The sequence below is a fragment of the Fenollaria massiliensis genome (genome assembly GCF_000312505.2).
In the GTDB taxonomy this organism is placed as follows: Bacteria; Bacillota; Clostridia; order Tissierellales; family Peptoniphilaceae; genus Fenollaria; species Fenollaria massiliensis.
Genome location: NZ_HG326228.1, coordinates 1 through 115,343, shown reverse-complemented (window position 1 = coordinate 115,343; position 115,343 = coordinate 1). Strand labels below are relative to the sequence as shown.

At 35.3% G+C, this 115,343-nt stretch carries 102 protein-coding genes and 3 pseudogenes (1 of these 105 running past the window's edge); 17 read left to right on the top strand and 88 right to left on the bottom strand.

The annotated features are described in order from the left end of the window. On the bottom strand, positions 1-44 hold the 5' portion of the coding sequence (locus tag BN30_RS07495; RefSeq protein ID WP_019214890.1) for a Ppx/GppA phosphatase family protein. It extends 841 nt beyond the left edge of the window; only the first 44 of its 885 coding nucleotides appear in the window; it begins with the start codon at positions 42-44; its stop codon lies beyond the left edge, outside the window. Positions 45-205: 161 nt separating this feature from the next. Here BN30_RS07495 and BN30_RS09410 point away from each other — a divergent pair, with 161 nt between their 5' ends. Together BN30_RS09410 and BN30_RS07485 are read left to right on the top strand one after the other, a co-directional pair. Next, positions 206-685 carry a helix-turn-helix domain-containing protein gene (locus tag BN30_RS09410; protein WP_019214889.1) on the top strand — a complete coding sequence of 160 codons (480 nt, stop codon included), beginning with the start codon at positions 206-208 and terminating at the stop codon, positions 683-685. Further along, complete coding sequence (locus tag BN30_RS07485) at positions 681-1,592, top strand: IS3 family transposase (RefSeq protein ID WP_154648853.1); 912 nt, start codon at positions 681-683, stop codon at positions 1,590-1,592. The genes BN30_RS09410 and BN30_RS07485 overlap by 5 nt, the downstream gene beginning before the upstream one ends. Positions 1,593-1,656: 64 nt before the next feature. On the opposite strand, the gene BN30_RS09705 is transcribed toward BN30_RS07485, so the two are convergent. The 3 genes from BN30_RS09705 to BN30_RS07470 all read right to left on the bottom strand — a co-directional run bounded on the left by BN30_RS09705 (position 1,657) and on the right by BN30_RS07470 (position 5,382). Beyond that, on the bottom strand, positions 1,657-2,886 hold the full coding sequence (locus tag BN30_RS09705) for a stalk domain-containing protein (protein ID WP_019214887.1): 1,230 nt from the start codon (positions 2,884-2,886) through the stop codon (positions 1,657-1,659). Positions 2,887-3,006: 120 nt separating this feature from the next. Further along, the gene (locus BN30_RS09700) at positions 3,007-4,341 is read right to left on the bottom strand and encodes a hypothetical protein (RefSeq protein ID WP_019214886.1); all 1,335 of its coding nucleotides are present in this window, start codon (positions 4,339-4,341) and stop codon (positions 3,007-3,009) included. 360 nt (positions 4,342-4,701) lie between these two features. Further along, complete coding sequence (locus tag BN30_RS07470; RefSeq protein WP_019214885.1) at positions 4,702-5,382, bottom strand: trimeric intracellular cation channel family protein; 681 nt, start codon at positions 5,380-5,382, stop codon at positions 4,702-4,704. Between the two features lie 141 nt (positions 5,383-5,523). Between BN30_RS07470 and BN30_RS07465 the strand changes: the two genes are divergently transcribed. Then, positions 5,524-6,390, top strand: coding sequence for a BRO family protein (locus tag BN30_RS07465; RefSeq protein ID WP_019214884.1), 867 nt, complete (start codon positions 5,524-5,526; stop codon positions 6,388-6,390). A 75-nt stretch (positions 6,391-6,465) separates the two neighbouring features. Next, the gene (locus BN30_RS07460) at positions 6,466-6,984 is read left to right on the top strand and encodes a ClbS/DfsB family four-helix bundle protein (protein WP_019214883.1); all 519 of its coding nucleotides are present in this window, start codon (positions 6,466-6,468) and stop codon (positions 6,982-6,984) included. A 65-nt stretch (positions 6,985-7,049) separates the two neighbouring features. Here BN30_RS07460 and BN30_RS07455 read toward each other — a convergent pair whose 3' ends face one another. From BN30_RS07455 to arcA, 26 genes are all read right to left on the bottom strand, one after another. After that, the gene (locus BN30_RS07455) at positions 7,050-9,011 is read right to left on the bottom strand and encodes a S9 family peptidase (protein WP_019214882.1); all 1,962 of its coding nucleotides are present in this window, start codon (positions 9,009-9,011) and stop codon (positions 7,050-7,052) included. Continuing rightward, complete coding sequence (gene hpf / locus BN30_RS07450) at positions 9,012-9,533, bottom strand: ribosome hibernation-promoting factor, HPF/YfiA family (RefSeq protein ID WP_019214881.1); 522 nt, start codon at positions 9,531-9,533, stop codon at positions 9,012-9,014. It abuts the gene before it with no gap. Between the two features lie 354 nt (positions 9,534-9,887). Then, complete coding sequence (locus BN30_RS07445; protein WP_019214880.1) at positions 9,888-10,091, bottom strand: hypothetical protein; 204 nt, start codon at positions 10,089-10,091, stop codon at positions 9,888-9,890. Between the two features lie 168 nt (positions 10,092-10,259). Next, positions 10,260-11,273: a hypothetical protein gene (locus tag BN30_RS07440; RefSeq protein ID WP_019214879.1), complete on the bottom strand. Its 1,014-nt coding sequence runs from the start codon at positions 11,271-11,273 to the stop codon at positions 10,260-10,262. After that, positions 11,270-11,503: a hypothetical protein gene (locus BN30_RS07435; RefSeq protein WP_019214878.1), complete on the bottom strand. Its 234-nt coding sequence runs from the start codon at positions 11,501-11,503 to the stop codon at positions 11,270-11,272. The genes BN30_RS07440 and BN30_RS07435 overlap by 4 nt, the downstream gene beginning before the upstream one ends. 605 nt (positions 11,504-12,108) lie before the next feature. Continuing rightward, positions 12,109-12,240, bottom strand: a complete 132-nt coding sequence (locus tag BN30_RS10425; RefSeq protein WP_019214877.1) for a hypothetical protein — start codon at positions 12,238-12,240, stop codon at positions 12,109-12,111. Between the two features lie 122 nt (positions 12,241-12,362). Further along, a complete protein-coding gene (locus BN30_RS10240; RefSeq protein ID WP_019214876.1) occupies positions 12,363-15,488 on the bottom strand; it encodes an S-layer homology domain-containing protein in 3,126 nt (1,041 codons plus the stop codon). 72 nt (positions 15,489-15,560) lie between these two features. After that, complete coding sequence (locus BN30_RS07420; protein ID WP_019214875.1) at positions 15,561-21,080, bottom strand: hypothetical protein; 5,520 nt, start codon at positions 21,078-21,080, stop codon at positions 15,561-15,563. Positions 21,081-21,597: 517 nt separating this feature from the next. After that, positions 21,598-21,837 carry a hypothetical protein gene (locus tag BN30_RS07415; RefSeq protein WP_019214874.1) on the bottom strand — a complete coding sequence of 80 codons (240 nt, stop codon included), beginning with the start codon at positions 21,835-21,837 and terminating at the stop codon, positions 21,598-21,600. A gap of 157 nt (positions 21,838-21,994) precedes the next feature. Then, positions 21,995-22,777 (bottom strand): bifunctional hydroxymethylpyrimidine kinase/phosphomethylpyrimidine kinase, encoded by a 783-nt coding sequence (gene thiD, locus BN30_RS07410; RefSeq protein WP_019214873.1) that lies wholly within the window; start codon positions 22,775-22,777, stop codon positions 21,995-21,997. A 53-nt stretch (positions 22,778-22,830) separates the two neighbouring features. Next, on the bottom strand, positions 22,831-23,370 hold the full coding sequence (locus BN30_RS07405; protein WP_154648852.1) for a hypothetical protein: 540 nt from the start codon (positions 23,368-23,370) through the stop codon (positions 22,831-22,833). Between the two features lie 84 nt (positions 23,371-23,454). Further along, complete coding sequence (locus BN30_RS07400) at positions 23,455-25,233, bottom strand: S-layer homology domain-containing protein (RefSeq protein ID WP_019214871.1); 1,779 nt, start codon at positions 25,231-25,233, stop codon at positions 23,455-23,457. A 254-nt stretch (positions 25,234-25,487) separates the two neighbouring features. After that, positions 25,488-26,933: a nicotinate phosphoribosyltransferase gene (locus BN30_RS07395; RefSeq protein ID WP_019214870.1), complete on the bottom strand. Its 1,446-nt coding sequence runs from the start codon at positions 26,931-26,933 to the stop codon at positions 25,488-25,490. Further along, the gene (gene fni / locus BN30_RS07390) at positions 26,934-27,971 is read right to left on the bottom strand and encodes a type 2 isopentenyl-diphosphate Delta-isomerase (protein WP_019214869.1); all 1,038 of its coding nucleotides are present in this window, start codon (positions 27,969-27,971) and stop codon (positions 26,934-26,936) included. It abuts the gene before it with no gap. An 8-nt stretch (positions 27,972-27,979) separates the two neighbouring features. Further along, complete coding sequence (locus BN30_RS07385; protein WP_019214868.1) at positions 27,980-28,735, bottom strand: glutamate racemase; 756 nt, start codon at positions 28,733-28,735, stop codon at positions 27,980-27,982. 1 nt (position 28,736) lies between these two features. Beyond that, a complete protein-coding gene (gene recR, locus BN30_RS07380) occupies positions 28,737-29,318 on the bottom strand; it encodes a recombination mediator RecR (RefSeq protein ID WP_019214867.1) in 582 nt (193 codons plus the stop codon). Beyond that, positions 29,318-29,647 carry a YbaB/EbfC family nucleoid-associated protein gene (locus BN30_RS07375; protein ID WP_026880709.1) on the bottom strand — a complete coding sequence of 110 codons (330 nt, stop codon included), beginning with the start codon at positions 29,645-29,647 and terminating at the stop codon, positions 29,318-29,320. Before BN30_RS07375 ends, recR begins: the two co-directional genes overlap by 1 nt. Positions 29,648-29,653: 6 nt before the next feature. Beyond that, positions 29,654-31,465, bottom strand: coding sequence for a DNA polymerase III subunit gamma/tau (dnaX, locus tag BN30_RS09695; RefSeq protein WP_019214865.1), 1,812 nt, complete (start codon positions 31,463-31,465; stop codon positions 29,654-29,656). Between the two features lie 134 nt (positions 31,466-31,599). Beyond that, positions 31,600-32,571: a redoxin domain-containing protein gene (locus BN30_RS07365; RefSeq protein ID WP_019214864.1), complete on the bottom strand. Its 972-nt coding sequence runs from the start codon at positions 32,569-32,571 to the stop codon at positions 31,600-31,602. 105 nt (positions 32,572-32,676) lie between these two features. Further along, a complete protein-coding gene (locus BN30_RS07360) occupies positions 32,677-33,285 on the bottom strand; it encodes a hypothetical protein (protein ID WP_019214863.1) in 609 nt (202 codons plus the stop codon). Position 33,286: 1 nt separating this feature from the next. Beyond that, positions 33,287-34,087: a hypothetical protein gene (locus tag BN30_RS09690; protein WP_019214862.1), complete on the bottom strand. Its 801-nt coding sequence runs from the start codon at positions 34,085-34,087 to the stop codon at positions 33,287-33,289. A 186-nt stretch (positions 34,088-34,273) separates the two neighbouring features. Further along, complete coding sequence (locus BN30_RS07350; protein WP_019214861.1) at positions 34,274-34,891, bottom strand: class I SAM-dependent DNA methyltransferase; 618 nt, start codon at positions 34,889-34,891, stop codon at positions 34,274-34,276. Positions 34,892-35,033: 142 nt separating this feature from the next. Continuing rightward, on the bottom strand, positions 35,034-35,264 hold the full coding sequence (locus BN30_RS07345) for a glutaredoxin family protein (protein ID WP_019214860.1): 231 nt from the start codon (positions 35,262-35,264) through the stop codon (positions 35,034-35,036). 99 nt (positions 35,265-35,363) lie between these two features. Beyond that, positions 35,364-36,266: a carbamate kinase gene (gene arcC / locus BN30_RS07340; RefSeq protein WP_019214859.1), complete on the bottom strand. Its 903-nt coding sequence runs from the start codon at positions 36,264-36,266 to the stop codon at positions 35,364-35,366. 1 nt (position 36,267) lies between these two features. After that, positions 36,268-37,269, bottom strand: coding sequence for an ornithine carbamoyltransferase (gene argF / locus BN30_RS07335; RefSeq protein WP_019214858.1), 1,002 nt, complete (start codon positions 37,267-37,269; stop codon positions 36,268-36,270). Between the two features lie 34 nt (positions 37,270-37,303). Then, positions 37,304-38,527, bottom strand: a complete 1,224-nt coding sequence (gene arcA, locus BN30_RS07330; protein ID WP_019214857.1) for an arginine deiminase — start codon at positions 38,525-38,527, stop codon at positions 37,304-37,306. 287 nt (positions 38,528-38,814) lie between these two features. Here arcA and BN30_RS09685 point away from each other — a divergent pair, with 287 nt between their 5' ends. Genes BN30_RS09685 through BN30_RS07310 form a run of 4 tightly spaced genes read left to right on the top strand, consistent with a single transcriptional unit; the run spans position 38,815 to position 41,530 of the window. Next, a complete protein-coding gene (locus BN30_RS09685) occupies positions 38,815-39,948 on the top strand; it encodes a TlpA family protein disulfide reductase (protein WP_019214856.1) in 1,134 nt (377 codons plus the stop codon). A 1-nt stretch (position 39,949) separates the two neighbouring features. Continuing rightward, complete coding sequence (locus BN30_RS10115) at positions 39,950-40,090, top strand: CD1871A family CXXC motif-containing protein (protein ID WP_019214855.1); 141 nt, start codon at positions 39,950-39,952, stop codon at positions 40,088-40,090. A gap of 4 nt (positions 40,091-40,094) precedes the next feature. Beyond that, complete coding sequence (locus tag BN30_RS07315) at positions 40,095-41,012, top strand: 4Fe-4S binding protein (RefSeq protein WP_019214854.1); 918 nt, start codon at positions 40,095-40,097, stop codon at positions 41,010-41,012. Between the two features lie 56 nt (positions 41,013-41,068). Further along, on the top strand, positions 41,069-41,530 hold the full coding sequence (locus tag BN30_RS07310; RefSeq protein ID WP_019214853.1) for a MarR family winged helix-turn-helix transcriptional regulator: 462 nt from the start codon (positions 41,069-41,071) through the stop codon (positions 41,528-41,530). A 163-nt stretch (positions 41,531-41,693) separates the two neighbouring features. Here the strand turns inward: BN30_RS07310 and BN30_RS07305 are convergent, their stop codons facing one another. The 4 genes from BN30_RS07305 to BN30_RS07290 form a co-directional block, all read right to left on the bottom strand. Further along, positions 41,694-43,823 carry an adenosylcobalamin-dependent ribonucleoside-diphosphate reductase gene (locus tag BN30_RS07305; protein ID WP_019214852.1) on the bottom strand — a complete coding sequence of 710 codons (2,130 nt, stop codon included), beginning with the start codon at positions 43,821-43,823 and terminating at the stop codon, positions 41,694-41,696. Positions 43,824-44,151: 328 nt separating this feature from the next. Then, the gene (locus BN30_RS07300) at positions 44,152-45,354 is read right to left on the bottom strand and encodes an ATP-binding protein (RefSeq protein WP_019214851.1); all 1,203 of its coding nucleotides are present in this window, start codon (positions 45,352-45,354) and stop codon (positions 44,152-44,154) included. A gap of 918 nt (positions 45,355-46,272) precedes the next feature. Further along, the gene (locus tag BN30_RS07295) at positions 46,273-47,391 is read right to left on the bottom strand and encodes an ATP-NAD kinase family protein (protein ID WP_019214850.1); all 1,119 of its coding nucleotides are present in this window, start codon (positions 47,389-47,391) and stop codon (positions 46,273-46,275) included. Next, entirely contained in the window at positions 47,366-48,613 is a 1,248-nt protein-coding gene (locus BN30_RS07290; protein ID WP_019214849.1) for a dihydroorotase, read from the bottom strand. Before BN30_RS07290 ends, BN30_RS07295 begins: the two co-directional genes overlap by 26 nt. Before the next feature lie 91 nt (positions 48,614-48,704). On the opposite strand from BN30_RS07290, the gene BN30_RS07285 reads away from it, so the two are divergent. Both BN30_RS07285 and pgeF read left to right on the top strand, forming a co-directional pair. Further along, positions 48,705-50,087: an aminopeptidase gene (locus BN30_RS07285; RefSeq protein ID WP_019214848.1), complete on the top strand. Its 1,383-nt coding sequence runs from the start codon at positions 48,705-48,707 to the stop codon at positions 50,085-50,087. Positions 50,088-50,143: 56 nt separating this feature from the next. Beyond that, on the top strand, positions 50,144-50,869 hold the full coding sequence (gene pgeF / locus BN30_RS07280) for a peptidoglycan editing factor PgeF (protein WP_019214847.1): 726 nt from the start codon (positions 50,144-50,146) through the stop codon (positions 50,867-50,869). Positions 50,870-51,003: 134 nt separating this feature from the next. Here the strand turns inward: pgeF and BN30_RS07275 are convergent, their stop codons facing one another. The 6 genes from BN30_RS07275 to spoVG all read right to left on the bottom strand — a co-directional run bounded on the left by BN30_RS07275 (position 51,004) and on the right by spoVG (position 56,458). After that, the gene (locus BN30_RS07275) at positions 51,004-51,657 is read right to left on the bottom strand and encodes an ABC-2 transporter permease (RefSeq protein WP_019214846.1); all 654 of its coding nucleotides are present in this window, start codon (positions 51,655-51,657) and stop codon (positions 51,004-51,006) included. Next, positions 51,641-52,519, bottom strand: coding sequence for an ABC transporter ATP-binding protein (locus BN30_RS07270; RefSeq protein WP_019214845.1), 879 nt, complete (start codon positions 52,517-52,519; stop codon positions 51,641-51,643). Before BN30_RS07270 ends, BN30_RS07275 begins: the two co-directional genes overlap by 17 nt. A gap of 4 nt (positions 52,520-52,523) precedes the next feature. Then, positions 52,524-52,898 carry a GntR family transcriptional regulator gene (locus tag BN30_RS07265; RefSeq protein WP_019214844.1) on the bottom strand — a complete coding sequence of 125 codons (375 nt, stop codon included), beginning with the start codon at positions 52,896-52,898 and terminating at the stop codon, positions 52,524-52,526. 238 nt (positions 52,899-53,136) lie between these two features. Next, positions 53,137-54,408 carry an ATP-binding protein gene (locus tag BN30_RS07260; protein ID WP_019214843.1) on the bottom strand — a complete coding sequence of 424 codons (1,272 nt, stop codon included), beginning with the start codon at positions 54,406-54,408 and terminating at the stop codon, positions 53,137-53,139. Between the two features lie 204 nt (positions 54,409-54,612). After that, the gene (locus BN30_RS07255) at positions 54,613-55,977 is read right to left on the bottom strand and encodes an MATE family efflux transporter (protein ID WP_019214842.1); all 1,365 of its coding nucleotides are present in this window, start codon (positions 55,975-55,977) and stop codon (positions 54,613-54,615) included. Positions 55,978-56,149: 172 nt separating this feature from the next. Beyond that, entirely contained in the window at positions 56,150-56,458 is a 309-nt protein-coding gene (spoVG, locus tag BN30_RS07250; RefSeq protein ID WP_019214841.1) for a septation regulator SpoVG, read from the bottom strand. Positions 56,459-56,611: 153 nt separating this feature from the next. On the opposite strand from spoVG, the gene murC reads away from it, so the two are divergent. From murC to BN30_RS07235, 3 genes are all read left to right on the top strand, one after another. Then, complete coding sequence (murC, locus tag BN30_RS07245; protein WP_019214840.1) at positions 56,612-57,997, top strand: UDP-N-acetylmuramate--L-alanine ligase; 1,386 nt, start codon at positions 56,612-56,614, stop codon at positions 57,995-57,997. Positions 57,998-58,209: 212 nt separating this feature from the next. Continuing rightward, positions 58,210-59,592, top strand: coding sequence for an alanine/glycine:cation symporter family protein (locus BN30_RS07240; RefSeq protein ID WP_019214839.1), 1,383 nt, complete (start codon positions 58,210-58,212; stop codon positions 59,590-59,592). 146 nt (positions 59,593-59,738) lie between these two features. Next, positions 59,739-60,008, top strand: coding sequence for a cation:proton antiporter domain-containing protein (locus tag BN30_RS07235; protein WP_019214838.1), 270 nt, complete (start codon positions 59,739-59,741; stop codon positions 60,006-60,008). Positions 60,009-60,114: 106 nt separating this feature from the next. Here the strand turns inward: BN30_RS07235 and BN30_RS07230 are convergent, their stop codons facing one another. The 22 genes from BN30_RS07230 to BN30_RS07125 form a co-directional block, all read right to left on the bottom strand. Further along, complete coding sequence (locus BN30_RS07230) at positions 60,115-60,780, bottom strand: hypothetical protein (protein WP_019214837.1); 666 nt, start codon at positions 60,778-60,780, stop codon at positions 60,115-60,117. Positions 60,781-60,789: 9 nt separating this feature from the next. Continuing rightward, positions 60,790-61,209, bottom strand: a complete 420-nt coding sequence (locus BN30_RS07225) for a hypothetical protein (RefSeq protein ID WP_019214836.1) — start codon at positions 61,207-61,209, stop codon at positions 60,790-60,792. A gap of 11 nt (positions 61,210-61,220) precedes the next feature. Further along, positions 61,221-61,424: a helix-turn-helix transcriptional regulator gene (locus BN30_RS07220; RefSeq protein WP_019214835.1), complete on the bottom strand. Its 204-nt coding sequence runs from the start codon at positions 61,422-61,424 to the stop codon at positions 61,221-61,223. Positions 61,425-61,585: 161 nt separating this feature from the next. After that, entirely contained in the window at positions 61,586-62,107 is a 522-nt protein-coding gene (locus BN30_RS07215) for a GNAT family N-acetyltransferase (RefSeq protein WP_019214834.1), read from the bottom strand. Positions 62,108-62,338: 231 nt separating this feature from the next. After that, entirely contained in the window at positions 62,339-63,376 is a 1,038-nt protein-coding gene (locus tag BN30_RS07210; RefSeq protein ID WP_019214833.1) for a virulence RhuM family protein, read from the bottom strand. Between the two features lie 94 nt (positions 63,377-63,470). Further along, positions 63,471-64,298 (bottom strand): hypothetical protein, encoded by an 828-nt coding sequence (locus tag BN30_RS07205; RefSeq protein WP_019214832.1) that lies wholly within the window; start codon positions 64,296-64,298, stop codon positions 63,471-63,473. A 316-nt stretch (positions 64,299-64,614) separates the two neighbouring features. Further along, positions 64,615-65,418, bottom strand: coding sequence for a metal ABC transporter permease (locus BN30_RS07200; protein WP_019214831.1), 804 nt, complete (start codon positions 65,416-65,418; stop codon positions 64,615-64,617). Then, the gene (locus tag BN30_RS07195; RefSeq protein ID WP_019214830.1) at positions 65,412-66,110 is read right to left on the bottom strand and encodes a metal ABC transporter ATP-binding protein; all 699 of its coding nucleotides are present in this window, start codon (positions 66,108-66,110) and stop codon (positions 65,412-65,414) included. Before BN30_RS07195 ends, BN30_RS07200 begins: the two co-directional genes overlap by 7 nt. Next, positions 66,097-67,320 (bottom strand): metal ABC transporter solute-binding protein, Zn/Mn family, encoded by a 1,224-nt coding sequence (locus BN30_RS07190; protein WP_019214829.1) that lies wholly within the window; start codon positions 67,318-67,320, stop codon positions 66,097-66,099. The genes BN30_RS07195 and BN30_RS07190 overlap by 14 nt, the downstream gene beginning before the upstream one ends. A gap of 112 nt (positions 67,321-67,432) precedes the next feature. After that, positions 67,433-68,122, bottom strand: coding sequence for a ZinT/AdcA family metal-binding protein (locus BN30_RS07185; RefSeq protein ID WP_019214828.1), 690 nt, complete (start codon positions 68,120-68,122; stop codon positions 67,433-67,435). Between the two features lie 403 nt (positions 68,123-68,525). Next, positions 68,526-69,326, bottom strand: a complete 801-nt coding sequence (locus BN30_RS09380; RefSeq protein ID WP_019214827.1) for an S-layer homology domain-containing protein — start codon at positions 69,324-69,326, stop codon at positions 68,526-68,528. Between the two features lie 785 nt (positions 69,327-70,111). Next, positions 70,112-75,253, bottom strand: a complete 5,142-nt coding sequence (locus tag BN30_RS07175; protein ID WP_019214826.1) for an InlB B-repeat-containing protein — start codon at positions 75,251-75,253, stop codon at positions 70,112-70,114. A 209-nt stretch (positions 75,254-75,462) separates the two neighbouring features. Beyond that, positions 75,463-76,299: a metallophosphoesterase gene (locus BN30_RS07170; RefSeq protein ID WP_019214825.1), complete on the bottom strand. Its 837-nt coding sequence runs from the start codon at positions 76,297-76,299 to the stop codon at positions 75,463-75,465. Positions 76,300-76,434: 135 nt separating this feature from the next. Then, the gene (locus BN30_RS09370; protein WP_341348931.1) at positions 76,435-78,267 is read right to left on the bottom strand and encodes a DUF2075 domain-containing protein; all 1,833 of its coding nucleotides are present in this window, start codon (positions 78,265-78,267) and stop codon (positions 76,435-76,437) included. 350 nt (positions 78,268-78,617) lie between these two features. Beyond that, positions 78,618-80,063: an ATP-binding protein gene (locus BN30_RS07160; protein WP_019214824.1), complete on the bottom strand. Its 1,446-nt coding sequence runs from the start codon at positions 80,061-80,063 to the stop codon at positions 78,618-78,620. 74 nt (positions 80,064-80,137) lie between these two features. Continuing rightward, positions 80,138-80,617: a hypothetical protein gene (locus tag BN30_RS07155; RefSeq protein ID WP_019214823.1), complete on the bottom strand. Its 480-nt coding sequence runs from the start codon at positions 80,615-80,617 to the stop codon at positions 80,138-80,140. 174 nt (positions 80,618-80,791) lie between these two features. Beyond that, a complete protein-coding gene (locus BN30_RS09365; RefSeq protein ID WP_019214822.1) occupies positions 80,792-81,025 on the bottom strand; it encodes a hypothetical protein in 234 nt (77 codons plus the stop codon). Between the two features lie 87 nt (positions 81,026-81,112). Then, the gene (locus BN30_RS07145) at positions 81,113-82,849 is read right to left on the bottom strand and encodes an ABC transporter ATP-binding protein (RefSeq protein WP_019214821.1); all 1,737 of its coding nucleotides are present in this window, start codon (positions 82,847-82,849) and stop codon (positions 81,113-81,115) included. Continuing rightward, positions 82,842-84,560 carry an ABC transporter ATP-binding protein gene (locus tag BN30_RS07140; RefSeq protein WP_019214820.1) on the bottom strand — a complete coding sequence of 573 codons (1,719 nt, stop codon included), beginning with the start codon at positions 84,558-84,560 and terminating at the stop codon, positions 82,842-82,844. Before BN30_RS07140 ends, BN30_RS07145 begins: the two co-directional genes overlap by 8 nt. Positions 84,561-84,577: 17 nt before the next feature. After that, complete coding sequence (locus BN30_RS07135) at positions 84,578-85,162, bottom strand: TetR/AcrR family transcriptional regulator (protein ID WP_019214819.1); 585 nt, start codon at positions 85,160-85,162, stop codon at positions 84,578-84,580. A gap of 220 nt (positions 85,163-85,382) precedes the next feature. Beyond that, positions 85,383-85,634 (bottom strand): glycine zipper domain-containing protein, encoded by a 252-nt coding sequence (locus tag BN30_RS07130; RefSeq protein WP_019214818.1) that lies wholly within the window; start codon positions 85,632-85,634, stop codon positions 85,383-85,385. Positions 85,635-85,698: 64 nt separating this feature from the next. Further along, positions 85,699-86,307: a hypothetical protein gene (locus tag BN30_RS07125; RefSeq protein WP_019214817.1), complete on the bottom strand. Its 609-nt coding sequence runs from the start codon at positions 86,305-86,307 to the stop codon at positions 85,699-85,701. 158 nt (positions 86,308-86,465) lie between these two features. Between BN30_RS07125 and BN30_RS07120 the strand changes: the two genes are divergently transcribed. Further along, on the top strand, positions 86,466-86,795 hold the full coding sequence (locus BN30_RS07120; RefSeq protein ID WP_019214816.1) for a hypothetical protein: 330 nt from the start codon (positions 86,466-86,468) through the stop codon (positions 86,793-86,795). A 65-nt stretch (positions 86,796-86,860) separates the two neighbouring features. On the opposite strand, the gene BN30_RS07115 is transcribed toward BN30_RS07120, so the two are convergent. From BN30_RS07115 to BN30_RS07030, 18 genes and pseudogenes are all read right to left on the bottom strand, one after another. Then, complete coding sequence (locus BN30_RS07115; protein WP_019214815.1) at positions 86,861-87,445, bottom strand: helix-turn-helix domain-containing protein; 585 nt, start codon at positions 87,443-87,445, stop codon at positions 86,861-86,863. Between the two features lie 389 nt (positions 87,446-87,834). Beyond that, complete coding sequence (locus BN30_RS09680) at positions 87,835-88,869, bottom strand: restriction endonuclease (protein ID WP_195890979.1); 1,035 nt, start codon at positions 88,867-88,869, stop codon at positions 87,835-87,837. Between the two features lie 362 nt (positions 88,870-89,231). Then, positions 89,232-89,909, bottom strand: coding sequence for a DUF1638 domain-containing protein (locus BN30_RS07105; protein ID WP_019214813.1), 678 nt, complete (start codon positions 89,907-89,909; stop codon positions 89,232-89,234). Between the two features lie 14 nt (positions 89,910-89,923). Then, positions 89,924-90,391, bottom strand: a complete 468-nt coding sequence (locus tag BN30_RS07100; protein WP_019214812.1) for a GNAT family N-acetyltransferase — start codon at positions 90,389-90,391, stop codon at positions 89,924-89,926. 78 nt (positions 90,392-90,469) lie between these two features. After that, positions 90,470-91,108, bottom strand: a complete 639-nt coding sequence (locus BN30_RS07095; RefSeq protein ID WP_019214811.1) for a VanZ family protein — start codon at positions 91,106-91,108, stop codon at positions 90,470-90,472. Positions 91,109-91,168: 60 nt separating this feature from the next. Then, positions 91,169-91,918 (bottom strand): nucleoside phosphorylase, encoded by a 750-nt coding sequence (locus BN30_RS07090; protein WP_019214810.1) that lies wholly within the window; start codon positions 91,916-91,918, stop codon positions 91,169-91,171. 109 nt (positions 91,919-92,027) lie between these two features. Further along, positions 92,028-93,071: a Fic family protein gene (locus tag BN30_RS07085; RefSeq protein WP_019214809.1), complete on the bottom strand. Its 1,044-nt coding sequence runs from the start codon at positions 93,069-93,071 to the stop codon at positions 92,028-92,030. A gap of 304 nt (positions 93,072-93,375) precedes the next feature. Continuing rightward, positions 93,376-93,861, bottom strand: a complete 486-nt coding sequence (locus BN30_RS07080; protein WP_019214808.1) for an NUDIX hydrolase — start codon at positions 93,859-93,861, stop codon at positions 93,376-93,378. A gap of 42 nt (positions 93,862-93,903) precedes the next feature. Beyond that, positions 93,904-94,323 (bottom strand): GNAT family N-acetyltransferase, encoded by a 420-nt coding sequence (locus BN30_RS07075; protein WP_019214807.1) that lies wholly within the window; start codon positions 94,321-94,323, stop codon positions 93,904-93,906. A gap of 29 nt (positions 94,324-94,352) precedes the next feature. Next, positions 94,353-95,381 (bottom strand): S66 family peptidase, encoded by a 1,029-nt coding sequence (locus tag BN30_RS07070; protein WP_019214806.1) that lies wholly within the window; start codon positions 95,379-95,381, stop codon positions 94,353-94,355. 28 nt (positions 95,382-95,409) lie between these two features. Next, on the bottom strand, positions 95,410-95,868 hold the full coding sequence (locus tag BN30_RS07065) for a GNAT family N-acetyltransferase (protein ID WP_019214805.1): 459 nt from the start codon (positions 95,866-95,868) through the stop codon (positions 95,410-95,412). 136 nt (positions 95,869-96,004) lie between these two features. Continuing rightward, the gene (locus BN30_RS07060; protein ID WP_019214804.1) at positions 96,005-96,454 is read right to left on the bottom strand and encodes an ASCH domain-containing protein; all 450 of its coding nucleotides are present in this window, start codon (positions 96,452-96,454) and stop codon (positions 96,005-96,007) included. A gap of 416 nt (positions 96,455-96,870) precedes the next feature. After that, positions 96,871-97,401 carry a GNAT family N-acetyltransferase gene (locus BN30_RS07055; protein WP_019214803.1) on the bottom strand — a complete coding sequence of 177 codons (531 nt, stop codon included), beginning with the start codon at positions 97,399-97,401 and terminating at the stop codon, positions 96,871-96,873. 137 nt (positions 97,402-97,538) lie between these two features. Beyond that, positions 97,539-99,209: pseudogene (locus BN30_RS10560) on the bottom strand (recombinase family protein). A 111-nt stretch (positions 99,210-99,320) separates the two neighbouring features. Further along, positions 99,321-99,482: a hypothetical protein gene (locus BN30_RS10110; RefSeq protein WP_019214800.1), complete on the bottom strand. Its 162-nt coding sequence runs from the start codon at positions 99,480-99,482 to the stop codon at positions 99,321-99,323. A gap of 661 nt (positions 99,483-100,143) precedes the next feature. Next, positions 100,144-101,880 (bottom strand): ABC transporter ATP-binding protein, encoded by a 1,737-nt coding sequence (locus BN30_RS07040; protein ID WP_019214799.1) that lies wholly within the window; start codon positions 101,878-101,880, stop codon positions 100,144-100,146. Between the two features lie 3 nt (positions 101,881-101,883). Beyond that, positions 101,884-103,794, bottom strand: a complete 1,911-nt coding sequence (locus BN30_RS07035; RefSeq protein WP_019214798.1) for an ABC transporter ATP-binding protein — start codon at positions 103,792-103,794, stop codon at positions 101,884-101,886. A gap of 51 nt (positions 103,795-103,845) precedes the next feature. Further along, positions 103,846-104,451 (bottom strand): TetR/AcrR family transcriptional regulator, encoded by a 606-nt coding sequence (locus BN30_RS07030; protein ID WP_019214797.1) that lies wholly within the window; start codon positions 104,449-104,451, stop codon positions 103,846-103,848. 208 nt (positions 104,452-104,659) lie between these two features. Between BN30_RS07030 and BN30_RS09350 the strand changes: the two are divergent. Next, positions 104,660-104,978 (top strand): annotated as a pseudogene (locus tag BN30_RS09350) (transposase); the annotation flags it as partial. Between the two features lie 142 nt (positions 104,979-105,120). On the opposite strand, the gene BN30_RS10420 reads toward BN30_RS09350, so the two are convergent. From BN30_RS10420 to BN30_RS06995, 6 genes are read right to left on the bottom strand one after another with little or no spacing between them, the layout of a single operon-like run. After that, positions 105,121-105,600, bottom strand: coding sequence for an MATE family efflux transporter (locus BN30_RS10420; RefSeq protein ID WP_019214796.1), 480 nt, complete (start codon positions 105,598-105,600; stop codon positions 105,121-105,123). Between the two features lie 11 nt (positions 105,601-105,611). Beyond that, positions 105,612-107,321 (bottom strand): ABC transporter ATP-binding protein, encoded by a 1,710-nt coding sequence (locus BN30_RS07015; protein WP_019214795.1) that lies wholly within the window; start codon positions 107,319-107,321, stop codon positions 105,612-105,614. Beyond that, positions 107,321-109,078, bottom strand: a complete 1,758-nt coding sequence (locus tag BN30_RS07010; RefSeq protein ID WP_019214794.1) for an ABC transporter ATP-binding protein — start codon at positions 109,076-109,078, stop codon at positions 107,321-107,323. Before BN30_RS07010 ends, BN30_RS07015 begins: the two co-directional genes overlap by 1 nt. 1 nt (position 109,079) lies before the next feature. Further along, entirely contained in the window at positions 109,080-110,549 is a 1,470-nt protein-coding gene (locus BN30_RS07005; RefSeq protein WP_008901340.1) for an ABC transporter ATP-binding protein, read from the bottom strand. Next, complete coding sequence (locus BN30_RS07000) at positions 110,546-111,277, bottom strand: energy-coupling factor transporter transmembrane component T (RefSeq protein WP_051149417.1); 732 nt, start codon at positions 111,275-111,277, stop codon at positions 110,546-110,548. Before BN30_RS07000 ends, BN30_RS07005 begins: the two co-directional genes overlap by 4 nt. After that, complete coding sequence (locus BN30_RS06995; RefSeq protein ID WP_019214792.1) at positions 111,274-111,873, bottom strand: MptD family putative ECF transporter S component; 600 nt, start codon at positions 111,871-111,873, stop codon at positions 111,274-111,276. Before BN30_RS06995 ends, BN30_RS07000 begins: the two co-directional genes overlap by 4 nt. A gap of 185 nt (positions 111,874-112,058) precedes the next feature. Here BN30_RS06995 and BN30_RS06990 point away from each other — a divergent pair, with 185 nt between their 5' ends. Then, complete coding sequence (locus tag BN30_RS06990; RefSeq protein WP_019214791.1) at positions 112,059-113,069, top strand: helix-turn-helix domain-containing protein; 1,011 nt, start codon at positions 112,059-112,061, stop codon at positions 113,067-113,069. 208 nt (positions 113,070-113,277) lie between these two features. Here the strand turns inward: BN30_RS06990 and BN30_RS06985 are convergent, their stop codons facing one another. Further along, complete coding sequence (locus BN30_RS06985) at positions 113,278-114,201, bottom strand: helix-turn-helix domain-containing protein (protein ID WP_019214790.1); 924 nt, start codon at positions 114,199-114,201, stop codon at positions 113,278-113,280. A gap of 352 nt (positions 114,202-114,553) precedes the next feature. Between BN30_RS06985 and BN30_RS06980 the strand changes: the two genes are divergently transcribed. After that, positions 114,554-114,949, top strand: coding sequence for a plasmid mobilization protein (locus tag BN30_RS06980; RefSeq protein ID WP_019214789.1), 396 nt, complete (start codon positions 114,554-114,556; stop codon positions 114,947-114,949). Positions 114,950-114,965: 16 nt separating this feature from the next. Here BN30_RS06980 and BN30_RS09345 read toward each other — a convergent pair. Beyond that, positions 114,966-115,292 (bottom strand): annotated as a pseudogene (locus BN30_RS09345) (ClbS/DfsB family four-helix bundle protein); the annotation flags it as partial. Between the last annotated feature and the right edge of the window lie 51 nt (positions 115,293-115,343).

Sequence of the window (115,343 nt, the reverse complement as noted above, 5' to 3'; positions counted from 1 at the left end):
AGGCGTATTGAGTTACTGCCTATATCAATTAGTGCGTATTTCATTTTTTCTCCTTATAATAATCATTGTAATACTTCTTTGTTAAGAAATTGTAAAGTATGTAATATTTTTTATTTATTAGCAAAATATTTTATTATTTTCAAAAAAAGCTCTCCAAATGATATGTACCCTCTTTACTGGACAAACCAGTAAGGAGGGTATTTTTATGCGATATAGTTATGAATTCAAAAAAGAATGCGTAGAACTATACAAACAAGGAAAATGGATGGAAACACCAGAAGGAATTAAACAAGAAGCGTTCAGAAGTAGTATAAGGTATTGGATCAGACTTGTAGACCTTCATGGAGAAGAGATACTTAAACACAAAGAACAGAACAAAGAGTGGACTGCAGAAGAAAAATTTAAGCTTGTATCAAAAGTTTTAGCAGGAAATTCATATAAGTCTGTAGCTATAGAGGTTGGTATTCCAGATGGTCAACTTTACACTTGGGTTAATAAATATAAAAATTTTGGGTATAATTCTCTTGAAATTAAGAAGAGAGGAAGACCATCTAAAATGAATGATAAGAATGAAAAAATTGATATAGAACCAAAGCCACTTAACGAATCAGAACGAGAAGAACTTATTCGTTTAAGAGAAGAAGTTAGATATTTAAGAACAGAGCGAGCAGTCGAAAAAAATTAGAAGCCTTGAGAAAGGAAAAATATGCTGCATATCTCAAGGCGAAAAAGCAGCAGTCATCAGAGAACTAAGAAATGAAGGCCACATACTAAAAGACCTTTTAAGTGCTATGAACCTACCAAAATCAACATACTACTACGAATTAAGTAAAGTTGATCAAGTTGATCTAAGAAACAAAGAAATCAAAGAAAAGATACAAGAAATATTTACCTCAAACAAAGGTAGATACGGAGTAAGAAGAGTTCATCAAGCGCTTCTAAGTAAAGGATATATAGTCAACCACAAAAGAGTTCAAAGACTTATGCACAAGATGCAGCTTTTAGGTAAGAGACCAAAAGAAAAATATCATTCATATATGGGTAATGTCGGTAAAGTAGCTGGTAACATCATAAATAGAGACTTCACAGCAACAAAGCCATGCGCTAAGTGGACTACAGATGTATCCCAATTTAACTTTACATGGGGCAAATGCTACCTATCGCCAATACTAGATATGTACACAAACGAGATCATCTCATACGACTTATCATTACATCCAACACTAGAACAAGTATCAAGAATGCTTGATAAAGCATTTGAAAAGTTTCCATGCGTAGAAAGCTTAATCATGCACTCAGACCAAGGCTGGCAATATCAAAATAGCTACTACACAAAAGAACTAGAAAAACATCAAATAACGCAATCAATGTCGAGAAAAGGAAATTGCTACGATAACTGCATCATGGAAACATTTTTTGGTAGACTAAAAACAGAGATGTATTATGGATGTGAGAGAGAATTTAAAACATTTGAAGAGTTTTCAAAAGCAATTGATGAATATATATACTACTACAATAACGAAAGGATTCAGAAGAAAACAAAATGGATGCCACCTACTTTGTATAGGTTAGCATCCATGAATGTAAACTAAATATTAATGTGTCCAGTTTTCTGGGTACACATCACTTTCGCTCCCAATTTTTTGATTAAATTATTTATTTACGTGTTGCTGCTAAAATACCAGTAGAGTTTGTTCCGATATATGCTACTTCAAAAACAGTGTTGTCGCTATATTGGAAAAATACATGTGGGTCGCCATTTTCGTCTGTCTTAAATACTGTTGTATAATCTTTTCTAAATATTTCTACTCCATTAGCATATTCTTTCATTCTTTCTTCAAACAACTTAACGCTTTCAACAGTCGCATTTATCTTAAGTTCTTTTATTTCTTTGACAGCCTTTTCATAATCTTTATTAACTATAGCATCGTAGAACTTAACTATTTGTTCACAAACAGCATTTTTATCATTCATATACTTTTCAGGTAATTTGTCTGCAATAGTTAATATTACAGTGTTGTAGAAATTTGTTCTCCAGAATTCATTTTCTTGTCCAATGTTTTGTCCTTCATATACTACAGTTGCTCCACTTTCGTAGACTAAAGTGGCTATAGCATATCTAATTCCATCTCTAATCTCAACCCTATTACTTTGGTCTGTTATTGAGCCTTGAAAAAGCTTTCTTCCTCCAAGAACACTTAATCCTAGGTTGTCAAGGTATTTTTGTTTTATTTGTTCAATATTAGGGCTGTCTGAACTTGCAAAACCAAATATAACTAGAACCATGTTGCTTAAATAAGTTTTTTGATTCTTAAACCATTCTTTTTCAGCTTCAGTCCACTCAGATTCAGGAACACTATTTTCCTTATTGCCTATAGTTATATCATCTGTTTTTTCAGTTTCTATAACGATAGTTTTGTTTTTAGCATTATACTTTACTTCAAAACCTACAAGCTTTGCAATGTCTCTTAATTGTACATAGTTGAAGCCATCGATCAATGCTGTTTTAAGCTCTTTAATTTCTCCTCTTATCTCTACTTTTGTTATTCCAAGGCTAGCTTTAGCTTTTTCTTTTGTTATTTCTTGCAAGTCACTATCTAAAATATCATAAGAGCTAGTAGGATCAATCACTAATATTGACTTATCTTCAATTGTACGTCCTACATTAAATTGACTTGATGTTCCTTTTAATATAGCAGCGACGTCACGTAATTTGATGTAGTTGTAATCTTCAACTAAGTAAGTGCCTACCTTTACTTCTTCTCCATCTAGGGCTATTCTTTGATTGTTCTTTTTCGCGTCAACAATTTTTCTCTCTGCGAATGATGTTGGGATAAATGTTAGAAGCATTAAAATTGCCAGTAACAATGAAATTTTCTTCTTCATAATATTATTCCTCCTTATAATATAGATTGTAACTTTATTATACTACTAAAGAAATATAAAAGCAAGACAAAAAAAGGGAGCTTTCGCCCCCAATTTTTTTGAATTAATTAATACTATCAACTATTTTTCTTTTGGTAAAACAATAGTTCCTAAACCAGAGAATTGATCACTAATGTATACATCAAAGCTTGCTCCATTCTTGTATTTAAAATTACATACAAGACCAGTTTCATATTCTTTAAATGTAAAATCATAATCCTTTACAAAAACTTCTTCGCCAAGCTCTTTTGCATTTTTAAGTCTTAGTTCAGCTGTCTTCTTCACATTTTCTTCATCAGCTTTAAAGTTTAACTCATTAAGCGCTTCAGCAGCCACCTTATAATTCTTTTCACATAAAGCATCATGGAAAGCTTTTACTTTAGTAGTGATAAATTCTGATCCCTTCTTTACTATAGAATCTTTTTCATAATCTTTAGCAATTAAAGCCATCATACCAGCAAAAGTTTCCATAGTGATGTTATCACCATCTTGTTCAAAAGGCAATTTTTGTATTATAGAAGAACCATTAGCATATTTAAACTCAGCAACATAATATTTTTTGCCATCAATTTCTTCTATTCTCTTAATAACTGTACGATCTTCTAAGTAAATATCAGTACCAACTAGCTTTGCCATGTTCTTTAAAGTAATCATATTTTCAGAGAATGGTATTGCATCTAAAATCGCATTACCTCCAACAACGTAATCATCTTTAGTATAATATGCAAACATATCATGAAGCTTGATTATAGCATCTAATTTTGCTGTTTCTAATTCATCAAAATTATCAGTTTTAATAACTTTTACATTATCATCAGATTTTTTATCTTCTTTTTTGTCTTCAACTTTTTCTTCTTTTTTATCGTCAGTTTTTTCTTCTTTTTTGTCATCTTTCTTTTCTTCAGTCTTTTCTTCTTTTGCTTGAGCATCACTATTTAGCATGATAACTTTATTCACTTTATCATATTTAACGTCTAGTCCTACTAATGAACCAAGGTCTCTTAATTGCATGTAGTTATATTCATTAATAAGTGCTGTTTTTATTTCTTTTTCTTCTCCATTAACAAGAATTTTTCTAACTGAAACGATTGCTTTTGCTTTTTCGTCTTTAATTTCTGCTAGGTCGCCTTCAACTTTTTCGTAGCCTTTTGCTAATTCTACTGTGATTAGCTTTGTTGGCTTATCAAAACCAACGTTGAATTGACATTTTTTAGTATTTAAAATTGCTGCTACGTCTCTAAGTTTTAGATAGTTGTAGCCTTCTACGTCGTATGCGCCTATCTTTACTTCTTCTCCGTCAAGTGTCACTTTTTTAGTGTTTTTAACTGCATCTACTGTTTTTGATTCAGCAAATGCTGTTGGGATAAGTGTTACAAGCATAAGTATTGCAAGTAACAATGAAATTTTCTTCTTCATAATATAATTCCTCCTTAAATAAATATTGTTAACTTTATTATACTACTAAAGAAATATAAAAGCAATGGAAATGGTCTCGTTTCTTATAAAATTTTTTAATAATAAATGCCAAAATGTTAAAAATATTTAATACTTTTTTACTCACATCGCTATCCACATTAAAAATCGCTATTTTACACTTATACACAAGCTTATCCACAATATCCACAGGCATTTTTCACAAAAATAGTACTTGACAAAGCTATTTTCTTGTGATTTTATATTTATCCACAGACTTATCCACAGTTTTCTTCACAGAACAAATCTATAAACGTAAAAAAGCTCTGTTCCTCATAAACAAAGCTTTCTAAGTAATATTATTTAATCGTCCCCATCAACGAGGTCTGATGATACATCTGGCAGACTCCACCTATACTTCATTGATAAAAGCCTAATGACTACTGTCGCTGAGGCTCCCATCAAAAAGGCAAAATTTTCTCCAAATGGTCTCAAAACTATAAATATGACTGCGCCCAAAAGTGAGGCAACTGCATAAATGGTGTTTTTTGTGAATATAATCGGTATTGTGTCTGAAAGCAAATCTCTCATAACACCGCCGCCGCAGCCTGTGATAACCCCTACGAATATCAGTAAAAACGGATTGTTCATGTAGCCGCGCGCGATGCCGACCGTTACTGCACTTGCTGTGAATATGCCAAGTCCGATGGCGTCTAGTACTGAGGCGATTTGCGTGTATTTAATCATAAATTCTCTGTTAACACCTTTTAGGCTAAGTATCTTTATCTTTTTTGACAAAAATACAATTAAAATCAAGGCTGTCACTATCGAAACGCTTGTGTATGTCGTGTCTCTAAATGCCATGGGCGGCGTAATTCCAAGTGTTATATCCCTTATGATGCCTCCGCCAACCGCTGTGATTATGGCGAGAACCACTATGCCAAAGATGTCCATGCCTTTTCTTATGGCGACCAAGGTGCCAGATGATGCAAATGCAACGGTGCCGACGATTTCTGCTATATAATAAAATTTTTCGTAATCCATTGTATCTCCTCTCTAGGATAATTATACTACAAAATTCGTTTTTTATCTATGGAAATATTATAAATGTTTTAATCTTCCAAAATATGATATAATATAAAAATAGATATGAATTTATTTTAAAGATACTATTGAGGTGAAAAAATGGATAACGAAATTAAATTATTTGAGGGAAAACAAATACGTTCAGCATGGGATAATGAAAAAGAGGAGTGGTGCTTTTCTATTATTGACATAGTTGGAGTTTTAACTGATAGTAAAGATCCTGGCGCTTATTGGCGTAAGTTAAAACAAAGATTAAATGAAGAAGGAAATGAAGTTGTGACAATTTGTCACACTTTGAAAATGCAAGCTGCTGACGGGAAAATGAGAGAAACAGACGTAGCTGATATGCAAGGCATTTTCCGTATAATACAATCTGTTCCATCGCCAAAGGCAGAGCCATTCAAAATGTGGTTAGCTGAAGTAGGTAAAGAAAGAATTGACGAAATCATTGATCCTGAATTAACGATTAATAGAGCTTTAGATACATATTTAAAAAAAGGCTACTCAAGAGAGTGGATTAACCAAAGACTTCAAGCGATACAAGTAAGAAAGGAACTTACTGACACTTGGCAAGATCACGGCGTCAAGGCTGGCAAAGAATATGCAATACTAACAAATGAAATTTCTAAGGCTTGGTCAGGAATGACGACTAGAGAATATAAAAATTTAAAAGGCCTAAAAAAGGAAAATCTTAGAGACAATATGTCTACTCTTGAAATAGTTCTTAATATGCTTGCTGAAGCAACAACTACTGAACTTACGAAAACAAAAAATCCACAAGGTTTAGAAGAAAACAAAAAGGTGGCAAAAGATGGCGGATCAATAGCTGGAAACACAAGAAAAGAAATTGAGAAAGAAACTGGTCAGCCAGTTATTACATCTAAAAATGCTATAGATTTTGCAAAATTAATCGATGATGTTTCAAATGAGATTTCGAACATTGATGATAATGAAAATAGAAAATAAATATATAGTCGTGACAATTTGTCACACTTTGAAAATGACATTTTACTAATATTATACTAATAAGGAAGAAAATAAATGAGGACTTATAAAAATAAAGAAGAATTAAAATCAGAAATCAATAAAAGCTTTGAAAAATACATCGCTGAATTTGACGATATACCAGAAAATTTAAAAGACAAACGCATAGATGAAGTAGATAGGACGCCTGATGAGAACCTTGCCTATCAGATCGGATGGACATCTCTCTTATTAAAATGGGAACATGATGAAAGAAACGGTCTTGAAGTAAAAACACCATCAGATAAATTCAAATGGAATGAGCTCGGCAAACTATATCAATACTTTACTGATACATATGCTAAGCTATCTCTTAGTGAATTGAAATGTAAGTTAAAAAAGAATGTGGATGCTATTTGTGAAATGATTGACTCGTTAAGTGATGATGAATTATTTAAGCCTCATATGAGAAAGTGGGCTGATGAAGCGACAAAGACAGCTACGTGGGAAGTTTACAAATTTATACATGTAAATACTGTCGCTCCATTTGGCACATTTAGAACGAAAATCCGCAAGTGGAAAAAGCTTGCTCTGTAAAAAAAAATACAAAAAATATATCCAAGCAAAAAGCCTAGTTACAAAAGTAACCAGGCTTTTCTATATTATGATCTCTTTTTAAACCATGTGATTATCTCATCAAGTCTTCTTTGTCTGTGCTTTGGCTTGCCAGAGCGGCTTAGCTCGTGATTTTCACCGTGGAATATAACTATCTTAGAGTCGACTCCGAAGTACTTAAGCGCTGTAAACATTTGTATGCCTTGCTCTAGAGGGCATCTGTAGTCCTCATCCGAGTGGATGAATAATGTTGGCGTTCTTACATCGCTAGCGTATTTTAGTGGAGAGCGCTCCCATAAAGCCTCAGGCGAATTAAACGGATCCGCTAAATTTTGATCATCCGCAAAATAGTAGCCTATGTCCGATACACCGAAAAAGCTTAGCCAGTTCGATATCGAGCGTTGAGACGCAGCCGATTTGAACCTGTTCGTATGACCTATAATCCAGTTAGTCATGAAACCGCCGTAGCTTCCGCCAGTCACATGAACGTTGTCCCTGTCGATGTCCTCGTATTTTTCCAAAACCACATCAGTAAATTTCATCAAATCATCGTAATCGATAGTACCAAACTTGCCTCTGATGTTCATAAATTCGTTGCCCCTGCCATCAGAGCCTCTTGGATTAGTGAAAAACACAAAATATCCTTGCTTTGCAAAATATAGATACTCGTGGTATAAAACCTCGCCAGTAACAGTCTTTGGACCGCCGTGAATCTCAAGTATCGCAGGATACTTCTTGCCCTTTTTGTATCCGTCCGGCTTAATCACAAAACCTTCAAAATCGATATCGTCATTCTTAAAATTAATTTTATCATAAGGCTTAGCATTCCAAGTCTTTTGAAGAGCTTCGTTTATGGCTGTGACTTTATTAAATTTTCCGCCATCAAATTTATATACTTCTTGTAAATTGTAGTCAAGCATGCCTATGGCGTAGATATCGCCGTCTTCACAAACATCAAACTCATCAACAGAACCGACAACTTTACTTAGTCTTTCCAATTTACCCTTCTTGTCAATGGCGAATAAATCGGCACTATTTTGAAGAGTCGATATAAAATATAATTTATCATTTAAAACTCTAAACGAATATCCACCGCCATAACGAAGGTCAGAGCCAACAGATGAGCCGATGGACATATCAAAGTCCTCGTTTATGCACTTAATATTTTCTTTAGTTTTGTCAATTAGGTAGACCCTTGGATTTTGGTTTATGCCGTGGGCCTCTTGGTCAGTCGCAAACACAAAAACATCATCCCCTGCATAGCTTGGACCATAATAGCTAAGTCCCATGCCATAATCAAGTTTCACAGACTTATCGTTCTCAAAACTATATACATAAATTTGGCTCTTGATAGGCGCCTTGTCAGTATAAGACTCGGAAGTGTAGATAATTTCAGACTTATCAGGTGCTATGTCATAGCTCGAAACATTCGTAAAATCATCAGTAATAATCTTTAGAGCGCCACTCTTCATATTATATATAGCAAGCGACGAACGAATTTTATTGATATAACCAGCACCATTTAAATAAAAAGGAATCTCATCATATATAGTATAGTCATCCTCTTCCTTCATTTCAGCCGATTTTTTCTCGTAAGTCTCTTGGTCCATATCCTTAAAGTGCCTGATCTTCTCAGAATTACTGATACTTAAAACGAGCCTGTCCTCATCCATGATGCGAATACCATTAATCGGGTACATAAGCCTAAATAGCTCTTCCCTCTCACCGCCCGTAAAACTTAGACGGTAAACGATAGACGCATACTTCCTTTTTTCATCAGCCTTAGAAAAAATGATCCCGCCATTGTCCACAGCATAAGTAGAAGAGACGTCATTAGTAGACAGTCTCTTCAAAGAATCATTCTCATCAAGCATGTAAAATGAGTTTTTGTGCTCATTCTTCCCCATATCAACATCAGTCACCACAAATACCTTGTGACGACCGTCCGGCGAAATCTTAAGCGCAGATACAGGTTTGTTCAATTTAAAATCATCTATATTAATCTTCATTTATTCCACTTCAATTAGGCCGTAATTGCCATCCTTTCTCTTGTATACAACATTTATCGCTTCATTCTTAGCATTTTGGAACACAAAGAAATTATGTCTTAAAAGTTCCATTTGAAGGATAGCCTCGTCAGAAGACATAGGTACTACCTTGAATTTCTTGTTCTTCACAAGCTTTGCTTCATCAGCTTCTTCCATCGGTTTAATATTTTCAAACCTAATCGAATCATTCTTTTGATATCTGTTTTGAAGCTTAGTTTTGTACTTTCTAACCTGTCTTTCCAAAACATCAACCGCCCTGTCGATAGATGTGTACATATCGTCACTTTCTTCCTCAGCTCTAAGGATAGTTTTGTCTAAGAATATAGTTACTTCAACAGCCTTAGTATTTCTAACAGCCGAGAAGACAACCTTCGCGTCCACATCCTTGCCAATAAACTTGTCAAGCTTTTGGAACTTCTTTTCAGCCACATCCTTTAAACTTTGAGTTAGTTCAATGTTTTTTCCTACAAATTCGATTCTCATAAGCTTACCTCCTTAATAGATTTTCTATTTAATATATACCCTAGATATAGAAAAATTAAAACAACTTTAAGAATTTATTAAGAGAAAGTAAAAAATAATTTATAAATGGGTGAGTGGAATGCTTTTGGTTATAGTTTTGATTATAGTTTTGCTTATGGCAATAGAAAAGGACCACATAAGCAGTCCTGATTTGTAAAATGTATGAGTCGCTTTCAAAATTATAAAAATATTTGAGTTTTGAAAGTGAGAATAGATATATTAAGGTATAAAAATGTCCTCCCCTTGGTCCGCATGTAAAACATTAAGCGTGGGGAGGCTCTGTTGATATAATTATAGATTAAATTGTATTAATTGTCAATATTTTTTAGTATAAATGTCTTCTAAGTTCTTTTCTACTTCTTCTACAGTATAAGTCCTACCGTTATCAAAATCATCCATTGCTTTTAGTATTTCTCTATCAAAGTCTTCTTCACTTAGATCTTCATAAACAAGAGGCTTTTTGCTTGGTATTTTTACTTCAGGTTCAAGCCTTGTATATGCATTTGATGTTTTTGACATAATATCACTTCCTTTTGGTGTATTATATCGCTTTGTATTGCTTTAAGTAATACTTAATTGAAGAGAGTATAAAAATGATTATAAATCTTTTTAGATGATAAAGTTTATTTATTATTACGGTCCGATGAGTTGTTTTGTGATTGATTGTTCTCATTAGATTGCGTTTTTTTATTTATTTCTATCCACATCTCTCACTACTGCCTTATCATAGTAAGCATATAGAGTTTTTGTTTCGTATTTATCATCTATAATTACGTCATCATATTTTTCAGCATCATCTTTAATGTCAGTCCATATGCTAAACCCTTTTTTTGAAATTCCTATATTTTTAAATGCCCCAAACGTTTTAACACTTGATACTGCATCTGATAGCTTTGCTCCAATTAAAACCTCTTTCTTAATATTTTCTAATACTTTTCCATCTTTTGTTCCGCCGTTGAAATCAAATATTACAAACTTGTATCCATCATCTGGAGCTTCTTTATCGTTATCTGCATCTTTTACTAATTTTTTGTTATATTGAGCATATAGAGTTATTGGTTCGTAATCATCATCTATTACTACATCTTCATACTCTACAGAAGAATTTTCAGCACTTGCCCATTTTTTTAATCCTTTTACCGAGCTTCCTATTGTCTTAAATACTCCAATTGTTTCTATAGTTGATACTGCTTCTGATAGCTTCGAGCCAATTAAAATTTCTTTCGTAACATTTTCTAATACTTTTCCATCTTTTGCTCCCCCGTTGAAGTCAAATGTTACAAGCTTGTATTCTTCATCCGATTCAATCTGATTACTATCATATTCAACCCCTACATCACCATAATTATTAACTTGATCATATTTCCCTTGGTATATTGTATCATCACTAGTTAGAGATATAAGTTTATAACAGCTGCTATCTAATAATAGATTAGATTTATTGTTATTTCCTTTTTGTTCAGTCATAACCAAAAGTTTATCTTTATAATCAGTTATTATAAATTGTCTTAACCCGCTACTATCCACTATATATTCATATATTTTCTTTCTAGAGGGATTTAAATACTTATCTTTTACTACAAACATATATGTCACTATAAAAATTAATCCTGCCAAGACTGCTATAATTATTATGATTAAGTTTGTGATCAATTGTAAAAATAATAATAGTTTTATAGCACTGAACAGTTCATTTTTCATATTTGTTTTCCTAAATCATTAATAAATTTGATTGCTAAGTTGCTATCTGCATCTTTTTTATCTTTTCCATAAGACATAATTAATGTCTCTGGCTTATTAAATGCTTCAAACCACTCACTAGAGCTCAATTTATTTCCATCTTTTACTTTATTAATAATATATTCAGAGAAAGAATTTAATTCAGCTTCATTAGCAGCATCTTTTTTCTTATCCGTATTCGTTTTCTCCATGTAAACACTATTTTTTTGTACTAACTTAACAATAATTTTATCAGATAATGTCAAAGAACTCAAAACTGTAATAAATACTATGGATATGATGGAGAAATAAAAAAATTTGATACATATCAAATACAGCTTTTACTATTGTATTATTCATCGCACGGCATATTTTTTCACACTTTTTACCAGCAAATAATAAAATAATAAATATACTATATAAAACAGACAAACCTAATAATAAATAACACACTGCTTCTTGAATATTTAATTTAATAAACCTAAAATAAACATATATGCAAATTGGTATTAATAAAAGTGTTAAAACTAAAGTTATGTCTCTAGTTTTACTTATTTCTTTATTATCCGACTTAAAAATATACAAATTATTATTATATAGCTTCTGCAAAAAACTATAAATTAAAACCATGCTGTATAAAACTAATAATACGAAGTTAACTAAATATATTTCATTATTTAGTCCAAAAGACTCAATAAACATATAGCCAAGAGATAATAAAATCAAGAATATTAAAGTTGAATTTACTACAAATTCTCTAAATGTATTATATCTAAAATATTTTTCTGGTACATTATAGAATTTAGCGCTATTTAGCTTATATTTTTTTATCCATAAAAAAATATAAAACTAATATAGTAGCAAAAATTATTCCAGCATAAGGGCTAGTTTGACTAATTCCTGCTGCGGTTATAAGATTGCTTATTAGTTTTTCAACAAACGGATCCATATTTCATCCCCTCCTTTATCTAATAACAAAGGCATGTGAGATTTGCTCCCACATGCCTTGTCATTATGTCAATTATTTATTTATAATTGAATTTTATTTTTTCTTGCGATCTTAACGCAAAATTATTTAACTAAAGTCCAGTCTTCTTGAACACTGCCCTTCACTCTTCTCTTGAAACTATGAGAGTTAGTTGCTTCAATCATATCATAGTAGCCCCAGAAACTTGTTGGTAAGTCTAAGAAACCCTTGATTAGATGAGCGTTAACTGCGTCCTTTGCGGACATAGCGTCATAATTTCTTTCGAAGATCTTGTTAAGAATTACAACAGCTTCAGCTCTTGTAATGAATGCGTTTGGTCTGAATGTTCCGTCTGGATAACCTTTGATTCTGCCAGCTTGATATTCGCTGCCGATAGGTCTTTCAGCCCAATGACCCTTAACATCTGCAAATGGTGCAACGCCATAAGGCTTGTTGTCAATAGTTGATATCATTTGAGTAAATTCTGCTCTAGTGATAGGTGCGTTTGGTCTGAATCTTCCGTCAGGGTAACCCTTCATGATGCCTCTATCAACAGCTGCGTTGATGGCTTTGTTATACCATGAACTTGGTGTGTCAGAGAACATTGGTTTTGCAGCTGATGCGAAAGTATCTAGACCAAGAAGTCTTGTTACTAATGCAGCTGCTTCAGCTCTTGTAATCTTACCATTAGGTCTTACAGTTCCGTCAGTGTAACCAAACATGTAAGCGTTGTGGTCGTGAACTTCTCTAGTGTCAACTGGCTCTACATCCTCGTCATCTTTAGGCTTTTGTTTAGACCAAATTGCATATAAAGTAGTTGGGTAGTAAATTCTGTCGCCAGGTTTTACTTCGTCAAGACGTCTGCTGTTGTAGCTCCAGCCTTCAAATACATAGCCTCTTCTATGAGGAGTGTATAGATAACGTTCAATTAATTCGTCTACATAAACGTCATAGTCACTAATACGTCCGCCTCTGTAGTTTTCGTCTAGAGTAAGAGTTGTATAATTGAAAGATGGTTGAGGAGTACCTTTAGCTTCAACAGTTGCTTCAGCTTGATCAGATTCAATTTCACCTACTTTTTGTGTAGCGTAGATTTTGTCGCCTTTTTCTAGAGTAACTCCAGCAGGTACATTAGCTGTCCATGTTCCATCGTCACCAACAACCACATTTTGAGCAATTCCTGTTCCTACACCTGTTCCATCTGCATTTTCTTTAGTTACACTAACTTTAGCTCCTGGAACACCTGTACCTGAGATAGTTTTATCTCCTTCAGTTACCGGATTAATAGTTGGCGCATCTAATTTGTATTGAGCATATAAAGTTTTTTCTCCATTAATTGTTTGTGGTAACTTATCTGTTGCTGTTTTATCAGCTGTAAGTGTCCATTCTTTGAAGCTTAATTTATCTAATTTTGCTTTTGTCTTTGCTACATCATCTTTTGTTAGCTTGTGACCTTTCTTTACCCAGTAGAATGTTTCTCCTGTTAAAGTTGCTCCTGTATAGTTTGTTGCGTTTGCATCCATTGTTACTTTAACGTATTTCTTTCCTGCTGGATCTGGATTATCTGGTGATTCTGTTCCTGGTACTACATCTCTGTCTTCTCCGTATACAGCGTGAACAACAATTTCTGTTTTTGTTTCATCTGCTGCTACTGCTAATGGGAATACAGTTTCTTCTGAGTCTGCTTTTGCTCCCCAGAATTTAAATGCTTTTCCAGCTAATTGACCTTCTTCTTCTACACTTGTTAGAGTTTTACCTTTCTTTACCCAGTAGAATGTATCAACTTTTGTTTTTGTTGATCCTTGTTTTAGAACTACTGTTCCGTTTGTTCCTGGATTTAGGGTTACTTTAACATATTTCTTTCCTGCTGGATCTGGATTATCTGGTGATTCTGTTCCTGGGATTACATCTGCTGCATACTTAGCTGTGAATGTTACTGGTGTTTCACCTACTACTCCAGTTTTATTAGCTAGTTTGTCTTTACCATCAAACCAACCAACAAAGTTCATATTATCACCATTTGGAGTTGGATTTGGTGTTGGATCTGGTTTTGGTTCTGCTACGGCTGGTGTTGCTGCTTTCGCTTGTTCCCATGTTAGTGTGCTTTTTACATCGTAATAATTTTTTGTTTGATTTTTTGCAGCGTCTGTTGGGTCGAATGTTATACGTGTATATCCGTCTGGCGCATCAACTGGTGTTTTTCCATCGTCTTTCATTGGTGGGATGGCTACGTCTGCGTCGTATTTTAGGGTTATTTGTGTAGGGTTTTTCATATTCGCATCTGTTACTACAGTGTATGAATATTTTTTACCGTCTACTGTTAAATCTCCACTTGTTTTGCCAGCAAGTTTAATATCTAATGATTTTAATTTATTAAATTCTACTTTATCTACATCAGTATTATCAAGTTCTCTTACATTTACTGTTTGGTCGCTTGTTGGAAGTGTGAATTCTTTATTAATTAAATTTTCATCAGCGTCTTCATATTTAATATTTGTTGTTACTTTTACTGTGTTTGCGGATGGCAAATAGTCTTTTAGCTTTTTACCATAAATATCTACATATTTTACATCAATATTTGGATTTGGTAATTCGTATAGTTCAAGTGTAAACTTCAATCCACCGCCTTCACCAGTACCTGTTGATTTATATTGGAATAGTCGAATTCCAACGTTTTCTGCAGCGTAAACAATCAGCTCTGTTGTCTTTTCCGGTCTCGGTGCATTGATAGTAAAATTAAGCGGGTCACTGCTGTTTGTAATCTTTAAATCATTACCAGCTGTGTCACTTGATACTGACTGTCCGTCATATTCTATTCTAAAGTTAAGTCCTTGTGGTGCAAGGTCTGCCCAATTGAATTCATTTTCATTTAATCCTGTTGCTTTAACATTTACAGTAACGGGTATGTCTATTGATGGGCCTGCTCCTACTGCTGGTAGTATGTTCTCATCACTAAAACCTAGTCCATTTGCCATGGTTTGGTACGTGCTAGATTTTTTTAGTTTTGGAACGCTTTGAAGCTCTGCCTCCTTTGCTTCTTCTATGATTTCTGTAATATCAAATCTTACTTCACGTTGATCAGTAGATTCTGGCAATATCTCGCCGTCTCCTGCATTGTTAGGCGCTGCGTATGGTGCATCGCTATTTGCCAATACTGCTACTGGCGAAATAATTTGCAATAGCATAAAAACGCTTAACAATATGGAGGTTATTCGTTTTTTAGTATCCATAAAGTCTCCTTTCTTTTATGGAACAGACTAGGGGCAACTGGCCCCTAGCTTAATTCCAGTCCTTACTATAAATTATTTAATAGTAATTTCGTGTGGGTTAGTGTAAGCTCCGTCATCTGCGACTGCTTTGATTTTTAAGATATCACCTGTTTGGAGCTTGAATGTTTGTCCGCCTCTTGTAAGTGTATATCTCGTATTTACATTTGTTATTTCAAACTGATCGAGTACAATTGTTTCACTGCCACGAATTACAGTTAAACTTACTTTTGCTTTTTTATATTCTGTTCCTTCTATAAACATATAGAATTTACTTTTGTTGGCTCTGAAGTTTAGATATTGAACTTCTATTTGTTTTGTTGGTTTATAAGCAAGTTTTTCATTTTCTGTCTTGTTGCCAAATTTATCTTCAGCTGTGACCCAAATGCCTTGAATGCTGTTTCTTGGTATATAACTTAGTCTTTCAACCAAATATTTTCTGTCTGATTCTTTAGTAGGATCAATATCTTCTATGACAATGTTTCCCTTAGTTCCAGGTTGGCCTTTCGTTCCAACTTCAACTTTGACTTTACCCTCTCTTGGATATTCGTCTAGGATAGCATTTATGTCTATAAACATTCTGAAGGCATCGTCTTTTGCTTCACCTCTTAATTTTGGTCCAAGCGTATCAAAGTTCTTAGGCTTTAAAGAACTAGTTGGAGTCTTGTTAGGTTCTTCCGCTTTTATTCTAAACTGATCATTATTATTTACAGTGCCTGTAATATCTAGCTTTATCCTATTTCCTGGTCTGTCTTCGTCGCCGAGAACTTTTTCATCCGATACTGGTACCCATTTGCCTAAATCTTTATCATACTTTTCAACTACATACTTAGTTCCCTTAGATGGGTTGGCTGGATTTCCTGAGCCTCCCGGTATAGTCATTTCAACAACTGGTTTGTCACCCTTGTTTTCAACTTGTTCAAAATCTGTTACTTCGTTAGAGGCAAGTCTTTTCTGAATCATTTCGTTGCCTTCTTCACTTGTTACTGCATCATTTGCATATGTTGCATACACGAATTTATTTGCAAGATCTGTCAAAGTGAAAGAAGATATTGTAATTTCTTTTGTCGCTGCATCTACTGTAGCAGTTATGCTAGTGTCGCTACATACAAATGTGCCAGATTCATTCTTTGTAAATGTGTATGTTTTAAAGTTTGTACCTGTTGTTGGTACTCTTAACGTGATTGTCTTAACATCGTCTACATTTACATTGCTTGTATCAAGTTTAATTGCTGTATCTGTATTAAATAGAGTCTTGATTATAGGTTTTGTAAGTGATTCTGGTGTGTTTGTCATGACTATTGTGTAGCCGTTAACTTCGTTAGTTGAGCCTTGTCTTATATCTGACTTTCTAGATGTTGCAGATGTAAATGCGTCAGTTTTATTTGTAGATACTTGTTTCTCTGTGAATACTTGAGTCTTGGCAAGTTTGCCTCCGTATATATCTCCTGCGTCTCTATGAAGGTTCTTTGGTACATTTGCGTCAGCTACTTGGTCCCAGTCTATAATCTTTCTAACGTTTACTGTGATACCAAAGTCTTTCCACTTTGTTTCATTGAAGGCTTTGTAATCTGCCTCTGTCTTACCTTTAGGAAGAACCATAGCTACATAAGAAAGTCTCTTGCCGTCTTTATCAAATCCTGGTACGCTCCATGTCAGAGTTTCTTTTGATGTGCCTACAAAATGTTTTATCAGTTTATCGCCTGATATTAGGTCCGCTTCGTTTATAGCGTTGTATGTTGCAGTTTGAGCAACTGTTGGGTCGCTATAGTCAGTAACTGCTGTTCTGTATAGTAGCGCTACATCTATATCATGTTTCTTGTCTACCTCAACGTCACCATCATACTCACCATAGTTTCCATCCTTATCTATATCTGCATAGTCTTTATTTTTTATCTTCATATATCTTGGCTTAACATTTACGTTGAAATATGGTCTGTAGTTTGCATATAGGTGAATTTGCTTACCACTTTTCATTATGTCATCTAAGGATTCGTGGATATATAGGTCCATACCGTTAGGTAGGTAAGAAACTACTGGGTTATCAACTAGATAAGTCAGCATCTCAGTTTTCTTTAAAAAAGATTTCTTTTCACTGCCAGTATCTGCTACCTTACCTGCATCTAGGTCAGCTAATCTAGGGTTGTTTAGACCTGCCTTAAATCCAGATGTTGCGTCATTTTTGTATTGAGTTGTTGTCCATCCAACAAAGGTACTTCTGTTTTGAGCAAAGTCTAAAAATCTTGAGTCGTAAGAACTTGCTTGTGAATCCCACTTGTATGGTACAAGCGGTATTCTCTTAATAGTAGATTTCTTCTTTAAATCTTCTTTGACTGGATTTGTAATTGTTCCTGATGTAATTGCATCTATTTGATTTACTGTATATTCCTTATCATCATTCGTAAATGGAATTATAACAGTAGTGTCTTTTAACTCGCCATTTACAATTGTGTTTGAGTGAAGGATAATTGCTGCTTGGCCCCATACTGCATAAACTGTTCTTTCCTTGTCAATAGGAGAGTTTTCTGTGAATCTATAAGCTGTAGCTTTATCAATTGGGGCTTTATCTACATCTTCCCATTGCTTAACATATGTTAGTTCTGTCAATGAGCCGAATTCATCTGATTCTTCTTTTGTAAGAGGTCTAGTAGACCAGCCTAAGAATACTTTTCCTTGTTCTTCATTCTTTGGATCCGCTGTCTTCAATTCAAGTTGAGATTCTTTTCCTGGGAATTCTCTTAACCAAAGTTGAGATTTAGTGATGTCTATGCCCTTGCTTGTGTAGAATCTTTCGATATATAACTTAAAAGAATCTATATCTTTTTGGGCTTCTTTAATAGCTGCATTACGAATAGCATTTGGTGCTCCTAATCCTGTTGGTAGGGCTTCTGCTTCAGTAAGTCTTCTCTTAAGTTCATCATTATATCTATTAAAAGCTGCTTGATAAGTTTCTCCACCAAGTGGTTGGTCTGTGTGAGATGCCATAACTTTTTCTGCACTAGTATCTTGTACTAATTTTCCATTTCCATCATCTTTTAATGGATAAACCATCCTTCTGTTTGGACCTACAAAGGCATTGGCTTTATAGGCTGGATTTGGAGTTGTTGTTGGGAATTTGTCTTCTCCAACTACATATCTATAGTTTTCATTTAGCGGTGCAATTTTAACTATTGGGTCCTTTGCCTTGTCAGCAGCTGGATCATCTCCCAAATATCCACCGTTTAAGTCAAATTTAACTTTTGCTTGAACTTGTTCAATAATTGGTGGAAGTTTTTCAACTGCGTTGATTGAAAAATCTTCTGTTGTGAACGCAATTGGAGCGTCTTTTAACATCTTGTACTTTTTATTAGTAATACCTGTTGTTGCTCCCAATGGATCTTTTGGATTAATAGCATCTTTTGTAGAGAATTCATAACCAAATTCCATTTTTTTATTTACAATTACTGCTTGTGATCTCTTTTGGTCAATTATTACTTCTTCATTATCCCCTGAACCTGCCGTAGTAAAAGTATCTTCTTCATCAGTTAAATATGCTTGTTTTAGCAATGTGTTATCTACTCCAAGACCTGTTGCTCTAACAATTGCATTACCTACTTTTGTATGACCATAGATAATATTATCTTCTGTAAATATTTCAGGGATTGAAGCTTCATTTTGCGTTTTCACAACATGAGGTGATTTTAAGTTGCCTGCAAAACGTGCATATTGCATATCTCCAGTTTTTTCAGCATCTTTTTTTATTGTAAAGAAATCGCCATTATTGCCCTTTGCTTGCTCGTCCTTATTCTTATAAAATCTAACTTCTGTTATTGGCTTTTTTAACCCTTCCATATAGATTTTAATTGGAGTTCCTTCTTTAAGCGTCATGTCATAAGGAATTCTCCACCAATAAGATGTTTTGTCTTTCCAATATAAGGAAGTTCCTCCAAAAGCATTGACTTCTGCATTGAAGACTACAGTATGAGGTCTCTTTCCAACTTCCATAGTTATTTTTCTATCTCCTGCAGCAGAAGATATACCAAATTCATTAGTTCCAACATCTAGAATCAGTTCATCACCTTGTTTCAAAACTCTCTCTTTGTCCACCTTGCCAGTGAAAGTGTCCTTCGGTGTCTTTGTTTGCATAGTAAAAGTTGTATAGAAAGTCATATCTAAAAGGTCAGAGTCGTTAATAATTTTGTCAAACTTATCTGGTTGTACATAGAATCTAACAACTGTAGCCACACCTTTTAAACTGTTTGCAACTGCTCCATTGATTAATAAATCCAATGCCTTTCCATTTTGTTGAGTTTTTATATTACTTTCATAATCTGTCTTATTATAGTCAGATCCTACTACTTGTATATATTTTAGGCCATCCTTACCATCATTTATTTGACTTCTTAGGACTGATATTTTTCTTTCAGTTATAGGATTTTCATAAGTTGACCCTCTTCCATAAGGATCTTCATCAGCATTTAGAAGAAATACATCAGCTATTTTGGCACCTGAATCTTCAGCTACTTCTGTTCCATCTGGTTTTTTATAAGAACTACCTGCTAAGATATTGAAAAACTTATCTTCCATTACAGTTCGAAGGCCTATATATGGATCAAAAGCTAATGAAGTTAAGGTAGCTTTATTGTGCCTTATAGTAAGGTCTACGTATCCCCTATTTTTGTCGTATGAAATATAGGAGTCTTGGGCATAAATCCATGGTACAGCGTTGTCTTGTTGAGATTGTGGAATAAGCCCTACTCTGTAGTCTTTTCTTGGTATTACAGTAGAAGGTGTATAAGTTGAATATCCATTCCTATGTTTAGTTGGATTCATACGGACTCTCTCATACTTCTTGTCTGTTATTCTCATTTGAATAATTGGCTCTCTATCCTTAGTTAGTTCTTCAATACTAGTAGGAAGATTTGCACTTTTTAGTGTATCTTGATCTTTGAGTACAAAGTGCATAGGTGCTTCTAATACATTTGCCTTATAGCCAGCCTTATCAATATCAAAGCTTACTACATTTGTAGAACCTGCCCTCTCTTTTGGCTCTAGTGTGAAGGTCATTATGCCGGTCTTAAAATGCAAGGGATTTGCTGGACCCCTATTAGTTGAAGGGTTTTTCCAAACTCCAGTTTGGCTGCTATCCCAGTCAATCATTTGGTATAAAGTCTTATCAAATTTAAGAAGCATTTTTTTCCAAGCTCCCCCAGGGCTTGAATTAGTCTTGTATAAAAGTTTAATTACTTCTCTGTCTTTTGAATTTTGGTCTGTATAATTATAAGATCCACCATACTCTATTGTTGGGTTTTTTATAAAGTCCCCTTTAGATGGTTCTACCAGCCTGTTACGAGCTGATGGCGGCCAATATTCACTATTCGCCTCTTCATCACTTACTTCCCAGTCAGGCGTGTCTACTGCTCTAGTAGATGTGCCTCCTGGTACTGCTACTGGTTCTCCACCAGATCCGCTAGGCGTTGGATCAGCAGCCATAACATTCACTGGCATCATAGTCACTATCATTAAAAATGCCATGACTAGTGCAAGTGTTTTTCGCAAATAATTTTTTGTTTGCATATAATTACTCCTTTCGTATTTCTTGCTTTGCACAAGTTCTCTCGCTTTTGATCTCTGTGCCGCTCGCTTTACTTTGTTAAAGTCATTAAAAAAGACGGGTCGTGCCACCGACTCGTCTATAATCGAAATAATTGCTTGAGTTTTAAGTAAATGATTGAAAGCCTAGCAAGTTCTTCCCCTAATTTTGCATGCAATTTAGTGAAATACTTTTGCTAAGTATGTCTTTAACGAAGTTTTTCTGGTGGCACAGAAAATCTTATCTGATTTGGTTTAATTATAGCACATAATTTTTCAAAAGGCAATATTTTTTTATAATTTAACATAAATGTAACAATTATTTACATAGATGTGCTAGAAATTTATTTTTCTATTTTTTATTTTTTCAAATGTATAACTTGTACCCAATTGTTACAACGAAAAATGCTAGGTAAGTTCCTAGCATCTAAATGAATTATTTTTTATTCTCTTCTTATTATATAGGGGCTGTTTCGTCTAAGGCTTTTTCTTTGATTATGTTCTATGGAACAAAGTCTTCGCGTGCTGTGCCATAACCCTCATCGCATGCAATTGGTTCTGTCACTAAAGCATTATTCATGTCAATTGGTTTTTTATCTGCACTCAATACTTCTGTGATGACTTCTGTATTGGCTGCATCTGTGTACTCTGCCTTAACGCTCTCTGCTTTGACTGACTCGAACTGTGCGAGTAAATAGGCAAATATAAAAAATGTAAATAGTATTCTTTTTAATTTATTCATAATTTTCTCCTTTCTTTTCTACAATACAAGTATAACCGTTTCGCGATGCGAAATTGTTTACAAAATGTATACAAAAAATGCTATGTAAAAATACATAGCATAATTTATATTTATAAAGTTTCTTCCTTATTATATAGGGGTGGATTTATGAAATAATTTATACATGCCAAATCGCACCCTCATTTTTGCCTAAATTTATGCGTTCTTCTAAACATAGTGTCAAATACTCTAGCCCAAATCTAACTGCTTCTTCCATTTCAAAGCCTTTTGCTAAATATGTGGCGATGGCGGTTGAGACTGTTGCGCCTAAACCGAAGGCTTGTCTATCGACTCTTTTTCTATCTATAATTTTTTCCATACCATCTATAACTAGTACGTCTTTTAGCTCGCCCTCGAGTGCGCCTCCTGTAATCAGAACGTTTATGCCGTAGCTGTCATGAAGTTTTTGTGCTGCTGAGAGCATTTCCATAACTGTAGTAACTTTCATTCCTGATAAAACTTCTGCCTCTTTCATATTTGGCGTAATTAGTGTGACTTTATCGAAAATATTTTCTTTTATATAGTCAAGTGTTTCTGAATCTGTGTATATATGACCGAATTTTGAGGCGATGACTGGATCTAGTACGACTGGAACGTCATTAAAGTATTTATCTAGTGCGTCTTTGACTGCTTTTGCCTGATTGATGTTTGAGATGAGTCCGATTTTGACGCATCCGATGTGAAAGTCTTCGCTCGCTGCCTTTATCTGGTCGTAGACCATGGACGAGGAAAGGGCAAGTCTTGAGATTGACCTTTGTGTATTTTGGCTGGTCACGCATGTTGTCGCGACTGTGCAGTAGGTATTTAGTTTTAGTGCTGTCTTGACGTCTGCCTCGACGCCTCTTAGGGCGCTTGAGTCTAAGGCTGAGATTGACAGTATTACAGGCTTTTCTTTTAGCATGGCTAGTCTCCTTTATTAAGATGATTTTATAACAGCTAGCCCATTTTGTCAAGCTATCCTTTATGTTTCACGATGTAGTAGTACTTTTCAAGTATCTCGTAGTCATTTGCCCTGTATGAAAGGTTTGCCAAATCTAGCTCTATTTCTACTGTATCTCTCGCATTATAATATTTATTCACCTTGTTTATGGCCTTGATGTCTTTGTACTTATCAAGATTTTTATACTTTATGTGAAGTGTGTAAACGTCCATCAGCTCTTGATTTTGTGTCTTTTTTATTTTAAACTCATCTACATCGTCCCAGCTTATGCTGATGGGTTTATATTTGGAGAATTTATCTACAAAGACGTTCTCTTTTAAAACCAAAGCCTCCTCTCTAAATATAAGGAGGATGACGTTTTTGAGTGCGTTTAAAACCATAAACACAAAGAAAAAGAAGAAAAGGACTATAACCCATTGAAATATGCCGCCTTTTTCGACTAGGCTTCCTAGGATTGCAAAGCCGATGGTAAAGGCTGGAAATATTGCAAATACAAAGAGCAGCAGCCTTTTAAAGTAATGCAGAGCAGAAAAATTTATACTAAGTTCTTCCATAATATCACCCAAGATATAATATCACCTGATTGTTAAGAAAACGTAAAAAGCTCTCTGAGATATTGTCTCAAAGAGCTGATATAATTATTTATTTTCTATGAATTTAATAATTTTATATATTGTTAGTGCAAGTTCTTCTCTTGTGTATGTGCCTTTTGCGTTGTAAGTATCTGTGCTAGCGCCACTAACAAGGCCTATCTCGTCAAGGTATTTAACTTGATTAAGTGCCCATGAAGCGATTTGGTCTTGGTCTTTGTAATTAAAGTTTTTAATTTTTGGCATATTGATATTGTGTTCTTTTATGAAATTATAGATAACTGAGGCAAATTCTTGGCGTGTGATGTTTTGCGCTGCCTTAACTGTTTTGTCTGTGTAGCCTTTGTAAATTCCGTGTGTTAGCGCCCATGTCATAGCGTCTGCGTACCACTCGTCTCCTTTTATGTCTTCGTAGTCGATGAAGCCTACTGATTTATCTTTGGAAATTGTCATAAGGACTTGTGCTAGCATGGCGCGATTGATGGCTAATTTGCCTTTAAACTCTGTATCTGAAACGCCGCTTAGTATGCCTCTTGCGATAAGTTCTCTAGTAGCTTCGCCTCTTTCGCCTTGTGGCAGGTCTTTGTGCTGAACTAGTCTAAGTGCTTGTGCTGGCGCTAATATGCCGTGGTCTTGCTTTGCTTCTGTTTTTTCTGCTTTTTCTTCTGGTTTTGTTTCTTTAGCTACTTTATCGTTTTTACTTAGTTTTGTATTTTTTTCATTGCTTTCGTTTTTCTTATCTTTATTATATTTATCGTATCTATCATTTCTATCGTATCTGTCATATTTATTGTTTTCATTGTCTTTTCTTTGTGGAAGCAATTCTTTTTCTTCTGCTTTTTTATCTTCTTTCACTATGAGTTTTTGATTTTCTAGTGTTAATTCTGTATCGTCTGTGAATTTTAACTTGATTTTGCCAAGTTTTTCGCCTGCTGTGTTTGTATCTCTCTTTGACTCGTCTGTAACTGTAGCATTGTTTATATGTTTTTTGTAACCATCCTCTGGGTCTGCTACACCATCTTTTATTTTAACTCCGTCTTTCCAATTAACATCAGCATTTTTATTAACTGTGATGTCTTTTGGTTCAATTTTATCTTTTATCTCGTTAACTATTGCATTTCTAAATGGTATTCTTAACCAAAGGAAGGCTTCTTTGTCATCGCATGCTTTTTTACTAAGTCTTATGCCGCCTTCTCTGTTGTCTATAGTTCCAAGCTTTCTGCCCTCTCCAAGTATCATAGAGTTTATTAAACCACGCTTGATTAAGGCGTTAATTTCTACTTTTCTTTGCTCATCGTTTAAGTTAGCAAGTTTATCCTTTAGATTGCTTCCTTCATCTTTGTTTAGTGTAAACTTTATTCTATCTATTTTATCTTCTTTATATAAATCATTTATAAGTTCTGCTAGGTTTGTCATGTCGATCTCAGAAAATGATTTTTCTTTGTTTATTATTGTAAAAGACAATTGATAATGACTTTTATGTTTAGCTGGATCTAAGCTTTGGTCTTGATAATCTTTTGGCTCTTCAACTTTATTAATTCTAAGTATATAGTCATCATTTTTTTCGTTTAATTTAGACATCTTTTCATCCATAGCTTTTGTAAGCTCTTCAACTGCCTCGTCATGTGTTTTACAAGTAGCAACTGTTTCTTCTTTTGCTTTTTCTTTTACTTCTTCTTTTTCTACTTCTTCTGAAGCTACAACTGTCTCTGCGTTTTGCGCATTTGTCATATCTGCCTCAACGCTCTCTGCTTTAACGTACTCGAATTGTGATAGTGCAAAGGCAATGATGAATGCTAGGGAAATAATTCTTTTTAATTTGTTCATTTTAAAACTCCTCTCTTAAGCCTAAATATTTGGCTTGTGTATAAATTATGCATAAGCTTAGTAAATTCAGGCTTTATCTGCCATATATTACTTGCGATTGCGAAATAATTATAACATTTACGAAAAGCGAAAATATTTACAAAACATTTACAAATTTAACGAATTAAAATTTTATATTGCTGGCTTCATAAACATACAGCTATAAAATGGCATAAAAAAGCTCCTCAAGGCTTTACCTCAAAGAGCTTACTATATTAATTTTCTTTATTAAGCATATCGTTTTTGATTTTCCAAAGTTTTTTGCTAAGGTCAACGTAGTACTCGTGTGGATTTTCAAGTCTTTTGACTTCGTCCCAAAGCTTATCGACTTCTTCTAAGGAATATTTTTGCACTTCATCGATTGTCTTCTTATTATATACTAATTTACCTTTATCGAAAATTTTCTTTAGAAGCGGCTTTGCTGTGTAATTTGAAAGTGTTTTCTTCTTCCATGTGTATAATGGATGGAAGATCTCGATATCTTTTGTAAAATCGATCTCTTCATCGTGTGTTGTAACTAAGTCTGCAAGTGCCTTGCCTGTTTCATTGTCATATAATCTATATAGCTTTTTAAAGCCTGGCGTAGTTATCTTTTCAACGTCGCCACTAATTTTAATCTTGTATATTTCTTTTCCGTCTTTGAATGCGGATACAAGTTTATATACTCCGCCAAAAACTGGTTCGCTTCTTGATGTTATGAGTCTTTCGCCAACACCAAAGCCATCGATTTGTGCGCCTTGACCAAGAAGGTCTTTAATCACGTACTCATCAAGTGAGTTTGAGACCATGATCTTAACATTTGGGTAGCCTGCTTCGTCAAGCATAATTCTTGCTTTTTTCGATAGATAAGCAAGGTCGCCTGAGTCTATCCTTATGCCAACGCCTTCATGGCCATTTGCCCTAAGTTCATCAAAAACTTTTATCGCGTTTGGTATGCCTTCTTCGAGTGTATTGTAGGTGTCAACGAGTAAAACGCATGAGTCTGGATAAACTTTTGCGTAGGCTCTAAAGGCTTCTAGCTCTGTATCAAACATTTGTACCCACGAGTGAGCCATGGTGCCTGTGGCTGGAACGCCAAAGAACTTGTCTGTGATAGTGTTTGCAGTAGCTTTAGCGCCGCCGATGTAGGCTGCTCTTGCGCCAAGTATCGCCGCTTCGCTCGCTTGAGCACGTCTTGAGCCAAATTCTGAAACGGCTCTACCCTTAGCGACTCTAACTATCCTGCTTGCTTTTGTCGCTATCAAGGATTGGTAGTTTATAGTAAGAAGTATCATCGTCTCCATGATTTGCGCTTCTTTTACAGGTCCCTTGACTATGATGATGGGTTCTTGTGGAAATACTGGTGTACCCTCTTCAACCGCCCATACATCAGAGGTAAACTTAAAATTTCTTAAAAAATCTAAAAATTCTTCTGAAAATATTTTTTTGCTTTTAAAATATTCTATATCATCGTCTGTAAATTTAAGATTTTCTATATATTCAATGACTTGTTCAAGTCCTGCGGCGATGGCGAAGCCACCATTATCAGGCACTTTTCTAAAGAACATATCAAAGACTGCCTCTGTATTTTCTACGCCATTAGCAATATAACCGTTTGCCATAGTGAACTCGTAGTAGTCCGCTAGCATCGATAGATTTATGCTTTTATTGTCATTTTTCATTTAATCCTCCCAAAGCTCCTTTAGTCTGCCTTTTAATTTGTATCTCACATGCTTTAACTCGCCTGTGTTGCGTGAAGATGTGATGAGCATCAGCTTTCTAAGCTTTTCTGAAAAGCTATCCAAGTAATCTTTACTAGCTTCATAAGAGCCGTGATAAACGTATTTTAATAACTCTCCGCCAAGTGCAACGACGTCAGCGCCTATAACGTAGGCTTTGAAAGCGTCCATCGCAGTCCTTATACCGCCTGAGGCGATTAAAGTAAATTTATACTTTTTCTTGAGCTCCCTTGCATATAGTATAGAGAGTGCTGTTGGCGTACCAAAGTCAAATATATCTGAGAAATCTTCGGCAGCGTTCGCCATGGACTCGATCCTAGCAAAATTTGTGCCGCCTGCGCCTGATATGTCGATGTACTTGACACCGAGCTTGGCAAGATCATCGATATTTCTTTGACTCATACCAAAACCGCATTCTTTAACTATGATTGGCAGTTTAAAATAATTAAGTGCCGCCTCGATATTTTTCATATAGCTAGTAAAATCCCTGTCACCGTCACCATTGATAAGCTCTTGAAAGGCATTTAGATGTATGGCGATGGCGTTGGCATTAATTAGCTCAACTGCCTTCTTCATCACATCTAAATCCGCTGTAGCGCCGACATTGGCTATAAGGTAGCCGTCTTTGTTCACTTCGCGTGCAATGGTGAATGTTTCAGGAAACTTATTGTCCACAACAGCAATCTTCTCGCTTCCAAGCATCATAGGTATATTATAGTCTTTTGCGAGCCTAGCAAGAATCTCATTGATTCTAAGCGCCTTTTCTGTGCCGCCAGTCATCGCATTTATGTAAAAAGGACGAGAAAAGTTTCTGTTGAAGAATTTCTTTTCAAGTCTAACCTCGTCTATGGAAAGCTCAGGAAGAGAGTTGTTGTCTATGAAAACATCTGAAAGAAGCGTGTCAGTACTGCCATCTTCCGCTCTTAAAAAGTTTGTCAGATGGAGTTCTTTGACTTTCTCCTTGTAATCAATCTTTTTCATGGTTCCTCCTAGATTTCTATATAGTCTTGAATATTTAATTTTTTCTTTATATCAAGCGTCCTTAGACTCTTGATATAAGTTTCTTTGCCCTTTGTCGTGTAGATATTAAAATCCCCTTTTTCAAGTCCACTCGTATCAAAGCTCTCAGCTAAGAGCTTCGCAGGCCTTATAAATTCTACTTCGGGCATTAAATCTTTAAAAATGCTGTCTATGAACTCGTAGTGAGTGCAGCCCAAAATTAAGTTTTTGTAGCCGCCTTCATCAATAAGCCTCTTGTAATCAAGAAGTTCTTCTTCGATGATGTCCCTGTTATCATCAAAGTTCTCGATAAGAGCTGCAAGCGATGCGCTCGCCATCTCTAAAAGCTCATCGGTCCCTATCGCTTTGAGCCTTTTCTCGTACTCTTTTGAGGCAATGGTGAATTTTGTCGCAAGTATAGCCGCTTTTCTTAGATGGAGCCTTTTTACTTCGTCTATGGCTGGCGTAACTATATTATATAGCTTAATTTTATGAGTATAATCAGTATTTAATATCGCACTACTCATGGTATTACAAGCGACAAGACAGTCAGTTACGCCTTTTTTATATAAGAAGTCCAAAATATTTCCCATACAGGAAAGAATTTCTTCACGGCTCATATTGCCATAAGGCACTCTGATATTGTCCCCGAAATAATTTATTTCAATTTCATTATCAAGTTTAAGAAGCTCACGAACAACCGATAAGCCCCCTATACCTGAGTCAATAACTGCTAATTTTTTCATATTACATGTCGACACGATTGTCGATCGCCTTTCTGATAGTTTCTGCATCGTAGTAGCTTAGGTCAGCGCCCATAGGCACACCAGTACCTATCCTAGTCACTTTAACGCTCTTGTCTGGGATGTTCTCTTTGATGTAATTTGCTGTCACAGCGCCCGCAACATCTGGATCAGTCGCAATGATTACTTCTTTCACGCTGCCATCAATCCTTTGGAATAGCTCAGCCATATTAATCTCGTCTGGTCCTATGCCCTCAAGCATGTTGATGGTGCCGCCTAAAACGTGATAAAGACCGTTGTAGCCGCCTTCTTTGTCAAGGCGCATAACATTTTCCTCTTTTTCTACTACTAAGATGGTAGAGTGATCTCTTTCATCGTCAGAGCAGATGCCGCAAACGTCTGCTTCGCTATAGTTACAGCAGATTTTGCATCTGTGAATATTTTCAAGAGTCTCCTCGATATCCTTCGCTAGGCTCATAGCCTTGTCCTTATTATTCAAAAGATAATAAGCGAACTTTATCGATGACTTCGAGCCAAATTGCGGAAAAGATTCTAAATTTTTAACTAGCTTATCTAGTCTATCCATTATAGTCCTGGAATACCTAAGCCGCCAGTTAATTTGCCCATCTCAGTGTTCATAAGGTCTTCAGCCTTTGCGATAGCCTCATTCACTGCGACCATGATTAGGTCTTCAAGCATTTCAACGTCGTCTTTGTCAACTACTTCTGGATCTATAGTGATGGCTGTGATCTCTTTTTTGCCAGTGATATCAACCTTTACCATGCCCTTATCTACTGATAATGTAGTAGCCTCAATCTCTTCTTGCTTTTTTTGCATATTTTCTTGTGCTTTTTTAAGCTGCTTCATCATGTTATTCATGTTGCCGCCCATTTGTGGGAATCCTCTTTTCATAATTACCTCCTACTTAATTATAAGCTTGCCGCCCAAAAATTCTTTAAGGTCCTCTCTAAGTTTGAGAGTTTTTTTCTCTTGGTCGGAGCTTTCAATTTTAATATCGATTATATCGTTAAAATATTTGTTTATAGTTTTTAATATAGCTTCCTTGTTCATGTTGACAAGAGCTACACTTGTGTCAAGAGCTATGTCGCGAGACTTTTTAAGCACTAGTACACCGGAAACTGTTTTTGAATATTCAAAATCTGTGAAAATGCTTTTAAGTACTTTCATCTCATCATCATTCAAAAATTTATCGTAAAGCGCTTTGTTTTTTTCAAAATCTTCTTCTGGTGCTTCATCTTCATCTAGGTCAATAGTTTTTTCTTCATTTTCATCTTGGATTATGTTTTTATCAGCTTCAGTCTCATGAGTTTCTTCTTCGTCTTGTGTCTCTTCGTCAAAATATGTTTCAATTTCTGATCTCTCAGTCTCAGTGAATTGTGTTTTTTCTCTGTGCTCTGTATGATTTTCTGATTCTGTCTTGTGTTTTGTTTTTATTTCTTTTTTGGGCTCTTCTTCTGTTTCTGTGAAATAAAAACCTTCATCTTCATAGTCCACCATGCCCATCTCAAGGCTTGCTAAGTCATCAAAAGAGTCGTCTTGACTGTTTTGAACTGTATTTTTCGAAGTGGCTCTGCCATCACCATTAACTTGATTATTATTAACAGGATGTGCAGGATGTGCTAAATCACTAACTGTGACACTCCTATCGAAGTTCATATTCATAACGTCGCTGTCAAGGCTCATGACCTTAAGACCCGCCATCTCAACGAAAATTCGCTTTTCCTTGACAAATTTCATCCTCTCAAGATAATCCATGTAGATGTCGATCGCGTTTATGATGTCCATAAGCTTTATGTCAAAGCTGAAATTATATTTGTGGGTTTTATTAACTTTGTCGTATAAAATCTCTCTAAGCGCCTTAATTATGCCATCTATAATCATCGCTTCGTCCTTGCCATCAAGGAAGAGCTTATCTAAACTCAAGTAATATTTTTCAAGATTGCGTGTGAATATCGCCTCTACTATGCTAGTTGAGTAGGATTCATCAAGCAGTCCCAAGGCTTTCAAGACGCTATCTTTAGTAAGTGTGTCTGAGTAGCTGATGGTGCTCTCAAGCATGGATAAAGCGTCTCTCATCGAGCCAGCGCCTGCTCTAGCAACGATTTGAACTGCATCGTCCTCATATTTTTTGCCAATGATGTCAAGAACGCGAGATAAATTTTTTGCGATGAGATCCTCGTCTATCCTTTTAAAATCAAAGCGCTGAACACGTGAAATTATTGTTTTAGGTATCCTCTCTGGCTCTGTCGTTGCAAGTATGAATATCAGATGCTTTGGTGGCTCCTCAAGTATTTTAAGAAGCGCATTGAAGGCACCCTTAGATAGCATGTGAACCTCGTCTATGATGTAAACCTTGTATTTTAGCTTAGTTGGTAGATATATCGCCTTATCACGAAGCTCACGAATATTGTCGACGGAGTTATTTGACGCAGCGTCTAGCTCTATGATGTCGACTGCCTTGCCGCTTATCGCCTCAAGACAGTTCTCGCACTCATTACAAGGCTCGGCATCATGTGGATTAAGGCAGTTTATTGCTCTCGCAAAAACCTTCGCAAGAGAAGTTTTGCCTGTTCCGCGCGTGCCGGTAAATAGGTAGGCGTGAGATAGTCTACTTAGTAGTATTTGATTTTTAAGTATGGTTGTGATGTGATCTTGACCGATGATTTCGTTAAAAGTCTTGGGTCTAAATCTTCTGTATAAAGCTTCGCTCATCTCGCCCTCCTTTAAACTATAATTATAAATATTATATCACAAAAATAAAAAAAATAAAGACGTGAATGGTCTTTAGAAGCGATTAAAGCATAAAGATAATTTTAAAAGGGCTCTCATCTGAAAGCCCTTAATAATTATTTAATATATTTTTTCAATGCTCTTTCATATTTTTCGTAGAAACCATGAGCGCCAACGCCAATAAATGTTTCGAGAATATTGCCCTCGCTATCAAAGATAAAAACTGTTGGAAAGGCTTTGATCTTAAAATTAAAATACTTCTCAGCCGCTTGACTAGGACATAGATTGGCATATTTGGCATAAGCTTGGTTTAATAAGTCCTTTGCCGTAGTTATATTTTCTTCTCTAGTCTTCTTGTCATAATCACTTGATGTGCTAGTAAGAGGCTCAATGTTATGAATAACGCCAAGGAAGCCAGCTTTGCCTTTATAATCGTTTGCAAGCTTTGTTAAGTCAGGAAGTTCTTTTTTGCATTGTGCATAATCAGTCGACCAAACATTAACTAGAGTGTATTCATGCTCAGCTAATATATCGGCAATGTTACGTTTATTACCATCGAAGTCTTCTAGCTCAAAATCAAGTAAGCAAGGCATTTTAACTTTATCTGATGTAATTGCTACAGTTTTTGTAGGCGCGTCATAAGAAACGCTAAAACCAACTAGTTTAGCCAAATCTCTTAGTTCGATGTAATTTGTATCGATAATAAAAGCAGATTTAAGTTTTCTCTCTTTACCATTAAAAAGCACGTCCATATCTTTCATAGTTGCCCAAAGCTTTTTTTGTGATGAATAGATCTTGGTATTTGATAAATCTTCGTACGGTTTATTAGTTTCAATCATAACAAGATTTTTTTCTTTGTCATAGTCAACTTGGAATTGTGCCTTAGTTCCTTTAAGTGCAGCAGCTGCATCACGAAGCCTTAAATAATTTTTGCCATTAATGATATAAGCTCTGATAGGGGCCGCCTCGCCGTTAACTGTAAACTTTTGAGAACTTTCCATAGACCTTTCTTCGCTCACAGCCATTGACATAGGCATAAATGTCACTAGCATAAGAACTGCTAATAATAACGAAATTTTCTTCTTCATTTTCTCCTCCTTAATTTACCCTGCTAACAAAGTATATTGCTTATAAATATATTATATCACTTAGGATAAATTTTGGCAAGAGAAATGGCTCTCATACGAAAGCCATTAATAATCATTTAAATTGTATTCATAATTATATGGTCCAAACCTTTGGTGAATTTCAATCTTAAACACAGCTCCGTTCCACTCTGTTTCACAGGCATCACTGCCCAAGACATAGCCTTGGTCGCCTGTGAAGAAATCGTCTTCGATCTTACGAAGGAAGAATAAGTTCTCTCTTTTATACATATTAAGCGTCGTGCTAAATAAAAAGTTATATTCGCTTACTACGGCTATGTTTTTACCATCGTCCGAAATAAATTCGTAGTAAGTATCAGCGCCAAGGCCGATCATAAGTCCTGCAAATGCTGTGAATAACACAATTGCCGCAATTATTAATGAGATGATCACTCTAGGAATAATTTTTTTACGTGCATCTAAAATAAGTGATAGAGCATAAATTATCCATATTGCAGCTAGCAAGAATAGCCCGAAGCAAAGCCCTCGAAGTGTTATGTGTATAAAAATCAAGTTTACTGAAAAAATTAGTCCAGTGAGCTTAGTTACAAGATAGATTAGTCCAGTGACTACTAAGTATATCAGGCTCAGAATTAATTTTCTTTTTATATCCTTAGTCTTAAATCCTTCCGCGAAAATATTTTTTATACCGTCCATCTTAGTCTAGAACTTCTACTTCATAAGCTGAATCGATGGTAATTAGTGCGCTCGATTCTAGCTCTGTGTTATGAGCTGTGCCGTCAAAGTAGACTATAACTTCCTTACCTTCAATATCTTTTGGATCAATTGGCTCTCTGTCCTTTTGAACGACTACATTATCAAGCTTTACTAAGAATGGATTTGGATACTCGGTATTTTTGCCGAAAACATATTTAAACTCTTTAGGCACCTCTATATCTTTTATTCTAAGCATAGTAGCAGCCTTTGCACTTTCGTCATATACTACTTCCTCTACAGTTCCTGTGAAATTTGTGACATATTTTTTAGTTTCGCTCCAATTGTCTCCAGTCGAGAACAAATGATATTTGTCATTGTACTCAACAGTTAAAAAGCCATAGTCAGAATATTGGTACTCGCACTTGCCAAAGTTTGACTCACCGTCGTTCTTTGGAAACTCATTTGTAGGAACGACTTTTTCGATTTTGCCGTCCATGGTGCCGCATTTGACTAAGTTATTTAAAACGCCAGTATCCTTGTATAATTTGCCGTTAACCATGACAGCAGGTATTAGAGCTCCTCCGTCCACTTGATTAGTCTCGTCTATTTCACTTGCTTCGTTTGCTTCATTTGCTTCATTTGCTTCATTTGCTTCATTTGTTTCGTTTGTTTCGTTTGCTTCGTTTGTTTCTTTTGTTTCGTTTGCTTCGCTTTTTTCATTTGGCGCCTCATTTGGCTTTTGACAGGCAAAGGCACTTATTAGCATTGTGAATATCATTGTTATAAGTAAAAACTTTTTCATATCATCACTTCCTTGACTTTATTATATCACAATAAAGTGCATTGTAAATGGCTTTTCATTAATTGTTACTATTTTGTAAGAAATAAAATATATTAACTCGAAGAATTTCGGTGGGTTTCCACCTTTTTTCTTCGTCTATCTATATCCATAAAAAAAGTATGCACCAAAAGGTACATACTTTAATAATTATTTTTCTAATATCAAAACGCCTGAGCAAAAACTTATTTTTTCGAAAATTGCCTTTGGGAAATCTTTCTTGATGCTCTCGTAAACAATGTAATGCTCGTCATCATCCCAATAATCCTTTGACTTTTCTCTGCAAGATTCCAATGATTTTTTGTCTAAAAAGCTTACGTCACCAATGAAAATTTTGCCGTCATCGTTTAATAAACTGATTAGCGTCATTAAAAAATCTTTTTTCTCGGCATCAATTATATGATGAATTGAATATGTCGCGAGTATCGCGTCATATTTTTCATTCAATATATTCTTGTCTAAGGCTTTTGTGAAATCGCCTTCATATAATTTTGACTTTGGCATCTTTTTTTGTGCTATATCGAGCATATTCTTTGAAAAATCTTGACCATGTATCTCAAGACCATCATCATAAAGTTTTTTTGAAAGTATCGCCGTACCAAAACCTATGTCAAGAACTTTTTTTGCCTTCATTTTTCTAACGGCGTCGTAGATGTAGGCAAGAACGCTTTTATATCCAGCGAACGGATATTCGTCCTCGCTCTCTGAGATTTCAACTGTTTTGTCGTAATCCTCGGCCCATAAATCAAATCCAAATTTGTCTAGCATATTTCCTCCTTAAATTATCTTTTATGCTTTTCATTAATTTAATAAAAGCTAGAATAATTTAGATGGCTTTAAGGCTTTTGACTCATATTTTGCATAAAGATATTAAAGTATGCACCAAAGGGCACATACTTTAATAAATATCTTAGTCTTCTAATGCTGCATCGATCTTTGCTTTGTCGTAGCCAAGTATCTTTTCATCACCAATAATTACAACTGGAACGCCTGTGAAGCCCATCTTCATCATTTCCATCCTAGCTTCTTTGTCCTCTGCAATGTTCTTTTCTGTGTATTTTAATCCTTTGCTGTCTAGATAATCCTTTACCATGTGGCAGAATGAACAAGTTGTACTTGTATAAACTGTAATATCTTTCATTATTATCCCTCCTAAATTTTTGTCACTAGATATATACCCATGGCTAATTCTTTCTAAACAAAAAGAGCAGAAATTAATCTGCTCTTTCATATATTTCTATTATTTAGAAATTATTGTTCCAGTTTTTCCTTCGATACCTTCGCCTGCTTTTTCAAGTGATGTGATTAAGCTAACTCTACCAGGTTTTGATTCGGCAAACATGATTGCTGCTTCAACTTTTGGAAGCATGGATCCTTTTGCGAAGTGACCTTCTTCTGAGTACTTTTTCATCTCATCTACTGTTACTTTGTCAAGCTCTTCTTGATTTTCTTTACCGAAGTTTATGGCAACTTTTTCAACTGCTGTTAATATGATTAATTGATCTGCATCAACTATCTCAGCAAGTTTTTCTGAAGCGAAGTCTTTGTCGATAACAGCTGCTACTCCTTCGTAGCCTTCGCCGTTTGCAACAACTGGGATTCCGCCGCCGCCAACTGTGATTACAACGTCTCCAGCTTCGATTAAGTGACTGATAACATCCTTTTCTATAACATCGATTGGCTTTGGTGAAGCTATAACTTTTCTGTAGCCTCTACCTGCGTCTTCAATGTATGTGTCGCCTGTTGCGGCCATAAGCTTTTCAGCTTCTTCTTTTGTATAGAATAGACCGATTGGCTTAGTTGGATTTTGGAATGCTTTGTCATCTTTATCTACTAAAACTTGTGTAATAACTGTTGCTACGTTCTTTTTGATGCCTCTTTCCTTTAGTTCTGCCTTGATGGCATTTTGTAAGTGGTATCCAATGTAGCCTTGGCTCATTGCGCCGCATTCAGCAAATGGCATATCGCCTTTGAATGCGTTGTTGATAAGTCCTACTTGAGGGCCGTTGCCATGAGCTATGGTAACTTTGTTACCTTGTTCGATTAAGTCGACGATTGGTTTTGCTGTCTTCTTAACTAATTCTTTTTGTTCTGCACAAGTTTTTCCTAGAGCGTTGCCTCCTAATGCAACTACTACCTTCATTCTATAGTTTTCCTATAGTAGCAACCATAACTGCTTTTATAGTATGCATTCTGTTTTCAGCTTCGTCAAATACTCTTGAGTACTTGCTTCTGAATACTTCGTCAGTAACTTCCATTTCTTTTAAGCCGTATTTTTCGCCAATTTCAGCGCCGATCTTAGTGTTAAGGTCGTGGAAGCTTGGTAAGCAGTGTAAGAATACAACATGTTCGTTGCCTGTAGCTTTGATCATGTCCATATTTACTTGATATGGTTTTAGAAGTTTAATTCTTTCTTCGAATTTATCTTCTTCACCCATTGATACCCAAACGTCTGTGTAGATAACGTCTGCGCCTTCAACTGCTTTCTTAACGTCTTCTTCGAATTCGATAGTTGCACCTGTTACTTTGGAAACTTCTTCCATTTCCTTAACAAGTTCTTTTGATGGCCATAATTCCTTTGGAGCTAAAGCAACAAAGTGCATACCCATCTTAGCAGCGCCTATCATTAGGGAGTTACCCATGTTATTTCTAGCGTCGCCTACGTAAACGAATTTAACTTCGTTAAATGGCTTTGGAACATATTCTTTAACTGTCATGAAGTCAGCTAAGATTTGTGTTGGATGGTAAAGGTCTGTTAAACCGTTCCAAACTGGTACTCCTGCGTGTTTAGCAAGTGTATCAACTGTTTCTTGTTTAAATCCTCTAAATTCGATACCATCGTAGAATCTACCTAATACTTTTGCAGTATCTTCGATTGATTCTTTTTTGCCCATTTGTGAGTCTTGTGAGCCTAAGAATGTAACTTGGCCACCTTCGTCCATACAAGCAACTTCGAATGAACATCTTGTTCTTGTACTTGTTTTTTCAAATAAAAGTACGATGTTCTTTCTATCTAGTAAATCACCTTTAATACCTGCTCTCTTCTTAGCTTTTAAGTCGCTAGCTAGGTTTAATAGGTAGTGGATTTCATCTGGTTTAAAATCTTTTAGTGTGATGAAATTTCTGCCGTGTAAATTAACTGCCATTCTTTAATAACCTCCGTATTTTAGAATTTTTTAATTATTTAACATCTTCTCTGTAAAGTGGCATAGACATACATCTTGGGCCGCCTCTACCTCTTGAAAGTTCATATGATGGCATTCTGTGTAATTTGATTCCTTCTTTTTCAAGTAAATCATTAGTTACTACGTTTCTGTCATATACTACAACTTCGCCTGGAGCAATCGCTAATGTGTTTGATCCGTCGTTCCATTGTTCTCTTTGAGCGTCAATTCCTAGTCCGCCGCCGCATCTGATTAGATCAACTGCATCTAAGCCTAGGTAGTGAGCTAAAATCTTATCTAGTGAGTCCTTTTCTTCAGTAATAACGATCTTGTCACCGTCTTTAACCATTGAGTAAACTACTAGAGGTCCTTCAACTTCTGGATGGATAGTGAATTTATCCTTATCGATCATTGTGAATACTGTGTCAAGGTGCATGAATGCGTGTGATTGAGGGATGTTAATTGCAAGAACTGTCTTAAATTCGCCAGCGTTCAAAACGTTTTCAGCTAATTTTTGAAGTGCTGCTGCTTCAGTTCTTTGAGAGATACCTACTGCTAGTACATCTTTAGTAAGAATAAGTTGGTCTCCACCTTCTGTGTGGAAAGTATCTGTTCTGTCATACCATCTAGGTACGTCTACTCCCTTGAACATTTCGTGATGGTCATAGATATATTTACCAAATAATGTTTCTCTTCTTCTAACATTTGACCACATCTTGTTGATAGCAACACCGTGACCGATATTTGCGAATGGGTCTCTTGTGAAGTAAGCGTTTGGCATTGGTACTGTTAAGAAATATCTGTCAGCATCTGAGAAATCAGCAAGTGTTTCTTTGCTTCTCTTAGTAAGCTCAGTCATTCTTGTACCAGCTATCATCTTCATAACCATATCTTTATCAGTCTTTTGTTGTAGTAAGATGTCCTTCATGATGTATCTTTCATTAGGTGTGTGTAGGTCAGCTTCGTCTAAGAATTCTTCGATTAAGCTTTCCTTTAGATTTTTGTCCTTAATTACGTCAGCAACTAAGTCTTCTAGATAATAAACTTCACAGCCACTTTCTTTTAAAATGTTTGCGAAGAAATCATGTTCTCTTAGTGCTTGATCCAAATAAGGTACTTCGTCAAAAAGTAGTTCTTGCATAGTATCTGGTGATACGTTGTTAATTTCTTCACCAGGTCTATGAAGGATTACTTTTCTAAGTTTACCAATTTCTGAATAAACTCTAACTCCTTTTTCCATAAAATCACTCCTTTTATAATATTAGCTTACATATCTATTCTAACACAATAGATTTAATTTTACAAGAGATATTTACATAATTTATCTTTTAATTGTACTAAACCGATATAGGAGTTATATTATGATGAGTAATGTCAATATATATATAATATGAAAGGATTTTTTAATAAATCTTTTGTTACTATTTTGTATATATTATTTGGTCCATTTCACTTGTAAATGATTTTTTTATATTGTATAATCTTTTTGTAAAACGAAATATTCATTTAAATTATGGAGGGAAAGAAATGAAGAATTTAAAAAAATTATTATTACTACTAATGATGACAAGTTTATTCTTATTTAGTTGTAACAAGTCATCTGGAGGAGATCACGTTGTTGATCAAAGTGAGATCAAATCAACTGAAGAAGACATGGATAAAGGTACTGTTGCCATCAAGACTAGTGGCGTTAAATACACTCTAAACCCAGAAGTTTGGGGAAAACCATTCGAAAATATTCACGTTTATAACGAGCTTCTTGAAAAAAGAGATCACGCTGGCGACATATACGGCGGAGTTAAATCAAGCTTTGCTACAACTGAACAAGCTAACGCTTATGCAAAATTACTTACGGACCAATCTTTAAGCGAAGACAAGAAAAAGGAAGAGCTTGACAAGGTTATCAATGAATTTTCTAAGATTTGGGCTGTAAATGTTATAGCTGATGACAAAATGCCAAAGGATGACGAAGGCTTAAAGGCTTTAACTGGTTTTGACAATAACGAAAAATTAGCAAGTGTTGATGGATACAACTTTGTATGGTCATACATGAATAAGGCTGAAGGACTTACTGGCGAAGATCAAGACATTTATGATAAATTATACGAAGATCTTGACAATGTTAAAAAATCTATAAAAGTAGCTAAACCACTTAGCATTGACGGTAGCCAAGAAGGTACTAGCGCAAAATTTAATTTTGATTCAGAAGATATTTATGGTAAAAAATTTGTTGCAAAAGACTTTTTAGCTGAACATGAATATACTATAGTAAATGTTTGGGGAACTTTCTGCGGACCATGCAAGAAAGAAATGCCAGACCTTGCTAAGGTTTATGAAGAATACAAGGACAAAATTGGTTTCTTAGGAATCGTTTCTGATATAAGTCCAGCAAGTGATAATATGAGCGACGCTTTAAAACAAAACCGTGAAGATATAATCGCTCTTGCAAAGAGAATCGTTGAAAGCAAAGGATGTGCTTATCCAAATCTTGTTCCAACAGACGAGATGCACAATAAATTCTTAGCAGCTGTAACAGGCTATCCAACTACATTTGTTCTTGACAAAGAAGGCAATATCGTTGGCTCACCTATCATCGGTGCTCAAAGCTACGAAGGATTTAAAGAACTTTGTGAACAATACGTTCCGAAAGAGATGAAATAGTATGAAGAAAAAGAAAGTAACACAATATGTATTTCTAGCCATGGCCATAGCTTTCTTATTCGTAGGATACAAAAGACTTGATTATTTGACAGTACTTAAAAAAGCTGCCAATATCTGTTTTGAATGCATAGGACTGGGTTAGAATTATGAAGATAGTTAAAAAATCAAAAAGATGGATCTCGCAAGTATTATTTTTCTTTGCGTCGAACCCCATCTTACCAAATTATTTAAAAGGCAAAATATATCAAGGCAATTTAAAACAATTTTGTGTACCAACACTTAACTGCTACTCTTGCCCAGCTGCGCTTGGAGCCTGCCCTATAGGCTCCTTGCAAGCATGTATCGGCTCACCTGCACACGCTATAGCTTTTTATGTACTAGGATTTTTATTCTTGTTTGGCATACTTTTAGGTAGATTCATCTGCGGCTTCCTTTGCCCATTTGGACTAATTCAAGACCTTTTATACAAGATCAAGACAAAGAAGCTTGTGATAAAACCAAGTATCGCTAAATACTTAAGCTACATAAAATACGTGATTCTAGCAGTTTTTGTAATAGGCATGCCACTACTACTTAAAGATGATTTTGGTTCAAGTAATCCATACTTTTGTAAACTTATCTGCCCACAAGGCATTTTAGAGGGAGGTCTTCCACTAATTGCTAAAAATGCAGATTTAAGACAAATGCTTGGAACACTTTTCTTCTCAAAATTAACAATTTTGATAGTAGTTGTCTTAGTAAGCATATTCTCATACAGAGTCTTCTGCCGCTTCATCTGCCCATTAGGCGCTATCTATGGTCTTTTTAATAAAATCAGTTTTTATAACTTCTCCATCGATTCATCATGTATACACTGTAGAAAATGCGAGAAAGTTTGTAAATTTGGTATAAAGACATACGAAAACCCAAATTCGCCAGAATGCATAAGATGTAATGACTGCGTAAGACATTGTCCAGTAAACGCAATCAAGGTACATCACTTATTCGGTCAAGTTGGCTGTGCATCTTGCTCTAAACAAGTTGGCTGTGCATCTTGCTCTGAAAAAGAAAATTTGACAAAATAATTAAATTATTATATAATTTATATATTGATATTGCAAATATCTTTAAGGAGGAGAAGATGAACGATACAATTCGTGATATAGAGCTTTTCTTAAGAAGAGCAGACTTTGCTGTAAGGGTAGAAGGAAGAAAGGTTTTGTCAAGCTTAGGCGTTACACCGCCACAGTTTACCGCACTTCAATTTATAGTGAAATATAAAGACAACCCGATCAGCATAGGTGATTTAAGTAGATCCATGGGCCTTGCATTTTCAACTGTAACAGACCTTATCGATAGGATGGAAAAACTTGGTTTTGTTGAAAGAAAAAAAGATGAAAAAGACAAAAGAGTTATACGTATCTCGCCTCTTGAAAAAGGTATACACGTTTTAGACGAAGTGGTTGACCACAGAGTTAACTTTGTAGAGAGCGTAATCGGGGGTCATTACACAGACGAAGAGAAAAAACACGTTCGTGATGAGCTTAAAAAATTATCCGAATTACTTAAAGAAAATAAAGGCATATTAGAGAAGAAAAATTAATATGTATATCAAGAGTCATCAATATGGATGGCTCTTTTTTAATGGGATAAGCTTGAAATAATTTATTTAAATATATTCTTTCAAAAAATATCATATCAAAACCGTAATCATTGCACAAAAAAGATCCCGAAAATAATCAGGATCCTTTGATAAATATATTAAATTAGATTGAGCAAGGACTATAACCGCAGTCTTGGCACTCTCTGCAGCCGCCTGAGTGATTCATCTTGCCGCCGCACATTGGGCAAACATCAGGGTTTTCTGCAAGTGCGTTCTTTGCAAGCGCATCGATCTCGCCTTGAAGCTCGTCTATCTTTTCTTTAGTAGACTTTTTATTATTCGAGATCAATATGCCAGCTCTTTGGCAGCCATCTCTATAGATAGTTACGCCCTTAAGGCCTTTTTCCCAAGCAAACATGTAAAGCTCTTCGACTTGTTCAACTGTAAACTCATTTGGAACGTTGCATGTTGAAGATATTGACGCGTCGATAAACTCTTGCCAAGCGGATTGAACAAGTATTCTGTCCTTGTAATCAAGGTCTTTACTTGTTATGATAAAGTCCGGCAAATCTTCTTCGTCTCTAATGCCGTGAGCATCCATGTATTCACGAACTATCTCTGTATAAACTTTGTAGTAAGTGTCTTCGTTGTTTAAACTTTCAGTTTTTCTTGTGTATGAGATTTGGAAAATTGGCTCAACACCGTTGGAGCAGCCAAGTAGTGTTGAGATTGAGCCTGTTGGCGCCATTGTTAATAATTGTGAGTTTCTTATACCATTTTCCTTAATTAATTCGATTACGTCTGGATCGGCGTTCTTTTGAAGGAATTTTGATGCTAAGAATTCTTTTTCTCTATACATTGGGAATGGTCCGTCTTTTTTCGCAAGCATAGCTGACTCTCTAAGTGCTTCGTTTATCATGACTCTACCGATTTTTTTGATTAATTCAATGGACTCGTCTGAGCCATATCTTATGCCTAATTTGATAAACATGTCAGCTACACCCATAAGTCCCAAACCGATTTGTCTTAGATTTTTAGCTACTTCCCTTTGCTCTTTAAGTGGATGAAGCTCTGCGTTTTCGTCAAGAACTCCATTTAAGAATCTTACGCCATGTTTAACGGCTACTTTAAAATCTTCAAAATCAAAATAAGCATCTTCCTTGAATGGATATTTAACAAAATTTGAGATGTTTATTGAAGATAGGTTACAGCTACCAAAGGCTGGTAGTGGCTCTTCTGCGCATGGATTTACTCCTGCAAACTCAAAATCGTCGAACTCGCTCATTAAGTGCCACGAATCAATTCTATCTTTAAATAAAATGCCTGGCTCAGCGTCGTTCCAGTTATTGTAGGCTAGCTTTTCAAATAATTCTTTGGCTCTAACCTTTTTGTGTATCTCTTGACCGTTGGCTTCAACAGTGAAGTGTAGGTCATATTCTGTATCGTTTTTAACCGCTTTCATAAACTCGTCATCAACATTGACAGAAATGTTTGCGTAAGTCACCTTGTCAAGGTCATTCTTCACGTTAATGAACTCTTCTATGTCTGGGTGAGATGAGTCCATGTTTAGCATAAGTGCGCCACGTCTGCCGCGCATGCCTATAAGACCAGTTACTAAGCTGAATAAGTCCATAAATGAAACGGATCCAGTCGTAGTAAGCGCCGCGTTATTGACCCTTGCTCCCTTTGGACGAAGCTTTGATATGTTTACACCGCAGCCACCGCCATAACTATAAGTTCTAGCAAGGTATTTCGCTGTATCAAAGATAGATTCGATACTGTCTTCGACCTTTGGCATTACATAGCAGTTAGATAAAGTGATCTTTCTGCCAAGCTTGTCAAGACCGCGTCCTGCAAGTATCCTACCAGCCGGCATAAACTTTTTATCCTTGATAGCCTTTTTGATATATTCACTTCCGCCACTAACTCTACTAAGGAAATCGTTGAAAGACTCGCCATCGTAGCGATATTTCTTGTCGTAGATGTCCCTTTGTAGAGCCGTCATGTCCCAGCCCTTTTCTCTAAGCTTAGTTCTTTCTTGTCTGTAAAGAATGTATTTCTTCGCAACCTCTGGTCTATACTTCATTAGAGAGAATTCAACTAAGTCTTGTATATCCTCTATATCAACAAGTTCCTTGTTCTTTAACTCTTCAAAAACTTCACTCGCGATTTTTTGAGAAACCTCTTCATCAATCCCCTTATCAGTTTCTTTCATCGCCTTTTCAATGGCAATTTTAATCTTGTCTTGCTCAAAATCGACCACATTGCCATTACGCTTTTCTACCTTTAACATAAGTCCTCCTATCTATATATTGTGTTTAAAAATTTCCTACATACACATTATAGTATAAGCGAGATGATTTTTCAAGATAATAATTATTAAATTATCGACATAAATATATAAATAGTTTAGGTTTATGTAATGGCCGCGCCTTTAAAAATTGTGTTTAGAAAAATTAATACTAAAGTCTTATTTTTATTATTTTAGCATGATAATGGATTTATACTTCCCAAAGTCAAATTTTTTTAGAGTTTGGGAAATAGGATTGAGGGAAGCTGCTTAAGTGCTTGATTGTAGAATAAAAAAGAACCTAGTATTAACTAAGTTCTTTATAAATAAACTAAATATTTTTCTCATCTGACAGCCATCTAGCTAAATCATATATTTTAACCCCTTCCATAAGCGTCATCGGATGTTTTGTATTTGAGATAATAAGTTTTGGATAAGCATCCCTTATAGAAAGAAGTGGCTCTAACTCTCTCTTCATAGTTTTTTCAGTACTTATATCATCTGATACTTGTATATATATCTTCTCACTTGCCTTCATCGCAACAAAGTCTACCTCTTTTTCATAAAGTTTTCCGACGTAAACTTCGTAGCCTCTTCTATATAACTCGATGGCAACCATGTTCTCATATATTCTGCCATAGTCCATGTTTTTGGTGCCTAGTATAGCCGATCTAAAGCCATGGTCAACTAAATAATACTTTTCTATGGTAGCAAGGTATGATTTGCCTTGTATGTCGTATCTATTCATCTTGTAAAACAAGAAAGATTCACACAAATACGAGACATAATCAGCTATAGTCTTGTGATTAACAGACTGTTTGTCGCTTTTTAAAGTATCCGCAATCTTCCTTAATGAAGTGAGGTTAGCTATATTCGAAAGCATAAAATCTCCTAGCTTTTTTAGTAGCACCTTGTCTCTGATATCGTGCCTTTGAACCAAATCGCGCATTATGCTTGTCTCGTAAACACTCTTCAAATAAGCCTTTCTGTCCTCGTCATTAGTGTAGACGTATGAGCCAGCCATGCCGCCCATATCAATGTATGCCCCAAAAGCCTTGTCAATATCATCGTATTCAAAATATTCCATAAACTCTTTAAATGAGAATGGAAATATCTCTACACCAATGTATCTACCTGTAAAAAGTGTAGCTAAGTCGCTACTTAGCAAAAATGCATTTGACCCAGTTAGGTATATGTCAAAGAGCTTTTGCGAGTGAAGACTGTTAATAGTTTTCTCAAAATGTTTACATAATTGCACTTCATCTATGAAAAGATAATTATTTTTAGCCTCTTGATAATGACCTACGATGTAGCGATTAAGCTCTTTGTAGTCAAGTAAATCTTCATTTTCTAATAACTGAAGGTCAATATAGATAATGTTCGCATTTTTATCATTTTCTTCAAGATACTTTATATAGTTCTTAAGAAGCTCAGACTTGCCAGAACGCCTCATACCTGTGATAATTTTTATGTCTGGCGTATTTTTAAGTCCTATGAGTCTGTCTAAGTACTTTTCTCTTTTAATAATTTTCATAATCTCACCTGCTAAGTTAATCATAGCACATCTACTTCCCAAAGTCAAATATTTTTAGAGTTTGGGAAGTAGTGTTGAGCAAAGTAGCTTAAATACTTAATTGTTTATGTCAACAAAAAGTGTTTTTCTTCGCTTGCTAATCTACGAAAACTGATAATTTCTAAGCTTGCACATCGAAAAGATAGTTCCACGCAGCTTAGTTCAACAAATTGACAATTGCTAAGTTCGTTCGCTTGAAAATTCATATTCGTTACGCTGCGCTCCACTAGATGAATTTTGAAGAACCTCGTTCTTACGAACGAGAACCTTGGTGCAAGACACTTGGGCAGCTCACTTCTCTAAGCAATTGAAGCAATTTGTCTCAATGCGCTGCTTTTGGAACATATCTTTTCTCGCTAAATACAGTTTTCTCCGAATGCTTTGCTCGTGAAAATCACTTTTCTAGTATTGGTAAAAAATATATTTCGTGTAAGTAACTATATAATCACAAGCGAAAAATCTTATATTTAGATCTATTCATTAAAATTTTCAGAGCAAATGTGATGATTGCACGATGTGGACTGACGAGGCAAGCGGAGTGTACAAATGTACTCGAGCATTGCCAAGGAGGGAACGAGTGCAAGGGCGCATTTGAATGAAAATTTAGTAAAAAATTAGCTTCCTCTTAGGAAGCTAATTTATATAATTAATTATTTATTAATATCGGTAACACTATCGACAAAACCATCACAATACTAAGTACTAGTGCGAATGTTCTTGCGAGTGACTTACTCTTTCTCCATTTGCGTTTTAATTTACTCATATTCTCCTCTTTCCTCTATATCAAGTATTATTTCTATTTATCACAGAGAATATTATACTATGTTTATAAAATTTGTCAAGGCTTTTTACAAAATATTTTCGTAAAACTAATATTTTTTACAAATAAACTAGTTTTATGAGCTTCATGTAATTATAGTCAACGATAACGTTGTAGTAGCCTGCTAGGTACTCGTTTGTCGCGTCGTCACCTGTGTCTGCAAGCAAGTCGCCGCCAGCGATATTATTAATCTTCGATTGTGTTGCTATGACTATGATATTTTCCTTGCCTACTTCTCTAATTACTCTCGAAGAGAACTGTTGATTGCCACGACCGAAGATGTAGCCTTGTCCGCCAATGATGGTAACGATAATTTTTCTCTTAGGATATTTTTTTAGTGCCTCATAAATTTCACTCTCGCTCGCATCTTTTTTGATAAGTTTCTTATTATATACAAGATCGACGCCAAGTAGTGAATTTTCAAGGCCTAGAAGGTTCATAACTGGACGAATGGTTGAGCCACTTCCGACTATATATAGCGTATCGTCCTTCATTTCATCAACAACGAATTGAGCGATGGATTCAAGATCTGCGTTTTCTGATGCACTTTGAGGACTCTTACCCACTTGCATCATCTTTCCCTTGTTGACTACATTTAGAGCGCCATAAAGTTTTACGTTTAAAATCTCTTTTCTGAATGCATCCTCATCTATATCCATGACCTCTGACTCGATTATTTCGTAGGATTCATCTAATATAAAGGCTCTGATGACTTCTGAAGCGGATTTTGGCGAAACGCCAAAAACTGAGCTATGCATCTTAGTTCCAGCAGGTATGCCTATCACGGGCTTTGTTAAGCCCACTGCGTCGTAAACATCACGAGCTGTTCCGTCTCCCCCTGCAAATACAATCATGTCAACGTCTTTCTTAAGTATCTCTTTCAAAGCATTTTTCGTATCTTCAGCCGTTGTATCAGCATCTGTCTCGTAAACGACTTCATAATTTAGTCCAAGTTTTTTCATCTCGTCCTCGCCAAGCCTGTGATTTCCTGTAAAAACCTTGAACTCGTCCTTTATATCAAGTAGGTGACTAAAAGCTTCTTCGCATCTTAGATGCGCTTTTTCACTCGCGCCACGCTTTATGGCTTCTTCATATATAGCCTCGCCGTCCGAGCCCTTTAGTGCAACGGAGCCGCCGACGCCAGCCTTTGGATTAACAATTAAACCTATCGTCTTCACTGTAAACCACCTCTCCATTTTTTATCGTATACATAACTTTTCCTTTTAATTTTTCACCTAAGAATGGTGAATTTTGCGACTTAGATGAAGATTTTTCATATATAAATTCTTTGTTTATATCAAAAATTACTAAATCAGCCTTCGAGCCGACCTTTATACTGCCCTCTTCAAGTCCATAAAGCCTTGCTGGATTAATAGTAAGCATCTTAATAATTTTTATTAAATCAATACCATGCTTGTGGTGAAGCTCACTTATTGCAAGTGGCAGAGCTGTTTCAAGGCCTATGATGCCGCTCGGAGCACTAAAGAAATCCTTTGCCTTTTCTTCAGCTGCATGAGGCGCATGATCAGTCGCAATTATGTCTATGGTGCCGTCTTTTATAGCTTCTATGATAGCTTCTCTATCGGCAGCCTTCCTTAAAGGCGGATTCATTTTTGCTAAAGTGCCGTGTTTCTCAACAGCCTCCTCTGTTAATGTAAAGTGATGAGGAGTGACCTCGGCAAATATTTTATCCGTATATTTTTTATAATTTCTAATAATTTCTAGTGAATCGGCTGATGATATATGTTGGAAGTTTAATTTTGAGTCCGCTTTTACTGCTAGATACGCATCGCGCGCCACCATAACCGCTTCGGCAATGGCTGGAGCTGTTTCATTTTTGCCCGCTTTTTTAATAAAGAATGGATCTTCTTCGTGTAAACTGATTGGTGCATCGTATTTTTTGGCTTCGATTAGAGCGTCATACAAAAGTTTTGCCTTCATTATAGGCTTACCATCATCAGTAAAACCGATTGCGCCTGCCTTATGAAGTGCATCCATATCAACAAGTTCTTCGCCAAGCATACCCTTAGTAACTGTAGCGTTTTGATAAATGGATATACCTAAATTTTTTGATCTATTTAAAATATCTTCAAGTGTCTCAGCGCTATCAACAACAGGTTTTGTGTTTGCCATAAGAAGCACAGCTGTGTAGCCGCCTCGCTTTGCAGCCGCTGCTCCAGTACTTAAATCTTCTTTATAAGTTTGACCTGGGTCTCTGAAGTGAACGTGTGTATCAATAAGGCCATGTGAAATGTATAAGCCATCGCCATCGATCACGCAAGCATCATCACTATCTATATGCTCTTCAATCACAGTAACTACGCCATTTGCAACAAGCATATCGACCTTAGTAATACTATCATTAATTGTATCAATAAAATTAATATTTTTAATTAACATATAAACCTCCATAACGATTTTTATATTTATACCCAAAATTGATGAATTTTTTGCCCATATATGCTATAATATAAAAAAAGGAGGAATTACAATGGCAGAAAAAATTTCATGGCTAAATCTTTCAAACGATGTGCTTGAAAACATCACAAGCTACAACGAAGAGTACAAAGACTTTTTAAGTAAAGCAAAAACTGAAAGACTAGCTGTTAAAGAAATCATTCGCATGGCTGAAGCTAACGGCTTTAAAGATGCAGAAAAGCTTATTGAAAAAGGCACTAAAATTAAAAAGGGCGATAAACTTTATTTTAACAACAAAGAGAAATCAGTTTTATTATTCGTTATAGGCGAAAAGAAATTGGAAGATGGTATGAGAGTTGTTGGCGCTCACATCGACAGCCCAAGACTTGACCTTAAACAAAATCCATTATACGAAGCAAGTGAACTTGCCTTTTTAAAGACTCACTACTACGGCGGAGTTAAGAAGTACCAATGGACTACTATCCCTCTAGCACTTCACGGCGTTGTTTATACAAAAGATTTAAAGAAGGTTGAAATTTCAATCGGTGAAGACGATGACGATCCAGTATTCACTATAACTGACCTACTTATTCACCTATCACGTGAACAAATGCAAAAGAAACTTGCTGAAGGCATACTTGGTGAACAATTAAACGTACTTATAGGCACTATACCACTAGAAAGTGAAGACGATGATAAGTCTAATCGTGTTAAAGCTAATGTTATGAGAATTATAAAAGAAAAATACGGCATCGAAGAAGAAGACTTTAAAGTTGCCGAAATCGAAGTAGTTCCAGCAGGAAAGGCACGTGACCTAGGTATAGATAGATCCATGATATTCAGCTACGGTCAAGACGACAGAGTTTGCGCATTCGCAGGACTTAAGGGCATACTTGACATGAAAGACAATAAATACACAGCTCTTGCTATGTTTATGGATAAGGAAGAAGTTGGCTCACAAGGTAACACTGGTATGGCAAGCTATGTTCTTGAAAACGCTTTACACGAACTAGCTGCACTTGAAGGTGATTACTCAGCTCTTACAGTTAGAAGATGCTTAAAGAACTCTTGGGTACTTTCAGCTGACGTAACAGCAGGCTACGATCCAAACTTTGATTCAGTTTATGAAAAGAATAACTCAGCAGTTTTAGGCGGCGGTATAGCAATCGCTAAATACACAGGCTCAGGCGGAAAAGGCGGATGTAACGATGCAAACGCAGAATTCTTAAGAGATGTAAGAGATATATTTGACAAAGCAGGCGTTGCTTGGCAAACAGGCGAACTTGGTAGAGTTGATGCAGGCGGCGGCGGAACTATAGCTTACCTTTTAAGCAAGTACGGCGCAGAAGTAGTTGACTGCGGTACAGCAGTTTTAAACATGCACGCACCAAACGAAATCACATCAAAGTTTGACACATACATGTCATACAAAGCATACAAAGCATTTTTTGAATAAAATACATGAAGCACCTTAATTGGTGCTTCTTTTACATATTATATAAGAGGAAAATTATGAAAGATTATGAAATAGTACACGAAAAATATTTAATAAGCAATTATTTAAGCGATTTTGGCATTAAAAACTTGATGAGCCTTAAGCCCATAAACATAAAAGGTTATGAAAAATACTTTGTTTGCGAGCTTCCGAAAATTTTGCATCACATGGGCCTTGATTATAAAAGCATAAATGTGACACGCCAAGTGCACTCCAATAACATCGCCATAGCTCATGATCATGGCATAAATTTTTATGACGATACCGATGGACTTATAGGCGAAAAAGGCGACGTACTAGTGATTAAGAGCGCAGATTGTCTGCCAGTAATAGTCTACGATTGTGTAAATAAACGCATCGCAGCCGTTCACTCCGGCTGGAAAGGAACAGCGAACTCCATAGTAAAAGAAGCAATTCAAAAAATGATGGGACTTGGTTCAAGAACGGAAGATTTAAAAATTTATGTCGGACCACATATACAAAAAAATTCATTCGAAGTGATGGACGATGTAAAAGATGTTTTCGAAAAAAATTTTTCTTATGAAGATATTATTTTTAAAAAAGATGAAACGCATTATTTGATAGATTTAGGTCAAGTAGTGAAATGTGATGCAATGAGCCTCGGTGTTAAAGAAGAAAATATATATATTTCAAGCGTAGACACAGTCACAGACCACCGCTTCCACTCGTATAGACGCGACAAAAAAGATTATGGACTTATGTATACATTGGTGTGTATATAAAAATATTTGATATTTTGTCGCGAATATGATACAATATTCGCGACAAATCATTCAAAATAAAAAAGGAGGACCTCTACATTTTGGAATAAAAAGTCCTCTTTCAAAGATATCTATTTAATTTTTAATCGGTTGTCCTAACAATCCTGCTTTGAATAAATACTAATAGTCAAAGAACACGCTATAAAAAATGCAGTAATAGATAATATTAAGTTTCCTATCCCAAATATCAGCAGTTGCATTTCTGTCGGTTTTTCAAGCAAAATATTTGTTAAAGCAATTAAACCTAGCATAATAGATACTGAGATTATTAAACTAATAATACTCATAGCTTCAGTTCTATCATTTGAGTCTAAGTAAGAAATAGGTAAAAAAATCGCATTCATTATCAAACTAATTCCTATTGCAGATGAAAATAACAAGACTACATCCACATATCTATAAAATGCAAATCCATAAATTATAAATGATGTAAAAAATAATATTACAGATAGTATACTTCCAATTAAAATTGTAATTCCTTGTGTTAGAAATACACTTTTTACTATTTCACATCTCTTTACTGGTAATGATAAAATGTACTGATTCCACTTGCCACTATTGTTTTTCCTTAAGCCAATGGAACTGATAAAAGGAAGTACTATAACAGTAAGACATAGAAAAATAAATAAAGGCATTTCCTTCCTACCACCAAAAATTAGTATTGAAATTCCAGTTAAAAATATAAATATAAGTAATATCTTTAAATTAGATACTATTTTATAATAATGATTTCTAATCAATCCTTTCATTTCGTTCCCCTTTCACTAACAGAAGCATTATTTCGTCTAATGATACGCTGTCTATTATTAAATTTTTATATTTTTTCTCCATTAATTTCCTATTTTTTATTAACACATCGATTTGATAATCTTTTTTCATACTTGATAATATATCTTCTTGTAAGATATTTTGATAATCACTTTCCGAACAACGGATAACTCCATATTCATATATCAATTCATCTTTTGTCTTATTTAAAATAATTTCACCATTATGAATAAAAACAATATAATCAGCTATTTTTTCTAAATCACTTGTAATATGTGACGATAGCAAAATGGAGTGGTTCTCTTCTTTTACAAATTCAAGAAGCACATCAAGAATTTCATCTCTCATAATAGGATCTAGACCGCTTGTAGCCTCATCCAATATAAGCAATTTTGAATCATGAGAAAGTGCTACAGCAATCGCAAGCTTCATACTCATTCCACGAGAGTAAGTTTTTATTTTTTGAGATTCAGACAATCCAAAACGCTTAAGATATTGTTCAAATCTGGAATTATCCCATTTACTATAAATTCTCCCTAAAATATCAGCCAATTGCTTTGCCGTCAAATGTTCCGGAAAATTATTGCTATCATATACAACTCCAATATCTTCTCTGATGTCTATATCGTCATCGGTCATTTCTCTTCCAAATATCTCAATATTTCCACTATCTCTTCTAATCACATTTAGAATACAATTCATAGTGGTTGATTTTCCGGCTCCGTTCTCACCAATAAATCCTACTATGCTTCCCTCAGGTACTGAAAAAGAAATATCTTTGATAGCAAAATTTGACTTTTCATATTTCTTATTCACATTTTTTAGCGTTAAAATACTATTCATCAACTTATTCCTCCAAATATAAAATTTTTAATATGTCAATTAGTTTCTCAAGAGGCATAGCGTTTTCTTTTGCAACTTCAATAGCCAATTGCATATATTCTTCTATCTGTTTCTGTTGTTGCTCTTTATAGAATTCTTTGTTTCGTGCTAATACATAAGTGCCTCTGCCTATTTCAGTTTCTATAAATCCATCTCTTTGCAATTCTTCATATGCTCTTTGAACTGTAATAACACTTACATGAATTGATTTAGCTAATGATCTCATTGATGGAAGATTATCTCCTGCAACTAGCTCTTCGCTCATAATCATATTTTTTATTTGAGAAACAATTTGCTCATATATAGGTTTATCTCGATTATTACTTATGATAATGTTCAAAATTTTCCACCTTCCAATATTGTACTTATTATCTATGTACAATATTATCATTTTGTTTTTATTTTGTCAAGAAAAATATATATCTGCAAATAAAAACAATGCTAGCTAAATTAAATTAGCTAGCATTTTATTTTTCTTATAAACATTCATATCAAGCCAAGATAAAAAGCAATTCATGTGTTTGGCGCGTTTTATCCGTGTAAATGGCGCGTTTTTATCCGTGTAAATGGCAAACAATCTATGGCCTTAATGATGTTATTGGTACGACGTATACACCGTCATTTCTTTTATAGGCAAAAGGTGCTTGTGCACACAAAACCATCATAAATGAAGGCTTCTTCATGCTATTGGTATCGATTAAATCAGAAAGAGTCTTAAGTGTCTGAGCTCCCTCCTCAATAAGTTTATCTCCACCTAATTTTATCTCTACAAGACCATAAGAACCATTTCTTAGGTGAATTACAGCATCACACTCAAGTCCGCTCTTATCTCTATAGTGATAAACGCTTCCATCTAAAAGCTCTGAATATATTCTTAAATCACGAACAGCTAAGTTTTCAAATAAAAATCCCATAGTGTTTAAATCTTGAATTAAATCTTTTGGGCCAATACCCAAAGCAGCTGTAGCAATTGATGGATCTATAAAATATCTCGTATCAGTTGAACGAATGGCTGTCTTTGAACGAATATTCGGGTTCCATGCAGGAGCATCTTCGATTACAAATATCTTTTTTAGTGCATCGATGTAAGAATAAAGCGTCACTTGGTCAAAAGTATCAGCCTGATTAGCTAACATATCCTTCCTTATAGTTTCTAAAGGAGCCTGTGAACCTATATGCCTTGCATAAGACCTTAATAAGCTTTTTGCCTTTTCTACATCTCTCTTTACAGAATCAACCCTGCTTATATCATTTTTCACAACAGAATCAAAATAATCTATCGCTTGAAATAGAGAAGCTTTACCTTCTAATTTAATCGATATAGGCCAACCGCCTCTGCATATCAAAAATGCAATATCATCCAAAGTTTTATGATTTGCACACGAAATTTCTTTATCATCGAAAAGATCACTCAAAGAAATGGCTCCATCCGAATCCTTAGACTCATATAAACTCATAGTTCTCATATAAAGTCTTGATATTCTGCCAGTACCACTGTGCATAGACGCGTCAAATTCAGCTGGTACAGCAGATCCTGTCAATATAAACTGACCGAAGTCGTCCCTTTTATCGACTTCATATCTAACAGCGTTCCACAAGTTTGGCGCAAGCTGCCACTCATCAACAAGTCTAGGCGTTTCTCCTTCAAGCAAAGCGCTTGGATTAAGTTCAGCCATCTGTTTATATTGTTTAGTCTTATCTGGCTCATCCATAGCAATAAAGCTCTTGGCGAACTCTTTTGCACTTGTAGTTTTTCCGCACCATTTTGGTCCTTCTATAAGTATAGCTCCCTTTGCTTTAAGTCTTTCATCAAGTAATTTATCAGTAATTCTTGGTAAATAATTCTTCATGAGCCTCTCACCTCTTATGCTTATAATACCATATATATACACATTTGTCAAGATTCATTCAAGTAAATGGCGCATTTTCATTCAAGTAAATGGCGCATTTTCATTCAAGTAAATGGCGCATTTTCATTCAAGTAAATAGCGCATTTTCATTCAAGTGTTTGGCATAAAAAAGAGCAGCCTAAACTGCTCTATAATATTTTCCAATTAATCTGTTAGATTTTTTATCCACTTCTTTGATATTACTCTTGGTAGTCCTATGCAAGCCTTGGCTACTTCTTCGCAGCATGCCATCAAATACACAAAATGTAGCGGTAATTTAAATACTACTGAACCTAAAAATGACATTGGCACGCCTATTAGCCAAACGCAGCTCATTTCTAAAAGCATTGAGTATCTTGTGTCTCCACCGCCTCTAAATATGCCGACTACAAGGGTCGAGTTATGTGTTTTAACAAAAAGTATTAGTCCCATAGCTATAAATAAATTTGATGCGATTGCTTTTGACTCGGCTGTGATATTTGGAAACATCACAAAGAAAGCATCTCTAAATATTATCATCAAGGCGCCAAGTATAACGCCTGTTAGTGCTGATAACTGCAAAAGCCATGTGCCGTATTTGTATGCTTTTTCTTCATCTCCTGCGCCAATGTAGTTACCGACTATAACTGTGCATGCGCCTGCTAAGCCTCTAGCTAGAACGAAGAATATATTTTGTACTGTCATACCTATCTGCAGGGCTGTAACGCTTCTTGTACCAAGCTTTGCGTATGCAATTTGGTAGACGATTTGGCCTAGTGACCAGAATGTTTCGTTTATAATAACTGGTCCGGCTGTCATTATATACATTTTTTTAAAATGGCTGTCGAATGTCACGAAGTCTTTTATTTTGCCTGTTAGTGGTCCTCTATGTTTTTTAAGTGCTATATATAAAACTGCAAATTCTAATATACGTGCAAATATTGTACCTAAAGCGCCACCCGCTACGCCCATGGCCGGAAAACCAAGTTTACCAAATATAAATACATAGTTAAAGAAGGCGTTTCCGAAAAAAGCGATGGTTGAGGCAACTAGAGGCGTCTTTGCATTGCCAATGCTTCTCATCGATACTGAGCAAATGAAGTTTACTGCTGTTAGTATGTATGAGAATGAAACTACTCTAAGATAAGTAACTCCATAAGGTATAACGTTTGGGTCTTGTGTAAAGATTTTCATAAGTTGTTCTGGTATCAGTAGCGCAAGTACTGTGAATACGCTTGAAACTATAACTGCTAGTATTAGCGCCATACCATGTGATCTTCTAACGCCTTGGTAGTCTTCTTTACCGTAGAACTGAGCTATCATCGCTGAGGTTCCTGTCGCTATACCAAAGCAAATTAGTGTCATGAAGAAGAAAATTTGGTTTGCAAGTCCAACAGCTGATATCGCATAGTCGCCAAGTGATGATATCATCGTTGTATCTAATGTATTAAGTACACTTGCGAGCAAATTTTGAAGTGCAACTGGTACTGCAAGGCTATATACTAATTTTAAAAATCTTTTGTCATTAAACATAGCTCGTAAATTTTTCATTTAACTCATCCTTTCAATTTTTTCATTTTATCACTAAGAGAGAAACTTGTCAAGATGTTTCGCCTTGCGAATGGAGATATTATTTTAAAATATTTATATATTCTTAAAAAATATATTTGCAAAGAAAAAAGAGCCTGGCTAAGGCTCCTATTTCACACTAATTACAAAATAACTATTTTTCTTCCATCACTAGTATTTCTTCATCAGCTTCATTTTTTGCGTCTTCAACAGCTGCTTCGTAAGCTTTGTAAACTTTTTCTTCGATGTCAGCTCTTGTTTCAGTGTTGATTGGGTGAGCTATGTCTCTGTAAGTACCGTTAGGTACTTTTCTTGAAGGCATTGCGATGAATAAACCTTCTCTTCCTTCAATAACTTTGATGTCATGAACAACAAAAGCGTTATCAAAAGTAACAGAAGCTGTTGCCTTTAAGTTTAAACCGTCCTTTTCAACAAGTCTTACTCTTACGTCTGTAATTGTCATTTTCCCATCCTCCTAGTTTAGCTAAAAATTGCTTGATTTTTCTCATAATATATATTATGATAAGTATATAAGCAAAATTATAAATTAGCTTATATATATTATACTAAAGAGTTGAAATAATTTCAAGTACTTTTTTCATATTTAGGAGGAAATATGGGCTTTTTTTTGAAAAAACACAATATTGACAATATATTTTTCATAGGCATAGGTGGTATCGGTATGAGTGGTCTTGCCGAATTACTTATTTCTGAGGGATGTAAAGTTAAAGGAACTGATACTGGCGAGTCACAAATCATAGAAAGACTTAAAAAAATGGGCGCCGTTGTATACAATAAGCACGAGGCAAAAAATGTTGAGTCATCAAAGGTAGTTGTTTACACAGACGCGATACGTCCAGACAATCCAGAGCTTTTAAGAGCTAAGGAACTTGGTTTAGAAATTTATGATAGAGCAAGCTTTTTAGGTGAAGTGATGAAGCTCTTCCCTAACTCAGTTTGCGTTTCAGGCACTCACGGTAAAACTACTACAACATCGATGATTGCTTCGATCACAACACATACTCAGATGGATCCAACCATACTTTTAGGTGGTGAACTTGATGAGATTGGTGGCAATATAAGGATTGGTAAAGGTAATATCATCATCAGCGAGGCATGTGAATACAAGGCAAACATACTAAAATACAATCCTACCATGGCCATGATTTTAAATATTGACGAGGACCACTTGGACTTTTATAAAAATATTGATGACATAATCGCTACTTTTAAAAAATATGCCGACGACGTTCCATCAACTGGCTATGTAGTATATAATAAGGATGACGAACATGTTCTTGAAGCGATAAAAGATGTTACAGCTAAGACTATCAGCTTCGGTGTTGACTCTGATGCTGACTACAAGGCTGAAAACATCACTTATGATGAGAACGGCTGCGCTAATTTTGATCTTATTCATAACAATACAAAAACTGAGATTAAATTAAGTGTTTTAGGTAAGCATAACGTTTATAACGCGCTTGCTGCCATCGCTATGGCGAATACTTATGGCGCATCACTTGAAGATATTAAAAAATATATACTTCTTTACGCTGGTGTTCACAGAAGGATCGAGACTAAGGGCTACATCGGAAGCGTTCGTATCATAGATGACTACGCTCATCACCCAACTGAGATCATGGCGACTCTTGAAGCCGTTAAAAAGATGGCGAAAGGCAGAATCATCACCATATTCCAGCCACATACCTTCACTAGAACACAAAAACTTTTACAAGGCTTTGCTGAAGCATTTAAAAGAAGCGATGTTACCATCATCACAGACATTTACGCTGCCAGAGAAAAAGATACTAAGCTCGTTCACTCGAAAGATTTGATCAATTCGATGAAGGAGCACGGCTACGATGCTATGTATATCTCAAAATTTGAAGACATAGAAAACTATCTTCTTGATAATTTGAGGGAAAACGACATCATCTTAACTGTCGGCGCAGGTAATATTTATAAGCTTGGTGAAGATTTATTAAAAATTAAAGATAAATAATAATATATATTATAACGGAAGATTTTTTAAGCACACATCAATTTGTGTGCTTTTTCATGTTTATATTGATAAAATTACAATAAATTTAATGAAACTATAAAATTTTCTTATAATACTTATAAAATATTATCATCACAGAAACGATGTATTTTATTTACACTTTAGCAGGTTTATGTTACAATAGAGAAGATGAATTATAAAGGAGGTATAAAATGCTTAATACATATTTAGCATTCGAGTTAGAGCCTATAATCAAAGCGATTAACAGTGTATTGTGGTCAAAATTTTTGATGTATGCACTTTTAGCTCTAGGTATTTTTTATACTGTTTATCTAGGTTTTCCACAGATTACTAAGATAGGTTTAGCATTTAAGTACGCTTTTGGCGGAATGTTTAAGAAAAAAGAAAAATCCAAAGACGGCGAGGTAGAAGTAAACTCATTCCAAGCACTTGCTACAGCGATAGCTGCTCAAGTTGGTACTGGTAACATAGGTGGCGTAGCGACAGCTGTTGCATCTGGTGGACCGGGCGCAATTTTTTGGATGTGGGTTTCAGGTATACTTGGTATGTCAACTATATTTGCCGAAGCAGTTCTTGCGCAATTGTACAGAGAAGAAAGAGATGGCGAGCCTGTAGGCGGTCCTTCATACTACATTTCCAAAGGACTTAATTCAAAAGTATTAGCAGCAATATTCTCAATCACTATAATTTTAGCTCTTGGCTTTGTTGGCAACATGGTTCAATCAAACTCAATCTCTCTTGCAATGTCAAATGCAATAAACGTTAACTCACTATACATCGGTATTGCTCTTGCAGTACTTGTTGGTTTTGTTATTATGGGTGGTCTTAAGAGAATCACGACTATGGCGGAGCTTGTAGTTCCTTTCATGGCTGTTATCTACATCATCGGTGCATGTTTTATACTTTATGTATACAGACACCACTTAGGACTAGTTTTTTCAGGCGTATTCAGAGAAGCCTTCTCAACTCAAGCAGTTGTCGGTGGTATGGCTGGTACAGTTATGAAAGAAGCTATCAAAAACGGTGTTGCTAGAGGACTTTTCTCAAACGAAGCTGGTATGGGTTCAACACCACATGCTCACGCAACTGCAAAAGTTAAAGACCCTTGCATGCAAGGCTTTGTAGCGATGGCAGGCGTTGTTGTTGATACTATCATTATCTGCTCAATAACAGCTCTTATCGTTTTAGCTACAGACGCTCACATGTCAGGAGCAAAATCAGTTGCTATCACACAATATGCATTTAGCGCAGCCTTTGGCGAGCCAGGATCAATATTCCTAGCAATTTCACTAATGTTCTTCGCTTTCACAACTATAGTTGGTTGGTACATGTTTGGCGAAATGAACATCCGCTACTTATTCAAAGGCAAAACAGCCATCAACGTATATAGAGTTTTAGTTCTTATATGCATAGTAGTTGGCTCAGTATTCGGTTCAGCAATCTGGGATCTTGCCGATACATTCAACGGTTTCATGGTTATCCCGAACCTTATCGCCCTATTCTTACTTGCACCACAAGTTAAGAAAGCTTATAAAAACTATTTAAATAGAAAAAAAGCTGGCGAATTAGATTAAATTATATACTTAGCTCTCACTTAATTGATGAGAGCTTTTTTATTGCTTTCTATACGGCACTCATTGTCTTGATGAGACATTTACTGTTGATAAATAATGCATATTCTGTTATACTAATAGTAGATAAGGGAGGTAGGAGGGGTAATTTGAATATATTTTTAAAAATTAGTATAGTTATTTTATTTGGAGTGATAGGTGCAAAAATCGCGAGAAGGCTGAATTTGCCAAACGTTACAGGCTACATAGTCATGGGTCTACTACTTGGCCCATCATTTTTAAATCTTGTAACGCCTGAAGCAGCGCCCATCATTTCCTTTGTAAATGAGTTCGCTCTAGGCATCATCGCCTTTGCCATAGAAGATATACTTGGCGACATGAGTAAACCGGGCGTTGGACTTATGTTTGTGATGAGTTGACAGAGTCGTTGGCTGGACTAAGTAAAAATTTTAAGAAAGACAAAGCTCTCACAAATTAGTGAGAGCCTTTTTACGCGTAAATATTTATTTTTAAGTTTATAATTTATTATTCGTCAAAATTTGCCTTTAGTAAAGCATCTACACTGTCGTAGCCTTTGCAGTCAAGCTCAGTCATGCTAGCAGTATAGTCGCCTTGTGAATCGATGACAAGGACTTTGTTTTCCTTATCAAGCTTGTATTTAAACGCAAAGATGCTGCTTAAGTAGTCTATGTCAAAGTAAAGAGTCTCGCCAAAGACCTTCACTTCTTCAGGCGCGTGCTTCTTGTAAGAAAAACTGCTAAGCCCTTCGTCGTCACCATCAAAAGCGTAGCTGATATTGTATTTTTCGTTGTAAGTCAAAGCAAACTCCATGCTTCCAGGGTAGACACCGTAGATGATTTCGTCGTCATTAAGTAGTTTTGAGTAGTCAGTAACTTCGTCTAAAGCCTTGTCATCAGCAAATTCACCACTCTTCCAAGCGCGAACCATGACCTTGTTAATGCCAGATGCGCTAAATAGTCTTGCGTTAATATTCTCTACGTAGCCGTAGTCCTCGCCGTCAACGCTTACAGCGTAGTCAATACAGTCAAATACATCTACTCTTTCTTTTCCTGTCTCTTCTTCTTTTTTTTCTTCGCCTATAGGCTCCTTTGTAAGCTCCTCCTTGTCATTTCCTCCACACGATACCATAAACATGGATAAAGCGAGTAAAATTAATAATATTTTCTTCATATAAACCTCCTAAACAAGTTTATTATAAGCCTTCTTTTGAAGATCATCAAGCCTTTCCCTGTTGCCCTTCGCCATGGATCCAGTAAATGGCACTTCATAAAGCACTTCAGTTCCTAAATGAAATAAAGTGATGTTCGCCTTGCTGCTTTTGTAATCCACAGTAAAATTTTCAATCTCGTCCCAAGGCATCAAAACAAAATTTCCCTTCACAGTATTTGAAATTTCCTTCTCATATATGCCCTTCTCATTAAAATACAACACAAAAGACCTAGCACTGTCCATAGTGTAATACAATTTACTCAAAAATAATTTCAATAAACCCCTTTTGAAGTCATTACGCTTTAGTGCGAATAAATAATTTTTATCATCATTAAAATCTTCCTTGACCTTATCAGCGATTTCACTCGCAGTATTCATTAAAAGACCCACGTCTATACCTCCTATTTAAAAATAAATACTTCCTTGATATCCTTGCCTAAGACCTTGCAAATCTTGTAGGCAGTCTCAAGACTTGGACTGATAGTTCCCGCCTCATACGCCATGATGGATCTTCTCTTTAAGTCAACCGCCTTGGCAAGCCTGTGCTGCGAAAGGCCTTGCTCCTTTCTAAATTCAGCGATTCTGTTTTCGATTATAACGTCCAAACTATCACCCCTTATAATTGTGGTTACATTTATAGTACTAAATATGTTACATTTATAGTACCATAGTCATAGATCTTTGTCAATAGTTTTTTGTAAAAAAAGTGACCTAGTATAAACTAAGTCACATGTGATTATAGTTTTGAATGTCCGATTTTTATTTTTTATTTAAAACTAATCAGTTCATTCTCTTTCAGTTCATAATAAACTATCGATTGCTTCTCTCCAAGCTGATTTGTCCACGAGTCATATTCAATACGAATTTTCTTAAAGCCAAGCTTTTCGTAAACGTGCTGAGCTCTTTTATTATTTAAATTTGTCGTTAGAAATATGGTCTTCGCACCCATTTTGAAAAGCTCTTCTATAAACAAAGTAAGTATCACTCGTCCAAGACCTTTCTCTTGATAAGAGGCATCACATATCTTTATACCTATCTCGCATCTATCATCATCAGAAAACTCATAATTCATCTCGCCAATGGCCTTGCCTTTGTACTCAATCATCAAAACTCTGTGAGCATCAGTGTAATTTTTGATCTGCCCTTTAATTCTCTCTTCATTAGTATTCACTCCGTTTGGAAAGCCCGCATGAGCCATGACAGAGCCGTCGTTCCACCAAGATGCAAGCTGAGCAGCATCAGACTCTTCTGCGTTTCTAATTAAAATGTCTTTGTAAATTATATTCATTTGTAAGTTTACTCCTTGATTTTAGATTCTTCTTGTAATATATAAATTATACCACGAAAGCACTCAAATGTAAAGAAAAAGTGACCTAGCATATACTAAGTCACCTGTTATTATGTTTTTCAATGTCCGATTTTCATTGTCAATGTCCGATTTTTCATCACCAATGTCCGATTTTTATTTCAGAAAAGTGCCATTATGGAAGTTTTTCTAAATAGAATTTACCTCTATATATTATTCTTTCTTTACTTTTTCCTCTAATTCAAGTAAATACTTATCAAAGTCTGAAACGAATGCTCTGTCTTGAATCACTCTATACTTTTCAAACTCTGTCTCCGCATGTAATTTTGCAATTGCATTACTTACTTTTCCCTTGTCCTTTAATTCTCCATACTCAAACATAGCTATAAAGCTCCTAAGCCTTTCTTCCCAATCTTGCATAGTAAGAGGTATCTTTCTTATAGTCATGTTTTCTGCAAAATCCAAATAGGCACTCACCATACGATTAAGTTCTTTAATTTCATTCTCGCTAAGGTAATTTTTAGCAACACTCACATCACTTTTCTTTATCTTGCCATCAGGTGCATCTGCCCATGTAGTAAGCCCCATGTGATCCTTTTCATGATTAGCTCTTTCATAAATAAGTTCAGCAGCTGTGTGACCATGTATAGCATAATGCATCTTGTTTTGTACTGTAGCATAGAACCTCTTAGTTCTAAGTGCATTTTTATCATAATCAATCGCTGTTGCATATATATCAGTAATCTTTTGATAAAATTTTCTTTCGCTAGCCCTTATCTCGCGAATGCGTTCTAACTGTTCTTCAAAGTATTTATCTGTCAGGTAGCTTCCGCGTTTTAGCCTTTCATCATCCATGACCCAACCCTTTATAGTATAATCTTTTGCTATCTTATTGACCCATTTCCTAAATTGAACGGCACGCTCAGAGTTAACTTTGAATCCTACGGCAATAGCCATCTCTAAGTTGTAATGCTTTGTAATGTAGTTCTTACCATCGTTTGCAGTTATCCTAAAATTTCGGATAACTGAATTTTTATCTAGCTCCTCGTCTTTAAAAATCTTATTTATATGATAATTAACCTTACGCACATCAACATCATATAATGTTGCTAACATTTTTTGGGTAATCCAAATGTTCTCATCCTCATAACGCACCTCAACGCTACTAGCCTCTTCTCCCATAGAAGCTATATATGTTAGATACTCAGAAGCACTCGAACGTATATTCAATTCATTATTTTCTTTTTTCATCTGAACTACCTCCACAAAATACACTATATATTATTCGTATATATACTTAAATAATATCACGAATACGCCTTTATGTAAAGACATTAATCTGGTATTATATCCTTTCTCTATACTCCTTCAAATTATTCTTCATAAGTCTCTCCCACTCATTTAACACATCTACTAAGCCACTTATGTTCATCTCTTTTTCAAGTACAAGGCTTTCTTTACCTTTCTTAACCACATTTATATATTCTTTTTGAAGCTTTTTTGTTCTCTTCATAAGTTTATCCTCTTCAATAAGTATAAACATAGTCTCTAAATCAAGTAGAGCCGCTCTAAACAGTGTATTCATTGACTCTCTTAGCTCTTGTTTTGTGATCACACGTTTTGAAAAATTGATTATATCCTTTTTAAGCTCGCCAAGATTTTTTATTGATGCTAATAAAATCTCTTCTAAATCCATTTCCTTAGCATCACACTTTTCAAGATGCGCAAGATGAGTCTGGTCATCAAGCCTTTCCTTAAGCTCCTCTGCCGTCCAGACAAATTCGTCTGGCTCATCGCTTTCCTCATATTTATTATTTATAAATCTAAATCTATTATCCTTATGATCTTTAAAAATTATCGCATGTTTATTGCCTTGGGCAATATTAACGCCGAGCATATAGTTTTTATCTCCTGCCTCTAATATCTTCAAAACTTCATCTTTATCATAGTTCTTTTCAATAAGTTCGTATCCAAGAGGATTTAGATAAATATCAAAAATCTCTTTTGACTGAAGCATAGTACCCGCTAAGTAAGATGCGCCATCTTTTACTAAGAGGTATGCTAAGTCAATCGCAAGTGCAATTACAAAGTCTTCTGTGTCAATTCCGTCTGAATACAAAAGATTTGCTAATCCCGCATAAGAGCATGACGAATTAAAATGCATATATTTCATATACTATCTCCTTTCACTCCAATATCAACTGTCTTCATTAAATAATACCACGAAAGCACTCAAATGTAAAGAAAAAGTGACCTAGTATAAACTAAGTCACTGTGATTATGGTTTTGAATGTCCGATAATTTTGCCTCAATGTCCATTTTTTTATCTTCAATGTCCGATTTTTATCTTCAATGTCCGATTTTCTATTTCAGAAAAGTGCCATTATGGCAATAATTCTAAATAGGATTTATTTACTATTTAATTTTTCTTCACAAGCCCACTAAAAGTAAAGAAAAAGTGACCTAGTATAACTAAGTCACTTCTATCTCTATTTACTTTGCTTTTTTTGTAATTTTGATGCCACAAAAAATATAAGCATTCCAAAGACTGCTGCGAGTATGATCGCTCCACCCGGTTTCACATCGTAGTAGAAGCTTGCTGTGATGCCACTTAGCATATAAACAAGTCCTAAAACTATGGTGATGATCAGCGTCTTCTTGTATGAGCGAGCAAGTATCAGTGTTGTAGCAACTGGAAGCACTACTAGCGATGTAAGCATAAGTGCTCCAACTAATTTTACCGCCATGGCGATGGTGATCGCGCTTAGTAGTGTAAATGCTGCGTTTACGCGTCTTACCTTAACTCCTGAGAGTCTCGCTGTGTTTGGATCTATGGCGATGGCAAGTAGTCCTGCGTACTCTTTGATGCTTGCAAATACTACAAAAACAAAGACTACAAGTGAATTAATCACGTCTTGCATCGATACTGAGGCGATACTACCAAATAGGTATGAATCAAATGATGTTCCTCCCGGAGCGAAGTCCGATAGTATCGAGGCTACTCCAAGGCCTATACTCATGATGATGGCTGTTGCCATGTCGCCGTATTGAGGGAATTTATGGCGAATGATCTCGATTAAGAAGGCTGCTACCACACATATCGCCAGCATACCTATAAGCGGGTCGAAACCAAGTATTAGTCCCATACCAACGCCTGCTAGCGCTGAGTGTGATAGAGCGTCTCCTATCATCGAAGTTTTTCTATTTACCATAACCACGCCGATGGCTGGCACCATGATTGATAAAAAGAAGGCAACTACTAGCGCCTTTCTCATAAATGCGTACTCTAGCATGATTTTTCCTCCTTTTTCATCTCTAATTGATATAGACCTGCGTCTTTTATCTCGTATGTTGCGTCTAATTTAGCGTACTTCATTAGCTCGTCTAGGTCATGCGTTACTAAAACTATGCTTGTGCCTTTATCGTCGTTCAAAGTTTGTATTGTTTTTAAGAAGGAAATTCTACTTTCTTCGTCGACTCCGGCTGTTGGCTCATCTAGTATTAATAGTTTTGGATTGTTTAGCATGGCCCTTGCTATCATGGTTCTTTGCTGTAAGCCGCCTGATAGCTCGTTTACGGGCTTGTTCTTGTATTCGATTAGACCTAAATACTCTAAAATCTCATCTACTTTTTTATAGTGTTTTTTGCGTGGGAACTTAAAAAATCCAAATTCCTCGTAAAGGTTCAAAACCACCATCTCCCTAACGGTGATGGGGAAGCTAACCTTGCTAACAACACTCATTTGTGGTACATATCCTATATCCTTATAGCTTTTGTATGAGGCTATAGGTTTTTCTAAAATTTCTACCGATCCCCTTTGTGGTTTAAGCTCTCCTAGCAAATTCTTGATGAAGGTTGATTTACCGCTACCGTTCGCTCCAACTATGGCGATGAAATCACCCATCTCAAGCTCTAAATTTATATCCGAGAGAACTTTGTGATCAAGGTATGAAAAGTCTAAATTTTTTATGCTAATTGCTTTCATTTTGTAATTTCATCTCCTCATATAGATTCGTTAGATTCATCTTCATCAAGTCGATGTAGTCCATCTCATCAATCGTTTGGCCCGGGATTATAAACTCCATACTAGCTAGTGGACTTATGTGCGCACCAGCTATCTCCTCAGATATAACCTTGGCAATGGCTGTCGGCGCGCCATATTCATAAAATATCGTCTTGATATGACCTTTCTTTGCATAGTCAATGGCCCTAACCATGCTTCTAATGCTTGGCTCACTCATCGATGTCAGGCCTTGAAGTGGGTACTGCTTTAGTTTAAAATCTCTCGCAAGATAAGCAAAAGCGTAGTGCATTACGATAAACTCCCTCTTATCAAGCTCTTGAAATTTGTCACGAAACTCAGTTTGCAAAAGAGTTAGCGTGTCAACCGCCTTAAACCTTCTCATATCAATCATTGCCGCCTTCTTAGGCACTAAATTACTTATCTCTCTAGCAATAGTGTTGAGATAAGTCTTTGCATTATTGATAGATAGCCAAGAGTGCGGATCATAAGTGATCTTGTCAACTTTTTGTGAACTGCCCCTTAAAATCTCCTCACCCTTCATCGGATTATCCTTCATATCGACAAATTCAAATGAAAGAATATCCTCAGGAAGCCTGTCAGTATAAACAATCCATTTGCCAGTCTCAGGCAAAACATAATTAAGCTCACCCGATTCGTGACGCATCTTTATCCTATAGACCTTGCCGTCCTCAACATTAAGCTGCGTCTCTTGGTGAACGATGTCGCCTTCAACATTCATAATCTTACGGCCTTCCTTGATAAGTTCGTCCTCACTCATACTTCCGTCATCCCTTTTAAAGGCTATACGCAAATAATCCTCGTGAGTGTGGCCAAAAATCATGTTGTTCCTTTTTTCCTTGTAATCAAATCTCGTCATGAGCTGAAAATCACCGATGGCTGCTGCACCAGTGTATGCGATCAGGTCAACATTGTCAGATAAAGTCAAAATCTTTAAATTAGGGAGATTCTCCTTAATCTTGTCAACCCATCTCTCCATGTTAGCTCCGTTAACAATCAAAAGATCAGCCTTGCTAAGCCTTTTGATGTCCTTTGCAGATGGCTCCCAGCTGTGAACCGTAGCAGACGTTGGCATAAAGCTCTTCACGACTACATCGTCCTGAGCGACCATCTTCGTAAGCTTGTATATAGGAAAAAAAGAAGTATAAACCAAAGGTTTCTCCCCGGTCATACCTCTTTCTTCTATAGCGTTATCACATGAAAAAAATGTTATTGATACAAGGAGTAAACATAGGAATAATAATTTTCTCCTCATATTAATGAAATTACTCAGTTAATTCTTCAGCAATGTCTTGGCTGTCTACAGATGTTCTGATGTATGTTGGGAACCACTTGCTGTCTTGGTCCTTAATATCATCTAAGTTATCAGTATATCTTGTGTGGTAATGAGCTAAGTGCTCTTCGCCGTGGATTTGCATTAAAGCCATATACTTCTTAACATCCTTAGAATCAGTTTCAAATACAAACCAATTTAAAGTTTTATTTCCGTGAGGTACTTCGATAGTGTCAACTAATTTGTATTCAGCCTTAGCAATCTCCTTGCCTTCACCGATCTTACCATCATAGAAAGTGATAGTGTCTCCTTCAATGTGTAGACCCTTGTAGTCAGTTGCTCTTCTTTCTTCGATACCCTTGATGTAGTCATCAGCTGAGATGCCCTCTTCCTTAGCCTTATTTTCTATAGCTTCCTTAACAACAGGATCATCATAGAAAGCGTTGATAGAGTTCCAGTCACCAGCCCACATCTCTAAAGTAACATCTTCAGAAGGAGCTTCAGTCTTTTCCTCAGACTTATCTTCAGTAGCTTCTTCAGTCTTTTCCTCATTAGTGTCAGCAGCTGCCTCAGTCTTTGGTTCTTCCTTAGCAGGCTCTTCGTTCTTCTTACAAGCAAACATCATAGATGAAACTAAAGTAAGAGCTAGAGCTAGCGTTAAAAATCTTTTTGCGTTTTTCATTAAAAAACCTCCTAAATAAATTTCTTATGGTGATCAGCGCCTTATATCCGAGCCGACCAATAGAGATATTAGCACATGATAAGTCCTTTGTCAATAGCCTACACCCCACAAAAAAGAACACATTCACCAGATTTTCTTATAAACAATACTTTATATTAATAAGAATTGATATTTTCTAATAAAGCAATGTTCAGACCCGTTAGCTCCCACTAACATATCTACATATCTTCATACGTAAGAGCTTTTTCAAGATTTATCACGATTAGACATATTGAAAAAATTATAAAATTTATTATTTATTATTAAATTATTTATAATAATGGGGCTGCTTAGAAAAATTTTGAACAAAAAAGAAGAAGGCAATTTACCTTCTTCTTAATTGATTTATTTTGTTTTCGAAAATTTATCTATTGATATTGTCCCAATCCTCACTAATTAATCCTTTAGATCTTCTTCTGAAAGTATGAGTGTTAGTTGCTTCAACCATATCATTATATCCCCAGAAACTTGTTGACAAGTCTGTGAAGAACTTGATATTGCCCTTATCTTCGCTTTGAATAGCTGATACTAAATCGTAATTTCTTTCGAAAATCTTGTTTAGTATGTGAGCTGCTTCTGCTCTAGTGATAGGAGCGTCTGGTCTGAATGTTCCGTTAGGGTAACCAGAGATTCTTCCAGCTGCGTACTCTTTGCCGATGGCTGCTTCAGCCCAGTGGCCCTTAACATCTGCGAATGGCGCTATGCCAAATGGCTTAGCATCTATCGCTGAAATCATTTGAGCAAATTCTGCTCTAGTGATAGGTGCGTTTGGTTTGAATGATCCATCAGAGTAGCCTCTCATGATACCACGAGCTACAACTGCGTTGATGGCGTTGTTGTACCATTTGCTTGGTGTATCAATGAAAGCTGGTTTAGCTGCAGAAGAAGTATTTTCTTCATTCAATAGTCTTGAAAGCATTGCAGCTGCTTCAGCTCTTGTGATGAAGCCGTTTGGTCTAACAGTTCCATCTGGATAACCGAAGATATATGCCTTGTGAGTATAAACTTCTCTAGTATCGATTACTTCATCTTCCTTATCCATTTCATCTCTTTTATCCATTCTTTGACGGCGTCTGTCTGAACGAACGTCATCAATTACTCTAATCCTTATAGATATAGGAGCGATCTTTCCGTTAACATCAACATATCCTGTAATTGTGAACATCGATGGTCCAGTATATCTTGGTGAAATCTCTACGTCTACCGAACCGTCATGGTTAACTCTTACATAAACTCCTCTTGGAGCGTCGATACCCTCAGGTAATGTGCTTACATATCCTGGATAACCGCTTGGATAGATCTTTCTTTCATCGCCAACGCCTATAGTAGTGTCAGGATAGTAAATGTCAGCGTAATCAGGTCTTGGTGTCTTTGCTGTAGCTTTGGAATCATTTGTTTCTTCTGATGCAGTACCACTCGCATCTTTTGCTACCGCACTTACTTCTGTACCGTCTTTAACTTTATCTGCTGGTATTGTAATTACTCCTGTGCCTGGATTAATTGTTACGTCTAATCCTTCTGGTAGTGTCCAGTTTCCATCGTCACCTTTAGTTGCAGTAACTGTTACTGGATCTTTTGCTCCTTCTGGAGTATAAGTTACTGAAACTTCTTTTGCATTTTCTGGTGGAGTTACTGTTACACTTCCATCGTCTTTTGCTTTTACTGTTGGTGCTACAGGTTTTTCTTCTGCAGCTTTTTCTGTAACTGTTACTGTTGATGCTGTTCCGTCTTTTGGTGTTATTGTTATTTGTGCATCTTTATTTTGTTTTGTTACTTCTGCTGTGAATTTACCGTCTGCATCTGATGTTACTTTCGTTTCTGTTCCATCTGCTAACTTAATTGTTACTTCTGTATTTGGCTTTGTTTTTCCGCTTACTGTTGTTGTTGTCTTTGATGGATCATTTTCTGCTTTTCCATTTGTAATTGTTGGTTTTTCTTCTGTTTTTCCATCTAAATTGTTATTGTTGGTTTTTCTTCTGTTTTTCCATCTAAATCTTTTTCAGCTTTCTTTAATGCTTCTAAAGCTTTATTAACATCTTCTTGTGTAGCTTTTGGATTATTTATTACATCTTGAGCATCTTTTAAAGCTTTATCATAAGCTTTTTTCTTTGTTTCATCAGCATTTTTATATTTATCAGAATCTTTTGTTTCAGTTTCTTTAGCTACTTCTGTCTTTAGTTCTGTTTTGTCAACTGGTGTTGCTTCTCCTGCTTTAGATACATTGTTATTAGCATCTTTTGCAGTTGCTGTAACTTTTTCGCCAGCTTTGATCTTGTCTTTTGGAAGTGTTACAGCGCCTGTTGTTTTGTCTATTTTTATTGAAGTGTCTGTTCCTTCTGGTAGTTTCCACTCTCCATTTTCTTTTGTGACTTCAATTGTTTGATCATGTCCGTCTTGGTCTTTGTATGCTATAGTAATACTATTTGTATCATCATCTCCTGGAGGTGTTATTTCAATGGCTCCATCGTCTTTTGATGCTACTGTTGGTGCTCCTGGTGCTGTTTCGTCCTTAGCATTTACTTTAGCTGCTTCTGAAATTTTTTCTCCAGCTTTTGCAACTGCACTTACTTCAGCGTCATTCTTTAATTTATTTGCTGGTAAAGTAATTTCACCTGTATTTTCATCTACAGTTATATCTTTATCTGTGCCTTCTGGAAGCGTCCACTTAAATTTTTTATTTCCTTCAGAATCTTTAACTTCTTTAAATGTTGCCTTTAATGTTTTTTTGCCGCCAGTTGGATCTTTATATGTCACGTCAATTTCTTTTGCGTTTTCATCTGCTGGTTTAATTGTTACGCTACCATCTTTAGCTGCATTGATTGTAGGGGCTTTAAGTTTTTCTTCAACTGTATCTTTTTGAGATAATTGTCCGACTTTTTGATTTTCGCCTTCGCCTTTAGTAACTGTAACTGTACCGTCATCAGATACTGTGATGTCATAGCCATTTTCTATACTTGGATTAGCCTCTTTAACAGCTTCTATAACTTTATCTTTTTCTTCTTTTGATAATTTATCTTTATTAGCAACTGGTGTTTTTGTTGCCGGTGCTACTAGCTTAATGATTTTATCAGTTTCTTTAGCTGCTTCTACTGTTTCATTAGCTGGGATATTGCCAGTTTTTGTGTCACCCATAGGAACTGTTACTGCGCCATTACTATCAACTTGAATTTCATCGTCTTTGAAATCTAGGTCCGGGTTAGCTTTTTTAACTTCGTCTCTTACCGCTTGTTTTTCTGCTTCATTAAGATTATTAGTATCGCCAACTTTTACTTTTTGAGCTGGTGGATTTAAATGCTTACCTTCTCTTGTAAATGGTTTTACTGTATCTTTTGCTTCTAATGTTCCTGTCTTAGTTTTTTCGCCTTCTGTTACAGTAACTTTAACATTACCCTTGCTGTCAACTGTTATATTTGCATCATTCCCAATTTTATCTTCATTAGCTTTTTTAACAGCATCAGCAACTTTATCTTTTTCTTTTTGTGTTAAATTAGCAGGATTTTTTACTTCAACTTTTTCAGCTGGTTTCTTCAAATCAAGTATTGTATCTTTTTTTACAACTGTCTTATCAGCTGAAATTGTACCTACTTTACCGCCTTGCTTGATTGATACGCTACCATCTTTATTAATTGTAATTTCTTCATCTTTTAAATTTCTATCTGGGTTAGCTTTTTTGATAGCTTCTTTAATTTGATTAACTTCATCAGGCTTTAAAGCACTTATATCATCAACTGGAATTGGTTTTTCTGGTGGATTGAACTTATTTTCTACTAATTTTTGAGTAACTGTATTTTCTTTCGCAATTTTACCAGTTTGGTTACCCTTTTTAACTGTTACTGTACCGTCTTCAGCTACTGTGATATCAGCTTCTGTTATGCCTTTATCTGTATTAGCTTCAGCAACTGCTTTTTTAACCTTATCCTTTTCATCTGATGTTAATGAGCTTGGATCTTTTACTTCAACTTTATTTTTTGGATTATTTAATGTTAATGCTTCTTCTGGCTTCTTTTCCCAAACTGCATATACAGTCTTTGGTGCTGTTACACCTGTTAATATAGTGTCGTCTGCTTTATTAGCATCCTTTTTATCTGCCCATCCCTTGAATGTATATCCATCTCTTGTTGGCTCAGGTTTAGGTGCTGTTACGCTGCCATCAGTAGCTGTTACTGTTGTTTGTTCCTTGTCATCAGTGAATTTACCGCCATTGGCATCAAATGTAACTGATGTTTCTTCTGAGTATATAGCGTAAACAATTAGGTGCTTAGTAACTGGAGTGTCTGCTCTGAATACGTCTTTTTTATCAACTTTATTAAATTCTTCAGAACTTACAGTAGTTTTGTTATTTAAAGCTTGTTTGCCTTTAGCTGTTACCCAGCCTAAGAATTTCTTTTTTCCTGTAGCTTGTGGTGCTTCTGGGAATTTATCGCCAGTATTCGCTTCTACGTTATCGCCTTCAAAACCGTTAGCTTTGTAGCCATCTTCGCCGTAGAATTTAATATTGTCCGGAACGATTTTAACGACTTTCTTTGTGCTGTCTGCAAATTGACCTTCTGTTGTATCGAATAATACTCTTGCTCTAACTCTTGTTTCTAATAGGTCAGATGGTAGTGATGATCCGTCTGAAGCAGTTGAAACAAATTTCATATCCTTTAAAAGTTCAAGCTTATGTTCTGTTTTATCATCAGATTGATAAGCCTTCATTTTGCCTAAGTCTACTGTGTATTCATAAGCCCTATAGTCTTTGCTATCTTTTGCAAATTGAGCGTCAAAGATATTTGCCTTTGGAATAGTGATTGTTTTTCTTACATCATCTCCCTTTAGATTGCCCTTATCATCGTAATCATTTTCGTCGGCTTCTACTTTAGCAATATATTTTCCTATTGTTCCTTCTTCATATAAAGTTCTTACCTTACCGCCGTCATATTTAGTGTAACCAACGAAGCTTGTTGTATCTTTGTTGAAGTCACTGTCATTAGTTGGCAATGCTTTTGGGTCCTTATAAGCACTTCCGCCTTCATAATCATTAGTAAATAACAATTGATATGGTGTGTAAAGTGATTTGTTGATTGAAAGAACTGATTTTTTGTCTGAGTGGTCTACCCAAGTAAGTAGCTTAACATTGTCCTTTGATTTTGTTAAAGCTCTATACTTGAACCAAGAAGTTTCTGAATCTATCTTTTTTCCACGTCCGTCATAAGATTCAACAAAAATGTCTGCGCCTGTTTGTAATTTTGTTGTGTCCAGCTCAAAGTTACCACCAGTACCAAGTAAGGCTCTGTTAGGTAATCCCTTTATTATTTTATTTTTATCATTATCTTTCCAAGTTATTCCTTTTGTAAATTCTATTTCTCCTTGATTTCCATCTCTAAGTGTAAACTTTAGCTTATAGCTTCCATTTCCAGGCTTATATATGTGCATATTTATATTTCTATTTGTTAGCAATGTCAATTCAGCAGCACCTTGGTTGTGTTTGCTTCCGTTATGAATTTCAAGGAAGTTTACAGGCTTTTCGTGTGAAGATGTATAAGGCATATAAACTTTTAGCTTTTTACCTGGTAAAATAGTTGCTCCTTCACGAAGAGTAATTTTATAAACACCATTGGCATATTTTTCTATGGCGTCATTGGCTCCGTCGCCTGTAACGTAGCCGTTGTAGTAACCTTGTGGCTTTCTTAAAATTGCTTGATCGCCACCAACTTGTAGCATGATTTGTCCGCCACTTGGATCATCGCCTGTATCGATTAGGTAAGATTCCCCTTCAGGAACCACATAATCATTGCCGTATTTCTTTTCGTAGATAACCCAGCCGTTTGTATTTGGATTAGTCCAGCCAGACATCATAGCGTAATTTAATTTTCTAACTTTATCATTACTGAATGTATTTTCAAATTGTCCCTTGTCTACAACGTAGTCGATAGCTGTGATATAGAAACCTGAAAGCATAACGTGTTGATCAAGTTTATCTACATTAACAACCTTTACACCCTCTTTTTGAAATGCCTTTGTACCTATAACTATATAAGCTAATTTATCACCTTCAGAATAATTTATCTTATCCTTTGGTATACCAACATTTTTTGTAACTGGAGATAATACTCTGCCATTTGTCAAAACATTTACATAGGCAACATTGCCCTTAGTATCAGCCTTTAAGTACTTAACAAGATTAGCATCAAATACTTGAGTAAATGCAATCGGCTCTCCACCAACTGTTTCTCTTACTATTGTATTAGTTTGACCCATGTATTGAGTTCTGATGATACCAAGCTTTGACTTGTCAGGATATTGCTCTGGATTGGCAATAAATTCTGACATAAAGAACTCTTGATTAGTTGCGTTCTTTTGGTCAGATTGTTTACCACCCTTGATAAACAAAGTGCCTAGCTTGTCAGCAAGGTCAACTGCTGTAGTCTTAGTATAAGTAGAGTAGTCCATTGAAGTACCTTTTGGTGCATAGGCATAGATTCTTGTATAATCTCCATTGGCAACTCTCATTTGAACGATATAATTTTGTTCGCCAAGAGTTTTTAAATCTACACCTTCTTTTAAGACTAAATTAATTGGTAAATTCGCTCTGTTATTGGTTCTATCTCCAGTTGCCAAACCTAAGTCAAAGCCTCTGCCTTTAAATTTTGGCACTGGATCGAACTTATATTGAGTCTTGCCGTCTTTACCTAAAACGTAGGAAAGACCAAAGTCTATAAATTTATCAAGGTCACCAAAGTTGATTAGCGCTCTGTACCAAACGCCAGATACTGCTTGTGACTTTTCTTTATAAACTAGTCTTATAACATATCTACCGTTAGCGTCAATGAACATACCATCGTAGTCGATATCGTTCATTTGAACTGGATCTCCTCCGCCAACTCTAACTAGAGTTTGATCGTCCTCGACCTTCCAACGGGATTTGTCCTTAATTTTGTTTTCCCAGTTTGCTTTTTTGTAGTAAGTTGCACTAGTTGTTGCATCTGCTGGTGTTTTAACAGGTGTTTCGCCTTCTGCAAAAACGCCAAGCGGTACTAGTGTTATAATCATAATAACAGCTAGTACTAAACTGAGTGTTCTTTTTAAATAATTTCTTTTAAAATTATCCATTTTTATTCCTCCTTTTTATAATATACATTAATGATTATATTATAAATAACCATATATAATCATTATATACCCACTCATATATAAAATCAAGCATTTAACTATATTTAACACAACTGTAACATAAAAAGTTCTTATAATTACTCACTTTTGTATAGATTTACTTTATAGATAAAAAATAAGACTTGATTACAAGCCTTATTTGTGTATATTTATGGTTTTAGATTAACTATGACTAATTCTGGTCTATTAAATAGCCTAGGGATTCGTGTCGATTCGCGTGCAAGTCCCCTGCTAACTATCATTTCCCCGCCATTATCAAAATGATAAAAACCGCCAGCGTATTTTGGGAAAAAACCTTCGTCGGGCGCGAAGACGCCATTCAAAAGGCCTGGGATGCGCCACTGACCACCATGTGCGTGACCTGCCAAAACTAAATCAAAACCAGCATCCTTATACAAATTCACAAAAGACGGGCGATGGGTTAATAGCATCGTAAAAGCAGTATCATCCCTTTCATTCATAGCGCGTCCAAGCTCGGCCTTCATGCCATCTCCCTCTCCTGTGTAGCGCGCCTCATCAGGGTCGTTAAGACCAGAGAGACAGATTTCATTGCCATTAACACTCGTGCGAATGGTCTTGCCACCGATGTCCTTAATGTCATGCGCACGAAGCCAGTCAAGCATTTCGTTCACACGCATGCTCCAGTACTCGTGATTACCAGTAACGTAGTAGCACGGATATTTCTTCGCGATGGCACTAAGAAAAATTTTCGTGTTATCATCAGGAATTTCGTCGTCAAAAATATCTCCGCCCAAAAGAATCATGTCCGGCTTTTCTTTATCCACCGCATCAATCAGCGTTTTTTGTGCCGCGCCATATTTGCACGAGTGAAGATCCGTTACTAGTGCTATGCGCATAGGTTTTTTAATTTTTTCCGAAGTGATATTGTATTGAACAATTTTTAGCCGCACATCAAAAGCTAGTAGTGCAAGGATTATTATTATGGTGATTGTGGCGATTAAAATGTGTTTTTTATTTATTTTCATTTATTGCTCCTTAAATTTCTTCTGATCCAATTTCTTTCAAATACTTATATATTCCATCATAAAACTCTGGTTTCATAGTCCAGTCGCCCTCGTCTCCTCTTGGTACGAATATAATCAAGCCTTGACGAGCTCTTGTTAGCAAGACACGATAGGCATTTTTAAATATAAAACTTTATCTTTGTTATTAACATTTTGCCACTTAGTACCCTTAAAACTATAATAATTGAACTTATTATTTATAAATCTAAGATCCGCATCCCAGGCTACTATGCTCCAATCAAGCTCCAGTCCTTGAATATCAAACTCTGTTGCTGTTTCTTCTAGAAAATATGATGACCTAACATCGTCTTTATCATTTAAAAACCAATTTGTTGCTTTTACCTTGTTATCAACCCATATACCATATTTGCGTAGTCTTTTTGCTCCAGAGCTTGCTGTAAGGCCGTATCGCTGTGTTCCCAAGGCTTTTCCTTTGATCCATTCTTTTGCTCCATCTATATCTCTTGTTATACAAATTGGATACTTTTCTCTAAATTCTTCATATAAAGTTTTAGCGGTTATTTTATCCGCATCTAATAGCGCTTTTACAAATGAAGCTGCTTTTTCGCTTCTAAATGAACGTAAAGATACTGACAAGTGCAAATCACTAACTACTTTGTAATTCAATCCGCTAAGCAATTCATCAAAAGACCTGCCTTTGGAGTACTCATTCTCAGTTATTTTGTCTGAAATATAGATATCCCAACCAGGAAATTTATTTTTTAATGCTTCAAACCACCCAGATATGCCAGCTGATTCTCCTTTGTTTATCTCTTGTCCTCCGCCTATAAGGCAAACAATTGTCGCCCAATCTTTATGCCTATCCATTATACTTATTAAAAATTCTGGTTCAGACATATTAAAGCCAAATTTTCCTTTTTTCCTTTTCATAAAATCTGCTAAATTGACCTCATCCCAAGCACGTTGCGCCTCATCAAAAATCGTAACTTTCTCAAATGGAGCACTATCTACAGCAATCGCATCGTCTCTGAAGTGATGTATTATTTGAATAAATTCTCTAGATTTGCGAAGCGCATCTGTCTTCTTGACATTATTTCTTTTTACGTCGTCTCTAGCTAAAGCCTCTTGTAATACATCAACTAGAGGTCCATTACCAGATAAAAATACGGCATGTTCATTATTATCAGTTTTTTGTCTCTCAACTGCAATGTTTAGGCCAGCTAATGTTTTCCCTGCTCCTGGAACACCTGTTATAAAACAAATAGACTTCCTGTTATTTAATTTGCTGTAATCTATAATTTCGTTTATAGCTTTTGTAGTTTGATTTAAATTTATAGCGCTTGCATCATTTCTTGAGATATCTTCAACATTATGTCCCGAGTACAAAGCTTGTGCTGCCTCTATAATAGTTGGTGTTGGCATGTATATAGAGTTTATCCAATTAGAAGCTTCAAAACTGCTTCTTTTATATCTCTCGCATACAGACTCTATATAATTAGAAATACCATAGCTATTGCACATGTGTACATCTAAAATATTTTCCCTTAACTCTTTTATAGGCGCATCCATATTCAAAGCTTCAGTACAAATCAAAATTGGGACTAATAGTTTAGCATGGCTTTCTTTATGAAAGCAGCTAAGATCTAGAGCGTAGTCAAGCACTTGTTCGATCGCATATTTGGGATAAGAGGAAGAGCCCACTTTGAATTCTAATAAAAATACAATTCCCTTATATAATATTACATTATCTATTCTTTTTCCGATTCTTGGGATAGTGTATTCAAATATTACTTGACCATCTTTAAAATTGGCTAGTTGGCGCTTCAATATATTTATTTGTTTTTTCCAAGCTTCTTTTTGCAGATCCTCACTTGTGTTCTTATCATTGTATGTTATTTCGCCAAAAATTTTGCTATCATCATCTTTCAAAAAATTAATAATTTCATTTGAATAATATGCTCTTTCCATAATACCACCTTAGTTTTAATAATATAAAAATACATTGTATCTAGATAAAAACGGAGAGTATAAGCCCTCCGTTTACTTTAATGCTCAATCTTTAGCGGCAGCGGGACGCCATGCCTTGTAAAATATATTTGATAGTGAAAGTTACTCAACTTTACTCAACTCTTCTGCAAATCGCTTAAAATCATCAATTCTTTGCAAGCTTGACAAATTCTACTCAACTCTTCTCAACTCTTTCTCAACTTTACTCAACTTTACTCAACTCTTCTACAAATCGCTTAAAATCATCAATTCTTTGCAAGCTTGACAAATTCTACTCAACTCTACTCAACTCTACTCAACTCTTCTCAACTTTACTCAAAATTAAGAATATAATATTGAGTTCTGTCGTTTATTGAAGTTCCGTGCCATTCCAGCAATTTCTTCTCTTCAAGATTCTTGAGCAACTTTCTACAAAAAGTGCTCCCTTTACCTGTAAGTTCGGTAGCAAGTTTAGTAGTTATTTTCTCACCACTGTTATACATGTAATGCAAAATCTTTTTTTCATCAAAATTTAAACCGTTAAACATTTCTTCAGAGATTAAATTTTTAATTTTATCCGTAGTTCTCATGTGCCTATTGAGAATATTATTTTCTAAAACTAATAATACATTTCTATTTGGTTCAGAATACTTAGGCTTCTTGAGAAATAGTTTCTCCATTTCAGAATAAATTCTCTTAACCCCTTCATTCATTTCCTTGACCCAACCAAACTCGCACAAAGTTCTAGCAATCCTTGGATTTCTTGAATATCTTTGGTTTAAAATATTTTCAATCGTAACAATATTAGGTAGCTTCCCAGGGCTTAATATTTCTAATCTGTCATCAAATATCAAAACTTTGATATGTTCTCCACGTATAGAATAATTTCTATGAGTAAGCGCATTTACAATTCCCTCAAACCAAGCAAACTCTGGATATTCTGGCATTGCTTTAAATTTTCCATCATCATCAAGATATTGAAACTCCCTTAATTGAGTGTTTATAAATTCTCTAGCCTCTCTAATAATTGTTGGTATGGCACCATCAAATGTTTTTTCTTTCACAATATTTATTTCAGTGCCAACTTTTTGATACATTCCGCTATATTTTATAACTCTTAATCTTGCTTGAGGTAAATATTTTGACGGATTTTTTCCAAAAAGAAGTATACCTGCGTTGGTTAATTTATCATCTATCATTAGATTTCTTGCTTTTAAAACTTCTTCTGTAGATAGCTGAGAAATATTCATTATTTCTTTATATTCATTAATCAATTCAATATTTATATCACTAATATCTGATAGTTCAATAATTTCATCTTCAAAATATCTTTGTCCTCTATCGTATTGTAACTGAAGTATTTGTTCAAAATTTAACTCTCTTGTGTTATCGTTTTGTCTAAGATAAACTTTTCCATTATACGACTTAATAACCCTATCTGATGAAACATCAACAGAAATAACCAATATTTTATCATCCTGCCCCTTATTGTTTTTCACCTCGATAAAATTAAACTTAGGATTTATTGGAGTTTCTTTTAGTTCAGTAAGAAAGATATTCCTATATTCATCAGGGCTATGAGCTTCGTCGTAATTAAATCCAGTAACTGTCCCATCATCTTCAATCCCAATAATTAACTGACCGCCTTCCGCGTTTGCAAATGCTACCAAAAGTTTCAAGATATCTAATGGTTTTATTCTAGCACTTTTTCTGTCAAAATATTGATTTTCATGCATAAATCTATATGAATTTAAATCTTTTAAAAAATTATCTTTCAACTCCTCAACTCCTTTATTTTATTATATCATATGTGGGGAATAAAGTGGGGAATAAATTAATATGTCAATACTATTTAAAATAGCGTCAATACATATCCATCAACTGCTGCGACGATTATATACATAGGTATTGCTCTGAAAAAGGCTTCGATATGCTTCTTAGGGTTTTGGTACAAGGCTTTTTCTTGGATTTTGCTAAATCTTATACGTTTTGTATTTCTCCACCAAAGTAGGTCTATGACCACTAAATCGAATATGTTTAGCGCCTGGCCTAGTATAAGTAAATTTATAAAATTTTGCGTAAAATCTTTTTCACGCAAAAATGCTCCGAAAATCATGAATAATACTACAAACACCACTAGATTTGCAAACCATGTGGTTAGCTTATTAGCTTCATGGAACTTGCCTTGGTATTCATCTGCTTCTCTGATGCGCTTTTGCACTTCATCTGGGTACGAGGCATAGCTCTTAAGGTTTTTCTCGTCTGATCCTGTGCCTAAAAAGCATAGGGCGAAAAATACTGCGCACAAAATGATTATCTCTATAATTAACATAGTATCACTCCTTTTACTTTATTATATCACAACCACAGCTAATTGAATAGACAAAATAAAAAGAGAGGTAGGCCCTCTCCTTATCTTTAATGTTCCACCTTTATTGGTAACGGGACACCATATATTTGCATATATTATAACAAATTATTTATAATTTGCCAAGTTGCGTAAATCCTACTTCTTCTTTAGCTCTTCGATGTTTTTATTTAGCCTATTAAGCTCTTTAATAATAATCCAATTTTGATCAACTAGTCCTTGTATGCCACTAAATCTAGTCACCTTATATGTCTTATACATATCCTCTATCTCTTCTTCGTCAAAGTCTTCGAGTTTGTAGCGCTCGATGAACTTTTGCTTATCCTCCGCTTTCTTTTCTCCTTTTGCTCTTTTATCTGAAAATAATCCCATAATATCCCTCCACTTATATATTAATTATATTATACAACAAAACAATTTACATAAAAAGAGATAGGCTCTCACACCTATCTCCTCATTCTAATTCATTAATTTCCACGACTCTGCCTTAGCTTTTGCATTGATAAGGTCAGAATAAAGTCCATCATTCTTAATCAGTTCTTCATGATTTCCACGTTCTACTATTTCTCCATCTTTTAAGACTAAAATCTGGTCAGCATTTCTAATTGTCTTTAGTCTATGGGCAATCATAATGACTGTTTTGTTCTTTGTAAGCTCTTCTATAGCTTCTTTTAATTTATCTTCATTTTCTGGGTCTATATTTGCAGTTGCTTCGTCAAAGATTATGATATCCGCGTCTTTTAGCATGGCTCTTGCTATGGAGATTCTTTGTTTTTCTCCACCTGATAGACTTGCTCCACCTTCTCCGATGATAGTGTCATATCCTTCTGGTAAAGCTTCTATAAATTCATGACACCTTGCCTTCTTTGCAGCTTCTACAACTTCTTCATGGCTTGCATTTTGTTTTCCAAATTTTATATTGTTTTCAATTGTATCTTCAAAGAGATAGACGTCTTGAAAGACCATGGAAATAGAATTCATTAAGTTTTCTATCTTATAGTCCTTAATATTTTTTCCACCAATTAAAATCTCGCCAGAATTTACATCCCAAAATCTCGCTATGAGATTACAAAATGTTGTTTTACCAGATCCAGATGGTCCAACAATAGCAGTCATAGTATTTTCTTTTATCTCTGCTGATACATTTTTTAAAATTGGTCTGTCATCATAAGAGAAAGAAACATTTTTAAATACTATATTGTGATTTTTTATAGGCTCTGAAACTTCTCCTTCTTCCATATCTTCCATATCATTTACATAGGAGTAAGAATCTATTGCATTCTCAACCATTCTTAGCATTGCCATAGCAGATCCAGATGCTATAAGCCCATCAAATATTACAAAACTTGCTATAAGTATCATAATAGTATTGACTATTTGACTGTTTTCAACAAAATACAATTTTATTGATATAAACAGCATCAAACAAATTGTTATAGCTATTATGATTTTAGCTAATAAACTATATGGCATTATAGTTTTTTCTAAATCAAAAGAATATTTACTTGCACCATCAAAGCTTTTATCAAGTTTTTTATTATTACTTCCTCTTAAATTATATGATTTTATAATTTGCATTCCTTGCAATGTTGATAAGACTTCTTTGGTAAGTGATACCTGAATCTCGTGAATCTTATCTGCATTTTTACTGGACTTTTTTTGCATAAGAGCAACAATCAATAAAAATACAATAGACCCAACTATTGCTGCAATACCAACCTTATAAGAAAACAAAAATAAGGATAAGATAAAAACAATAGCATTAAGCATGCCACCGAAAACCATAATACACAAAGTTGGAACCCAAGTCTCTACATTATCTAAGTTAGTAGTCGCAATAGTTGTTAAATTTCCTAAACTTAAACTTGAGAAGAATCCCATGGGAACTTTTTTTATTTTTTCACCTAATTCAATTCTCTTGTGTCCAGCCATAAAATATCCAGCATGTGTTTGTTTGAGCATAGAGAAATTTTTTGAAATAATTACTCCAGCTATACTAACTAATAAAAATAAACATGATATTCCTATTGTTTTGAAACTTATATCCTTGTTTACTATCCCAAAAATCGCATAATAAATGGCTGCAAATTGTAGAGCATTAAAAATAGAACCGAAAAAATTAGCAAATATTGATTTTTTTATATACACTTGTTCTTCATTAGAAAAATTCCATATTTTTTTAAAAACACTAAGCATCTTTTTCTCCTTTCAATGCAGTTATCCATAGATTATTATAATCTTTTGATTCCTTCAAAAGCTCTTCATGACTTCCTTTACATGCAAGTTCTCCATTTTTAATTACAAATATATTATCTACATCTGTTATTGTCTTTAAACGATGGGCAATTATAATTAGAGTTTTCCCTTTGACAAGCTCTGATATCGCATCTTGAATCAAGGCTTCATTTTCAGGATCGATATAAGAGGTAGCCTCATCTAAAATAACTATTGGAGCATTCTTTATCATGGCTCTTGCAATTGATATTCTTTGCCTTTCTCCTCCAGATAAATGTTTACCAGCTTCTCCTACTCTTGTATCATATCCATCTGACAACTTCATTATAAAATCATGGCAAGCTGATTTCTTACATACTTCAATTATTTCCTCATCACTAGCATTTTTATTTCCTATTCTGATGTTATCTTTAATCGACATATCAAAAAGAAAATTATCTTGTGCTACATAGGAAATAATACTAGATAACTTTTCAAGGGACATATCTTTAATATTTACATTTCCTATACTTATAGAACCACTAGCTACGTCCCAAAATCCTGAAATTAGTTTTGCAATAGTCGACTTTCCCGAACCCGATTCGCCTACTAAAGCATTTACACTTCCTTCTTCTATCTTTATATTTATATTGTTTAGGACTTGCTTATCTTTTTCATAAGAAAAATCTACGTTTTTCATATCTATATTATAATTTTTTATATCTAGATTTGCGTTTTTATGAGATAATTCTCTCGCAGAAAGTATATTTTTAATCTCTTCGAAAATAGTTGACATTCTTCCAATATCATCTTCAAAAGTCATTACTCTCATGATGTTTTGAATAGTGCCAAAAGAAAGAATTATCAATGTTAAAAATACACCACCATTTAGTGAACCATTCATGAAGAAATATAAACCAAAAGGTATAATTGTCAAAATACCAACTGGGGCAATAGACATACTTATCGCATAGTCTCTTGTATTCTCTCCCATCCAATCGTAATAATAATTTGCTTTTTTATACACATTATCCCTGTATTTTTTATAAGATTTTTCGCCTTGATTAAATGTTTTAATAACTTCTATTCCATTTATATATTCAACTACAGAATTATTCATATCTTGGCCAATTTTAACTGCTTGTGGAAACTTTACCTTCATCCTTTTCATAGGCCCTGCCATAAAGAATCCACCAATAACTAATGGAATTAAAGATATTAAACTTAATCTATAATCTAAAATTAACATATAAACAAATAATATTATAGGTCCGACTAAATTAGCTGTCATCTCAGGAATCATATGAGCCAATGTTGTTTCAGTATTATCAACTTGATTTACAATTATGTCTTTTAACTTACCGGTAGACTCATTTAATATGTCTCCTAATGGCATATTAAATAATTTTTCCATAAGGCTTTTTCTTATATCTCGTATTATTTGATAGGCTGTTTTATGAGAAATCATGGTTGACAAAAACATAAACACTTCTTTGATTATAAGACATGAAAGTATAAAGAAAATTTTATTTATATAGTAATAAAAATCTTGGCTACCATCAATCAATGATATAATCACCTTACTTAGAATAATATATACAAAAAGATTTGAAATTACTCCAAGTATTGCAAATAACACAGAAATAAAATATGGTGTTTTATTTCTCTTAATGTATTTTTTTAATAGATCCATAAATTTAACTCCTTTCATCATCTTTTTTTCATAACATTTGTAAAATAAGTCTCTATCATTTCAGTTAGATATTTCTTATTTTTTATAAAATTCTCACGCGCATTCAAAATTTCGCAAGCCATCAATCCAGAATTCATGATATTAATCATAAACTCAAATGTCTCATCAGACGGCAACTCTTTAAACAAACTATAAAATAATTCTTTAAATACTTGTATGGACTCTTTTTTTATTTTCACATATAGTTCTTTCAAGTCATCATTTTCTTTTAACTCACATAAAAACATAATATATAGCTTTGCATAATCATTATCTGCAAGTATCTTGTCTATGATCATTCTCGAAAACAAGTGCGGACTTAATATTAAACCTTCATCATTAATTGATTTTTGAATAATATCCTTCCTATTTAGATTACCTTCTACCATAATATCGTATAAAATTTCATAGGTAGAACCATAATGATGATACAATCCGCCTCTGGAAAGCCCAGTCGCTTCCATAATGTCATTCATAACTGTATTTCTAAATCCCTTGTCCAAAAAAACTTTCATAGCTGCTTGTCTAATCTGCTTTTTTCTTTCATCAGCTTCCATTTTCATTTCATAAATCACCTCCATGACGACACTACTGTCGGTATTATTGTATCAACATTGATAATTATTGTCAATAGCAGTTTTTAGAAAAACAAACAAAAGTCTAATCGTGACAAATTAATCATTTTTATATTGAAATATATATAGATTTAATTAAAAAAAATACCCTCTTTACCGAACAAATAGTAAAGAGAGTATTTATAATAGTAAATCTTAAATTGTTTATTTATTTCTTTTTAATGCTCATACCGACACTCATGCCAAGCATCATGCCGACAGATATGCCTATGGCAAGCTCACCATCAAGCGCTGTCGACACAGCAACACCTAAACAAATGCCTATGCTCATTCCTTCAGACATGTAAGTTTCTTCTCCTTCGCCTTTGTCATCGCCTTGCCTCTTCTTAGCAGTGTAGATCATGTAGACCACTACTACGCAGACAATGAGTAAGGGAAGTATAATTCTTAAAATTTCCATGTTTTCATCTCCTATGTATCTTTACTAATATTATTTTATCATTTTACCGTAACAATCTACCTACTCACTCTCTCGTCATATAATACTCATCGCAGAACTTATCCCACTTCTCTATGTATTCCTCATGATCAAGCAAAATCAAGTCTTTTGCTGCATATATATTTCTTTTTCTTGCTTCATCAAAGAAGTAGTCAAAGCCATCGAAGTCTTCGCTAAAATAAGCGTAGACGTGCTTAAAGCCAAGGATATAAGCAAGGTATAGGCGTGTATGGCCGTCTAGGGACGCGTAGTTATCATCTTTCATAGCAACTGGGATGATCACGTCTTCTTCTCTCGTTACAAAGGTCCTTACTGCTTCTAATTTATCTCTATCAACAAAGAACTGTATTGGCTGGATTTTGTCTATATCAAGCTTAAAAAGCTTTAGGTCTTTGAACTGCTTCACGATTTTACCGCTCTCATCGTAAAATTTTGTGATATGCTCTGCGTTAAATCGAAACTCGTCTATAACTTCGTCGAAATAAGTTTTATCACCTATTATTATTGCCTCGCTCTGTGATATGATTTTAATCTCTATCGGCATATCGCCATTTGCAAGGTAGCAGCCGTGCTGATTAAGCGCTTCCCCACTGAAGCGATGGTCGTCGTATGTGTTGATTCTAATTATGCTCATTTTTTCTCCTAAAATTACTAGTTAACTCTATTTTCTAAATATAATTTTATTTTATCATTTTATCGGAACAATAGCAAGGATATCGAAACGATTGACATGAATATGCTAAAGTAGTATAATGTTACAAAGAATATCACAGTATTTATAGGAGGCGTTTTATGTATATATCTAGACGAATTATTGCTTTTCTTCTTTCTTTTATGCTTATTGTTTTAACATTTGCTGCTTGTACGAATAAAGATGAACACGCTTATACAAAGGCTGAGCTTGAAGCGATGGATGCGCATGAGCTCTATGAATTGTTAAAAAAGAATGGTTTAGAAGTGGGCGCTGACATTAAGGAAATTCTTTCTGATAAGGAATTGGAAGAGTACATCAAAGAGGATTTTGATTTGCTTATAGAGGGTTCTTGCTCAAGAAGTGATAAGGCGTACAAAAATCTGGCTGATGAAGTCGAGAAAGTTTATAAAAAATTGATTAAGGAGTAGTTTTTACTTAGAAAGTGATATAAAAATGGCGATAGATTTTGATTCTATCGCCTCTTCGTTTTATTTTAATTAAATAATTTAAGTATAAAAATCATAATTCCAACAATCAATAGAGTGACTGCTACCCATAAAAAAACAACTATAATTTGTTGATATGGCCTTTTTGCTCTTTCTTCAATTTTCTGAATCTCATCTAATCTTTTGCCTTCAGTGAAAGCTACAATCTCCTTGTATGTGTGAACATCATTATCTTTCTTGATTTTCTCAATTTTTAGTGCAAAAAACATAGCGCAAGCCATTAATATAAAATATGGAATAAATCCATACAAGCCAATGAATTTAAGCATTGGTATCAATGAAATTATTGCTATTAAGAAAATAATCAACACCATCCAAGAATAGAAGTTCAATTTTTTAACTTCTTCTGAATTAATTTCCTTTTTCATTTGTTCAAGATCTCCTTTAATTAAATTATCAATTGATATTTCAAAAACTTCGCTTAGTAATACAATACTGTTTATGTCAGGATAATTTTTATTGTTTTCCCAATTCGAAATAGTTTGTCTCGTAACATATACTCTTTCTGCAAGTTCTTCTTGAGATAAACCTTTTTCATTTCTGTAATGTTTAATATGATTGCCAAGCTCCATAAAATCCATACCTCCTTTCATGATAATTATAATTGAGATCTTGTATTATTTCTATCAAAGCTTCTTTACATTTGTATATTTTTTCTGTGTCAAAAGCTTTTTACATTAGCTATATTGCTAAGTTAGCAGTGTTTTCTATCGTAAATTAAAATTCATCTAAGTCTATCATATCAAATATATAATGTCTTTGAATTTTGTTCTACTTAGTCTAAGTATATTTTATTTCTTATTATATCACATACTTATAATTATACACCATAAATATTGGCATGTGACTAGTAAAGTGATGTGGCTTACAAAAATCTGGCTGATGAAGCCTATAAAGTTTATGAAAAATTGATTAAGGAGTAGTTTTTACTTAGTAGTCAACACATAAACATAGAGGACAGTTAATCTGCCCTCTTTATTGTTTCTATCTTTATACCTAATTTGGACTCTTCTAAATCCAATACGTTTATGCCTGCATTGAATATCATTTTTATAAAACCTTCGCCATCTATTAGTCTAATATTATATTCATTTGCCTTTTGTTTAACTTCTTCTGCAAAAACTGCTGTTGTTAAAAACCATCCTATGTTGACTTCATTTTTATCATCTGCTATATTTTTTATATTATCCATGTAGGACTTTATTTGCTCTAGGCCATGCATTCCGGTTTCATCTTCATGGTTCTTCACTTGCACATAGTAATTGGTCCTTAAGTCTGTAAACTTGGCTAAAACGTCGGCATCCGAGCCCTCTTGTTTTTTGGGATCATTCTTGGCAAGTACAATTGCTTCGTCTGCACCTAGGCTTTTAAAATATTGTGCTACAATAAGTTCAACTTGCTCTGGAGTATACTTTAAAAATATTTTATCTTCAATAAATTTATTTTGCATTTCTTCTATAAATATCATGTAGACGTCATGAGCATCTTTTGCGTGTATGGCGTTATCTACTTGCTTGGCTAAATCACTAATGTCTGCAGTTGTCTGCCTGATTTTCATTCTGCTCCTTAGTTCGGATTCGGCGTAACTTCTTGGTTTAGGATCTTTATGTTCAAGAATGGATTCGACTTCAATAAAAAAGCCTAGGTCTACAATTTCCTTAGTGGAAGACTTTATTAGATAGGGGCCTGAAATTTCGTACTCTTCCTTGTTCCTTGCAATAAAATTATTAAGCTTCATTTTGCTGATAGGCTGTATTTCTTCTTTTATTCTATAGACGCCAAATTTACTATCGTACATAGGAACCAGCACTATATCTGACTTTTTCATCTTCCCAAAGTTCCACAGAGACCACCTGCTTGTACTTTTTACGCCATAACTTTCTGTATAGTTTCTAAAATCTGTGTCGCTTTCTTGTTCTTTTATAGTATCGATAATTTCATCTGGCTTATCTAAAAACATGGACCAGCCGATAGTAAGGTAGCCCTTTTTTAACAACTCATATGACAGCTCACTATGATATGATATTCTATGTAGCCAATATTTCTTTTCCATAATATTCCCTTCCTTTCCTTGTACTATTATTTGATATGAATCATTTAATTATATAGTTATTACGCCCTTTCAAGTGCTGCTAGATTTCGTTTTCACTCACCCAAGTACTTTACATATATTTGACAAGGGTTATTCTTGTCCCATAAATCTGGGAATACTTCTAATTCTTTATATCCAACTGCTTTGTAAAATTTATTCGTTATGTCGTACTCATCGTAATGGCCAGACTGAACGGTTTTTACCTGTGTGTATGTATAGCCTAAACTCTTTACTGAGTCTTCTTTCTCTGAATTTCAGCGCTTGATCTAGTATCTAAGCTTTTTATCCTTATTAAATTCATCACTTAAGCTCTCTTCTGCTTCTAGTATAATGAACTGCTCATCCCACATGCCTGAGAACAGCTTTTCCAATAAATAGGTGCCGCCGTCTACAAAACCAAGCTTCGCATCGAGCCAAGCCGCATCTTCCTTGACGGTTTGAACGTAATCCGCTCTTCTGCAGTCATTAATTTTTGTATCTATGATGTCGATCTCGTGGTAATACCTCTTCCAGTCCTCGTGGTAGCGCTTTTTCGTCTCTTCGTCCAAGTTTTGTGTAAGCTTATCAAAAATCGCGTGAAAGTTTTCTTTCATCGGATCTTTTTCGCGCACATATAGGTGGCCTGGCTCTTTTAAATTACTTTTTACTTCATCTGTATTTTGCAAAAGAAGCGAAACACACTCGTCTATCTTTGGCATAACAAGCCTACATGGAGCCTTTATGCCCTTCCACGATCCGCCGCAGTAACCCATCGCGACCAAAATCGTATCTACGTCCTTGTCCATTGTCATCAGCTTGTGGGTGATGTGATCACGCATCTCTTTTGGATCTCTATGATAAAGACGATTTAAATAAAATACCGGATAATTCGTTTTAACTTTTCTTTGAGCCTCATCGATGTAGTCTTTTAATGATGAACACCCTAAAATTACTGTTTTTGACATAGTATCACTTCTCTTTAACCCAAGTACTTTACATATATCTGACAAGGGTTGTTCTCATCCCATAAATCTGGAAATACTTCTAATTCTTTATATCCAACTGCTTTGTAAAATTTATTCGTTATATCGTACTCATCGTAATGACCGGACTGAACGGTTTTTACTTGTGTGTAAGTGTAGCCCAAACTCTTTGCTAAGTCTTCATAGGCCTTATTTAGCTCTCTTCCAGCTCCATGATGATGGAATTTTTTCTTCACGCCCATGACAAAGATCTCTGAGCAGTCTGGGCTGCTCGCGCCAAGCACGATGAAGCCTACCAGCTCATTATTAAAAAAGCTTGCTAGGAATGGCTTTTCTTGTGACTCTTGAATGTAATTTTCTGTGCTCTCGGGCAAGCTAAACCATTCTGGCAAATCATTAAGCACTTCTCTTGCGATATTTTCTTTTTCTTTTTTATCTATAATTTCTTTTACAATAAATTTCATGCTATAATTAGTCCATTATCCTTTCATCTGTAATTATGTGCACTACGCCATTTTATAAACATGCCTATCTATAGAATATTACCACTTTTGAATTTCTCCACTCATCTTAGATGCGAAGAGAATATTGTAGATATAAAGCTGAATAGTCAGCATAATCAATATAGTCATAGTCCATAGAATTACTGGTTCATAAAAGCTATATTTACCTTTTGTCTGAAATCTTCCAATCAATGAATCAGAGAATGATCTACTAAGTAATTCATATACTCCATAACCTAGTACTGCTCCAAAAGTATTCGTAATCAAGTCGTTTATATCTGTAGTTCCAAATCCAAACATTTGAATGATTTCTATAGACAATGAAAATAGAAATCCAAGTAATAAAACTTTGGATAAGCTATTATATTGCTCATAGAGTAGTGGCAGAAAAATTCCTAATGGAAGAAACAAAATTACGTTTAAAATTGCATCTTTTGGTCCTCTAATCATATCTATAAAAGGTAGCAATGAAAATCTCGGTGAAAAATTTGCTTTTAAACAAACACCTGTTGCAGACAAGACTCCGACAAGATAAAAAGAAAATATAAAAGTCAAAATTATATGTCCTTTGCTTGACCTATCGCCAAATGATTTTAATATTATAAAATATAATATTAATAAGGCCATAATAGGCAGGTATCCACTTATTACGTGATTGAAAATAAATTCTAAATCCATAAAAATTCCTTTCTATTTATTGTAAACAAGTTGTATCATGTATACTTTAGCTTGTTTTAATTATATTTCTTTTAATAATTTCAATGCCAAATACAATTTTCCAAGATCGTGGTTGGCGCTATTAAGTCCCTCTACCTCATAAGAGCTCTCGCTTAAAACATCTCCTGCCTCTAGAAAATCATAAAGCTCAAAGCCATAAAAATCACAAGCTGCTTGTACGCCTGCAAGCTCCATCTCTACTGCTATGCAGCCTTCTGACTTTCTCTTTGCGACAAGCCCGCGCGTCTCACGAAGCATAACGTCCGTAGTCCAGACCTTTCCCTTGGTATATGGAGCTTTTTCCTTGATAAAAAATTCTTCAAGCTTATCATGGTTTTTAATAGCAATGTAGTCTGAAGGAGCGGCATAATAATAAGATGCACCTTCGCCCCTGTAAGCCTCTGTGGGCACGATGTACTTGCCAAGAGTCTTTTCTTTGTCAAGGCTGCCGCAAGATCCAAACATAATAAATTTATTCGCACCTGTAAGCCAGTTGACTTCATTACATTGTGATGAAGCAAGAGCTGAACCCATCATGCTAAGGTAGAAGGCAAATTCTTGACCTTCAAAATGGCTTTTATATATTGGCATTGAGCCATTCGCTGAGCCTACTTTAGCAATTTCTTGGCACTCAAATTTATCGAGTAAATATTCTACTATCCTTTTTGAAAATATTACCAAGCATTTATCTATTAAATTTTTCTTCTCGCCATAAAAATGTTCTAGGCTTATAAGTGGCTCTGTGTCTATATCGTAACTGTCTATAATCATAATTTACCTCTTTCGTTTACACTATACCATTTATATTAAATGGTATTATTATAATATTTATTAAATTATTGATATCAAATACTGTAATTATTAGATTTATAGAATAATTTTAAACTTTAATATACTTAGTTGATCTTCCCTTGCCAACTTGCTTAATTATGCCACTGTCCTTTAATTCTTTTAATGCCCTTTCTATAGTTCTTTGAGAAATATCTGGGCAAAGCACAACTATATCTGATTTAGATAATGGCTCTAAAGAATTTTCAAATATCTTCATTACTCTATCTGAAGAAGATAAAGATTTTTCTGATATTAGTTTAAATCTTTCATCGCATTCACTATATGCCTTATATATTACCGAAAGCATATATTTTATAAATGGCAAGTCGTTATTAGTTCCGTCATGCCAATTTTCACTAGAAGCTTGCAATTCTTCATAGTAAATATCTTTCGTCTCTTCGATAATCATTTCTAGTGAAATATATTTTCCTACAAAAAATCCATTTTTATAAAAAAGCAACAAAGTCAATAACCTTGACATTCTACCATTGCCATCAGCAAATGGATGTATAGCTAAAAAATCATGAATCACAGTTGGTATTAGTAATAATGGTGGAATTTTTAAGCTAAGGGCTTTATTGTATGCCTCAATCATTGCATCAATATACTTTTCTGTTTCAAAGGCTGATACAGGCTGAAATCTAACTTTTTTCTCGCCAAGGGAATTTACTTCAACAATGCTGTTATCCATTGTTTTAAATTTCCCTTTATGCCTTTCTCCAGAATAAGAATAAAGTTTATTGTGTAAGGTCAAAATATTATTTTTTGTAAATTCAATACTCTCATAGTTTTCATGAATGATGTCAAGAACTTCTCTGTAACCATATATCTCTTCTTCGTTTCTATTCTTAGGTTCGCTTTTTTTATTCATCAACTTTTCTAGTCTTGTATCATTTGTTGAAATACCTTCTATGGCATTAGATGATTTTGTAGACTGAATTTTAGCTACTTCTACCATTTTATCGAGAACATCAGAAAAATTAGCTACGTATAGCTCCTGTTTTCCCTTATATTCATAGATTTTTGATATTAAATCATACATTTTTGCTGGTATATTTAAATCTAACAGTTTTGAATAATCAAATTCTCTCATACAGCTTCACCACCTTCCTCGCCATTATATCACAAATGGCGTATATAAATCAATATTGGCGAGATTATTTTCGCCAATATAATTGATTTGGATATGATAAATCAAATATTTATTTCTTGGACAATAATGCTACCGTCTCTCCTTCATATCAATCCAATCAGGCTTCGTCTACACTCATCAGCTCTACTTAATCCCTTTTGACCGTCATTTTGAGTGACATTTTTGGTGACATTTTGAGTGACATAATTTAAGTTCTTCTCGTTTTTCACGATTACTCACGATTATTTTCAATTGATATTATCTATCATATTCTTTCATCTGTAATTATATGCTCTACTCCATTATGCTTCGACCTAAGATAGTTTTTCATAAATGTCGGGTATGCTTTGCATTTATCAAGCTCATCTATCGGTACCCAATGCATTGTCTCTTTAGCGCCTGACTCTGTAGTGCTTTGGCTTGTAAAATTTCTTTTGCCCATGGGCTTCATCATATAGTAGAATGTAAGCTCATGAAAGTCTACTCCTTTTAAGCCTGAGCTTCCGATGAAGAAGTTCTCATGTATCACGGCAAGTTGATCTACCTCGTAATTAAAGCCTGTCTCTTCAAATACTTCTCTCTTGACGGCTTCTTCTGATGTCTCGCCCATGTGCACTGCTCCGCCAACTGAGTAGTAATAGTCGTCCTCATCATTTCTTGCAAGTAGCACGCATCCCTCTTCGACTATGATGGCTGCCGCCCTATATCTAAAAGCTTTTTTATCGTTAATAATAGCACAATTATGCTCCATAGTTTTTCTCCTTTATATACTTTCTCATCTAAGAACCGTAACTTATGGTTCAAATGCAAACAGGTTTCCAAGCTGAATTGAAAATCCAAGTGATTTATACATTTGTATATCGCATTGTGCACAAGCAACAGTCATTGAACTTATAGCACTTGACCTATATGCAAATTGGACTAGCTGGCGTGATATTCCTTTATGACGAAAGTCAGGACATATGAAAAAATCTTCAAATATTCCACTTGGCATATAGTCAAAAGTTGAAAAACCAACTGTTATTGAACAGCAGCCTACCAATGCATCACCTTCCCATGCTCCGAAAAATAATATTTCCCCTTTGCTGATTGCATCTTTCAGACGTTTCTTGGATATATCATTCGGTATATCCTCTCCTATTTCTGCTTTATATTGCTTTTGAAGTTCCCACAAAAGATCTATGTGTGAAGCGTCTATTTCCTTATAATCCATTCATAACCCCCATATAAACTCCTATTTGTTTAATAATTAAATGATATAGTTTGTTTATTTACATTAACTTCTGCTTCTACCCCAAAAGGAATTATACATCTTGGAGTTGAGTGTCCAATATTTATATTATAGACAATAGGTAAATCTTTATTAGTAATTTCTTCTAATAAAATAGATTTATACTCCTCATAATAGACTTCATTTTGAGGTTTCCCTACTAGTATACCTGACAATACATCAAACAAGCCGTAGTCTTTTAGAGCAAGTATCATTTTCCTATATAAATCTGGTTTTGTTTTTTCTTCACTTGATTCTATAAGTAAAATCTTATTCTCCCATGCCTCAAGGCTTGGAAATAAATTATATTTGTTACAAATTTCTACTGTATCTTCAAATCTAGAATTATCGAACATATCATATATTGATTCTATGCATCCGCCTAAAATTTTCCCACTAAATATAGGATTTCCTCTTAAAAGCTCAAAACCAGTATTAGTATGACTTTTCATTTCTACGCCAATAGCTTTCTCGCTAAAATCTTCCCTTGCCTCATACCAAACTTCACTTGGATGTATCTCTTTTATTTTCCCCGTTTTTATAAGTTCTAAAAAGTATTTTTCTGTATAAGCTAAGATATTATCAGATATTTCGCATACATCTGGCAAGAAAGCCTGACCATAAAATGTTTTTATGCCAAGCTTATTTAGCATAAAGTGATTTATTGTTGAGTCAGAAAAGCCCAAAAAAAGTTTTTGCTTTACAATATTTTTTAATCTATCGCCTTCGAACAAATAAGGTGCTAATCTATAAGTATCTTCTCCACCAATAGCACATAAAATCATATCAATAGTGTCATCTTCAAAAGCAAGTAGCAAATCATCTGCCCTAGCTTCAGGATGATTTTTTAAAAAATCAATGCCTTTTAGAGAATTAGGTAAAAACTCTACCTCTACACCTAGCTTATTTAATCTGTCTAACCCTATTTTTATTTCATGCTCAACAAAACTTTCCCCCAAAACGCCACTAGATAAGCTAACAATTCCTATTTTCTTTATCATTTATTTTCTCCTTATATCTTTTCAAATCTTATTTAAGCAGCTTTCTTTTAAATACACTGCGGCCATCACTTTCTCCAAGAAATTCAAAATCATTTTTCATCGCAATTCGTTTGGTATTTTCTTGGTTCGGGGCACACTCAATAATCAAGTTTTTCCCTATCTCTAAGCTACGGTTTATAAAGGCTTTTGTTAATTCATTGGCATATCCTTTCCCCCAGTACCTCTTATTAAGTATCCAACCAAGTTCGAAGGAGTCATTGTCATACTCATGAAATATTACATATCCAATAAACTTCTGACTAAAATCTTCTACCGCATAGATCAAAGGAGGGTCGATCAGTGCAACACTATTTAGAAAATTCACTGTTTTTTCCCATGAAAAAGGCGGTTCTATAAATTTCATGACATCTTCATCTGAAAGTAGATTATAGAGTTTCATTAGATCATTATTAGTAAATTTTCTTATCTTTAATCGCTCAGTAATCATATGTCCCTGCCTCCCTTATATCCTTTCAAGTCTCACAACGCTCTTTCCCTACCCTACAATATCTGTACAAGTTTTATAGGTTTTATCTCGTAGAAACTTATAACTTGCAATGCTCGATAAACTGATATTTGTTGATTCAAATTTTCACACCTACTAATACTTTAAATTCCTCTAAAACTACTAAATCATCATCTTTTAATGCTTCATCTATTTCTTTTAGTTCATTGTTAAAAAAATCTATATGCACTTTTTTCCAATATTCTAATGTTCTGTTTCCTTCACCTTCTTTATATGCATGTTCAGACGATACCTCTTTAAACTGAACAATTTCAACTCTAATAGTTTCTATAAGAAATTGATATTCATCTTTACTATTTGTAATGATACTTAAATTACCAACTTTTGGTAAATCCTCATTTTCCATTTCATAAAATTTATACAGTGAAGATGTGGCGGTTTTTATTCCATGAGATATTAAATATAACAGTTCATCTTCAATACTCTCATCAAAACTCCACATAGACTCATCACTAATATTTAATTGATTTTCTTTAATGTATTTTTCAATTTGCTCTCTCATGTTCATTATTATCTTCCTTACAAATTCTAATTTACCTTATTCTTCCCCGTCCATACCGTTGACATAACCTACCAAAATATCCAAAATGCTTACCTACTTGATGCTACAAGCAAGTATTTAAAAAATATTTTTTATAACTAATTTCAAAATTTCCAGAGTCTTATTATTGAATCTAAAAATCATACACCTATTAATTTTAAGCCTTTCAAAGTCTAGTTACTCATTTTCTCTTGTCATCAATACTACACTCTCAACATGTATTAAGACTACTCTGATGATAACGGTACATCAAGAATAGCAGCTTCGCCCTACTTGTGCGAGGGAAACCGGCACCGGAAATGATGTCGGAGAATGTATGTCAACGTCTTCGGAAGTTCATTGAAAGCCCTAAAAAGTGGGAGTTGAAGGATTAGCTTCTCCGTTTAATGGTTTACAGCAAGACGTATTTCCTTTTCTGTTGATTCTGTTAACCACTTGCCAAAAACCTCAGATTCTTTTGATTCGATATACCCCAAATCCCTAAATCCAAGTTTTTGAAGGAGCAGCCTGCTCGGATAATTCTCTATTTCAGTGGAGCAGATAAAACCCATTAAAGGGTATAGGCAATGCAAATAATCCGTCAAAGCGGAAAGCGATTCAAAAGCATACCCCATTCTGTGATGCTTGTAGGAAATCGTGTAACCCAAAGAAAATGTCCCTTTATTAGGAAGCACAACAATCTCACCGATCATTTCGTCCGTCGCTTTTAACGCAACAGTCATAATAAACGGTTTATCTGCGGATAGTATCTCGAATTGATATTTTTTAATCAGAGCTTTAATCCCATCCATATCTTTTGTTTGTCCACGTTGATATTTTGAACAAATTGCATTATTTCGATAGTCTTTCATCTCTACCGCATCTTTCAATTCGACGTTGCGAAGTATAAGCCTCTCTGTTTTCAAAATAATCATAATAACCTCCTTTGATATAAGTATGACAAAAATATAAAAATTTATTCAGTACACCCAATTCAAGTTTACTGTTTTCTCTTCCCTGTACTAAATTCGGACGATTGTCCGAAAACCGCTGTCATCCCAGGCTTTCACGGCTATTTTCTTTCGACCCTTGACATCAATACCACGCTCTCAACTTGCTCATCATTGTCCAAACTTATATTCAAGTCATCGTCTATAATTGGGAGCTTGAAAGTAATTGATTTTAGCCATTGTCCGTTAGGTTGTTTTTCTTCATAAATTTGAATTTCAGAAATCAAAGCTGAAATTAACTGCCTACGCTCTACATCGTTCATGACTTTATAAAGTTTGTCAAAATAAATCAAAACCTTATATATATTATCGCCAGTAAGTTTTTCAGCTTCAATAGTTTGTTTCTTTGCTTTTGCATCAATTAACAATGATTCTAATTCTTCAATTTTATCGTACATACGATAAAGTCTATCATCTAAATCCTGTTTTCTTCGTTTGTAGTGCTTATCCTCAACATCTAAATTATCTATTTCCTCAATTAGCTTAAACTTTGTAGAATGACTCTTCCTCAATTCCTTTTGGTAATTATCTATTTCTTTTTCTATTTCAGAGGTGTCCACCTTCATGTTAATTTTTTCTTGCATCATAGATGCAAATTTAGGATTGCTAACTAACTTGATTATTACCTCAGCAACAGCATCATCTAACAATTCTTCTCTAATTTGCTTACTGAAAGTACACTTATGACCTCTTATCATCTGCCTATGTTTACAACCATAATAATAAAAATCTTTATACTTTGTGCCATCTTTCTTTTTCTTGATACACTTGTTTCCAAACATTCCCACTCCACATATCGGGCATTTTACAATTCCAGAAAGCAAGTGTGTGCGTGTATCTTTTCCTTTATTCACATGCTCATATTTCTTTGCTTGAGATTTTAGCTTAACCTGAGCAGCTTGCCAAACTTCATCGGAAACTATAGCTTCATGTATCCCTTCAGATATTAGATACTCATCTTGTTCAACCTGCTTATATTCATTTCTTGTACCATGAACTTTTTCTAAAGTTCTTCTTCCAAATGCTATTTTTCCATTATATACAGGATTCTTTAATATCTTTCTTATAAGACCTGCGTCAAACAATGGATTTTTCCCATTTTGCCTTGGTATTTTCCTTATACCATGATTTTCTAAATATTTTGAAATACCATTAGCTCAAATACTTGTATTTACATACTGATCAAAAATAGTTCTTATTGCAACTGCCTCTTCCTCATTTATAAACAGCTTGCCATCTTCAAGTTTATATCCATACGGAGCAAAGCCACCATTCCATTTTCCTTCCCTTGCTTTTTGAATGCGACCTTCCGTTGTTTGAATACGTATGTTTTCTCTTTCTATTTCAGCCACAGCTGATAAAACAGAAATCATTAGTTTCCCAGCATCTTTAGATGAATCAATGCCATCTTCAACGCAAATAAGATTAACTCCATAATCCTGCATTATCTGAAGTGTAGAAAGAACATCAGCGGCATTTCTTGCAAATCTTGATAACTTAAACACAAGAACAAAAGACACTCCATCTTTTCCAGATTTTATATCTTCCATCATTCGATTGAACTGTATTCTACCTTCAATAGACTTGCCAGACTTCCCGGCATCTTCATACTCTCCAACAATTTCATAATCGTTGTAAATAGCAAAAGCTTTCATTCTTGATTTTTGTGCCTCTAACGAATATCCCTCTATCTGTATTGACGTAGATACTCGTGTATAGAGGTATACTTTTATTTTTCTTTTGACATAGCATTAACCTCAATATAACTTTTCTATATCATATATAAACTTTGATTTTTGAATTTAAGTTTGGACTATCATTTCAAGTATATTATAACACTTTTATTAGTCCATCTCAATTTGTGTTTTTGCCATGTCAAAATTATTTTTCATCTCTTGATTTTTTACTGGCGTTGGATCGGGCAGATTATCTAAATCTAAAACACCAGCATATTTTGTAATCAGATTTGCAATTAAATCAGCCAGTCCATTCCAGTCATTGTCCAATATATTCCTCCTCTCTTTTTAAAGTTTTATATCTAATAATTATTTGTTTAATTAAGTTTTTTGACATTGGTAGGTGCTTGGCAGCAACATAGGAATCTCACCTCCGCCCCTTATTAAGACGAGCCGGCTTAAACTATTGAAGTATCATTATCACTACTTGTATCACCGAACAGATTGCCACCTCTGTTTTTTATGTATTCTTATTTATCGCTCGCTTTCTTATATCCTTGGCTAACCAGTATTCATAAAACCGAAAACTTTCAGCAGAAAGGTCATGGCGTAAGTCATAATCCTACACAAGTTGATAAAGTCCTACCTTTGGTCTACTCAGTTGTCAAGGAACAATTATTTGAAAGGGACTTTTCTTTGTATTCTTTTCATTTGAAATAGGCAATCTTCACTATCATCAATAAAATACAGGAAGTCAAACTTCCCTTCACTTTACATAAGGACAGATTGACCCCCCCCTTGCTTACCAAATTTTTTAATTTATTTGATAAATTTTTTCGGTTTTCCATTAATTTTGTTTTTTATAATTTAAAAATCACGATATAAAAGCGACTAAGTTATTTTATTCTTAATCGCTTCAAAAATTATCTATATGTGCTTTACAAAGCTTTTTAATTCTTAAATGTCGGTTGCTTTTAATCGTTTACTTTTTTTACAATCTCCAGCTTGCAGCTCGCTCTCTTGCCTTGATAAATGCTGAATAAATTCCTTCTCTATTTATCAAATCGTTATGTTCGCCTTCTTGAACCAATTTACCGTCATCAATCACTAGTATCTGATCGGCTTTTTTCACAGTTGAAAGTCTGTGAGCTATCGAAACTACAGTGTGTCCTTTGGACAATTCCTCAACCGCGGCCAAAATCTCATATTCATTTTCAGGATCAACGGAGCTTGTCGCTTCATCTAAAAGAATAATAGGTGCATTTTTAAGTAATGCTCTAGCAATAGAAATTCGTTGTTTTTCACCACCGGAAAGAGAACTGCCACCCTCACCTACCATGGTGTTATAGCCATCAGGAAGTTCCATAATAAAATTATGGCAACGAGCCTTTTTAGCAGCTTCCACTACTTCTTCATGACTTGCCTTAGGATTTGCAAAGCGAATATTATTCTCTATAGTATCTTGAAAAAGATAAACATTTTGGAAAACAAGTGAAAGATTTTTCAGTAAACTTTCTACTTTATAATCTCGTATATCTCTATTTCCTAATCTTATTTCACCACTGTCAACATCATAAAAACGAGAGATCAAATTGATTATTGTCGTTTTTCCGGATCCTGACGGTCCTACGATAGCTGTCTTTGACCCTTGTGGAATAGTAAATGAAAGGTCTTTTAAAACAGGCTTCCCTTTGTCGTAACTAAAGCTCACCTTATCAAAGACGATATCCTGATTTTCCATAACTTCCAAAGTCCCGTCACTTATTTCAGGAATATCTAAAACCTCATCCAAATATTGCATATTGGCAGGATTCTTAACCATGAGGATGGCTGCATTTTCAAGTTGTTTTAAACCGCCGAAAATCATAAAGCCGGCAGCCGAAACAGTGAGCGCTTGTGGTAATAAAACTTCCCCTTTCGTATAAAGATAACAAGAAAATAATGTAACAAGTAGACTCGAAAGATTAATGATAGTAGAAAAAATTCTCGCATAAATAACAAAGACGATTTCAAAATGCACTTGAGAAAGTCTAAGCTCCTCAGAAGCATTATTCAATTTAGAATGAATTTCTTCAACAACACCTTCATCTGCAAACGGAAAACTGCGAAGCACAGGAATCCCGCTAATGCTGTCAACTAACGCATCTCCGACCTTTGTAATAGCTGCATGTTCACGTGCAACCTCTTTTTTTGCTTGATTAATCATAAGAGACATGCATAACCAAATAAGAATTAAACAAATTAAAGTTAAAAATCCAATTTTAGTATTTACACCGAACATCCCAACCAACAGAAAAAAGGATATTGAAATGCCTGAAACAGCAAAGTCGATACTCATTGCAGAGTAATTTTCAAGACTCTTCATAACATTGGTAAATGCCGCCATAATTCTTGATAGGCTTTGTTCTGCAAAATATCCCATAGGCGCCTTTTTAAGTTTTTCGCCAACTGCAAGTCTGTAGTCTTTGAAAATGCCAAAGAAAACACCGTCACTAAGACCACTTTTCGCCCAGCCTGTCAAAAAATTAAAAAGAAAGGAAGCAAAAAGCACTCCGAAAATTGTCCAAATATGCTCCCATGTAGTTTCATTCATCCAACCGAATGCAAGAAAGAGAGCGAAAAATCCAAACAGCATTGAAGCATTTTGCAGAAAAATAAGAAAAATTCCTGCCTTAAGACGATTTTTATACTGTCCTGCCAGTTTGAATGATAATCTTATAAACTCCATGTCTTATTCCTCCCCTAAATATTGTTTCCACAGGCTTGCATAAAGTGGCTCTTCCATCAGTTCTTCATGTTTACCCTTGGCTATAATTTGACCTTTATCGATTAGAATTATTTGGTGTGCCTGCTTGATTGTATTTAACCTATGAGCAACCATCACAAGATTTTTCCCCTTTACTAGATTCGATATTGCTTCTTGGATGAGAGCTTCATTTTCAGGATCGGCATAAGCTGTCGCCTCATCCAAAATAATGGTTGATGCAGGTTTTAAAATTGCTCTGGCAAGAGTTATTCTCTGTCTTTCACCGCCCGACATTGCTCCTCCTGCTTCTCCTGCTTTTGTATCATACCCTTTAGGAAGTGCCATAATAAAGTCATGGCAATAAGCAGCTTTTGCTGCCGCAATAATTTCATCTTCGGATGCATTAGGCTTTCCAAGACGAATATTATCTCTAATACTTACATCGAAAAGAAAATTATCTTGTGAAACGTAAGAAATCTCTTCAGCAAGCTGTTTAAATGAAATATTCTTTGTATCAACATTACCAATGGAAATTTTACCCGATGACTGATCCCAAAATCCTGCTAAAAGCTTTGCAATTGTAGATTTTCCACCACCTGAAGGCCCGACAAGCGCAGTCACTTCTCCGGGGCTTGTTTCAAAAGAAATATTATGCAATACCTCGGTTCCGTCATGATAAGAAAAACTTACCTTATCAAATTTTATTCCCTTGCCCCTATCTATAGTAACTTTATTTTCTGCATCAGGACGTTTTTGATCAGGCATATCAAGCAATTCTTGTATGGATACCCAAGTATTGGAAGCCATCTGAAAAAGTTCAAAGCTCATCATGATTGCAAAAGCTTGTGGAAGGATAGCAATTGGCAGAATAAGTGATAAAAGCAATGTTTCAATGCCTATTTGCCCGTTCCCATATAAATAGAAAGCTAAAGGTAAGCTCACTATCTGTGGTGTCATCATTGCAGCCGTCATAAGTGCTTTGCCAAACCAACTTTGCTTCCACCATTTCATCGTTGAAAAATGATAGAATTTTACCGCATCTGCAAACTTTCCATACGAAACTTTGTCTTGTGCAAATGCTTTGATTACAGGAATTCCACGAACATACTCCGCACTTCTGTCGGCAACATTAGCATAACTTGATAGCCACACCGCCATTCTGCTACGGTATTTATACATCATTGTAATCATCGCTAAAAAAACAATTGGTAGCGGCACAAATATTGATAATCCTATACGCCAATCTAAATAAAACAAAATAACTGTGCAGAGTATCGGATGCAAAAGCCTGCTAGGTAGCTCAGGCATCAAATGGGCTACCCAGTCTTCCATATCTGCTACTCGATCCATGATAATTACCTTAATTTTACCTACAGGATTATCCACCAAGTACCCCATTGGAATTACCTTTAATTTTTCAAACAAAGTCTGTCTAAGTTTTGCAAGTATGGAAAAAGAGGTTTTATGTGAAATGATTGTACTGAATCCTGTAAATATAAAGTAAAGGAGCAGTGATCCTATTGCAAAAAAAGCATATTTCATTAACGCATGAAAGCCGACTGGATTACCCCCGGCATTTTTTATAAGCCATCCTGCTGCATAAGCACTAAAAAAATAGGTAGAAAAACTAAAAAGCTCTCCAATGCAGGCAAAAATAACAGAAATTCGCATCCTACCCTTATACTCAGGTGCTACACTCATAAGTGCTTTATTTAAACCACCCATACTGATTTTAGGTTTTTTTTCGCTTTGCTCTACATCACTTTCGATTCGCTGCATAATCTCATCAGGAACATCCAAGTTTAAACTCTCTACCTCTTTTATTAAATTTTTATTTTGCTTGAGTTTCTTGCTGTCCGAAGCAGAGCAAATCAACTCATCATTTTTTTTCTTCATTAACTCATCTCCTTTTCAGTTAGCTTATACTAACTATTAGTTTAAAAAAAATTACCTTATTTTACCTTTTTCATAACTATCAATAAACAGCTTTATTATTTCTATAAAAAACTCTCTATTATTTATAAAGCTATCCCTTGCCCCATCTAAGATTTCACAACCTAGTATAACTGTATTCATAAAAAATATTAAAAAGTCATTTGTGAGATATTCGCACCCATCTTTCTTTGCAACTTTAACTCCTATATATGCAGCCTTTAAGGATTCTTCGACCAAAATTGGGAACAAATTCTTTAGGTCATCATTGTTTTTCGTAGCCTGAAGATATATGGCATATACGCTCATGAGTTCACTTTCATCAAGTACTTTATCGACAATCATATGTGCTACAGCGTTAGCATCTAGCTCTCCCGAATACTCTGCCAGAACTTCATTAATCTTGTCGACTCGATAAGCCATACCTTCTCGCATTAAATCATGTAATATCTCAACTTTATTTTTGTAATGGTAATACACACCTCCTCGAGAAAGCGAGGTTTCAACAATAATATCTTCCATTACCGTGTCAGCAAAACCCTTCCTTAAAAAAACCTTTTTAGCTGCATTTAATATTTCTTTTTTTCTGATTTGACTGGCTTTCTGTTTTTTCCCTTCCAAAATATATACCTCTCTTTGTAAACAAAACTGACAAAACTGTCAGTTTTATTGTAGCATAATTTTAAGTTAGTGTCAACTAATTTTTTCGGAATACACTTTATAGTGATTTGTAATATGAAATGCAACAAATAAATAAAATAATCCATGGCTAATCTGATAAAGTGTTACTAACCACAAAAACACAAAGTAGAAGCCATGGATTAAGTATGATGAGAATCCCACGGTCCATTCAGATTGTGGATGTCACTACCGTTGGCCGAGTTGGATTCAGCGTATGGATGAGGCGGGCCTTACTCGCTCCATGTCTAAAAAAGGCTGTACTGGCGACAATGCTGCTTGTGAAGGCTTTTTTTGGAAGACTAAAAAAAGAGATGTTTTACAATAAGGATTGGCCAGGAGTCAACATATTTGAATTCATGCAGGAGCTTAATGATTATATTTCTAGGTATAATGAAGAGCGTATTAAAACGTCATTGGGAAATCTTAGTCCTGTAGAGTATAGGAGAAAACTTGGATTTGCTGCATAAAAACTGTCCAAATTTTTGTCCGCACCCCCGTACCTTTTTTAAATTTTATTCGTTTATTTCACCAGCAATATCTATATATTCTTTTAATTTTCGTTGTAATAAATTCTTGTCTATCAATTTTAGACAATTCATCTTCACCTATTTATATATCCAAATGGTGCTCTGTATTAAGTTTGGATAATAGAGTTACCGTCTCAACATGTGCTGTAATCGTTGCAAGGGCAGCACCTTCAATGGCGTATTCACCCATAACTGTCATTAAAATCGGATCAAGAATGATATTCAGTAAAGCTCCAAGTCCCATTATCATCATGGCTTTTTTCATTAGACCTTCGCCACGCATAACCATGTTTGCGGACTGTGTAAAATTTACAAAGAGGGAACCGATAAAGATTACTCTTAGGTATCTGATACCATAATCTTTGATCTCGGTCAGGTGCAGGAAATAATCGCTGTCCATCGTGAGAAAGCCACCGTCCCGCAGGGTTGCTACTGCATGGCACACACTGGGCTTTGACACCTCCATGTGCCGAGCCACATCTACGGAGCGTACCATACCGAATTTCTTTTGAAGAACAAGAATGGTTTCCAGATAGTCCTCCCCGGACGCATGAAGTTTCATTAAGACCTCCCTTATGCAGATAATTTCTGTTCGGCGTTCCACATGGCCGTATACTTTCCGCCTTTAGCCAGCAATTCATCGTGAGTACCGGCTTCAGCAATCTTTCCGCCAGATACCACAAGGATTTGATCTGCATTTTTGACGATGGAAAGGGTATGAGCAATCATTACCACAGTCTTTTTCTCTTTCAGCAGATTGGCGATGGCCTGCTTTACTGCCAGTTCGTTCTCGATGTCAAGGGACGCCGTTGCTTCATCCAAAAGCAGGATCGGGCTGTTTTTCAGGATAGCGCGGGCGATTGAAATTCGCTGACGCTCACCACCCGAGAGAAGGTTTCCGTTTTCGCCGGTCGGCGTATCGTATCCCTTTTCCATCCTGCGGATGAAGCCGTCACAATTAGCCTCCCGGCAGGCAGCCTCGATTTCCTCGTCCGTGGCATTGGGGCGGGCGTGCCGGATATTCTCACGAATGGTATCATCAAAGAGAAATACATCCTGATCTACCATCGAAATTTGTTCCAACACACGCTCAGCGGATATATGACTGATTGGCTTACCGCCGATACGGATTTCGCCGCCAGTCGGCTCATAGTATTTGGCGATCAGGTTCAAGATGGTGGATTTACCGGAACCGGAATCACCAACAATTGCAGTCAATTTCTGATTTGGAACTATAAAGGAAGTTTCCTTCAAAACTGCTTCGCCAGGAATATAGGAGAAGTCCACATTATCAAAAACAATCTCATAATTCTTAACTGTGAACGGTTCTGTACTGCCGTTTTCTTCTGGCTCATGGATTACTTTTAAAATATTGTTTTTTGAAATCACAAGGTTTTTGTAGCTAAACAAATCTACTGAAATTGCCCCGATTAGCTTTGCCAGCAACATAGGGAGCATACATAAAAGCAGAAAATCAATCGTCTGAATTTCTCCTGCCATCCACGGAGAAATCCCAATAAACATAATAAAAGGAACCATAAGCCAGTTAATAATGTTAAAAGCAAAGTTTATGGGAATACCATGCGCTTCATATTCAAAGCTGACCTGACTGAACAATTGCATTGCTTCTGTGGTTGCCTTATTTTTTGTGCCAGCCACGCCGTATGCACGAAACGTCTGAATACCTTCTATATATTCCACAATGCTGCTTACTGTTTCAGATGAAACCTTATTTTTTCTGGTTCCATACTTTTTTACCGTTCGGAAAGAAAGCCACATTTCAGGAATCAGCATGGAAGTAGAAAGCAAAAGAATCCCTCCTGCGGGCAGATACAAATAACAGATAAATACAATAACCATAACGGCCAGAGCAATATTTTTGGTCAAGTTACTTACCTTGTGTGTCAATATTTGTTCATAACTATTTACATCGCATGTCATTGTATTTACATATTGCCCCACCTGCCCATGTGTGAAGCGAAAGAGAGGAATCCTCTTAAATTTATCTCCAAGGAAAAGGCGAAGATTTTTTGAAACGGCAGCCCCGCCGATCTGGTTCTGTGTATAACCTATACTGTAAATAAGCACTCGCAAAGCATAGACTACGCACAGAACTCCTGTGATCGTTAAGATGTCTGTTGTAGTTGTTTTCTTGCCGAGCAGAATCTGAATGACTAGGTAAATCGTCATATAACTGCATCCAGAAAGAAAACCTTCAATAACCGTGAATATCACGCCTATATTAAAGTGGATATTTTTATGCAATGGCCCTGTTTCTTTCATTATGCTTCATCTCCTTTCCCGCCATAGACGATTTTTCTTGAAGCATTGTAATCGCTCCATGCCTTTCTATAATAATTATTTCTGGAAAGGACTTCTTCATGGGTGCCTGCATCAGTTATCGTGTGATTTTCAACAATTGCCACTTTATCACACATTTTAACTGCACCCAAACGATGTGCGACAATCAAAACGGTTTTCCCTTTGCAAAGATTCTCAATTGCCCGATCTATTTCCAACTGATTTTCGGGATCGGCTGCACTTGTGGCTTCATCTAATATCAGAATAGGAGCATTTTTTAAAATAGCTCTTGCAATCGCTATCCTTTGTTTTTCTCCGCCAGAGAAACGGGAGCCAAAACTGCCTACTTTCGTATCATATCTATCTGGCAAAGACATGATGAAATCGTCAATCTGTGCCTCTTTTGCGGCTGCCCTCACTTCTTCCAGAGTTGCGTTACTGCCCATACGGATATTCTCCAAAACACTGTCGCGGGTCAAAAACGTCTTTTGAAATACAATGGATATGTTTTGAAGCAATTTTTCATAGTTTATGTTTTTTACATTTATACCGCCGATTAATACCTGACCTTCCTGCACATCGTAAAATCGGGAGATCAGCTCAATGACTGTGCTTTTACCAGCACCGGAAACACCAATCAGAGCTATTTTCTCTCCTTCAGCTACATACAAACTGCAATTCTCCAGAACATTCTTTTTCCCATCATATGAAAAGGAAATGTTTTTAACGGCAATATCACAATGTGTAGGAAAATCCCCATCGCTTTCATAAACAGGCAACTCCAGTATTTCCTTTGTCTTAGTAACTCCATTCAATGCCTGTGCAAAGGTTGTTCCTAACTGCTGAAGTGGAAGTAGCTCAGTTAAATATAGAGAACCAACATAAGCGAAAAGCAAAAACACACTGGAAGTGATAGAATTTCTTAAAAACAGCATTCCACCAATAGGAACCAAAAGAACCATTCCACATTCCAGAATAATAATAAAAATTGCAAAGGGAGGTCCCATTTTACGCGAGATCAAATTCCATACTCTGTTTTCCTCTTTAATGGCATCCGAGAATTTTTTGAACGATTTACTTCCCATATTATAGGCTTTAATTAACCGCATTCCGCGAATGTACTCAATCATAATCGAATTAAATGCAATAAGAGATTGGTTTGAATCATGCATGATACTTGACATACCCTTAAAAAGATGTATCATAACAATTCCTGCAATCGGAAGGGGAATCAAAGAAATTATCGCTAATGGAATGTTTACTGTCATTAAATAAATAAAAATGACTATCGGACCTGTGAGATAACTTACCAACTCTGGAATATTATGAGCAAGGCATAGTTCCAGTTTTTCAATATCCTCATTTAAAACAGTTTTGATTTCTCCCGTGCTATGATCATCCAGTACGCCTAACGGAACTTTTGCCAAATGTTCCACTATCATACAACGTACACGATATAATGCACCATAAGCTCCTTTATGAGAAAGAACGCCTGAACAAGCCAAAGTAATCATACGCAGGATAGTTGTTGCAGAAATCAGTACGATATTATTCACCAATAACCGTTGTGTTATATTTTCGGATAAAATCGCATCCATAAGGTTATAAATGCCAATATACGGCCCTATTACAAATAAGCCGCTTGCAAAAGCACAGGCGACGGACGCAAAAAGATACCGTTTACTTTTCCCCGACCATGACAAAAGAAGTCTTATTGGGTTTTCTTGTTTCTGCTCCATATCACTTTTTCTCCCCCTGTTCCATAAGTGCATAAATTCTTTCCTTGTTTTCTATACAAACGGGAATATCATCTGCCAAAACGTGACAATCAAAGCGAATCAGACGCGAGCATGTTTGGCAGACAAATTCATAATCGTGAGTGACAACAAATATGACTTTATTTTTTGCAAGGTCCTGAATCAATTTGCTAACTTGCTCCATGCTGTCATAATCAAGACCCGAAGTTGGTTCATCAAAAACCACCACTTCCTTACCGCATATCATACTAACGGCTACAGCAACCCGCTGCTTTTGTCCTCCGGAAAGTGTGTTCGGATGCCGTTTACGGACAGAAAGAAGGTCCAAATCATCTAATGCTCTTTTCACCAGCGCAGGATCAGTGTATCTGATTCCAAACGTACATTCAGCTTCTACACTATCTGCAAACAATTCGTAGTTAACATCCTGCATAACCATAAAAGATCGCTTCATGCGTTCCTTTTCATTTTGTGCATTGCCTTGCCACAAGAATTTCCCTGTGGATCCTTTATGCAACCCACATAAAGCACGAAGGAATGTCGTTTTCCCAGCTCCATTGCATCCGACAACGCCAATGATTTCACCTTTAGAAGCCTGCATTGAGATGTGACTGATAATCATCTGCTTTTTGTAAAATAGTGATACATCTTGTATTTCCAGTACAGGTTTTTGAATTGGAACATTGGCAACAACTGGATACACAGTTTCTAACGCCACAGCGCGCAGCCCCATATTCTTTCTTTCAACATCCGAGAGCTTTCTGAGTTCTGCTGACGTCCAAATTGCCTGGATTTCCCCTTCTGACAAATATACAATGCGATCTGCTATATCAAGAAGATAATAAAGGCGGTGTTCAGCAATTAAAATTGTTTTTCCCGCTTTTTTCAGAAGCTGCAAATATTTTTTTAAGTCCGCTATTGAGGCCATATCCAAGTTAGAAGACGGCTCATCCAACAAGTAAATATCCGGGTCCATTGCATACACAGACGCAAAGGCAACTTTTTGTTTTTCGCCCCCGGATAATTCAAATATATTTCGTCCCTGCAAATGACGGATATGTAAGACATCAAGAGTATTTCCAAGTCTACGATGCAATTCCTCCGGTGGGACAGCCGCGTTTTCTATTCCAAATGCGATTTCACTGTCCACATCTACATTAAAGAACTGGGTCCTCGGATTTTGAAATACAGATCCGATTTTTTCAGCAAGTTGATATGTAGGTGTTTCAAAAACCTTCAGGTCATCCACTTGTACATCGCCATTTAACTCGCCAGGGAAATAATTAGGGATAAGTCCATTAATCAATTTTGTAATTGTTGTCTTACCACACCCAGAACGACCGCAAAGCAAAACGCATTCTCCTGTTTCTACAAATAGGTCAATATGTTTTACTCCGATTTCGGAAGCGGTTGTCCCTGCATAGGCAAAGCCAACATTTTTGAATTGGATCATACCGCACCTCCAATCTCACCTGCGTTCAACGCCAAAAGAAACAAGAAACAAATGATTACCAAAATATCCTGTATTCTAAATTTGATTTGTATCAGACAGGTCCGTGAATGAGGATTTTCAATGCCTCTTGTTACAGATGCAATTGCAAGTTCATCAGCTGCCTTGGACGCAGTCATTAAAAGCGGGACATACAAACACTCAATTGTCATCCCAGGGTGATGAATAAAACCCTTAAACGAAAGTGGTACATCTCTTAAACGCATACCGTCTTTGATATAGTGCCAATCTTCTTGAATTGTCGGAATATATCGCAACATAACTGCCAACGGAATGTATATTCTTTTAGAAACATGTGCTTTATTCATTGCTGTCAGAAATTCATTTACACTCGTTGTGGACAGTATGATTCCAGCGAGCATTGCACAAGGATACACTTTGTAGAAAAGCCCCATCCATGCGACAAACATCGTATATACAACACCCGTTTCAAGAGAGAGAACGTAAAGGGTCAGTAAATAAAATAAAGCAAAAAAGATCAGATGGCATAAAGAGCGTTTGGCTTTCCCGCATGTGCATCCAAAAAGTGTGATGAATAACACTAATAGCCATACATGCCGCAACGATGGAGCCATCGTTGCGGCAAATACAGTGATTGCAAGTAACAAGATTTTTGTACGTGGATCAAACGTACACAATCCACTATGAATTTTTGTGTACTGTATATTCACGCTGTGATACCCGCTTTTTCAAACTGTTTCTTTAATAGCTTGCTTCCAACAAAACCGCTGAGCAAAGCAATCACTATTGTTCCGATCAACATTGTTACAAGTACAATCCAACTGGTAGATGCAAGCATACTATCAAGATATTCCTGTGTCGTTCCTTTTTCCAGCATAGTATTTACCCATGTTTGCGGGTTAATAAAATATGCAATATATGTGCCAGTTCCACCCAAGCAAAAGAATACATACGAAAGAATATTCATTTTTTTGCTTTTATAATTTGCAGTGTGTGCGACAATTTCTGCAAGTACTCCACCAATTAAATAGCCGATTGTCATTCCAATGTGCATACCTGTTACAAAGCAAAAGATTGCCATAAGCGCACTTGCAATAAAAATGGGGCCTTTCTTTGGTACTTTCGCAACCATAAGCAAATACACTGGACCAGCAAGAAGAGCAGCACCGACAGGATAGTAGAAAGTGAGTGCTGGCATCATCGCAAACACACCACCGCTAAGGCTGATACAGATAAAGATAATTGCGGAAAAGACACCTGCTACGATAAGTTCTTTGACAGAAAGACCGGATTTCGTGTTAGACATTTTTTGTTCCTCCATTTTGATATATTCCACATTTGACTTTTTAAAATCAATGTGGTAAGATTTGATTAGTTCCAGCTAACCGCTGTATAAAATTATACATGAACTGATTTGCTTTCGCAACACATTCAGCCCATTGTCGTCCGATGTGTCTGAAAGTATGTCTAATGTGTCTGAGGAGGATGATTATGTCTGATATTGCTGCTCAATTCAATACTATGTTGATAAAAAGTGGTTTTCAGAAAATGCCACCAAATGGAAAATTTAGCTCTATTGGAAACTTTTATTGTTTGCCTGAATCATTTGGAGAGGGAATTTATTGGATATACGGTGAAAAAAACCTATTTAATATCAAAATACATGATTTCTATTTTTACGAGGATGAATTTTTCGATCAGGAAAGCCTAAACTGGCCGGAGAGCCTAAGCATCACCTATTACGAATCTGTATCTGGTGAAGAAATCATGCCTTACCGGCGCCTTACCGCGGGATGTATAAAAACATTCTTTGGAGGCCAGCACCCATACAAGGCAATTTTTCATAAAAACATACCAATTCGGACGATTGGTATAGAGATTATGCCTGCTTACTATGAAAAGTATCTAAAAGAAGCATTTCCAGATGAATATATAAATCCAGATGAAGCATTTCGCGAGATTGATCAAGCAAATGATTTCCCTGAAATGGTTTCTCTGTTACGCAAAATCTGGAATTATAATGGAGATGGAATGGCCGCAAAACTATTCTTCCAAAGTAAAGTTTTCGAGGCAGTAGCTTTGATTGTCGAACATAACAAAAAGAGTCCAGAAAGAGGGAAAGTCCGTATTTCATCACAGGATATAAAATCTCTTGAAAATGTCGCTGCGTATATCAACGATCATTACAACAGAAAAATTCTTTTAGATAAACTAGCGCGCATTGCCTGCATGGGAACAACAAAGTTGAAAATTACATTTAAGCAGGTCTATTGCTGCACCATTACGGAATATATTCAACAGCGGCGTTTATCTCAGGGAGAAAATCTCCTTTGCTCCACCGATTTTTCAATTGAGCAAATTGCTCTGGCTGTTGGATATAGTAATGCTGGTCGTTTTTCAAGAGACTTCAAAAAAAGTACTGGTCTATATCCTTCTGAATATCGGAAGTGGGCACAGCAAAAAAAAATCAATAAAAACGATGTAACAAATCATTCTGTTTAGAGAAGTTCCTCTATAAACTATTGAAATATCATCTTCTTTCTCTTGTGCTTAGCAGAGCAGAAGGAAAATATTTCGACATATTCGAAAATCCCCTTGCTTTTTTCTACATAATAGCAATCATGTTTAGTTGGGCAAGAAGCGAGCGTCAGGGAATTTTTCTCTGGCGCTCATTTTATGGCACCGAATAGGAATGATAAAATCCCCCAGTTCAACTGGGGGGGGCAATAATGCCCTCTTTAGAGAGCCACCACCGGAGATAGGCCCTTATAGTGCCTATCTCCGGTGGTGGCTCTCCAAAATGTTTTTTAAAAGCTGAAGAAAACTTGCCTTGATTTAAGTATCCTGCTAAATCCGCTATTTCTCCGATAGACATACTTGACTTATGAATTAGTAACTCTGCTGCCGCTTCAAGACAAGTTTTTTTAATGAAACTGCCTATTGAATTTCCGGTTATATAAGCAAAACATCTTTTAAGACTTGATTCAGAAATTGCATATTTTTTTGCCAGTTCAGAAATAGAATATCTGTCAAAAGGATTTTCCATAAGAGCTTTGAAGCATTCTTGAGTTGCTTCGTACACAGGCTCAGAAAAGGATGGAAGTTTATGTGTGTCTTTACTTTCAACTAAACTCAGAAATAGTAATAGTTCTATTGTTTTAATTATTGAATATGGAAGCTGTATCCTCTCATCAACCCTATATAATTCACCAATAATATGATTGATTTCATGACGAGAGCGGATAATTAACGCCGCCCCATTTTTGCACACCTTATCCCGCATTTCAAACAAATCTATATTTCCATATGGAAAATATTTTGAAATGGACTTTTGTGCTATACTCATATCAATAAAAAGAGAAAGCCCTACATATTTTTTCATGGGAATACAAGAGTTTTCAAACGGTACTTTCCCAAGTTCTAAAACACTTAAATCTCCTTTCCCAATAAATGCGCGTTCATTATTTTCCAGCTTAAATTCATAGCACCCTTCAAGCAAATCATAACAACGCATTTCTCCTGTACCCGTTTCGTTTCTAAAACGATAAACTTTCGCATTATCAACATTTTTCTTCTCCGAAAAAATATACCCATTGTAGGCGTTTTCGATAATACTCTTTCTATTTAACTCCATACCTTTTGTCTCGCTTCTTGATAATTTTTTGCTATTTATTTTACTATTATACCATAAATATGAGCCTCCCTCTTCCCATCTCTTGTTAAATTTGATATACTGTTCTGAAAATATGCTTAATGCTTGCTATCTTAATCGTTCTTTTGTAGCAAGCACAGTAAGTGAGTACCCACTTACGAAAAATTAATGGAGCAGACCTTTACGGAATGCTCCATTTTTTTTAATTTTTGCCTTGTACCCTCGCCTAATAGTTTCATCAATTCGAGCAAACTCTCATTGGAAACTATTGGCTGGGGCAAACTTTTAGGGAGAACCCTAAGACCCCTAAATATATTTTATAAAGGAGAATAAAATGGCAAATAGATTTAGAAATGAAAGAATAGAAATAAAACTAACTAAGGAAGAAAAAGAAGTTTTTGAAAAGAAAATGAAACTTGCAAATTGCAAAACTATGTCCCACTTTCTTAGAAAGTGTGTATCAGAAAAAGAGATTTATGTTGTAGATTTAGAACCATTTAGAAACCTACAATGGCTACTTTCAAATGCAACAAATAACATAAACCAGATTGCAAAGCGAGTAAATTCCACTGGTGTTATCTATAAAGATGACATAAATGATATAAAAAATGAGATTGAACATTTCTCAAAAGAGCTATGGCAGATACATTCACTGCTTCTTAACAGAACTTCCGGAGACGATAGTTTTTCTTCTATCGCCTTTGGTAACCATTTTTATGAAATTTTTTAAAGTTAAAAAATATAATTTATAATACTATCTTTTTCCATTTTCTAATTTTAGTTCTGAAAGTTCCAAAAGGTGCAACCGTATTTACATGAATAAACTTATACACTTCCCAAGTCGCTGTTTTAGTCGCTTCATCAGCCCACTTTCTCATATGCGGTTCAAATAATTCTTCCTCACTCAACGAATCAATCATTGCATAGATAGAATTAATATTTTCATTTAATTTTGCTTTCAACTCTTGCAGAGATAAATGAGCGTAGGTATCCGTGAACCACTGATATAATTCACCAAGTTGATTCCATTTAAATTTATCCGATGGTGTTTTTACTTGAAGCCCCTTTCTTTCGGTTTATTCTAGTATAGAGAAGCAGCTCTTTCCCCTACCATACAATATCTG

Excerpts from the sequence above, each read along its gene's own strand:
- BN30_RS07130 (WP_019214818.1), bottom strand. The coding sequence starts at position 85,634 with ATGGAAATTTTAAGAATTATACTTCCCTTACTCATTGTCTGCGTAGTA.
- BN30_RS07075 (WP_019214807.1), bottom strand. The coding sequence starts at position 94,323 with ATGGATTATAAGGAAATAGACGCTTCACACATAGATCTTTTGTGGGAA.
- BN30_RS07300 (WP_019214851.1), bottom strand. The coding sequence starts at position 45,354 with ATGAAAATTATTAAAAGAGAAAAGTACTTAGACAGACTCATAGGACTT.
- BN30_RS09690 (WP_019214862.1), bottom strand. The coding sequence starts at position 34,087 with ATGAAAAAGTTTTTACTTATAACAATGATATTCACAATGCTAATAAGT.
- thiD (WP_019214873.1), bottom strand. The coding sequence starts at position 22,777 with ATGCTAAAAGAAAAGCCTGTAATACTGTCAATCTCAGCCTTAGACTCA.
- BN30_RS07385 (WP_019214868.1), bottom strand. The coding sequence starts at position 28,735 with ATGAAAAAATTAGCAGTTATTGACTCAGGTATAGGGGGCTTATCGGTT.
- BN30_RS06980 (WP_019214789.1), top strand. The coding sequence starts at position 114,554 with ATGGCAAATAGATTTAGAAATGAAAGAATAGAAATAAAACTAACTAAG.
- BN30_RS07240 (WP_019214839.1), top strand. The coding sequence starts at position 58,210 with ATGCTTAATACATATTTAGCATTCGAGTTAGAGCCTATAATCAAAGCG.
- BN30_RS07270 (WP_019214845.1), bottom strand. The coding sequence starts at position 52,519 with ATGAATAGTATTTTAACGCTAAAAAATGTGAATAAGAAATATGAAAAG.
- BN30_RS07230 (WP_019214837.1), bottom strand. The coding sequence starts at position 60,780 with ATGAAGAAAATATTATTAATTTTACTCGCTTTATCCATGTTTATGGTA.
- BN30_RS09685 (WP_019214856.1), top strand. The coding sequence starts at position 38,815 with ATGAAGAATTTAAAAAAATTATTATTACTACTAATGATGACAAGTTTA.
- BN30_RS07085 (WP_019214809.1), bottom strand. The coding sequence starts at position 93,071 with ATGAGAGAATTTGATTATTCAAAACTGTTAGATTTAAATATACCAGCA.
- BN30_RS07065 (WP_019214805.1), bottom strand. The coding sequence starts at position 95,868 with ATGATTACTGAGCGATTAAAGATAAGAAAATTTACTAATAATGATCTA.
- BN30_RS07155 (WP_019214823.1), bottom strand. The coding sequence starts at position 80,617 with ATGTTAATTATAGAGATAATCATTTTGTGCGCAGTATTTTTCGCCCTA.
- recR (WP_019214867.1), bottom strand. The coding sequence starts at position 29,318 with ATGGATAGACTAGATAAGCTAGTTAAAAATTTAGAATCTTTTCCGCAA.
- BN30_RS07070 (WP_019214806.1), bottom strand. The coding sequence starts at position 95,381 with ATGATAAAGAAAATAGGAATTGTTAGCTTATCTAGTGGCGTTTTGGGG.
- spoVG (WP_019214841.1), bottom strand. The coding sequence starts at position 56,458 with ATGACAATTACAGACGTAAGAGTAAGACTTGTTGAAAAGGACGGTTTA.
- BN30_RS07275 (WP_019214846.1), bottom strand. The coding sequence starts at position 51,657 with ATGAAAGGATTGATTAGAAATCATTATTATAAAATAGTATCTAATTTA.
- BN30_RS07290 (WP_019214849.1), bottom strand. The coding sequence starts at position 48,613 with ATGTTAATTAAAAATATTAATTTTATTGATACAATTAATGATAGTATT.
- arcA (WP_019214857.1), bottom strand. The coding sequence starts at position 38,527 with ATGGAAAAAGGAGTTAGAGTTTATTCAGAAATTGGTAAACTTAGAAAA.
- BN30_RS07395 (WP_019214870.1), bottom strand. The coding sequence starts at position 26,933 with ATGAAAAATGACAATAAAAGCATAAATCTATCGATGCTAGCGGACTAC.
- BN30_RS07115 (WP_019214815.1), bottom strand. The coding sequence starts at position 87,445 with ATGGAGCTTGGCAATCATATTAAACATTACAGAAATGAAAAAGGTTTA.
- BN30_RS07195 (WP_019214830.1), bottom strand. The coding sequence starts at position 66,110 with ATGAAAGCAATTAGCATAAAAAATTTAGACTTTTCATACCTTGATCAC.
- fni (WP_019214869.1), bottom strand. The coding sequence starts at position 27,971 with ATGAAAAAGATTGATTACAAGGAGAAAGTCAAAGAACTCCATCTGACA.
- BN30_RS07215 (WP_019214834.1), bottom strand. The coding sequence starts at position 62,107 with ATGAATATAATTTACAAAGACATTTTAATTAGAAACGCAGAAGAGTCT.
- BN30_RS07055 (WP_019214803.1), bottom strand. The coding sequence starts at position 97,401 with ATGATTATTTTGAAAACAGAGAGGCTTATACTTCGCAACGTCGAATTG.
- BN30_RS07415 (WP_019214874.1), bottom strand. The coding sequence starts at position 21,837 with ATGAATAAATTAAAAAGAATACTATTTACATTTTTTATATTTGCCTAT.
- BN30_RS07205 (WP_019214832.1), bottom strand. The coding sequence starts at position 64,298 with ATGAAATATATGCATTTTAATTCGTCATGCTCTTATGCGGGATTAGCA.
- BN30_RS09410 (WP_019214889.1), top strand. The coding sequence starts at position 206 with ATGCGATATAGTTATGAATTCAAAAAAGAATGCGTAGAACTATACAAA.
- BN30_RS07120 (WP_019214816.1), top strand. The coding sequence starts at position 86,466 with ATGTATATATCTAGACGAATTATTGCTTTTCTTCTTTCTTTTATGCTT.
- BN30_RS07090 (WP_019214810.1), bottom strand. The coding sequence starts at position 91,918 with ATGATTATAGACAGTTACGATATAGACACAGAGCCACTTATAAGCCTA.
- BN30_RS06995 (WP_019214792.1), bottom strand. The coding sequence starts at position 111,873 with ATGTCTAACACGAAATCCGGTCTTTCTGTCAAAGAACTTATCGTAGCA.
- BN30_RS09365 (WP_019214822.1), bottom strand. The coding sequence starts at position 81,025 with ATGGGATTATTTTCAGATAAAAGAGCAAAAGGAGAAAAGAAAGCGGAG.
- BN30_RS07365 (WP_019214864.1), bottom strand. The coding sequence starts at position 32,571 with ATGAAGAAGAAAATTTCGTTATTATTAGCAGTTCTTATGCTAGTGACA.
- BN30_RS07315 (WP_019214854.1), top strand. The coding sequence starts at position 40,095 with ATGAAGATAGTTAAAAAATCAAAAAGATGGATCTCGCAAGTATTATTT.
- BN30_RS07305 (WP_019214852.1), bottom strand. The coding sequence starts at position 43,823 with ATGTTAAAGGTAGAAAAGCGTAATGGCAATGTGGTCGATTTTGAGCAA.
- BN30_RS10425 (WP_019214877.1), bottom strand. The coding sequence starts at position 12,240 with ATGGATCCGTTTGTTGAAAAACTAATAAGCAATCTTATAACCGCAGCA.
- arcC (WP_019214859.1), bottom strand. The coding sequence starts at position 36,266 with ATGAAGGTAGTAGTTGCATTAGGAGGCAACGCTCTAGGAAAAACTTGT.
- BN30_RS07095 (WP_019214811.1), bottom strand. The coding sequence starts at position 91,108 with ATGGATTTAGAATTTATTTTCAATCACGTAATAAGTGGATACCTGCCT.
- BN30_RS06985 (WP_019214790.1), bottom strand. The coding sequence starts at position 114,201 with ATGGAGTTAAATAGAAAGAGTATTATCGAAAACGCCTACAATGGGTAT.
- BN30_RS09700 (WP_019214886.1), bottom strand. The coding sequence starts at position 4,341 with ATGAAGAAGAAAATTTCATTGTTACTTGCAATACTTATGCTTGTAACA.
- argF (WP_019214858.1), bottom strand. The coding sequence starts at position 37,269 with ATGGCAGTTAATTTACACGGCAGAAATTTCATCACACTAAAAGATTTT.
- BN30_RS07135 (WP_019214819.1), bottom strand. The coding sequence starts at position 85,162 with ATGAAAATGGAAGCTGATGAAAGAAAAAAGCAGATTAGACAAGCAGCT.
- BN30_RS09380 (WP_019214827.1), bottom strand. The coding sequence starts at position 69,326 with ATGTTCACAATTACAGGATATGTTGATGTTAACGGAAAGATCGCTCCT.
- BN30_RS07440 (WP_019214879.1), bottom strand. The coding sequence starts at position 11,273 with ATGAAAAATGAACTGTTCAGTGCTATAAAACTATTATTATTTTTACAA.
- BN30_RS07350 (WP_019214861.1), bottom strand. The coding sequence starts at position 34,891 with ATGCTAGACAAATTTGGATTTGATTTATGGGCCGAGGATTACGACAAA.
- BN30_RS07465 (WP_019214884.1), top strand. The coding sequence starts at position 5,524 with ATGGATAACGAAATTAAATTATTTGAGGGAAAACAAATACGTTCAGCA.
- BN30_RS07360 (WP_019214863.1), bottom strand. The coding sequence starts at position 33,285 with ATGGACGGTATAAAAAATATTTTCGCGGAAGGATTTAAGACTAAGGAT.
- BN30_RS07175 (WP_019214826.1), bottom strand. The coding sequence starts at position 75,253 with ATGGATAATTTTAAAAGAAATTATTTAAAAAGAACACTCAGTTTAGTA.
- murC (WP_019214840.1), top strand. The coding sequence starts at position 56,612 with ATGGGCTTTTTTTTGAAAAAACACAATATTGACAATATATTTTTCATA.
- BN30_RS09370 (WP_341348931.1), bottom strand. The coding sequence starts at position 78,267 with ATGGAAAGAGCATATTATTCAAATGAAATTATTAATTTTTTGAAAGAT.
- BN30_RS07100 (WP_019214812.1), bottom strand. The coding sequence starts at position 90,391 with ATGAAATTTATTGTAAAAGAAATTATAGATAAAAAAGAAAAAGAAAAT.
- BN30_RS07345 (WP_019214860.1), bottom strand. The coding sequence starts at position 35,264 with ATGAAAGATATTACAGTTTATACAAGTACAACTTGTTCATTCTGCCAC.
- BN30_RS07210 (WP_019214833.1), bottom strand. The coding sequence starts at position 63,376 with ATGAAAAAAGAAAATAATGAATTGAATATACGTTCGAGTGCTTCTGAG.
- BN30_RS07040 (WP_019214799.1), bottom strand. The coding sequence starts at position 101,880 with ATGGAGTTTATAAGATTATCATTCAAACTGGCAGGACAGTATAAAAAT.
- BN30_RS07420 (WP_019214875.1), bottom strand. The coding sequence starts at position 21,080 with ATGCAAACAAAAAATTATTTGCGAAAAACACTTGCACTAGTCATGGCA.
- BN30_RS07060 (WP_019214804.1), bottom strand. The coding sequence starts at position 96,454 with ATGAACATGAGAGAGCAAATTGAAAAATACATTAAAGAAAATCAATTA.
- BN30_RS07400 (WP_019214871.1), bottom strand. The coding sequence starts at position 25,233 with ATGAACAAATTAAAAAGAATTATTTCCCTAGCATTCATCATTGCCTTT.
- BN30_RS07080 (WP_019214808.1), bottom strand. The coding sequence starts at position 93,861 with ATGGAGCATAATTGTGCTATTATTAACGATAAAAAAGCTTTTAGATAT.
- BN30_RS07455 (WP_019214882.1), bottom strand. The coding sequence starts at position 9,011 with ATGAAGATTAATATAGATGATTTTAAATTGAACAAACCTGTATCTGCG.
- BN30_RS07460 (WP_019214883.1), top strand. The coding sequence starts at position 6,466 with ATGAGGACTTATAAAAATAAAGAAGAATTAAAATCAGAAATCAATAAA.
- BN30_RS07145 (WP_019214821.1), bottom strand. The coding sequence starts at position 82,849 with ATGCTTAGTGTTTTTAAAAAAATATGGAATTTTTCTAATGAAGAACAA.
- BN30_RS07445 (WP_019214880.1), bottom strand. The coding sequence starts at position 10,091 with ATGTCAAAAACATCAAATGCATATACAAGGCTTGAACCTGAAGTAAAA.
- BN30_RS07310 (WP_019214853.1), top strand. The coding sequence starts at position 41,069 with ATGAACGATACAATTCGTGATATAGAGCTTTTCTTAAGAAGAGCAGAC.
- BN30_RS07015 (WP_019214795.1), bottom strand. The coding sequence starts at position 107,321 with ATGAAAGAAACAGGGCCATTGCATAAAAATATCCACTTTAATATAGGC.
- BN30_RS07255 (WP_019214842.1), bottom strand. The coding sequence starts at position 55,977 with ATGAAAAATTTACGAGCTATGTTTAATGACAAAAGATTTTTAAAATTA.
- BN30_RS10240 (WP_019214876.1), bottom strand. The coding sequence starts at position 15,488 with ATGGATACTAAAAAACGAATAACCTCCATATTGTTAAGCGTTTTTATG.
- BN30_RS07285 (WP_019214848.1), top strand. The coding sequence starts at position 48,705 with ATGGCAGAAAAAATTTCATGGCTAAATCTTTCAAACGATGTGCTTGAA.
- BN30_RS10420 (WP_019214796.1), bottom strand. The coding sequence starts at position 105,600 with ATGAAACTTCATGCGTCCGGGGAGGACTATCTGGAAACCATTCTTGTT.
- BN30_RS09705 (WP_019214887.1), bottom strand. The coding sequence starts at position 2,886 with ATGAAGAAGAAAATTTCATTGTTACTGGCAATTTTAATGCTTCTAACA.
- BN30_RS07435 (WP_019214878.1), bottom strand. The coding sequence starts at position 11,503 with ATGGAGAAAACGAATACGGATAAGAAAAAAGATGCTGCTAATGAAGCT.
- BN30_RS07170 (WP_019214825.1), bottom strand. The coding sequence starts at position 76,299 with ATGAAAATAAATAAAAAACACATTTTAATCGCCACAATCACCATAATA.
- BN30_RS06990 (WP_019214791.1), top strand. The coding sequence starts at position 112,059 with ATGTCTGATATTGCTGCTCAATTCAATACTATGTTGATAAAAAGTGGT.
- BN30_RS07140 (WP_019214820.1), bottom strand. The coding sequence starts at position 84,560 with ATGGATCTATTAAAAAAATACATTAAGAGAAATAAAACACCATATTTT.
- BN30_RS07125 (WP_019214817.1), bottom strand. The coding sequence starts at position 86,307 with ATGAGCATAATTAGAATCAACACATACGACGACCATCGCTTCAGTGGG.
- BN30_RS07105 (WP_019214813.1), bottom strand. The coding sequence starts at position 89,909 with ATGTCAAAAACAGTAATTTTAGGGTGTTCATCATTAAAAGACTACATC.
- BN30_RS07405 (WP_154648852.1), bottom strand. The coding sequence starts at position 23,370 with ATGGAAGAACTTAGTATAAATTTTTCTGCTCTGCATTACTTTAAAAGG.
- pgeF (WP_019214847.1), top strand. The coding sequence starts at position 50,144 with ATGAAAGATTATGAAATAGTACACGAAAAATATTTAATAAGCAATTAT.
- BN30_RS07035 (WP_019214798.1), bottom strand. The coding sequence starts at position 103,794 with ATGAAGAAAAAAAATGATGAGTTGATTTGCTCTGCTTCGGACAGCAAG.
- BN30_RS07260 (WP_019214843.1), bottom strand. The coding sequence starts at position 54,408 with ATGAAGAATTATTTACCAAGAATTACTGATAAATTACTTGATGAAAGA.
- BN30_RS07200 (WP_019214831.1), bottom strand. The coding sequence starts at position 65,418 with ATGCTAGAGTACGCATTTATGAGAAAGGCGCTAGTAGTTGCCTTCTTT.
- BN30_RS07010 (WP_019214794.1), bottom strand. The coding sequence starts at position 109,078 with ATGGAGCAGAAACAAGAAAACCCAATAAGACTTCTTTTGTCATGGTCG.
- BN30_RS07005 (WP_008901340.1), bottom strand. The coding sequence starts at position 110,549 with ATGATCCAATTCAAAAATGTTGGCTTTGCCTATGCAGGGACAACCGCT.
- hpf (WP_019214881.1), bottom strand. The coding sequence starts at position 9,533 with ATGAGAATCGAATTTGTAGGAAAAAACATTGAACTAACTCAAAGTTTA.
- BN30_RS07470 (WP_019214885.1), bottom strand. The coding sequence starts at position 5,382 with ATGGATTACGAAAAATTTTATTATATAGCAGAAATCGTCGGCACCGTT.
- dnaX (WP_019214865.1), bottom strand. The coding sequence starts at position 31,465 with ATGAGCGAAGCTTTATACAGAAGATTTAGACCCAAGACTTTTAACGAA.
- BN30_RS10115 (WP_019214855.1), top strand. The coding sequence starts at position 39,950 with ATGAAGAAAAAGAAAGTAACACAATATGTATTTCTAGCCATGGCCATA.
- BN30_RS07185 (WP_019214828.1), bottom strand. The coding sequence starts at position 68,122 with ATGAAAAACGCAAAAAGATTTTTAACGCTAGCTCTAGCTCTTACTTTA.